Source organism: Micromonospora sp. NPDC051196 (assembly GCF_040682415.1).
Taxonomy (GTDB): Bacteria; Actinomycetota; Actinomycetes; order Mycobacteriales; family Micromonosporaceae; genus Micromonospora.
Genome location: NZ_JBFBAY010000013.1, coordinates 1 through 114,818 on the forward strand (window position 1 = coordinate 1; position 114,818 = coordinate 114,818).

The following is a 114,818-nucleotide window of genomic DNA, read 5'->3' on the forward strand; positions in this document are numbered from 1 at the left end:
GGAAGCTAAGCCCTCCAGCGCCGATGGTACTGCACTCGGGAGGGTGTGGGAGAGTAGGACACCGCCGGACATCTTCTAGATTCGAGGGCCACCCCGCATGGGGTGGCCCTCGAATCATTTCACCCACAAACCGCCACCACGCGATCCACAACCACCCGACCCCGAGCCCGCTGCGGGTCGGGGTCGGTCCGTTGCCCGCACCCGGGTACCAACTGCCGACTGTGAGGGCGCCGACGCTGGCGCCGGCCACAGTGGTGGGCTGGCCTGCGGAAGGCGGCGAGGTCAGCTGCGGACCTGAACAGACTCCCGAATCTGTCGCAGCAGCCCGGCGGCGTCGTCGATCGAGCGGAAGGGGAACATCGCGATGGCCACGCTGCCGTGGTCAGCCCAGCCGCAGACCGCGAAGTCGCCGCCCTCGCCACTGGTGCTGCCGCACTTCATCACGCCGCCGAGTTGGCCCGAAGTCACGTCGCGTAGGCCGGTCACCGCGCCGGTCTCGTCCGACATCAGGCCGAACAGGCTTTCCAGATCTCGCTCCGGCTGCCACAGCAGGGTGGTACCGCCGAAGAAGAGCACCGACCGACGTGCGTCGGCCGGGTCCTGGTAGACAGCGCCGAAACTGGTGTCCAACTCGATGTCGGCTGCGAGGCCGCTGCGCAGGTAGTCGGCGGTGCTGACGGCCCGTTCGCTGTCGTCCCGGGTCAGCCCCGCGACCTGGTTCGGCGTGGCGATCTGGGTGTCCTTCTGCTGGGCGATCCGCCAGCCCCAGGCACCCAGCGTGCCGACCCCGGTCAACGCGAGAACCCCCAGCAGCGCGATCGCGACCCGACGCCGGCGGCCGCGGCCCGCGGTGCGGTCAGGTGCCTCCTGCGAGTCGCGGTTGCTCAGCTCGATCGGCTCGTCGGTCAGGTCGACCGGCGGGGCGCCCTCGCCGAGCTGGCGGGCGGTGAGATGTGCGTCGGACATAGCCGCCACCGTACGCGAAACCACCGGTGGCCCACGTCGGGTCCGCAGAAGCCCTCCGTAGACTTTCTTAGGTGACCGAGAATCTGGATGCCCGACGCCCCGACGCCCCGACCATCGCCGGCCAGTACCAGCCCGGCGAGGTAGAGCAGCGACGGTATGAGCAGTGGGTAGCCGACGGTCGTTTCCGGGCGTCGGCTCACAGCGACAAGCCGCCGTTCACCATCGTCATCCCGCCGCCCAACGTCACCGGCTCGCTGCACATGGGCCACGCGCTCGACCACACCGTGCAGGACGCGTTGGTGCGGCGTAAGCGGATGCAGGGCTTCGAGGCGCTCTGGCTGCCCGGCATGGACCACGCCGGCATCGCCACCCAGAACGTGGTGGAGCGACAACTGGCCGCGCAGGGCCTGTCCCGCCACGACCTCGGCCGGGAGAAGTTCGTCGAGCGGGTGTGGCAGTGGAAGGCAGAGTCCGGCGGCGCCATCCTCGGCCAGATGCGTCGTCTCGGCGACTCGGTCGACTGGGAACGCGAGCGCTTCACCATGGACGAGGGCCTGTCGCGCGCCGTACTGACGATGTTCAAGAAGCTGTACGACGACGGCCTGATCTACCGGGCGAACCGGATCATCAACTGGTGCCCGCGCTGCCTGACCGCCCTGTCGGACATCGAGGTGGAGCACTCCGACGACGACGGTGAGCTGGTCTCGATCCGCTACAGCGACGACGTGGTGGTGGCCACCACCCGGGCCGAGACCATGCTCGGTGACACGGCGGTGGCGGTGCACCCGGACGACGAGCGGTACCGGCACCTGATCGGCACCGAGGTGGAACTGCCGCTGACCGGGCGCCGGATCCCGATCGTCGGTGACGCGCATGTCGATCCGGCCTTCGGCACCGGCATGGTGAAGGTGACCCCGGCGCACGACCCGAACGACTTCGAGATCGGGCAGCGGCACAACCTGCCCGCCCTGACGATCATGGATGAGCGGGGTGTGATCACCGCGCCCGGTCCCTTCGAAGGGCTGGACCGGTTCGAGGCTCGCCCCGCGATCGTCGCCGCACTGCGCGCCGAAGGGCGCATCGTGGCCGAGAAGCGGCCGTACGTGCACGCTGTCGGGCACTGCTCGCGGTGCCGGACCACGGTCGAGCCGCGGCTGTCGTTGCAGTGGTTCGTCAACACCTCCCCGCTGGCCAAGGCAGCCGGCGACGCGGTACGCGACGGCCGGGTCAAGATCGAGCCGGCGGACCTGGCCAAGCGCTACTTCGCCTGGGTCGACAACATGCACGACTGGTGCATCTCCCGGCAGCTGTGGTGGGGTCACCGCATCCCGGTCTGGTACGGCCCGGACGGCGAGGTGGTCTGCGTCGGACCCGACGACCAGCCGCCGACCGGCGAAGGCTGGCATCAGGACGAGGACGTGCTGGACACCTGGTTCTCCAGCGGACTGTGGCCGATCTCCACCCTCGGCTGGCCGGAGCAGACCGCCGACCTGGCGAAGTTCTACCCCACCAGCGTGCTGGTCACCGGGTACGACATCCTCTTCTTCTGGGTTGCCCGGATGATGATGTTCGGCCTGTACGCGATGGACGGCAAGCAGCCGTTCGACGTGATCGCCCTGCACGGCATGGTCCGTGACGAACACGGCAAGAAGATGTCCAAGTCGTTCGGCAACGTGATCGACCCGCTGGACTGGATCGACCGGTACGGGGCCGACGCGACCCGGTTCACCCTGGCTCGGGGCGCCAACCCCGGCGGTGACGTGCCGGTCAGCGAGGAGTGGTGCCAGGGGTCGCGCAACTTCTGCAACAAGCTGTGGAACGCCACCCGCTTCGCGCTGCTCAACGGGGCACACACCGAGGGGCCGCTGCCGGGCGCCGCCGAGCTGTCGACGGTCGACCGGTGGATCCTGTCCCGGTTGGCGCAGGTCACCGCCGAGGTGGACGAGCAGTTCGAGGCGTACGAGTTCGCCAAGGTCTGTGACCTGCTCTACCACTTCGCCTGGGACGACGTCTGCGACTGGTACGTGGAGTTGAGCAAGCCGGTGCTGGCCGCCGGCGGTGTCGCTGCCGACACAAGTCGCCGGGTCCTCGGGCACGTGCTGGACCAGTTGCTGCGGCTGCTGCACCCGGTGATCCCGTTCGTCACCGAGGAACTGTGGACCGCGTTGACCGGTGGTGAGACGGTCGTTACGGCCGCCTGGCCGGTCGCCGACCGGGCCCGGATCGACACCGGCGCCGAGGCGGAGATCGCCACCCTGCAACGGGTGGTCACCGAGGTCCGTCGCTTCCGCTCCGACCAGGGACTCCGGCCGACCCAGCGGGTCGCCGCCCGGCTCGACGGGCTGGCCGGTGCCGGCGTCGCGGCGCACGAGCCGCTGATCCGGTCCCTGGCGCGGCTCGACGTGGCCGGCGACGACTTCCAGGCCAGCGCGAAGCTGGCCATGCCGGGTGAGGTCAGCGTCGCGCTGGACACCCGGGGTTCGATCGACGTTGCCGCCGAACGAGCCCGGCTGACCAAGGACCGCGCGGGGGCCGAGAAGGAGGCCGGGCAGGCGCGGGCGAAGCTGGACAATCCGGCGTTCGTCGGCAAGGCCCCGGAGCAGGTGGTCGCCAAGATCCGTGATCGGCTGGCCGCCGCCGAAGCCGACCTGGCCCGTATCGACGCCGCTCTGGAGGCGCTGCCCTCGTGACCGACAGCAACGAACGCGACGACCACAGCGGCGCGGGTCGACCGGCGGACGCCGGCCGGCTCGGCCGTGCCGTGGCCGATGACCGCACCAACCCGGATCGCGCCGCCCGGAGCAGGCCCGCCGAGCGGGCCGCCTTCGCCGAGGTCGAGGCCGAACTGGCCGGGCGGGGCTTCACCCGGATGGTCTTCGAACTGGACCGCATCTCGTCCCTGCTCGACCTGCTGGGCAGCCCGCAGCGGGCGTACCCGTCGATCCACCTGACCGGCACCAACGGCAAGACCTCCACGGCTCGCATGATCGACTCGCTGTTGCGGGCGTTCGGGCTGCACACCGGCCGCTACACCAGCCCGCACCTGGAGACCGTGCGGGAGCGGATCAGCCTGGACGGTGAGCCGGTGGACGAGGCCCGCTTCACCGCCGTGTACCAGGAGGTCAAGCCGCTGGCCGAGCTGGTCGACGACCGCTCGGCCGAGCCGCTGACCTACTTCGACATGACCACCGCGTTGGCGTTCGCCACGTTCGCCGACGCACCGGTCGACGTGGCCGTGGTCGAGGTGGGGCTGGGCGGGGCCGAGGACGCCACCAACGTGATCCAGGCCGGGGTGTGCGTACTGACCCCGATCGGGCTGGACCACACCGAGTGGCTCGGTGACACCTTGCAGGACATCGCGGTCGCGAAGGCCGGCATCATCCACCCGGGCGCGACGGTCATCGCCGCCGCTCAGGAGGAGGAGGCCGCCCGGCCGATCCTGCAACGCTGCGCCGAGGTCGGCGCCACCATCGCCCGCGAGGGCTCGGAGTTCGGCGTACTGCGTCGGGCGGTGGCGGTCGGCGGGCAGGTGCTCACGTTGCAGGGCCTCGGCGGGGTGTACGAGGAGGTGTTCGTCCCGCTGCACGGCGCCCACCAGGCGCAGAACGCGGCGGTGGCGCTCGCCGCAGTCGAGGCGTTCCTCGGCGCCGGAGCCCGGCGGCAGCTTGACCTGGAGACGGTGCGGGAGGGCTTCGCCACGGCCAGTTCCCCGGGTCGGCTGGAGCGGGTACGCACCGCCCCGACGATCCTGCTCGACGGCGCGCACAACCCGCAGGGCATGGCGGCCACGGTCACCGCCCTTCAGGAGGAGTTCGCCTTCAGCAAGCTGGTCGCCGTGGTGGGCACCCTGGCCGACAAGGACGCGGCCAGCATGTTGGAGCTGTTGGAGCCGGTGGTCGACCAGGTGGTGGTGACCCGCAACAGCTCGCCACGGGCGCTGCCCGCCAAGGAGTTGGCGGCGCTCGCGGCCGAGGTGTTCGGCCCTGACCGGGTCGAGGTGGCCGAGGAGATGCCGGACGCGATCGAGGCGGCGGTGGCGCTGGCCGAGGAGGACGTCCCCGGTGAGCTGACCGGGGTCGGCGTGATCGTCACCGGTTCCGTGGTGACCGTGGCTGACGCGCGCCGGTTGTTGAAGCGATGACAGCGCCGGACGGCCCGCAGCAGCGCCGGTCGGGGCTGCGTGACCCGCAGCGGGCGGTACGCGGCCTCGGCGCCGGCACCCTCGCCCTGGAGGCGCTGGTGCTGCTGCTGGCCATCCAACCGATCCGGCTGGTCGGCGGTGACCTGGGCAGCGCCGCGATCGGAGCGGTGGTGGCGCTGGCCGTGGCCGCCGCCGTGCTGGCCGGCCTGATGCGCCGGCCGTGGGCGTGGAACGCCGGCACCGTGTTGCAGGGGCTGCTGTTGCTGTCCGGGCTGCTGCACTGGTCGCTGTTGGTGCTGGGGGTGATGTTCGCGCTGGTGTGGGCGTACGCCTGGCACGTCCGCCGGGTGATTCTCGGCTGAACCGGTGCGGCTCACGCCTCGGCGCGCTCGCGCCACTGGGTGAGCGCGATCCCGTGGCCGTCCGGGTCACGGAAGGCCGCCGCCCACACCTCCAACCGGTTACCCCGGTTGACGACCCGTGGGGCGTAGGTGAACCGGACACCGGAGTCGCGCAGCCGCTCGTACGCCCCCTGGATGTTGTCGACGTCCAGGTTGACGTGCACCAGGCGACGGCTGACCGGCTGGGCGCCGGACACCTCACGCAACACCAGTCGGGTCGCCCCGGAGGCGAGTACGGCGTTGCCGGTGCCCCGGTCGACCTCGGTGAAGCCGAGCCGACCCCGGTAGAACTCCAGGGACCGGGACAGGTCGGTGACCAGCAGCGTGATGCCGACGCCGCTGATGGGTGCGGCCGAGTCCACGGCGTCGGGGTCAACGGCCTCCGGGTCGTACCCGAAGATCGCTTCGTCCAGTTTCCGGGCCTCGTCGGCGTCGTCGTGCGCCCTGCCGTCGGCTGTGGCCGGCTCCGGGTCGCTCACGGTCGTCGGTAGTGGCGCCGGGTCGCTCGCGGTCGTCGCTCGCGGCTCCGGGTCGTCCAACGGGAGATCGATCGGGTCGAGCGGATCCGTCGTCGGTCGGGGCCCCGGGTCGGCCAGCCGTGTCCCGGTCGGTTGGGTGTCGCCGACAGTCTCCGTGGATGCGGTGGCTGCCGCGAACCGTTCCTCGGCCGGCGTGCGAGGTGCCGGTGTCGCCCGGCGGGGCAGTGGGTGGTCGTTCGACTGCTCCACCACCGTCCCCTCCAGCACGACCGGCCCACCCGGACGTTGACGTACCCGTACCGGCTCCCGTGGCTCGGCCGGTTCGGCCGGTTCGCCGCCGGTGGTGGGGCCCGTCAGCGGGTCGCTCAGCGGGAAGTCGTCCTCGGGTGCCCGACCGGCCCACGGTGGGGCCTCCTGGCCGATGAGGACCTCGTCCGGAGGAGCCTGGCTGGCGTATTCGGGCGGCAGGTCGGCGGGCCCGGTCTCGGCGTGGGTGGGTACCTCGTCCCAGAGCACCCGGACGTGTCGCGGGTCGTCCAGCGCCACCCGGATCGGCAGGCTCTGGCCGACCGACGGCCACTTCGAGACCGGCACCCGGGGCTCGATGATCTTCTTCGACCGGGGCGGTAGGCCTGGGGCGTCGATCACCAACTGGAGTTCGCAACGCCCGAAGGCGTACTGGGTGGGTGGCTCCGATGCGCTGTGCACGTGCCCGGCGCCCATGACCCAGGTGCGCCCGCCGGCGCGTACGGTGGCCAGCGCGATCGCCAGCGCCAGTACGGCGACGCCCAGCGCCACGATGGCCCAGCTGGTCATGCCGAGGCCGAAAACGATGACGAAGGTGGCCACGGTGCCGAGCACCGCAGCGACCAACTTGCGTACCGGTGCGATGGGTCGGTTCCCGCCGTTCGCCACAGTGGACCTCCCGGGTGGTCAGGGCCAGGCTAGGCCGGATCGGGGGTCGGGGGAAGCACCGACCACCGCGCCGGCGCCGGGACCGGGTCGCTAGGCTGACCGTACCCAGCCCGACCGGTTTCCGCTCTGAGGAGGAACCCAGCGTGTCCAGCAGCAGCCCGGACGAGCGTACGCTCGTACTGATCAAGCCCGATGCGGTCCGCCGTGGATTGGTCGGCGAGATCGTCTCCCGCTTCGAGCGCAAGGGGCTGCGGATCGACGCCATGGTGTCCCGGACGATGGACGCCGCGCTGGCCGACGAGCACTACGCCGAGCACGTGGACAAGCCGTTCTACCCGCCGCTGAAGGACTTCATGACCGGTGGTCCGCTGGTCGCCCTGGTGCTCTCCGGCGACCAGGTCATCGACGTGGTGCGCGGCCTGATCGGTGCCACCGACGGGCGTAAGGCCGCAGCCGGCACCATCCGGGGTGACCTCTCGTTGTCCAACCGGGAGAACCTGGTGCACGCCTCCGACTCGGCCGACAGCGCCAAGCGCGAGATCGCGCTCTGGTTCCCCGAGCTGGGCTGACCGCACTTCGCCGGCGCCCCGGATCTGCTCAGACCGCCCAGGCCAGCTTGTCCGGGTTCGCCACCAGGAAGATGTCGGTGATCCGGCCGTCGGCGGTGCCGAGGGTGACCGCGTACGCGTCGCCCGCCGTGCTGACCACCACGGCGGCCGGCTGGCCGTTGAGTTCGATCCGGCGTACGGTCGCCAGCCAGCCCTTCTCGCGGATCCCCAGCAGGAACCGGACGACCCGGTCGGCGCCGGTCACCGGGTTGCGGGCGGCCCGTACCCGGCCGCCGCCGTCGCTCCACGCGGTCGCGTCCGTGGCGACCAGGTCGGTCAGCCTCGCCAGGTCGCCCTCGTCGGCGGCGGCGATGAACGCCTCCAGCAGCCGCTCCTGCTCCGCCCGGTCGACGGTGAACCGCCGCCGGTCGCGGCCGATCCGCACCCTCGCCCGGTGGTGCAGCTGCCGGCAGTCCTCGGCGGAGCGGTCCAGCAACTTGGCGATCTCGGCGTACGGCAGCTCGAAGGCGGTGTGCAGCACGTAGACCGCGCGCTCCGGCGGGGTGAGGCGTTCCAGCAGATGCAGCAGGGCGGTGGAGAGCGAATCGCGCAACTCGGCGCGTTCCAGCGGACCGAACGGCGACGGTGCGGTCGGCACCGGCTCCGGCAGCCACGACCCGACGTACGTCTCCCGGGCCGCCTGTCGGGCCCGGAGCCGGTCCATGGCCAGGTGCGTCACCACCCGGGACAGGTAGCGGCGGGGCTCGCCGACGCCGGCGCGGTTGACGCGGACCCAGCGCAGGTACGCCTCCTGGAGGACGTCCTCGGCGTCGTGCCGGCTGCCCAGCAGACGGTAGGCCAGACCGAGCAGCATCGGCCGGTGTGCGTCGAGCGCACCGGCCGCCTCCGCCGCGTCGACCGGGCTCAGACCTCCGCCGGCAGTTCGTTGCGGAAGGTCACCGCGATCCGGTTCCACACGTTGATTGTGGCAATTGCCAGGACCAGGTCGGCGAGGGCCTTCTCCGGCCAGACCTTCGCGGCGGCATCCCAGACGTCGTCGGGTACGCCGTGCTCGCCGAGCCGGGTGACCGCGTCGGTGAGCGCCAGCGCGGCCCGCTCCCGCTCGTCGAAGAAGGGTGCCTCGCGCCAGGCCGCCACCGCGAACAGCCGTCGGGTCGACTCACCGGCGTCAGCCGCCTCCCGGCTGTGCATGTCGACGCAGTACGCGCAGCCGTTCACCATCGACGCGCGCAGTTTCACCAGCTCCAGCACGGTGTGGTCCACGTTGGCCCGGACGTACTTCTCCAGCCCCAGGACACTCTGAAACGCCCCCGGTGCCACCTCAGCAATATTCATCCGCTGCATGCCGACTCCCCATCCGAGCAGATCTGACACCCCCACGACGCCCCCACCCACCCCCCACGTGACACCCACCCCCACCCCGTGACCCACCCCACACCCACCCACTCGCCCCGCCCCCCACCCACCCCACCCCGCCTCCACCCCACCCCACCCCCGCCCCGCCCCCACCCCACCCCGCCCGTCGATCTTGCAGTTTGTGTCGGGGCATATCGGGCTTAAGGCGCGTAGGGGCGACCGGAAGTGCAAGATCGCGGGGGTGGGGGTTATTGGGGGCGGGGTGGGTGGGTGGGGTGGGTAGGATGGGGGGAGTGGCGATGATCCGGCTATCACCGGGGAGCTTTCGGAAGAACGGCTGGGTGACCGGCTCAGTAGAACCGGACGGGGACCGGCCCGTTACAGCCGGCCAACGAGCGGGCGGTTGATCATTGACCGTCAAGCGGGGTGGTACCGCGGGCCTGGCCCCGGGCGCCGGTGTCGGCGTACCGGTTCGGGCTCGTCCTCGCAGACCCACACGACAGTGAGCGTCAGCGAGGAGAGCGACCCCCGATGGCCTATCCGTTGCACGAGCCGACCGCCGCCGGTGTCCCGGCGAGCCCGGACCTGCCCGCGGTCGAGCGCCGGGTCCTGGAGCACTGGACGGCCGACAAGACCTTCGAGGCGTCCGTCGAGGCCCGTGATCCGGGCGAGAACGGCGGCAACGAGTACGTCTTCTACGACGGGCCGCCGTTCGCCAACGGGCTGCCGCACTACGGGCACCTGTTCACCGGGTACGTCAAGGACGTGGTGCCGCGCTACCAGAGCATGCGGGGTCGGCGGGTGGAGCGGCGCTTCGGCTGGGACTGCCACGGCCTGCCCGCCGAGGTGGTGGCGGAGAAGCAGCTCGGCATCACCAGCAAGGCGGAGATCCTCGACCTGGGCGTAGCCCGGTTCAACGAGGCGTGCCGCACCTCGGTGCTGGAGTTCACCCACGACTGGGAGCGGTACGTCACCCGGCAGGCCCGCTGGGTCGACTTCGCCAACGACTACAAGACCCTCGACCTGGACTACATGGAAAGCGTCATGTGGGCCTTCAAGACCCTGCACGACAAGGGTCTGGTCTACGAGGGCTTCCGGGTGCTGGCGTACTGCTGGCGGTGTGAGACGCCGCTGTCGAACACCGAGACCCGGATGGACGACGTCTACCGGGACCGGCACGACCCGACGCTGACGGTGTGGTTCGAGTTGACCGCCGACGAGTCCGCGCCGGAACTGGTCCGTGGGCCGGTGCGGCTGGGGGTGTGGACCACCACGCCGTGGACCCTCCCGTCGAACCTGGCACTGGCCGTCGGCCCGGACATCGAGTACGCGGTGCTGGAACGCGACGGCGAGCGCTACGTGGTGGGCGCCGGACGGGTGGCCGCGTACGCCAAGGAACTTGAGGGGTACGAACAGCTCGGCACCGTGCGCGGGGCGGATCTGGTGGGACGGCGGTACACCCCGCTGTTCGACTTCCTGGTCGAGCAGGCCGGCGAGAACGCGTACCAGGTGCTCGGCGCGGAGTTCGTGACCACCGAGGACGGCACCGGGATCGTGCACCTGGCCCCGGCCTTCGGTGAGGATGACCAGAACGTCTGCAATGCGGCCGGCATCCCGACCATCGTCACCGTGGACGACCACACCCGGTTCACCGCGCTGGTCCCGCCCTACCAGGGCGAGCAGGTCTTCGACGTCAACAAGCCGGTGATCCGGGAGCTGAAGGACCGGGGGGTGGTGCTCAAGCAGGACACCTACACCCACTCGTACCCGCACTGCTGGCGCTGCGACACCCCGCTGGTCTACAAGGCGGTGTCCTCGTGGTTCGTCGCGGTGACGAAGTTCAAGGACCGGATGGTCGAGCTGAACCAGCAGATCAACTGGACGCCGGGGCACATCAAGGACGGCTCGTTCGGCAAGTGGCTGGCCAACGCCCGGGACTGGTCGATCAGCCGGAACCGGTTCTGGGGCTCGCCGATCCCGGTGTGGCGCTCGGACGACCCGAACTATCCCCGCATCGACGTGTACGGCTCGCTCGCCGAGATCGAGCGGGACTTCGGCGTACGCCTGACCGACCTGCACCGACCGGCGGTGGACGAGCTGGTCCGCCCCAACCCGGACGACCCGACCGGCAAGTCGATGATGCGTCGGGTGCCGGAGGTGCTCGACTGCTGGTTCGAGTCCGGTTCGATGCCGTTCGCCCAGGTGCACTACCCGTTCGAGAACCGCGACTGGTTCGAGCACCACTACCCGGGCGACTTCATCGTCGAGTACATCGGGCAGACCCGTGGCTGGTTCTACACCATGCACGTGCTGGCCACCGCGCTGTTCGACAGGCCGGCGTTCCGCAACTGTCTCAGCCACGGCATCCTGCTCGGCTCGGACGGGCGCAAGATGTCCAAGAGCCTGCGCAACTACCCGGACGTGTACCACGTCTTCGACTCGTACGGCTCCGACGCGATGCGCTGGATGCTGATGTCCTCGCCGGTGCTGCGCGGCGGGGACATGCCGGTCACCGAGTCGGGCATCCGGGACGCCGTCCGGCAGGTGCTGCTGCCGCTGTGGAACGTCTGGTACTTCTTCTCGCTCTACGCCAACGCCGACTCCTACACCGCCCGGCGTCGGACGGACAGCACGCACCTGCTCGACCGGTACGTGCTGGCCAAGACGAACGAGCTGGTGGCGACGGTCGGCGCGCAGATGGACGCGTACGACATCTCCGGCGCCTGCGCCACCGTGCGGTCCTACCTGGACGCGCTGACCAACTGGTACGTGCGCCGCTCGCGGGACCGGTTCTGGGCCGGCGACGCCGACGCGTTCGACACGCTGTCGACGGTGCTGGAGACGCTGTGCCGGGTGGTGGCGCCGCTGGCGCCGCTGACCGCCGAGGAGATCTGGCGGGGGTTGACCGGTGAGCGGTCGGTGCACCTGACCGACTGGCCGGTCGCCGACGAGTTCCCGGCCGACCACGACCTGGTGGCCGCGATGGACAACGTGCGCGCGGTCGCCTCGGCGGCGCTGTCGCTACGCAAGGCCAAGGGTCTGCGGGTGCGGCTGCCGCTGTCGACGCTGACCGTGGCCAGCCCGGTGGCCGAGCAGCTGCGTCCCTTCGCCGACCTCGTCGCCGACGAGGTCAACGTCAAGCAGGTCGTCTTCACCGGCGACGTGTCGGCGTACTGTCAGCAGGTGCTGACCGTGGTGCCCCGGGCGCTCGGGCCACGGGTCGGCAAGCAGGTCCAGCAGGTGATCAAGGCGGTCAAGGTGGGGGAGTGGGAGCTGGTCGACGGATCGCCGGTCGCCGCCGGGGTCACCCTCGCCGAGGGTGAGTACGAGCTGCGCCTGGTCGCGGCCGACGCCGAGCACTCCGCACCGCTGCCCGGTGGCGAGGGAGTGGTGGTGCTGGACACCACGGTCACCCCGGAACTGGCCGCCGAGGGGCTGGCCCGCGACGTGGTCCGGGTGGTGCAGCAGGCCCGCCGCGACGCCGACCTGGACATCTCCGACCGGATCGTGGCGACCGTCGATGCCTCGGCGCAGGTACGCGCGGCGGTGTCGGCGTACGCCGACTTCGTGGGCCGGGAGGTGCTGGCCGACCGGGTCGACTTCGCCGAGGGGATCGACGGCTTTGCCGGCGAGGTCGGCGAGGGCGAACCCGTGACGGTCGCGGTACGTCGCGCCTGACGTGGAAGCGGGGCTCCTGCCGACCGGCAGGGGCCCCCGTCGACAGCTAGCATGCAGCTGACGGACCCGCCCCGACCTCGCGCATGACGACGTGCGCCGGTCCGCTACGGTGTCAGCGCCCCACTGCGTACATCACCCATCGCCGGAGGACCAGTGCCGCTGCTCTACACCATCGGCAAGTTCACCGTGGCGCCCACGCTGCGGCTGGCGTTCCGACCGACCGTGGAGGGACTGGAGAACGTCCCGGAGACCGGCGGCGCGATCTTCGCCGGCAACCACCTGTCGGTGGCCGACGAGTTGTTCCTCGGCACGGTCGTACCACGGCATCTGGCCTTCTGGGCCAAGTCCGAGTACTTCAAGGGCGTCGGGGTCAAGGGGCGGTTCTCGAAGTTCGTGCTCACCGGGCTCGGCGCGATCCCGGTGGAGCGGGCCGGTGGGCGGGCCGCACTGTCCGCGTTCGACGCGGCCATTCCCGCGCTCAAGGATGGTGACCTGGTGGCCGTCTACCCGGAGGGCACCCGCTCGCCGGACGGACGGCTGTACCGGGGCCGCACCGGAGCGGTCCGCCTCGCCATCGCGGCGGGTGTGCCGATCATCCCGGTCGGCATGATCGGCACGGACAAGGTGCAGCCGATCGGCGCCCGGGTGCCGCGCCCCTTCACCGGGAAGATCACCGTCAAGTTCGGCAAGCCGCTGGACTTCACCGGCCGCCCTGACGACCGGCTCTCGCTGCGGCAGATGACCGACGAGATGATGGCCGAGATCCAGAAGCTCACCGGCCAGGAGTACGTCCCCCGCTACGCCCCGCCCCGCGCCGAACCGAAGTCCACGGGCGACGCGAGCGCGGGCTGACCGATAGCGGTCACGGCGGGTTCGAGGAACGGCGTTTCTCCTGATCGCGTACCGCGTCGATGTCGCCGAGCCGGTTCAGTTGGGCCATCGTGCGGGCCATCCGGGCGTTGGCCGGGATCCGGTCTCGGTTGCGATCGAGGAACGACCAGTAGCCGGCGGTGAACGGGCAGGCGTGCTCACCGAGGCGGACCTTCGGGTCGTACCGGCAGCCGCCGCAGTAGTCGCTCATCCGGTTGATGTACGAGCCGCCGGCCGCGTACGGCTTGGTGCTCATCCGCCCGAGGTCGGCGTACTGGCTCATGCCGACGACGTTGATGGTCATCACCCAGTCGTAGCCGTCGACGAAGCTGCGGTGGAAGAAGTCCACCACCTCGGCCGGTCGCCAGCCGCGCTGCAACGCGTAGTTGCCGAGCACCATGAGCCGGGGGATGTGGTGCACCCAGCCGTGGTCGCGCAGGTCGGCCAGGACATCCGACAGGCAGTGCGCCTGCACCGCGTCGGCGTCCAGGTCGCCGAACCAGGCGGGTATCGACGCGCGGGCGCCCAGCGCATTGCTGCGTTGGTAGCCGGGCTCGAAATACCAGTACAGGTTCCAGACGAAGTCCCGCCAGCCGAGGATCTGCCGGATGAAGCCCTCCACGCTGGGCAGCGGCGCCCCCTGTTTGCGGTACGCCTGCTCCGCGCCGCGGATCGCCGCCAGCGGGTCGAGCAGCCCGAGGTTGAACGAGGAGGAGAGCAGGCTGTGCGCCAGCCACGGGTCGCCGGCGAGCATGGCGTCCTCGTACGGGCCGAAGCGGGGCAGCCGGTGTTTGAGGAAGTGCCGTAGCCGCGACTGGGCCTCCCGGGTGGTGACCGGGAAGCGGCGTGGACCGTCCCGCCCGACGAACCGGATGCCTTCCCGTTCCCAGCGATCCAGGTCGGCTCGTACCTCGGCGTCGATGTCGTCCTCGCGGGGCATCGGCGGGGGCGGTATGTCCAGCCGTTCGACGCCCTTCGGTGGGGGTTGGCGGTTCTCGGTGTCGAAGCTCCAGCGCCCGCCGACCGGTTCGGCACCGTCGACGAGCACCCGATGGTGTTCCCGCGCGAACCGGTAGAAGGTCTCCATCCGCAGCGCGCCCCGCCGACCGTCCGCCCAGTCGGCGAACTCGTCCAGCCCGGTGACGAACCCGCGTGGCGGCAGTACGGTCACCCGGTCCAGGCCACGGACGAAGTCCAGCGCCGCCCGGGAGGTCGGGTGGCAGACCTCCAGCGGTTCGCGTACCCGGCGTAGCGCCTGCCGGTAGGTCTCGGCGCGCAGGAAGATCGCCTGGTCGCCGAGTTCGGCCGCCCGGTGGCGCAGGGCGGAGAGCACCAGGTGCGCCTTCTGCCGGTGGAAGGCCCGGCGACGGAAGACCGCCTTCGACTCGATCAGCAGCACCGGCTGGCGGCGCTCGTCGAGGAAGTGTGGTCCGAGTTGATCGGCGAACAGCCAACGCCGAGGCATGGTGTCGATTGTTCCCCGAACGGGCGTCGCTCGGTGGCCGGGACCGGTTCAGTTCATCCGGTCGAGATGATCTGTTCCCGTAGGGTGCCGAGCAGCCGGGCGCTGTCGTCCACCGAGAGGCCGGTGAACACCGCGCTGGTGATGCTGCCGTGGTCGACCGAGGTGCAGACGACCACCCCGACGCCGTCGGAACGGCCCACCGCGCAGCGCTCGTGCCGCCCCCGGACGCTGCTCTCCACCACCTGGGCCGCGCCGAGGGAGTACTCCTCGGTGAGCCGTTCGATCTCGGCGTCGGCGTCGGCCGACGGGGTGAACCGGAAACCGGTGCCGCCGAAGACCGTCACCTGTTTGCCGACGTTGGTGGTGTAGACCCCGGCGAAGGTGTCGTCGGCGAGCAGGTGCGCCTGGCGCATCTGCGTCTCCAGTTTCCGGGCGGCCTGCGCGCTGCGCGGGTCCTCGCGCAGCCGAAGATCGGCCACCTGCGCCGGCAGGCCGGCGTTCGCCGGGTACTGGCTGAACATCGGCATGCCGTAGTAGGCCGGGCAGCCACAGCAGCAGGCCAGGGTCAGCAGCAGCAGCCAGGGCCAGCGGCGCCTTCTGCGTACCGGGACGTACCCGGCGGGCGGCTGCCAGCCGGGCGGCGGTGCGGCCGGCGGAGCCTTCTTGCTCTTCTTCCGGCCCCGGGGCGATGGTCCGGCGGGTGCCGGCGGCCGGGCCGGAGAGATCGCCGGGGCGGGCGGTGGGGTCTGATGGTGCGGCGGATACCCCGGCGGCGGATACCCCGGCGGCGGGTTCTGTCGCGCCGGCGGCACCGGCGGGGCCTGCGCCGCCGGGGGGAAGGCGGCGGGCGGCGGGTACGCCGGTGACTGCTGGGCTGCCCGTGGTTGGTGAGTCGGGCGTGGCTGGTGGGTCGGGGGTGCGGGCGAGACCGGGGGTGCCGGCGGCCCGGAGTACGGCCGGGTCGGCGGTGCGGTCGGGTACGACATCGTCGGCGGCAGGGCCGGGAAGTCTGCCGAAGGCAGGTTCCAGCCGGTGGTGTCGACCCCCGCCCACGGGTCGACCGGGGTCTGGTGCTCCGGCTGGTGGGCTGCCGCGACCGGCGGCGGTGGGGTCGGCTCGGCCGACTCGCCCCACGCGGGACGGCGCGGCGGTGCCGGCGGTACGGCGGCGGATCCGCTCCAGCGCGGCGACGCGGGTTCCTCGTCGGGCAGCGGCTGCGGCATCACGCGGGTGCCCTGTGGGCCGACCTCGACGGCTGTGGACTGGGCAGCGGACGACCCCTCGTCGCCCGGCTCAGCGGCGTCGGTCTCCGCAGCGGCGCTCTGCCGCGTTGGCTGGTCGTCTGGGCTCTGCCGGTCAGCGGAATCCGGTGGGCCAGCGGGGTCTGGCGTGTCGGCGGGCAGTTCGTGGGTGCCGTCAGGGCCGGTGCGGGCCCCGAGGACCACCGGGGTGGCCTGCTCCTGGGTGACCGCCGGCTCCCCGTCCCGGTGTGCATCCGGCGGGTTCCCGTCGACCGGCCGGTCCGTACCCGGCTGCGGCTCCGGCATCGCGGCAATCTCCTCTCACGCCGACCCGAGGTTAGTACCGCTGTGCCACGTTGGCCGAATCAGGCCGCCTTCTGCGCAGGTGGGGTGGCTGCCCGCGGTGACCGATCGCCCGGCGTGTCGGGGGGACAGGTGTGGCGCGGCCGCCGACGGGCGGGCGCGTACCCTTGGGCATCATGAGCGTCCCGTCCACCACACCGCGTCCCGTCGCGGCCAATTCCGTGTGGCCCCGGCTGGAGCCGCTGCTGCCCCAGGTGACCAAGCCCATCCAGTACGTCGGTGGTGAGCTGGGTGCGGTGGTCAAGGACTGGGACTCCGCGACCGTACGTTGGGCGCTGATGTACCCGGACGCGTACGAGGTCGGCCTGCCCAACCAGGGTGTGCAGATCCTGTACGAGGTGCTCAACGAGCTGCCCGACACGCTCGCCGAGCGGACGTACGCGGTCTGGCCGGACCTGGAGAAGCTGATGCGCGCCCACGGCGTGCCCCAGTTCACCGTCGACGCCCACCGGCCGGTGCGGGACTTCGACCTGTTCGGCGTGTCGTTCGCCACCGAGCTGGGTTACACCAATCTGCTCGCCGCGATCGACCTGGCCGGCATCCCACTGCTCGCGGCCGACCGTACCGAGGCCGACCCGGTGATCGTGGCGGGCGGGCACGCCGCGTTCAACCCGGAGCCGATCGCCGACTTCGTCGACGCCGCGGTGCTCGGCGACGGCGAGGAGGCGGTGCTGGAGATCACCGCCATCGTCCGGGACTGGAAGGCCGAGGGCTGTCCGGGTGGGCGCGACGAGCTGCTGCTGCGGCTGGCGCGTACCGAGAGTGTCTACGTGCCGCGCTTCTACGACGTGGACTACCTGCCCGACGGTCGGATCCAGCGGGTCGTACCGAACCGGGCGGACGTGCCGTTCCGGGTGCACAAGCGTACGACGATGGACCTGGACGCCTGGCCCTACCCGCGCAAGCCGCTGGTCCCGCTGGCCGAGACGGTGCACGAGCGGTACGCCGTGGAGATCTTCCGGGGCTGCACCCGGGGCTGCCGGTTCTGCCAGGCCGGCATGATCACCCGGCCGGTACGCGAGCGGTCCATCACCACCGTGGGGCAGATGGTGCAGCAGGGGCTGGAGTTCTCCGGCTTCCACGAGGTGGGTCTGCTGTCGCTGTCCTCGGCCGACCACTCCGAGATCGGTGACATGTGCTCCGGCCTGGCCGAGCAGTACAAGGGCACCAACGTGTCGCTGTCGTTGCCGTCGACCCGGGTGGACGCGTTCAACATCGAGTTGGCTCAGGAGCTGTCGCGCAACGGGCGGCGCACCGGTCTGACCTTCGCCCCGGAGGGCGGGTCGGAGCGGATCCGTAAGGTCATCAACAAGATGGTCTCCAAGGACGACCTGATCCGTACGGTGGTCACCGCGTACACCAACGGCTGGCGGCAGGTGAAGCTCTACTTCATGTGTGGGCTGCCCACCGAGACCGACTCCGACGTCCTGGAGATCGCCGACATGGCCCACGAGGTCATCCGGGCGGGTCGGGCCGCCACCGGCTCCAAGGACATCCGCTGCACCGTTTCCATCGGCGGGTTCGTGCCGAAGCCGCACACCCCGTTCCAGTGGGCGGCGATGGAGCGCCCGGAGGTCATCGACCACCGGCTCAAGCTGCTCAAGCAGGCGATCAACGCGGACCGCTCGTTGGGTCGGGCGATCGGTTTCCGCTACCACGACGGTGAGCCTTCGCTGATCGAGGGCCTGCTGTCGCGGGGCGACCGCCGGGTCGGCGCGGTGATCCGCAAGGTCTGGGAGAACGGCGGCCGGTTCGACGGCTGGAGCGAACACTTCTCGTACCAGCGTTGGGTGGACGCCGCCGCCGAGGTGCTGCCCGGCTTCGGGGTGGACCTCGACTGGTACACCACCCGCGAGCGTGACGAGCTGGAGGTCCTGCCCTGGGATCACCTGGACTCGGGCCTGGACAAGGACTGGCTCTGGCAGGACTGGCAGGACGCGCTCAGCGAGTACGAACAGGACGACTGCCGGTGGACGCCGTGTTTCGACTGCGGGGTCTGCCCGGCGATGGACACCGAGATCCAGATCGGCCCGACCGGCCGGAAACTGCTCCCGTTGACCCCGGTCAACGGCCTGCGGCTGCCCACCGGCGCCCAGCAGTGACCCGGTCGGTCCGCCAGCGAGGAGCATGAAGATCAGTAAGAGACCACAGCCCGAGGGTGGCCAGGCGCCGGTCGTCCAGCGCGTGCGGATCCGGTACGCCAAGCGGGGCCCGTTGCGGTTCACCTCGCACCGGGATTTCGCCCGGGCGTTCGAGCGGGCGTTGCGCCGGGCCGGCGTGCCGGTGGCGTTCTCGCAGGGCTTCACCCCGCACCCCAAGATCTCGTACGCCAGCGCGGCGCCGACCGGGGTGGCGAGCGAGGCCGAGTACCTGGAGATCGGCCTGCGTGAACCGGTCGACCCGGCCGCGCTGCGCCTAGCGCTGGACGCCGCGCTCTCACCCGGCCTCGACGTGCTCGACGCCGTGGTGGCCACCGGCAGCGGGCTGGCCGACCGGATCGAGGCGTCCCGGTGGCACGTCGAGCTGCCGCAGGTGGATCCCGAAGTGCTAACCAAGGCCGTGGCCGCGTTCAGCGCCGCCGAGCAGGTGCAGGTCGAGCGGATGACCAAGCAGGGACGGCGTACCTTCGACGCGCGTGCCGCGGTCATCGCCATCGATGTGAGCGCCCCGTCGGCGACGCCTTCCGGGGCATCGGACGTACCGTGTGCGATACTCGAACTGGTCGTACGGCAGGTCACCCCGTCCGTACGACCCGATGACGTCCTTTCCGGCCTCCGCGTGGTGGCCGGCCTGGAGCCGCCGGTGGCCCCGAAGGTGATCCGGCTGGCTCAGGGCACGCTGACCGCGCAGGGTGCGATCGTGGATCCGCTGGACGCGGACCGCGACGGGGCAACCATCGGCGGACGCTGACCGACGGTCGGCGCCCAGGCAGGCAGACTTCGCCGGTCGCGCACGCCGTGCGCCCGGGGAAATACCTTTTGCGGCATCCCTGCGTGGCAGCGCTCACCCGCGCCCGGGGAAGCCAGAACTGGAGAACGTCCATGCTCGAGAACGAGCCCGAGGGCGGCGAACAGACCGGTGCGAACCCGGCCGCCGAGCCCACCACCGACGCGGCGAGCGAGGCTGGCGCCGCCGGTACGCCGCAGGACACCACCGGCACGGTGAGTGGTACGGCCGACCTGGCCAGCGCGCCTGCCGGAGAGGCGCCGCCCCGGCGGCGGGCCACCCGGCGGCGAGCCACCCCGGCGGCCAGTCAGCCCGAACAGACCGACGCCCCGGTGGAGGCGCAGGGCGCGCCGGCCGTGGGTAGTGGGGAGGCACCCCAGGCGGAGGTCTTCGCCCCGGTCTCCGGCGACCTCGACGCCGCCCCCAAGACCACACGGCGACGCCGTAAGGCGACCACCGCGCAGAAGAGCACCGAGGAGCCGTTGGCCGCGGCCGAGGTCGAAGCAGCCGCCGGTGACGTCGTACCGCCGGTCAAGGTGACCCGTACCCGGCGCAGGAAGGCCACGCCTGCGGCGGCCGAGCCGACGGTCGAGACCCCGGCGGAGCCGCCGGTTGCCGCCGAGCCGGACAACGCGCCCGGATCTGCCGCCGGGACCGACTTCGGAGCCGCAGCCGCTCCGGCCGAGGGCGTCGCCGCCGCACCGGCCGGCGAACCCACCGAAAGTGTCGAGCCGATCGCGGAGACCCCGACCACGGGCGGCGCCGCAGAACCGGCTCCGGGCGCGGAGCCGGTGCGGGGCGCGGCGCAGACGCCGCCGGTTGTGCCGCCGCCGGTTGCGGAGGCGGCCGTCGAGCCGGAGCCGCGGTCGCGCCGCCGTCGGGCCGCGCTCACCGCGCCGACGGTGCTGTTCATGGCGCCCGAGGAGATCACCGCTGCCCGCGTTGCCGCCGCCGCGTTGGCTGCCGAGGAAGAGGTCGCCGAGGAAGCGGCCGAACCTTCCCGTCGCCGTCGTCGTGGCCGGCGGGAGGCCGAGCCGGTGGTGACGGTCGAGGCCGACGAGGAACCCACTGCGGAGGTCGAGGAGGCCGCCGCGGAGGAGGAGGACGACGAGGAGAGCGCCGCCGGTCGGCGGCGTCGCCGACGTGGTCGCCGGGGCCGGGGACGCGGTAAGGGCGGCGCGGAGGAGGCCGAGGACGGCGAGGACGGCGAGGCCGAGGAGGCCGTCGCGACCGAGGCGGACGAAGCGGAAGAGGCCGAGGCTGAGACGGACGAGGCTGAGGCGGACGAGGACGGCGAGGGCGGCGACGGGTTGACCCGTCGGCGTCGGCGGCGCCGTAGGCGGGGTGCCAGCGACACCGAGGGCGCCGCCGATGACGGCGTGCCTACCGTGGTGAAGATCAGGGAGCCACGTCGTACGGTCGACGAGGTGCAGGGCGTCTCCGGCTCGACCCGGTTGGAGGCCAAGCGGCAGCGCCGCCGGGACGGTCGTGAGCAGCGCCGTACCCGCCCGCCGATCCTCAGCGAATCCGAGTTCCTGGCCCGCCGTGAGGCCGTCGACCGGGTGATGGCGGTACGACAGCGTGGTGACCGCACCCAGATCGCGGTCCTTGAGGACGGCGTGCTGGTCGAGCACTACGTCACCCGCAGTTCCGCCGGCACCATGGCCGGTAACGTCTACCTCGGCAAGGTGCAGAACGTGCTGCCGAGCATGGAGGCGGCGTTCGTCGACATCGGCCGGGGTCGCAACGCGGTGCTGTACGCCGGAGAGGTCAACTGGGACACCACCGGCCTGGAGGGCCGCGCCCGCTCGATCGAGCAGGCGCTCAAGTCCGGCGACTCGGTGCTGGTGCAGGTCACCAAGGACCCGATCGGGCACAAAGGCGCCCGGCTGACCAGTCACATCGCGCTCTCCGGGCGGCACCTGGTCTACGTACCGGGTGGCAACGCCTCCGGGATCAGCCGCAAGCTGCCCGACACCGAGCGCAAGCGCCTGCGCGACGTGCTGAAGAAGCTGGTGCCGGACGGCGCCGGGGTGATCGTCCGGACCGCGGCCGAGGGGGCCAGCGAGGACGAGTTGGCCCGCGACGTCAAGCGGCTCCAGGCGCAGTGGGAGGACATCCAGGCCAAGGCCGCCGAGGGTGGCGCGCCGGTGCTGCTCTACGAGGAGCCGGACCTCGTCATCCGGGTCGTCCGGGACCTGTTCAACGAGGACTTCCGTGAGCTGGTGATCGAGGGCGACCAGTCGTACGACATGGTCGAGTCGTACCTTTCGCACGTCTCACCGGACCTGGTCACCCGGCTGCGTCGGCACGTGGGCACCACGGACGTCTTCGCCGAGTACCGGATCGACGAGCAGATCCTCAAGGGGCTCGATCGCAAGGTCTTCCTGCCCTCCGGTGGCCACCTGGTCATCGACCGGACCGAGGCGATGACCGTGGTCGACGTCAATACCGGTAAGTACACCGGTGCCGGTGGCAACCTGGAGGAGACGGTCACCCGCAACAACCTGGAGGCGGCCGAGGAGATCGTCCGCCAGCTGCGGCTGCGCGACATCGGCGGCATCGTGGTGATCGACTTCATCGACATGGTGCTGGAGTCGAACCGGGAACTGGTGCTGCGCCGGCTGACCGAGTGTCTGGGCCGGGACCGTACCAAGCATCAGGTCACCGAGATCACCTCGCTGGGCCTGGTGCAGATGACCCGTAAGCGGATCGGCGCGGGCCTGCTGGAGGCGTTCAGCGAGACCTGTGAGTGCTGCAAGGGCCGAGGCCTGGTCATCCACACCGAGCCGGTGCCGGAGAAGCCCCGCTCCGGCGGCGGGGAGAAGGTCAAGGCGGTCGCCTCGGCTGCTGCCCCGACGACGGAGCAGCCGACCGCTTCGTCGTCCCGGCGCCGGGCTCGCAAGAGCGCTGCGGCCGAGCGGACCGTGGTGGAGGTCACCGAGGCCGACAGCACGAGCAGCGTGGACGCCGGCTACCACGACACCATGGGCTACGACCTGTCGCGCTACGAGACGGAGACCCCGGCCGCGCCGGACGTCGCCGACAGCCAGCAGGGTGAGTCCGCCCGGTTGGCCGCGCCGGACGACCCGGACGCGCTCGCTGAGGACGACGAGGACGAGGGCGGCTCCGGGCGCCGTCGCTCCCGCCGGACTGGCGCTCGGCGCCGTACCCGGCCCTGACCTGACCGGACGCCGCAGCCCCTCCCCGGCGGGAGGGGCTGCGGCGCGTCGGTGCCTGGGCCCGCTTGGTCCCGAGACGACCCGTTGCTCGCGGTTGGGCGGGGGCGGTTTGGGGCGCGAGGCAGGCATGGCGTACGCTTGCCTGCGGCGCACCTTTGTGTGCCGAGTTCCCGCGTGCCCGCGCCGCCGTGCCTCTGCTACCCGGCGAGCCGCCGAGGGGACGACCGACCGGCAACGGTGGGAAAGACGCTAGCAGCCTCAACGACAGGGAGTGCGCCTCCGATGTACGCGATCGTCAAGACCGGCGGCAAGCAGTACAAGGTCGCCGAAGGCGACGTGATCGAGGTCGAGAAGCTCGTCGGTGCCCCCGGCGACGCGGTGAAGCTCGCCGCGGTGCTCCTCGTCGACGGTGACGACCTGGTGACCGACGCGGCGAAGCTCGCTCAGGTCGAGGTGTCCGGCGAGATCGCCGCGCACACCAAGGGCCCGAAGATTCGGATCCACAAGTTCAAGAACAAGACCGGCTACCACAAGCGCCAGGGTCACCGCCAGCCGCTGACCCAGGTCAAGGTGACCGGCATCTCCAGCGGGAAGTAGGTCGTCTCAAGATGGCTCACAAAAAGGGTGCATCCAGCTCGCGTAACGGCCGGGACTCCGCGGCCCAGCGGCTCGGCGTGAAGCGCTTCGGTGGTCAGGTCGTCAGCGCGGGCGAGATCATCGTCCGGCAGCGCGGCACCAAGTTCCACCCCGGTGACCTGGTCGGCCGCGGCAGCGACGACACGCTCTTCGCGCTGGCCCAAGGTGCGGTCCAGTTCGGCACCAAGCGCGGTCGTAAGACCGTCAGCATCGTGCCGCAGCAGTAGCTCATCGGCAGAAGCGGGCCGTGGACCTGATGTCCCGGCCCGCTTCGCCATTTCAGGTGCGGGGGCGGCCCCCGCTGGAAGGATTGCGGCGTGACTACGTTCGTTGACCGGGTCGTCCTGCACCTGCAGGCCGGCGACGGCGGGCACGGCTGTGTCTCGATCCACCGGGAGAAGTTCAAGCCGTTCGGCGGGCCCGACGGGGGCAACGGCGGGCACGGCGGCAGCGTCTCCCTGGTGGTCGACCCGCAGGTGCACACGCTGCTCGACTTCCACTTCCGCCCGCACGTCAAGGCACAGAACGGTCGCGGTGGCGCCGGCTCCAACCGGGACGGCGCCAACGGCGCGGACCTGGTGCTCACGGTGCCCGACGGGACGGTCGTGCAGACCCTGGACGGCACGGTGCTCGCCGACATGGTGGGTGCCGGCAGCACCTTCGAGGTGGCCCGGGGCGGTCGTGGCGGTCGGGGCAACGCCTCGCTGGCCAACGCCCGCCGGAAGGCGCCCGGCTTCGCCGAACTGGGCGAGCCGGGCGAGCAGTTGGACGTGGTGCTGGAACTCAAGAGCGTCGCCGACGTCGGCCTGGTGGGCTTCCCGTCGGCCGGCAAGTCGTCGTTGATCTCGGTGATCTCCGCGGCCAAGCCGAAGATCGCCGACTATCCGTTCACCACCCTGGTACCCAACCTCGGTGTGGTCCGGGTCGACAACCACACGTTCACCGTGGCCGACGTGCCCGGTCTCATCCCCGGCGCGGCCACCGGCAAGGGCCTGGGTCTGGAGTTCCTCCGGCACATCGAGCGCTGCACCGTGCTGGTGCACGTCATCGACACCGCGACCTTGGAGCCCGGTCGGGATCCGCTGGCCGACATCGACACCATCGAGGCGGAGCTGGAGGCGTACGGCGGGCTGACCGACCGGCCCCGGTTGGTTGCGTTGAACAAGGTCGACGTGCCCGACGGGCGTGACCTGGCCGACATCGTCCGGCCCGACCTGCAGGCGCGCGGCCTGCGGGTCTTCGAGGTGTCCGCGGCCACCCGGGAAGGGCTCAAGGAGTTCACCTACGCCATGGCGGAGTTGGTCGAGCAGGCCCGGGCGGCTGCGCCGCCGGCCGAGCCGACCCGCATCGTGATCCGGCCGAAGGCGGTCGATGATGCCGGCTTCACCATCGAGGCGGAGCAGGACGGCTCGTACACCGTGCGTGGCGTCCGACCCGAGCGGTGGGTGCGCCAGACGAACTTCGACAACGACGAGGCGGTGGGCTACCTCGCCGACCGGCTGGCTCGCCTCGGCGTCGAGGACCAGCTGGCCAAGGCGGGTGCCCAGCCGGGTGACCTGGTCCGCATCGCCGAGCGGGAGTTCGACTGGCAGCCGACCCTCTACGCGGGCGCCGAGTTCGTACCGGGGGCCCGGGGTCGTGACATCCGGCTGGAGGAGAAGTCGACCCGGGCCAGCGCGGCCGAGCGGCTGGCGGCCCGGAAGGCGCGCCGGCAGCGGCCCGCCGACGAGGTGGAGGCGGCACCCGAGGCTGCGGCGACCATCGAGGCGGACGACGTCGAGTAAGCCGACCGGACCTCACCGGGACCTGATGCGTCAGGGGCGGTCGATGGGATCGTCGAGTCGACCGCCGGTGCCGATGTTGTTGGACAGCAACAGGCCCAGGGCCAGCATGCCGAAGCCGAGTCCCAGGTGCAGGAAGTCGTCGGCACCGTTGACCGGGATGAAGTTGGCCGTGCTGTCGTCCTCGGTCGCCCACCCGTACAGCCACAGGGCGAGATAGACCGCACCGCCGGCAGCCAGGAAGATCCGCGCGCCGGCCAGCCGGCGGGCCAGCACCAGACCGATCAGGCCGAAGCCGAGGTGCAGCAGGTTGTGCAGGATCGACACCTGGAACACGCCGAACAACTTCGCCCCGGAGTGGTGTCCGGCGAAGGTCATGTCGCCCCAGCCGGTGGTGATGCCGGGGATGAAGCCAGCTACGCCGAGGATCAGGAAGAGGCCTGCCACGGCCAGGGCGGCGAGTTGGACGCGGCTGCGTCCTGGCCGACCGCGACCTGCCTGATGCGCCATTGATGTCACCCCTGTGGATCTGGATACGCCCGCGGCCGAGGGGCGGCGAGCTGCGCACCGCGCATGGCGATCTCGCTGGCCCGTTGGTCCTCAATTGTCGTAGGGCAGCGGTGGTCGCGCAGCGAAACGACCAATCAGGCAAGGCCGGCAGGGCCACCCGGCCTGACGTCTGACGCCGGGCGGGACCGGTCGTCGGGTCGCGGACGCGGCGGCGTGGGCCAACTGGCCCCTCCCGGGAGCCGACGAACCTGGTTCACTGCGGTCAGCGTCGGCGGTGCCGCCCACCCGGGCGGTGTGCACCGCACCGGCCTGTCCGGCTCCGGCCGGAGAGTCGGCGTGCGGAGTGCGGCAGGTGGCCGGCGGCCACGCGGGGGAGGACACATGCGGGACAACAGGCCGGCACACTGGCGGCGGTTGATGGCCGGGGCACTGCGTGGCGGTGGCGACCCGCCGCTGATCGCGCCGACTCGGCGGGTGGTGCGGGCGGATCGCTGCTACACCGCGCACCTCGGGTTCACCGCCCCCGATCTGGCGGCTGCCCGGGAAACGGCGGTCGGATACGCGGAGGCGCTGAGCGTGTTACGGGTCGAGTTCGCGCTCGGCGCGTCCGCAGTGTCCCCGGCGGGCGACTGGCGGCGGGCCGAGCGGCTGTTCTGCGGGGCGGTCGGCCCCGACGGCGAACGCTGCGTCGACGTCGCCGGTCATCCGGGGTTCCATCACGCGCCAGGGCCCGGCGGGCTGGGCTGGGGCGACGGCGATGTCGTCTGACGGTTCGCCCCGGTCCGGCACGGCGGGGTCGAGCCCGCCGACCGGGGCAACACGGCCCGTCGGTCAGTCGAGGTCGAACTCTCCGTCCTGGGCGCCCGCGACGAAGGCGTCCCATTCGGCCTGGGTGAAAACCAGCACCGGGCCGTCCGGCTCGGCGGAGTTGCGCATGCCGATCAGATCGTCGACGAAGGCGACCTCCACGGCGGCTTCGGAGGTGTCGCCTTCGGCCCGCTGCCAGACCGCGCGAGAGAGATCGAAGTCGCCCTTGGGGTGCGTTGTCATGGTCCAGTCCTCCAACCTCGGGGGTAAATGGGGGCGCCCGCTGGCGACCCCATCCGGCAGGATAAGCGGATGCCGAGCCTGAGCCGTGCAGAGTCGACCGCGCGTGGCGCGTCGATCGCCGTCGTGTCGTATCACGTGGACCTCGACCTGACCGAGGGCGGCGAGCGGTTCCGGTCGCAGGTCACGATCCGGTTCACCGCCACCGGCACCGAGACCTTCGCCGAGGTCAAGCCCGCGAAACTGCTGGGAGTACGCCTCAACGGCGTCGACCTCGACCCCGCCGGGCTGGACGACAACCGGCTACCCCTGACCGAGTTGGTCGAGGAGAACACGCTGACCGTCGACGCGGAGATGGCGTACACCAACACCGGCGAGGGGATGCACCGCTTCGTCGACCCCGCCGACGGCGAGACCTACCTGTACGCGATGTCGTTCCTGGACGACGTGCAGCGCATCTTCGCCGCCTTCGACCAGCCCGACCTGAAGGCGCCGGTCACCCTGTCGGTCACCGCACCGCCACACTGGACGGTCGCGGCCAACGCCGAGTTGGCCGCCAGCCCGAGCCCCGGGCGCTGGGAGTTCGCCCCCACCCTGCCGATCGCGACGTACCTGTTCACCCTGATCGCCGGGCCCTGGCACGTCCGCCGAGACGACCACGACGGTGTTCCGCTCGGCATCTACTGCCGGCGGTCCATGGCCGAGCATCTGGACGCCGACACCGAGGAGATCTTCACCGTCACGAAGCAGTGCCTGGACCGTTTCCACCAGCTTTTCGACGAGCGCTACCCGTTCGGCAAGTACGACCAGGCGTTCGTGCCGGAGTTCAACGCCGGGGCCATGGAGAATCCGGGGCTGGTCACCTTCCGCGACGACTACATCTTCCGCTCGGCGGTCACCGACACTCAGCGTGAGCTGCGAGCCACCACCATCGCCCACGAGATGGCCCACATGTGGTTCGGTGACCTGGTCACCATGCGGTGGTGGGACGACCTGTGGCTCAACGAGTCGTTCGCGGAGTACCTCGGCACCCGGGTCACCGCCGAGGCGACCCGGTTCGACCAGGCCTGGACGACGTTCGCGTTGCGCCGTAAGGCGTGGGGGTACGCCGCCGACCAGCGACCCTCCACTCACCCGGTGGCACCGGAGCAGGTGTCCGACGCCGCCGAGGCACTACTCAACTTCGACGGCATCTCGTACGCCAAGGGCGCCAGCGTGCTGCAACAACTGGTGGCGTGGCTCGGCGACGAGCCCTTCCTGGCCGGGTTGAACGACCACTTCTCCCGGCACCGGTTCGGCAACGCCACCCTGGCCGACCTCCTCGCCAGCCTCGGCTCGGCGAGTGGGCGGGACCTGGCCGGCTGGGCGCAGGCGTGGTTGCGTACCGCCCAGGTCAACACGTTGCGGGCCGAGGTGGCCGTGGACGCCGATGGTCGTTACCGGGAAGTGGCCGTCACGCAGACCGCGCCGTCGACGCATCCGGTGCTGCGTCCGCACCGCATCGGCGTGGGTCGGTACGCCGTCGACGGCAGCGCCGACCGGATCGAGGTCGACCTGGACCCGGAGGTCGATGGTGGCCGTACGGTGCTCGCCGAGTTGACCGGTGAGCCGGCGTCGGCCGTCCTGCTGCCCAACGACGGCGACCTCACCTTCGCCAAGATCCGTCTCGATGCCGCCTCGGCCGACGCGGTGCCCCTGCTGCTGCCCCGGCTGGCCGACCCGTTGCCGCGCGCGCTGCTGTGGGGCGAGGCGTTGGACGCGGCGACCGATGGTGAGCGGTCGGTCATGACGGTGGTGGAGCTGATCGGGGTGGCGCTGCCCACCGAGACCGAGGTGATCATCGCCGAGGACGTGCTGGCCCTGAGTCGTTCGCTGGTCGACCGCTACCTCGACCCGTCGATGCGACAGACCGCGCTGGCGATCATCGACAAGGCCTGCCGCCGGATGCTCGACGGGGCCCCCGCCGGCGGGTCGTTGCAGTTGGCCGCCGCGCGGGGTCTGCTCGCCGCGACCACCGACGTCGCCCTGCTCACCGGTTGGCTCGGCGGTCGGGGCGTGCCGCACGGCCTGGCGGTCGACACCGAACTACGCTGGGCGATCCTCGGCCGGCTGGTGGCGCTGGGCGCGGCGGGTGCGGCCGAGATCGAGGCGGCGGCGACGGCCGACCCGAGCGCCGCCGGTGCGGAGCGCGCCGCCCGATGCCGCGCCGCCCTGCCCGATCCGGCGGCCAAGCAAGCCGCGTGGGAGATCATCGTGGCGAACACGGAGCTGTCCAACCGGCTGGTCGAGGCGACTGCGGCCGGTTTCTGGCAGCCCGAGCAGGCGGAGTTGACCGCGGACTACGTGCCGCGCTACTTCGCCGACATGCCGGCCGCCGCGCGGCTGCGTACGCCCTGGGTGGCCGACGAGGTGGCCAAGCTGGCCTTCCCCCGCTACGCCGTGGCGCAGACCACCCGGGAGGCGGCCGCGACGCTGCTGTCCCATGACGACCTCACGTCCGGGCTGCGCCGGGTGATCAGCGACGCCGACGACGACCTGCGTCGTGCTCTGGTGGCGCGGACGGCGATGGCCGCGACGATTGCCTGACCTCTGGTGGCGGGTCGAGTGCTGTCCGTCATGCTCGGCCTGAGATGAGGCCGGCTCAGACTACGATCATGGGGTGACCGAAGACATCCGGCGCATCGGGATCATGGGCGGCACGTTCGACCCGATTCATCACGGGCACCTTGTCGCGGCCAGTGAGGTCGCGGACCGGTTCGGGCTCGACGAAGTGATCTTCGTGCCGACCGGCCAGCCGTGGCAGAAGGAGGATCTTCCGGTCAGTTCGGCCGAGGATCGTTACCTCATGACCGTGGTCGCCACCGCATCCAACCCGCGCTTCCAGGTGAGCAGGGCGGACATCGACCGGGGTGGCCCGACCTACACCGTCGACACCCTGCGGGACCTGCGCGCGATGTACGGCCCGAAGGCGCAGCTGTTCTTCATCACCGGCGCGGACGCACTGGAACGCATCCTGAGCTGGAAGAATCTGGACGAGATCTTCGAACTCGCCCACTTCATCGGGGTGACCCGGCCGGGATTCGCGTTGTCCGACGCACATCTGCCCGCCGACACGGTCAGCCTGGTGCAGGTGCCGGCGATGGCGATATCGTCCACCGACTGCCGGGCGCGGGTCGCCCGCGGTGAGCCGATCTGGTATCTGGTGCCGGACGGTGTGGTGCAGTACATCGCAAAACGGCGTCTCTATCAGGGGTGATCCGTCCGCTTATGGGTTGGATCATGCCGTTTCTGGGCTGAAACTGGCAGGTCGCACTCGCGGGCCGTGTGAGAGGCTTGGGTATCGCACGGTTGATCGAAGGAGAACGGTGACAGTTTCCGAGCGCGCTTACGAGCTGGCGATCACCGCCGCCCAGGCCGCGGCCGACAAGAAGGCTCAGGACATCGTCATCATCGACGTGGGTGACCAGCTCGCCATCACCGACGCGTTCGTGCTCGCCGCCGCGTCGAACGAGCGGCAGGTGCTGGCCATCGTCGACGCCATCGAGGAAGCCCTGCTCGACCTGCCGGAGAAGGCGAAGCCGGTGCGTCGTGAGGGCGAGCGTGGCGGGCGCTGGGTGCTGCTCGACTACGTCGACATCGTGGTGCACGTCCAGCACACCGAGGAGCGCGAGTTCTACGCCCTCGACCGGCTCTGGAAGGACTGCCCGACCATCCCGTTCGTCGACCGGGACCTGGCTCGCGTCGAGGCCGCCGCCGGATCGGGCGAGTGACCCGGCTGCTCGTCTGGCGGCACGGCAACACCGACTGGAACGCCGCCAGCAGGGTCCAGGGGCAGACCGACGTACCCCTCAACGACCTGGGCCGGGAGCAGGCCCGCGAGGCCGCACCGCTGCTCGCCGCGCTGCGCCCGGACGCCATCGTCGCCAGTGACCTGAGCCGGGCGGCGGACACCGCCGCCGCGTTGGCCGCGCTCACCGGCCTGCCGGTGCGCACCGACGCCCGGCTGCGGGAACGCTACTTCGGCCGGTGGCAGGGGCTGCTGCTCACCGAGGTCGCCGAGCGGTTCCCCGACGAGTACGCCCGATGGCGGGCCGGCGATCCGGCTCCCGGCGCGGACGTCGAACCCCTCGACGAGCTGGGCAAGCGGATCGGCACCGCGCTGCACGAGATCGCCGACGAGATGGCCGGCGGCACGATCGTCGTCGCCACCCATGGCGGCGCGGCGCGGCAGGGTTGCGGGCAACTGCTGGGCTGGGACCATACCGTGCTGCGCACCCTCGGTTCGTTGCGCAACTGCCACTGGACCGAACTGCGTCACGACGCCGGGCAGGGCTGGCACCTGCGGGCCCACAACGTCGGCCGGATCACGGTGCCCGCCGAGCCGTCAGCGTCCGTCGGGCCGTCAGCTTCCGCGGGGCCCGGTGCGGCGGTCTCCGCCGAGTCGGTCTGACGGGGTCAGCAGACGCCGCCTGCCGCGAACCGGTCGGGCGGCCGACCGGCGCGATCCGCTACCGTGCCGGCATGCCCGTCGCGGTCGTGACCGACTCCACCACCTACCTTCCGCCTGAACTGATGCGGGCGTACCAGTTGACCGTGGTGCCGTTGACCGTGGTGCTCAACGGCGTCGAAGGGCTGGAAGGGGTGGACGTCTTCCCCGCCGACGCCACCCGTGCCCTGAGCGCGCGGCGGGTTTCGGTGAGCACCTCGCGTCCGTCGCCCGAGCAGTTCGTCCGGACTTACCGCAGCCTGCTGGACGCCGGCGCGGAAGCAATCGTCTCGGTGCACCTGTCGGCCGGGCTCTCCGGCACCGTGGAGGCCGCCGAGTTGGCGGCCGGGCAGTTCGGCGGGCGGGTGACGGTGGTGGACAGCCGCTCCTGCGGGATGGGCCTGGGTTTCCCGGCCATCGCCGCGTCCCGGGCCGCCGCCCAAGGTGCGGATCTGGCGGGCGTACGCGCCGCAGCGGTCGACGCGGCTGGGCGTACCACCATCTTCTTCTACGTCGACACGCTGGAGTTGCTGCGCCGGGGCGGTCGGATCAACGCGGCTGAGGCACTGCTCGGCACGGCGCTGTCGGTCAAGCCGATCCTGCACATGCCCGACGGCGGCATCGTGCTGCGGGACAAGGTGCGTACCGCCAGTCGAGGGGTGGCGCGGCTGGTCGACCTTGCCGTCGAGGCGGCCGGCGACGCACAGGTGGATCTCGCCGTCCACCATCTCGCCGCGCCGCAACGCGCCGAGGATCTGCTCGGGGCGCTGACGGCTCGGTTCGGCGACAGGCTGCACGACGCGTACGTCACCGAGGCCGGCGCGGCCGTCGCCGCCCATGTCGGGCCCGGCCTCGCCTGCGTCGTGATCCACAGACGGCCCGAAGCGTGAGTGAAGGTTGCGGATGTCCTGTGGTGGCGGGAGGCGGTCGCCGCACGCGCTGCTGATCTGGCGCAACGGCACCGACCCCTCACCGGACGTTCCGTTCTCGGCCTCGACCCGGAATCGGCCTAGCACATCGTGGGCATGATCAGGGCGTTGTCCACAGAGCGCCGGTTGTCCACAGCGAAGCGCTCAGGCCCGACGGGAGACGGCCCGCTCATCCTAGCCTCGTGCCGTGTCCAAAGACGAGGAGACGGCGGTACGGGCGCGCCTGTGGCGACTGATGCCCGGCGCGCCCGAGCACGGTGCCGACGTACCGCCGACAGCCGTGCCCGGCGCCCCTTCGGTCGAGCCCGACACCTCGAACAGCCCCTGGGCGTCGATGCGCGGCCTCGACCCGGCGTCGTCGGTCGCGCCGGTCCCGCCCACAGCGCTGGACTGGCCGACGGTGTCCCTGCCCGTTCGTTCCGCCACCGTCGGCCGCGAACCACTCGCGTCGGCCACGGCCGGGCCGAGCGTGGCCGGGCCGAGCCGGTCGGCCCGGCCAGGGTGGACTGATCCCGAGCCGCTGGCCGGGCCGGAGCCGTTGACCGAGTTGCCGTCCGGGCCAGGGCGCGACGCAGCCGAGGCCCCACCGGTGTCCCGGTTGCCGGGGCCGGGCGCCTTCGATCCGGGTCGGCGGGGAGTTCGGGCACTGGCGGTCATCGCGGTCCTGGTGGTGCTCGCCGCCGCCGGCTGGACCTGGCGGTCCCGGCCACGGGTCGAGCCCGTCAGCGCCGTGACCGCTGCGCCCACGCCGGGCCCGTCGGACAGCCCGATGGATGAGCCGGCCGACGGGACGACCGGCGAAGTGGTGGTCGCGGTGGCGGGCAAGGTCCGTCGTCCCGGGCTGGTACGACTGCCGGCCGGTGCGCGGGTCGCCGATGCCGTCGAGGCGGCCGGCGGGGCGTTGCCCGGAGTGGACGTGGCGATGCTCAACCCGGCCCGCAAGGTCGCCGACGGCGAGTTGATCCTGGTCGGCGTGGCGGCCGCCACCCCGGCCGTGGGGGCGGCGCCAGGTTCGGGTCCGGTGGCGGGTGCCGACCCCGGTGCGGGCGGCCGGGTCAATCTCAACACCGCGAGCCAGTCCCAACTGGAAACGCTGCCCGGGGTGGGGCCGGTGCTCGCCCGACGCATCATCGAGCACCGCGACGAGCACGGCGGCTTCCGGTCCGTCAGCGACCTACGCCAGGTCAACGGCATCGGCGACGCACGGTACGAGGAACTCAAAGACCTGGTGACGGTGTGACGACGGACGGGGCACGCTCGTCCCGGCCCACCTCTGCGGTGGCCGGGCCGGTGCGGTCGGGCGACGGCACCTTCGGGGCCGCCGGAGCGATCGTCGGCCTGGGCGGTGCCCACATCCCCGATCTGCGGCTGGCCGGGTTGGCCGTGGCGGCCTGGCTCACCGCCCTGGCCGGGCTGCACGTCGACGCCAGGCGGGCGCTGCTGCTGGCCGCTGGCGCGGCCGGTCTGGCCGGGCTGGCGGCAATGCACCTGCTCGGAATCGCCGGCCGCCCCGGCCCGGCCGCCCGCCGCTACGGCTGGATCGTGGTGGCGGTGCTGATCGGCGTGGTCTGCGGCGCCGCCGCCACCTCGGCCCGGCTGGCCGTACGCGACGCCGAGCCGCTACGCGCACTGGTCGACGACCGGGCCCAGGTCACCGCCGAGTTGGTCGTCCGGGACGATCCACGACCGGTACGCGGCGGCATCGTGGGCCGCCCGCCCACCCTGCTGGTACGCGCCGAACTGGTGACCGTCACCGGCCCGGCGGGGCAGCAGGTCACCGTACCGGCCCGCGTGCTGGTCCTCGCCGACGACCCGGCGTGGCGGGAGTTGCTGCCCGGCCAGCGGTTCACGGTCGAGGGCAGGCTGACCGAACCGCGCGGTGGCGACCTGACCGCTGCCGTGCTGCTCGCCTCCGGCCCGCCCGACCTGCACGGGGCACCCTCGGCCCTGCAACGGGCCGCCGGCCGGCTCCGTGCCGGCCTGCAACAGGCTTGTGCGCCGTTGCCGGACGAGCCGGGCGGCCTGCTGCCCGGGCTGGTGGTAGGCGACACCAGCCGACTGCCCGACGCGGTCGAGGAGGACTTCCGCGCAACGGGAATGACGCATCTCAATGCGGTATCCGGGTCCAACGTCGCGATCATCGTCGGAGCGGTGCTGCTGGTGGCCCGCTGGGCTCGTGCCGGGCCCGCCCTGGCCGCCGTACTCTGCGGGCTGGCCCTGGTGGGTTTCGTCATCCTGGTCCGTCCTTCGCCGAGTGTGGTCCGGGCGGCCACCATGGGCGCGATCGGGCTCGCCGCGCTGGCCGCCGGCCGACCCCGAGCGGCGGTGCCGGCGCTGGCCGCCGCCGTGGCGGTGCTGGTGTTGGTCGATCCCGACCTGGCCGGTGACGCCGGCTTCGCGTTGTCGGTGCTGGCCACCGGTGGCCTGTTGCTGCTCGCACCGAGCTGGCGTGACGGGCTGCGACGGCGTGGCGTACCACCGGGCGCAGCGGAGGCCCTGGCGGTGCCGGCCGCCGCGCAGTTGGCCTGTTCGCCGGTGATCGCCGGTCTGTCGGGCACCATCAGTCTGGTCGCGGTGCCGGCCAACCTCCTCGTGGTGCCGGCGATCGCCCCGGCCACGGTGCTCGGTGTGGTGGCCGCGACGGTGTCGCCGGTCTGGCCGTTCGGCGCCGAGGTCGCCGCCTGGCTGGCGCACTGGCCGGCGTGGTGGTTGGTGCTGGTCGCCCGGTACGGCGCCCGCATGCCGATGGGTAACCTGCCCTGGCCCGGCGGGGCGACCGGGGCGCTGCTGCTGGCAGGGCTGACCGTGGCCCTGCTGATCGCCGCCCGGCGGCCGGTGGTGCGCCGGTTGGTCGCGGTGTGCACGGTCGCGGTGATGCTCGGCACCGTGCCGGTGCGGGTGATCGCGCCGGGGTGGCCGCCGAAGGGCTGGGTCATCGCGGTCTGCGCCGTCGGCCAGGGCGACACCGTGGTGTTGCCGGTGGCGCCCGGGCAGGCGGTCGTGGTCGACACCGGCCCCGATCCGGCGGCGGCGGACGCCTGCCTGCGCCGGCTCGACGTCCGCCGGGTGCCGCTGCTCGTGGTCAGCCACTTCCACGTCGACCACACCGGTGGCATGGCGGGAGTCTTCCGGGGGCGTCGGGTCGACCTGGTGCTGACTCCGCAGTGGCCGGAGCCGGCAACCGGGCGGGACCAGGTCCACGACACCGCCAACGCCCACGGCACCCGGTTGGTGGCCGCCCCGGCAGGGTGGCGGTACCAGACAGGCGCGGTCGACCTTGTCGTCGTCGGACCGCCCTACCCGATGCGGGGCACCCGGTCGGACCCGAACAACAACTCGTTGGTGCTGCTCGCCACGGTGGCCGGGGTGCGGATCATGCTTACCGGCGACGCCGAGACGGAGGAGCAGCAGGCGCTGCGGGAACAGTTACCCGCACACCGGCTGCGGGCCGACGTGTTGAAGGTCGCCCACCACGGCAGCGCGTACCAGGATCCGGCCTTCCTGGACGCGATCAGGCCGGCGGTCGCCCTGGTGCCGGTGGGCGCGGGCAACACCTACGGGCATCCGAGCGATGCCGTGCTGGCCCGCCTGGCCCGGGGCGGGGCACGGGTGTTGCGTACCGACATCGACGGGGACGTGGCGGTGGTGCTCGACGCGGCCGGGCTGGCTGTGGTGCCTGGCGGCGTCGATCTGAGCCGGACCAAACCATGAGACACGTTCAGCATCGCAGGCTCGGAAGAAGTCGCAAATTGACTCTAGTTTATGGGGATAGGCGGCAAATTGGATGTATGTCGGGATTTGCGCTGTGTGCGGGGTCTGCCCGCGCGGTGCGGTCGACCGGACTGGACCGGGCCGCCGAGCGTGCGAATATGGGCGGCGTGACCGCCGCCAGTGCCGCTCCTATTGTGCTCGTCCTCGGCGACGAGGAGCTGCTCGCCACGCGTGCGGTGGCCCAAACCGTCGCCACCGCCCGGGCCGCCGACCCGGAAGCGGACGTGCGCGAGTACCAGGCCGGTCAGCTCAGCGTCGGCGAGATCGACGAGATGCTCAGCCCGTCGCTGTTCGGCGGTCGCCGGGTGTTGGTGCTGCGGTCCGGTCAGGACGCCCGCAAGGACCTGGTTGCCGCCCTGCTGGCGTACGCGAAGAATCCCGACCCGGACGTGCAGCTCATCGTGCAGCACCTCGGCGCGGCCAAGGGCAAGGCGTTCGCCGACGGGCTGAAGGCGGCCGGTGCCCAGATCATGCCGGCCGCCAAGCTGAAGGGGCACCGCGACCGGGTGGCCTTCGTCCGGGACGAGTTCCGCCGGGCCGGCGGGCGGTGCACCGACGACGCCGCCGAGGCGCTGATCGCCGCGGTCGGCAACGACCTGCGCGAGCTCGCCGCGGCCTGCGCACAGCTGATCGCCGACACCGACGGGCGGATCGGTGCCGACACCGTGGCCCGCTACTACCGGGGCCGGGTGGAGGTGAGCGGCTTCACCGTGGCCGACGCCACCATGGTCGGTGATCTGCCGGGTGCGCTGGAGGCGCTGCGGTGGGCCCTGCACGTGGGGGTGGATCCGGTGCCGATCGCCGACGCGCTCGCCGACGGGATCCGTACCGTCGCCCGGGTCGCCTCCGCCGGGCGGGGCAGCCCCTACCAACTGGCGAGCAGCCTGGGCATGCCGCCGTGGAAGGTCGAACGGGCTCAGCGGCAGGCGCGTGGCTGGACGCCCGACGGGCTGGTCCAGGCGATGCAGGCGGCGGCCGAGTGCAACGCGGCGGTCAAGGGCGGCTCCGATGATCGGGCGTACGCGCTGGAGAGGGCCGTCTTCTCGGTGGCCGCCGCGCGGCGGGGCGGCGCCAGATGAGCGGAGCCCTCCGTGGCTCATGGGCCACGATCCCGGCCGACGAGCAGCGGTATCGCCCGCTCTACGCCCGGGTGCTCGGGCTGCGCTTCGTCAACCCGGGTGGGGTGCTCTGCTTCGTGTTCTTCGAGGGGGCGATCGCGTTGGCGGCTCTGCTCACCCTCGCCGAGTTGGTCAAATGGTGGGCGGTCGTGGTGCTGCCTGCGGCGGTGGCCGTCATGGTCAAGCTCAACGACCTGGTGGCCGCGTCGGTGGTCCGGTCGGCGGCCGCCATACCCGAGCAGGAACGCGATCGGTTCCGGCGGCAGATGGAACCGATCGTCGGGCGGGCTCGGGTCGACTGGCTGCCGCACAGCCTGCCCGGCGTGGTGGTGCGGGTGGACGGCGTCGAGCCGGTCGACCATCAGGACGGCCCCGACGGACGAGCCGGCCGTCGGGCGGACAGCGCAGGGCCGGGGCATCATGCCGGCGGCGCAGATGCGCGGGCCCGTGGTGGCGCGGACACGGCCGGACCGGGGGCGTGGTCAGCTCTCGGCGGATGACGACAGCGGACCGGTCTGCCCGGCCCGCCCGCGTCAACCCGTTGTTCGACAGGTACGGGGCAGGTTGCCGCTCAACCAGCCGGCCAGCGGAGCCAGGGCCGCCTGTCGGTCGACGGAGCGGTCGGCCCGGTGGACGCACGTAAGCCCCGGGTGTTGCCCGGGGCTTACGTCAGGTCTACGGTCGCCGGCTCAGGAGGCGAGCGACGCGACGCGCTTGGCGATCGCCGACTTGCGGTTCGCCGCCTGGTTGGCGTGGATGACGCCCTTGCTGGCCGCCTTGTCCAGCTTGCGGGAGGCGTCCTGCATGAGCGCGGTGGCCTTCTCGGCGTCACCGGCCTCCGCGGCCTCGTGGAACTTGCGGATGGCGGTCTTCAGCGACGACTTGACCGACTTGTTACGCAGCCGGCGCTTCTCGTTCTGCCGGTTGCGCTTGATCTGGGACTTGATGTTCGCCACGCGACAGCCTCGTCTTGATAGCTCGGGTTGGTCAGCTTGTGCGCGCGACGAGCATGCGTCATCGCTGCGCGAAGAGCCAGGTTACCAGGTCGGCTCGGACAGGCCAAAACGGCACCCGGCCGCTGGCGGATCCACCGGCTCGTCGCAACGTCGAGGGCCACACCGGTCACCGCGAGAAGTCAGTTCCACGCCTGGCGGTGGGCCAGCCAGGCCAGGGCCTGTTCACCGGTCCACCGCTGGTGCGCGGGTAGTTGGGCCGACGCGGTCGGTGGTGGCGAGGCGGCGGCGGTCAGGTGGTAGCCGGCCAGGGCGGCCAGCGTCACGTCCAGCGCGTCGGCAGGGGCGTCGGCGGCGGCGGGGTGGGCGGCGAACCGGGTGTCGACGTCCAGCCCGCTGGCGTACCCGGTGATCAGCAGACCGACGAGGTCGAACCAGGCCGGCCCGTGACACGACCAGGTCCAGTCGCAGAACCAGGCCGTACCGTCGGTGTCGATCAGTACGTTGTCCACCCGCAGGTCACCGTGGGTCAGGCCGGTGGCGCTGGCGACGTACCCGGGCAGTTTCGACTCCAACGCGACCAATTCGGCCAGCCGGCCGGCCACCGGTGCGGGTAGCGGCGGTGCCGGTTCCCGACCAGCCGCCACCTCGCCCCACCAGAGGATGTCCTCGCGCGCCAGGTCGTCGAGACGGGGCAGCCCGAGACCGACGAGTTCGGCCGGCGGTTCGGTGAGCGCGGCAGCGATGTCGACGTAACCGGCGAGGGTGGCGTCCAGTTCTGTCGGGTCCCACGGCAGCCGGGGCGTGTGCCCGTCGACCGGATCGAGGCAGAGCGCGTACCAGCCCGCCTCCCACAGCGTCCAGCGCAGTCTCGGCACGGGCAGCCCGGCGGGCAGCCGGGCGAGGATCGCGGCCTCCCGGGCGTACCAGTCGACCAGGTGCGGCTGGTACGCCCGGGCGGCGGCCTTGACGAACGCGCTGCCGCCGTCGCTGGTGCGCAGCACCGCGGCGAAGCCACGGGTGAAGCCGGCGGTGGCGACGCGGGCCCCGACCACCGGGGCGCCCAGGCGGGCCGACAACGCCGTCCGGACCGCTACCGGCAGGGCCGCCCAGTCGGGTCGCTGGGCGGTGGCGTGGTACGACACGGCCGGCGGAATCGGGTTGCTCACCCGACCATGCTGCCCGGTAACCGCGACACCGCGTGTCCGCTGTCGCTACCCGGTAACTGCTGTCGATCGCCGGTGGCAGCTCGAACTACCCCGGCGCCCCGGCCCGGCCTCCCGATGGCATCCGCGCGCCGTGCGGTGGTCGCCGTGATGTCTGCCAGACTGCCAGGCCATGAGGACCGACGACTTCTGGCAGTTGATCGACAGCGCCCGGTCCGGTGGGGGAGAGCCCGACGCCATCGCCGCCCGGGCCGTCGCGCTGCTCGCCGCCCGCGACCCCGAGGAGATCGTCGGGTACGCCCGCCACCAGCGGCGTGTCCTCAGCGCCTCCTACCGGGTCGACCTGTGGGGTGCCGCGTACCTGATCAACGGGGGTGCCTCCGACGACGGCTTCGAGTACTTCCGGGGCTGGCTGATGACCCAGGGGCGGGAGGTCTTCGCCCGTGCGGTGGCCGATCCGGACTCGTTGGCCGAACTGCCCCGCGTCCGGTCCGCCTCGCTCAGCGGTGAGGAGTTCGAGTGCGCGGACATGCTGGCCGTGCCGTGGGACGCGTACCGTAAGGCGACCGCGACCGACCTCCCGACGGACCGGGAGCCGCCGCCGGTGCCGGACCTGAACGACTTCTGGGACTTCGACGACGCCGACGAGGCCCGGCGCCGGTTGCCCAAGCTCGCGGCCCTCTTCGTCGAGCCGCCACAGGAGTGACGGACGCCCGGCCGACGCTCAGCGCGGACGTGGGAGCATAGAGGGGGCCGGCATGAGCCGGCCTGCTCACGTCAGCCGACCAGAACGGACCGCTGTGCCACCGACGCTCGATACCGGCGCGAACGCTCCTGGTGCCACCGACCCGGGGCGGATCAGGAACTTCTGCATCATCGCCCACATCGACCATGGGAAGTCGACCCTGGCCGACCGGATGTTGCAGCTCACCGGTGTGGTCGATCCACGGCAGATGCGTGCGCAGTACCTCGACCGGATGGACATCGAGCGCGAGCGCGGCATCACCATCAAGAGCCAGGCCGTACGGATGCCGTGGACCATCCGCGATGGCGAGCGGGCCGGCGAGCAGGCCGTACTCAACATGATCGACACGCCGGGGCACGTCGACTTCACCTACGAGGTGTCCCGCTCCCTGGCCGCCTGTGAGGGCGCGATCCTGCTGGTCGACGCCGCTCAGGGCATCGAGGCGCAGACGCTGGCCAACCTGTATCTCGCCCTTGAGAACGACCTGCGCATCATCCCGGTGCTCAACAAGATCGACCTGCCGGCCGCCCAGCCCGAGAAGTACGCCGAGGAGCTCGCTCACCTGATCGGCGGTGACCCGGCGGACTGCATCAAGGTCTCCGGCAAGACCGGTGAGGGTGTGCCGTACCTGCTCGACGAGATCGTCCGGCAGTTCGTCCCGCCGGTCGGTGACGCCGAGGCCCCGGCCCGCGCGATGATCTTCGACTCGGTCTACGACGTCTACCGCGGCGTGGTCACCTACGTCCGGGTGATCGACGGGCGGATCAGCGCCCGGGACCGGATCAAGATGATGTCCACCGGCGCGGTTCACGAGCTGCTGGAGATCGGCGTCATCTCGCCCGAGATGGTCAAATCCGACGCGCTCGGCGTCGGCGAGGTCGGCTACCTGATCACCGGCGTGAAGGACGTCCGCCAGTCCCGGGTCGGTGACACGGTCACCATCAACGGGCGCCCGGCGGCCGAGCCGCTCGGCGGCTACAAGGACCCCAAGCCGATGGTCTACTCGGGTCTGTACCCGATCGACGGGTCGGACTACCCGGCCCTGCGGGACGCCCTGGACAAGCTCAAGCTCAACGACGCCGCACTGACCTACGAGCCGGAGACCTCCGGTGCGCTGGGCTTCGGGTTCCGCTGCGGCTTCCTCGGCCTGCTGCACCTGGAGATCATCGGGGAGCGGCTGGAGCGGGAGTTCAACCTGGATCTGATCTCCACCGCCCCCAACGTGGTCTACCGGGCCATCCAGGAGGACGGCGCGGAGATCATCGTCACCAACCCGAGCGAGTACCCCACCGGCAAGATCGCCGAGGTGTACGAGCCGACGGTGCGGGCCAGCGTGCTGACCCCGAACGACTACGTCGGCGCGGTGATGGAACTGTGCCAGAGCCGTCGAGGCAGCCTGCTCGGCATGGAGTACCTCTCCGCCGACCGGGTGGAACTGCGTTACACCCTGCCGCTGGCCGAGATCATCTTCGACTTCTTCGACCAGCTCAAGAGCCGCACCAAGGGCTACGCCTCGCTGGACTACGAGCCGACCGACGAGCAGGCGTCCGACCTGGTGAAGGTCGACATCCTGCTGCACGGCGAGCCGGTGGACGCCTTCAGTGCCATCGTGCACAAGGACAAGGCGTACGCCTACGGCACCACGATCGCCGCCAAGCTGCGCAACCTGATCCCGCGCCAGCAGTTCGAGGTGCCGATCCAGGCCGCCATCGGCAGCCGGGTCATCGCCCGGGAGACCATCCGGGCGATCCGCAAGGACGTGCTCGCCAAGTGCTACGGCGGTGACATCAGCCGTAAGCGCAAGCTGCTGGAGAAGCAGAAGGAAGGCAAGAAGCGGATGAAGATGGTGGGCCGGGTGGAGGTCCCGCAGGAGGCCTTCATCGCCGCGCTGTCCTCTGATTCCGGGGACGGTAAACCCACCGGCAAGAAGTAACCGTGCGGCCCGTTCGGGTCGGCGTACGCGGTGGAGAAAAGGCGAACCGACGAGGCGCCGCCAGTCGACCTGACCGGCGGCGCCTTCGTCGTGCCTATCGGAGTGACGGAGAAAGCTAGCGGTTTGAGAACTTCGCGGGTCGGGCATTAGGCGGACACGACAGGAAAACCACGAACGTGGATCGACTTTTGTGAAGGAGAGCGACCATGGAGCTCACCGTCTGGGGCATCATCACCGCGCTGATCGTCGGTCTGATCGTCGGCGCACTGGGCCGCCTGGTGGTGCCGGGCCGTCAGCCCATGCCGATCTGGCTGCACATGCTCATCGGTGTCGGGGCCGCGCTGCTCGGCACCGTGATCGCCCGCGCCTCCGGCTTCGCCGAGACCGCCGGTATCGACTGGCGGGAGCTGATGCTCCAGGTCCTGCTGGCCGCCGTCGCGGTCGCGCTGGTCGCCGGTGTCGGCCGCAGCCGTCGTGGGGTCACCCATCGGTAACAGCTGATCACGAAAAGGCACCCGACCGTTCAGGTCGGGTGCCTTTTCGTTTGCCGTACGCCCAGCCACCCGCGACCACCGCGGTGCAGCAGGTGTCGGTACGGGTGTTAAGAAGGGGCCCTTTTAATACGTGAGGCGTTAATAAGGGGCCCTTCCTTACAGCTCAGCGGAGCCAGGGGATGTTGCGGTTGAGCAGGCCGCGCTGCTTGAGTTCCTTGCGCAGCGGGATCTCGTCGTCGATGTAGCCGTCCCAGTTGATGCCCCAGTAGTTCGCGGTGTGGGTGCCCTCACCGCAGAGCTGGCGCTGCACCGGCGTGCGGTTGGCCCACCACTCGCCGTCGGAGTCGATGTGCAGCTCGTCCAGGGGACGGATCCACCGGTAGGTGTAGCCGACGAAGAGCATCTTGCGGGTGATGGTCGACAGGTTCGTCGACCGGGAGTGCCACTGGCGGCGGTCGAAGATGAAGGCGTCACCCGGCTTGGCGGTGATCTCGACGGTGCCTTCCGGGTCCGGGTTGTGCACCGTGGTGTCCGCCGGGCGGGGCAGCGAGTTCCACAGGTGGCTGCCCGGGATGACCTTGGTCGCGCCGCGACCGGTCTCCGACAGGTCGGAGAGCACGTAGGCGACCTTCAGCGAGAACATCGGCCGGGGCAGGTTCGGGTCCATCGTCTCCGGGTCGGAGTTCTGCCGGTACCCGTCCTGGTGCCACCCCCAGTACGGCTTCTCCGGCTCCAGCGCCGGAGGGGTGACGTCGAGGTGGTTGTGGTGCGAGTAGATGTTCCACCCGGCCAGGCCCCACATGTAGGGGAAGGCGATCGGGTGGGTGAGCAGGTCGCCGAAGAGTTCGTCGCGCTCAAGGAAGCCCAGCAGGTGCAGGGTGCCGTCCTTGGTGGTGTTGCCCTTGGCCTTCTCCTCGGCGTACACCCGGTCGACCGCGGCTTCGAGGGCGGCCCGGTGGTCCTCGGTCAGGACGTTGCGCAGCAGGAGAAAGCCCTGCTCGTGGAACTCCTTGCGGTCGACGTCACTGATCGGTTCATAGCCGGTGCGGTCGCCGTAGTCGAAAGCCACGTCGTACCCCTCCCCAAGAGGTGAAACCATTTCTGGCACAGGTGGCCGATCGTAACGCGCGATCGCACCGACTGCGGGACCACCCGCATCGATCCCGGCGGAGATGGCGACACACCGCATCCACGCGACTACCGCTAGTTACTCAGCGTGGCAACCCCGGGTTGTTGATGGCGAATTGCCGGTTTTTGCGGTCACTGCGGGTAAGGAGATCGGGGTCTCTCATGCGTCCGCGAAGACCTCGGCGACGACCTCGGCGGGCTGCCGCGAACCGTCACCGACCCGGCTCCACGAGCCGCCCCGGTTGGTCCACTCCAGGTCGCCGAAGCGCACCCGCTTGACCCCGTGATCGTTGGCGTGGGCGACCAGCCAGTGCGCGTACCGCCAGCCTTCGAGCTGGTTGGCCGCGGTGACCGTGAGCCCGGTCAGGTGTGCCGTGGTCGCCGCGGCGGTCAGCCCCCAGTCGAGGTTGAGGCCCTCGGTCAACGCGGCGGCGGCGGCCTCGCCGCGCATCGCCGGATCCCCGCCGAAAGTGCAGACCACCGCACCGGTGGCATGGCCGAGCAGCGCGCGGGCGAGCACCTCCGACTCGTCGGCCCACTTCTCGTACGCCTCCGGGAAAGCCGACCGCTGCACCTTCTGCGCCGCGTCGGTGACCCGCATGTCCTCCCAGCCGCGCACCTTCTTCAACGCGGCGTAGAACCTGTCGGCCGCGTACCGGGGGTCACGAATTTCCTTCGGGGTGCCCCAGCCCTGGCTCGGTCGCTGCTGGAACAGGCCGACCGAGTCGCGGTCGCCACCGGTCAGGTTGCGCAGCCCGGATTCCTGGTAGGCGGTGGCCAGCGCCACCACCACGGCCCGGTCCGGAAGCTTGTGCTGGATGCCGATGGCCGCGATGGTCGCGGCGTTGGCCATCTGGTGCGCGTCCAGGGTCACCTTCCCGTCGGCCTGCACTGTGCAGGCCCGGCTGGCCAGTGGCAGCCGCAGTCGCTCTCCCACCTGCCGCATGCCGAGCACGATGCCGATCAGCGCGACCAGCACGAGGACCAGGAAACACGCCACGACCACCCGAGTCCGCACCCACACCTCCCGTACGACGTCCGCCGAAAGCGTACGTCCCTCATCGTCCGACCTGGGTCGTCCGACCAGTTCCACCGCAAGCGCGTGATCCGCGCCGGGACGGAAGTTCCCCGGTACCGGCCGATCCTCACCTGTCGAGTTCGGCGACCCAGCGCGGCGGACGCTTCTCGCGGAACGCGGTGACCCCTTCGACGCCGTCGGCGGACAGGAAGTACCGGGTGGAGAGCGTGCTCAGCTCCGCCAGTTCGTCGCGCAGGTCGGCGGCGGGCGGCCGGCGCAGCAGTTCCTTCGCGCCGGCCAGCGCCGTGGGGGCGCCACGCACCAGCGAGTCGAGGTACCGCCGCACCGTGGCGTCCAGGTCGTCGGCCGGTACCGCAGCGGTGACCAGGCCGATCTCGGCCGCCCGTCGACCGTCGAAGGTGTCGCCGGTCAGGTACAGCTCGGCCGCCGCGCGGGGGTGCAGCCGAGGCAGCACGGTCGCCGAGATCACCGCCGGGATCACCCCGATGCGTACCTCGGTGAAGGCGAACGTGGCCTCGGCCGCGCAGATCGCCAGGTCGGCCGCCGCGATCAGACCGAGCCCGCCGGCCCGGGCCGGGCCGGCGACCCTGGCCAGCACCGGCTTCGAGCACTGCCGGACCGCCGCGAGAACGTCACCCAGCATCCCGGCGGGCACCGTCCCGCTGGCGTACGCCGCCGCCGTCTCCTTCAGATCCGCCCCGGAACAGAAGACCGGGCCGGTGTGGTCCAGCACGATCACCCGGACCGTGTCGTCGGCGACCGCGGCGTCCAGCCCGGCCAGCAGTTCGGTCATCAACGGGGTGGAGAGCGCGTTGCGGTTGGATGGGCTGTCCAGGGTGAGGGTCGTCACCCCGCGGGCCGTGGTGACCCGTACCAGCGCGTCGGGAGAGGTCATGTGAGGGCACACTAGTGGCCATGCCCGGCGTCCTTCCAGCAGGCGAACCCGTTCCGACCGACGGGGCGCTGCCCGCTTCCGCCCGCGCGTCCGTCGGCGACCGTGGCTTCGGGGTGTACGTGCACGTCCCCTTCTGCGCCAGCCGCTGCGGCTACTGCGACTTCAACACCTACACCGCCGAGGAGTTGGGCGGCGGCGCGAGCCGGGAGAGCTATGCCGACACCGTGCTGGCCGAGTTGGCGCTCGCCGCACGGGTGCTGGGTGACCGCCCGCCCCGCCGGGTGGAGACCGTCTTCGTCGGCGGTGGTACGCCCACCCTGCTGCCCGCCGACGACCTGGCCCGCATCCTCGACGCGATCGACCGCACCTGGGGGCTGGCGGAAGACGCCGAGGTGACCACCGAGGCCAACCCGGAATCGGTCACCCCTGCCTCCCTCAAGGAACTGCGGGCCGCCGGCTATACCCGGATCTCGCTGGGCATGCAGTCGGTCGCCCCTGGGGTGCTCGCCGTGCTCGACCGCCGGCACAGCGCCGGCCGGGCCACGGCCGCCGCGATCGAGGCCCGCGACGCCGGTTTCGACCACGTCAACCTGGATCTGATCTACGGGACGCCGGGGGAGCGGCCGGAGGACTTCGCCGCCTCGCTGGAGCAGGTCGTGGCGGCGGGCGTCGACCACGTCAGCGCGTACGCCCTGATCGTCGAGGACGGCACCCGGCTGGCCGCGCGGATGCGTCGTGGTGAGCTGCCGTACCCGGACGACGACGTCGCCGCGGACCGATACCTGGCCGCCGAGTCCGCCCTCGACGCGGCCGGTTTCTCCTGGTACGAGGTGTCCAACTGGGCCCGTACGCCGTCCGCCCGCTGCCGGCACAACCTGCTCTACTGGACCGGCGGTGACTGGTGGGGCCTCGGTCCGGGGGCGCACAGCCACGTCGGTGGGGTGCGCTGGTGGAACGTCAAACACCCCACGGCGTACGCCCAACGCCTGGCCGCCGGCCGGTCACCCGGCCTGGCGCGGGAGGTGCTGACCGCCGACGAGGCCCGGATGGAGGAGGTCATGCTGCGGCTGCGGCTGGCCGGCGGCCTGCCGCTGGACGTCCTCGACGACGCCGGGCGCACGGCTGCGGCGCGGGCGGTGGCCGACGGTCTGCTGGCCGCGCCCGCCCACGCGGCCGGCCGCGGGGTGTTGACCCTGCGCGGCCGGCTGCTCGCCGACGCTGTGGTGCGTGACCTGCTGCCCTGAGCGCGGTGACCGGGCGTCAGCGCTTCACGAAGGTGTAGGTCATCGGGTAGCGGTAGAGCGTGCCCTCGTTGGCCTTGACCCCGCCGATGATGCCGAAGATCACCGGAATGATCCAGACGATCATCGGGACGAAGAACAGCACGAAGCAGGTGATCGTGGCGAGCACCCAGGCCAGCACGCCCGCGACCGCCCAGGTGATCTGGAAGTTGAGGGCGGCGACCGCGTGTGCCCGGACGGCGGGGGACTGCTGCCCGCGGCTCATCATCGCGATCAGCGGCGCGACCCAGCCGAGCAGGCCACCACCGACGATCACGCCGAGCGGGCCGCCGAAGTGGGCGATGAGGGCCCAGGTCTTGTCCTCGCTGCTGCCGTAGCCGCCGCCGGGCGCGCCGTAGCCCCCGGTCGGGTAACCGACACCGGGCGAAGGGTAACCGCCGGGCGGCGGATAGCCACCGGGTGGCGGGTAGCCGCCAGGCGGCGGATAGCCACCGGGTGGCGGGTAGCCGGCCGACGGGGGCTGGTCGCCGGTGGGCGGGGGATAGCCGCCCTGGCCAGACGATCCGGACATCGGAGCCGTGGGATCGTCGCCGAAATTCGGGGGACGAGGTGGTTCAGTCATGGGGCTCACGGTAGGTGCCAGCGGCAATGGCGCACCATAGCGACACCGGCGAGTGTCAACCCTACGATCGGCCCTCGGACACGTCTGTTTTCTTGATCATCGCGCTGCCGGGGGCCTCGACGTAGACTGGCACTCGCTACAGTCGAGTGCCAGGGCGCCCGCTGGCGGCGGTGGACGCTTGACACTGGCCTGCGACAGGAGGTGGGAGATGGGTCTCGACGACCGCAAGCTCGCCGTGCTGCGGGCGATTGTCGAGGACTACGTCGCCACCCAGGAGCCGGTCGGCAGCAAGGCGCTGGTCGAGCGGCACCAGCTCGGCGTGTCGCCGGCCACCGTCCGCAACGACATGGCCGTGCTGGAGGAGGAGGGCTACATCCGCCAGCCGCACACCAGCGCCGGCCGGGTGCCCACCGACCGTGGCTACCGGCTCTTCGTCGACCGGTTGAGCCGGGTCAAGCCGCTCAGCCCAGCTGAACGCCGAGCCATCGAGCGGTTCCTGGCCGGGGCGGTCGACCTCGACGACGTGGTGCACCGCACGGTCCGGCTGCTGGCGCAGCTGACCCGACAGGTCGCCGTGGTGCAGTACCCGAGCCTGGCCCGGTCTCGTGTCCGGCACCTGGAACTGGTGCCGATCTCGACCACCCGGCTGATGCTGGTCGTGATCGCCGACACTGGGCGGGTCGAGCAGCGACTGGTCGAGTTGCCGGCCCCGATCCTCGCCGACGACGTCATAGACCTGCGTCGGACGATCAACGAGAAGCTGGTCGGCATCCAGCTGTCGGAAACCCCGCCGCTGGTGCAGGCCCTCATCGAGGAGTCCGTGCCGCACCTGCGTCCGGCCATGACCACCCTGTCGACCGTGCTGCTGGAGACGCTGGTCGAGCGGCACGAGGAACGGATCGCGCTGGCCGGCACCGCCAACCTCGCCCGCGGCGGGCTGCTGGACTTCCAGGGATCCCTGCGACCGGTCCTCGAGGCGCTCGAGGAGGAGGTCGTCCTGCTCAAACTCATCGGCGAGGTTGAGCCGAGCACGCTGCGGGTGCGCATCGGCGACGAGAACGAGATCGACAACCTGCGGGCGGCATCCGTGGTCAGCACCGGCTACGGCCCGGGCGCGACCATCGTCGGGGGGATGGGCGTGCTGGGGCCGACCCGGATGGACTACCCCGGGACCATCGCCACGGTGAGGGCCGTGGCACGCTACGTGGGCGAGCTGCTGGCCCAGAACTGATCAGTCAGGGCCGACGGTGGGCTGCCGCCGCCGACCGGCGTAACGCGAGACGAACACGAGGACACGGAACGCAGTGGCCAGGGACTACTACGGCATTCTCGGCGTCAGCCGAGGCGCCTCCGACGACGAGATCAAGCGCGCGTACCGCAAGCTGGCGCGACAGTTCCACCCGGATGTCAATCCGGACCCGGAGGCACAGGAGAAGTTCAAGGACATCAACGCCGCGTACGAGGTCCTCTCGGACGATCGGAAGCGGCAGATCGTCGACCTCGGTGGCGACCCGTTGGCCCCGGGCGGCGGCGGTGCCGGCGGCCCGGGTGGGCCCGGCGGTGCCGGTCCGTTCGTCGGCTTCCAGGACATCATGGACGCGTTCTTCGGCGGGGCCACCGGCGCCGGCCGGGGACCGCGACCGCGTACCCGACCCGGTGCCGACGCGATCCTGCGGCTGGAACTGGACCTTCAGGAGACCGCCTTCGGGGTGGAGGCGCCGATCACGGTGGACACCGCCGTGCTCTGCACCACCTGCTCCGGTGCGGGCACCGCCGCCGGCACCCACCTGGCCACCTGCGAGGCGTGCGGTGGCCGGGGCGAGGTGCAGTCGGTGCAGCGCACCTTCCTCGGCCAGGTGGTCTCCGCCCGGCCGTGCACGGTCTGCCAGGGCTACGGCACCACCATCCCGCACCCCTGCCCGACCTGCGCCGGTGACGGGCGGGTCCGGACCCGCCGGTCGCTGACCGTCAAGATCCCGGCCGGGGTGGAGGACGGCATGCGGATCCGGCTCGCCCAGCAGGGCGAGGTGGGCCCGGGTGGTGGCACCGCCGGTGACCTCTACGTCGAGATCCACGAGCGGCCGCACGACGTCTTCTCCCGCAAGGGCGACGACCTGCACTGTCGGGTCACCGTGCCGATGACCGCCGCGGCACTCGGCACCCGGCTGACCATCAAGACGCTCGACAGTGAGGAGCCGGTCGACGTCAAGCCGGGCACCCAGCCGGGCAGCACGTTGCGGCTGCGCGCCCGGGGCGTACCCCACCTGCGTGGCACCGGTCGTGGTGACCTCTACGTCCACCTAGACGTGCGTACCCCGACGAAGCTCGACGCCGACCAGGAGCGGATGCTGCGCGACTTCGCCAAGACCCGCGGCGAGGAGGTCGCCGAACTCACCAAGCAGGGCGGCTTCTTCTCCCGGATGCGTGACGCCTTCAACGGCCACGCCTGAGTCGGTCCTGGTCGAGGCTGCCGGACATGTCCGCTCCGCTGTTCCTGGTCGAGTCGCTGCCCACCGCCGACTCGATGGTGCTCGACGGCCCCGAGGGGCACCACGCCGCCACCGTGCAACGGCTACGGGTCGGCGAGGAACTGCTGCTCGGCGACGGCCGGGGCGGCACGGCCGCCGCCGTGGTCACCGCCGTCGGCCGCGGCACCCTCGACATCGAGATCACCCGGCGGGGGTACGTCGACGCGGCGAACCCCCGACTGGTGGTGGTGCAGGGCATCGCCAAGGGCGACCGGGGTGAACTGGCCGTACAGGCGATGACCGAGGCGGGAGTGGACGAGATCGTCCCCTGGGCGGCCGGCCGGTCGGTGGTGCAGTGGCGCGGTGACCGGGGCGTACGGGCCCGGGGCAAGTGGGTGGCCACGGCTCGGGAGGCGGCCAAGCAGGCCCGCCGGGCGTGGCTGCCGGTGGTGGCGGGCGCGCCGGACGAGCCCACCGGGTCGGTTGCCCGGCGGATCGCCGGTGCCGCCGCCGGATTCGTCCTGCACGAGGAGGCGACCGACCGGCTGACCACCGTCGAGCTGCCCGACCGGGGTGAGATCGTGCTGGTGGTCGGCCCCGAGGGGGGCATCACCCCGACCGAGTTGGCAGCCTTCCAGGAGGCCGGCGCGCACCCGGTCCGCCTAGGCCCCTCGGTGCTGCGTACCTCCACCGCCGGGGTGGCCGCCCTGGCCGTCCTCGCCACCCGCCTCCTGCGCTGGTAGACCCCGGTTTCGGCCTGCTGCGTCAGGTGCGCAGGTAGGAGGCGCCGTTGAGGTCGATGATGGTGCCGGAGGCCCACTCCGCCTCGGGGCTGGCCAGCCAGTGCACGGCCGCAGCGATCTCCTCGGGACGGGCCACCCGGTCGAAGGGGCTCTGGGCCCGGATCGCCGCACCCCGCGGAGCCTTGAGGTGCTCGTTGGTCATGTCCGTCTCGACGAACCCGGGCGCGACCGTGGCCACCGCGATGCCGTACGGCGCCAGGGCCACCGCCAGCGACTGGGCCATCGCGTTGAGACCGGCCTTGCTGGCACCGTACGCCGGATTGGTCGGCTCGCCGCGGAACGCGCCGCGCGAGGAGACGTTGACGATGCGACCACCTCGCGTGCGCATGTGCTGGGCGGCGCACCAGGCGGCGTTGGCCGCCCCGAACAGGTTGGTGTCGCACACCTGTCGCCAACGTTGCCGCCACTGCTCATAGCTGCTGCCGAAGACGGGATGCGGCGGATCGGCCGGTCCGAACACGCCGGCGTTGTTGACCAGCACGTCGAGCCCGCCGAGGCGGTCGGCGGCCTCGTCCACCATCGTCCGTACCGCGTCGGGGTCGGCGAGGTCGGCACGGACCACCACGTGGCCCGTGCCCGGCAACTCGGCCCGCAGTTGCTCGGCCAGTTGGGCCGAGTCGCGGTGGTGGATCGCCACCCGGTCGCCGGAGGCGGCGAAGGCCTGAACCACCGCCCGCCCGATGCCACGTGAACCGCCCGTGACCAGCACCGCCCGTCCCGCCATGCGGGTCATCCTGCCGTACCGCTGGGCAGTGTTGACAAGGGGCCCTTCCTATACCTGAGACGTTAGGAGGGGGCCCTTCCTTACACTGCCCCGGTGAGTACTGCTGACTGTCTGTTCTGTCGGATCGTCGCCGGGGAGATCCCGGCCACGGTGGTCCGCGAGACCCCCACCACGCTTGCCTTCCGCGACATCGATCCGAAGGCGCCGGTGCACGTGCTGGTCATCCCCAAGGAGCACTACGCCGACGTGGCCACCCTCGGCCAGGGCGACCCGGTACTGGCCGGTGAGGTGCTGGCCACGGCCGCCGCCGTGGCCGAGGACGAGGGGCTGCTCGGCGACGGGTTCCGGCTGATGTTCAACACCGGCACCTACGGCGGCCAGGAGGTGTTCCACGCGCACGCGCACCTGCTGGGCGGGGCGCCGCTCGGCCCGATGCTGGCCCGGAGCTTGGCGTGAGTTCGGCCGCCGGCCGTACCGCCGCCGCCCCGCACCTGGAACGGATGGTGTGCCGGGTCCAGGCGCAGGCCCGGGTACCGGCGGTCTCGGCCGCCGTGTACCGGGCCGACCGGGCGGTGTGGACGTGCACGGTCGGCGGCACCGGCAACGACACCGCGCTGGACGAGCAGACCCGGTTCCGGATCGGGTCGGTGACGAAGACCTTCACCGCCGTACTGGTCATGCAGTGCCGCGACGAGGGCCTGCTCGACCTCGATGATCCGTTGGACCGGCACCTCGACCTGCCGGCACACGGCGAGTTGACCGTACGCCGGCTGTTGTCGCACACCGCCGGCCTGCAACGCGAGCCGTACGGCGACGTCTGGGACACGTTGCGGGTGCCGGACGCCGACCGACTGGTCGCCGAGCTGGCCCGGGCCGAGCGGGTGTTGCCGCCCGGCCGCCGGTTCCACTACTCCAACCTGGGAGTGGCACTGCTCGGCCGGTTGGTCGGGCAGTTGCGCGGCGGTACCTGGGCCGAGGTGTTGACCGAGCGGGTGCTGACCCCGCTCGGACTGACCAGCACCACGGTCACACCTGGCCCTCGGGCGGCCACCGGCTATCTGGTCGACGCCTACTCCGACGAGGCGCATCCGGAGCCGCCGACCGACTTCGGTGCCGTCGGTCCGGCCGCGCAACTGTGGAGCACGGCCACCGACATGGCCCGCTGGGCGGCGTTCCTGGCCGATCCGGCGGCGATGGACGCGGCCGGGCGGGTGCTGACCCCGGCCACCGTCGAGGAGATGCGCTGGCCGGTGACGGTCACCGACGAGGCCGTGTGGAACGCCGGCTTCGGCCTCGGGCTGATCCTGGTGCCGCAGGGCGACCGGGTGGTGCATGTCGGGCACGACGGTGCCATGCCCGGCTTCCTCGCCGGGGCGTACGGCCGACGCGGCGGCGAGGGCACACCGGCCGCGTTCGGCACCGCCGTGCTGGGCTCCTCGGGTACTGCGGCGGAGCTGCTGGAACTGCCGCACCGGCTGCTCGCGGCGGCTGTCGAGCACGATCCGGCCGAGATCACCCCGTGGCGACCCGGCGACCCGGCGCCCGCCCACCTGCGCGGGCTGCTCGGCCGCTGGTGGGGCGAGGGCTTCGAGTACGTGTTCAGTTGGCGGGACGCGACCCTGCAAGCCCGGGGCGCGGACGACCCGGCGGGCAAGCCGTCGGCGGTCTTCGCGCCACTGTCGGACCGGCCGGACGTGTTCCGTACGGTCGCCGGGCGGGAGGTCGGCGAACTGCTCCGGCTGACCCGCGACGGCGACGGCGTGGTGATCCGGATGCACTGGGCGACCTATCGGTTCACCCGGCACCAGGAAGCCTTCGACGGCTACGACTTCCGTGCCTGAACCGAACCCGATGCTCAGGCTTTTGTCCGGTTCGTCCGCTGGTGTGCGCCTGTCGCGCCAGCGGAATTGGGCAGCGTGTCCCTGCCGGCGACCCGATACGATGGGGGTAACGTCAGCACGCCGTGGCGCCAGGCCCGGCACCGAGATCGAGAGCAGGTGGCGCAGGGCCCCTCGGCCCGACCTATGACCGGCACCCCACCTCCCGGCCCACCCCGGGTGCAGACCAGGATCACCGTCCCCGACTCGAAGATCATGGTGAACCTGCTCGGCGCGGGTGACGAGATCCTGCGACTGGTCGAGCGCTCGGTGAACAGCGACGTGCACGTACGGGGCAACGAGATCACCATCACCGGCGCACCCGCCGACAACGCCCTCGCCGAGCGGATCTTCAGCGAACTGCTCGAACTCATCGAGAAAGGCGAGACCCTGACCACAGATGCCGTCCGGCGTACCGTCGGCATGCTCGAGCAGGGTGGCACGGAGCGGCCCGCCGAGGTGCTCACCCTCAACATCCTCTCCCGACGCGGGCGCACCATCCGGCCCAAGACGCTCGGGCAGAAGCGCTACGTCGACGCCATCGACGCGCACACCATCGTCTTCGGCATCGGTCCGGCCGGTACCGGCAAGACCTACCTGGCCATGGCCAAGGCGGTCCAGGCGTTGCAGGCCAAGCAGATCAACCGGATCATCCTGACCCGCCCGGCCGTCGAGGCGGGGGAGCGGTTGGGCTTCCTGCCCGGCACGCTCAACGAGAAGATCGACCCGTACCTTCGCCCGCTCTACGACGCGCTGCACGACATGCTGGATCCGGAGACGATCCCGAAGCTGATGGCGGCGGGCACGATCGAGGTCGCCCCGCTGGCGTATATGCGCGGAAGGACGCTCAATGACGCGTTCATCATTCTCGACGAGGCGCAGAACACCACGCCCGAGCAGATGAAGATGTTCCTCACCCGGCTCGGCTTCGGCTCCAAGATCGTGGTCACCGGTGACGTCACCCAGGTCGACCTGCCCGGTGGGACGACCAGCGGACTGCGCGTCGTCCGGGAAATCCTGGCCGGCGTCGATGACGTGCACTTCGCGCAGCTGTCCAGCGCCGACGTGGTACGCCACCGGCTGGTGGGTGAGATCGTCGACGCGTACGCCCGCTGGGACGCCGAGCGGGAGAATCAGCAGGCGCAGGGCGTGCACGCGGTGCCCGGGCGTAACGCCCAGGGCAACCGCGCCGGCCGGCGCCGCTAGACCGAGGGAAGACAGTTGTCCATCGAGATCGCCAACGAGTCAGGTGTCGCCGTCGACACCGACGCAGTGCTGGCCGTCGCCCGGCACGCGCTCGACGAGATGGGGGTAAACCCCCTCGCCGAGCTGTCCGTGCTGCTGGTCGACGTCGACTACATGACCGAGCTGAACCATCGCTGGATGGGCGGTGACGGCCCGACCGACGTGCTCGCCTTTCCCATGGACGAGGGCAGCATCGACCACGGGCCGGGCGAGAACGCCGCTGTCGGCGGCGAGCCGGCCCTGCTCGGTGACATCGTGCTCTGCCCGGAGGTGGCGGCGAAGCAGGCGGCTACCGCCGGCCACAGCGCCGCCGACGAGCTGCATCTGCTCACCGTGCACGGTGTCCTGCACCTGCTCGGCTACGACCACGCGGAGCCGGAGGAGGAGCGGGAGATGTTCGGGCTCCAGGCCCGGTTGCTGTCGAGCTGGCGGTCGACCCGCTCCCGGTGATGGACACTTCACTGGCCGCGTCCGCCACCGGCCTACCCGACCTGCAACTACTCGTCTTCGCCGCCGGGCTGGTGGTGCTCGGCGGCCTCATCGCGATGACCGAGGCCGCCCTGGCGGCAGTCTCGCCGGCCCGCGCCGCCGAGCTGGCCCGGGAGGGTGCGCGGGGCGCCCCCACTCTCCAGGTGATCGCCGGTGACGTGGTCCGTCACCTCAATCTGCTGCTGCTGCTGCGCCTGCTCGCCGAGCTGACCGCCACCACGCTGGTGGCCCTGGTCGCGGTGGACACCTTCGGTGCGGGCTGGCGGGCGGCGCTGGCCACCGCCGGGGCGATGACCGTGGTCAGCTTCGTCGTGGTCGGCGTGGGTCCGCGTACCCTCGGCCGGCAGCACGCGTACGCCGTGGGCCGGTTCGCCGCACCGCTGGTCCGCTGGCTCGGCCGAGCGCTCAACCCGCTGGCGTCGTTGCTGATCCTGATCGGCAACGCGGTCACGCCGGGTCGCGGGTTCCGGGAAGGACCCTTCGCCACCCAGGTCGAGCTGCGCGAACTGGTCGACCTCGCCGAGCAGCGAGGCGTCGTCGAACACGGCGAACGACAGATGATCCACTCGGTCTTCGCGCTCGGTGACACCATCGCCCGCGAGGTGATGGTGCCGCGTACCGAGATGGTGTGGATCGAATCGACCAAGACCCTCGGGCAGGCGTTGGCCCTGTTCCTGCGTTCCGGCTTCTCCCGCATCCCGGTGATCGGCGAGAGCGTCGACGACGTGCTCGGCGTGCTCTACCTCAAGGATCTCATCCGGCATACCCAGGGCGGTGCCGCGGAGGACCGCCAGCTGCCGGTGGGCGAGTTGATGCGGCCAGCGACGTTCGTGCCGGACTCCAAGCCCGTCGACGATCTGCTGTCGGAGATGCAGGCCGCCCGCAACCACCTGGTGATCGTCGTCGACGAGTACGGCGGCACCGGCGGGCTGGTCACCATCGAGGACATCCTGGAGGAGATCGTCGGCGAGATCACCGACGAGTACGACGTCGAGCGTCCGCCGATCGAGCAGCTGCCCGACGGTGCGGTGCGGGTCACCGCCCGGCTGCCGGTGGAGGATCTCGGCGAGCTGTTCGACACCGAGCTGCCGCATGACGAGGTGGAGACCGTGGGCGGCCTGCTCGCCCAGTGCCTCGGCCGGGTGCCGATCCCCGGCGCGGAGGTCGAGGTGGCCGGGCTCCGGCTGCTCGCCGAGGGCACCACGGGCCGACGCAACCGAATCGACACGGTGCTGGTGCGCCGGGTGGAGCCGACCGACACACAGGACAACCCGGGCGGTGGGCCGACCGCCTCCCGAGGCGACACCGACCGATCAGAGGAGAGGCAACCCGCCGATGCCTGAGTCACCCGCCGTACCGGCCGCCGTACCCGCCGGCTCCGAACTCAGCGCCGAGGACGGCAAGCTGGTCATCCTGGCCCGGGGGGCTCGGGGCCGGGTGGGCGCCGTGGAGGGTGCCGCAGTGCGCGACCAGGACGGTCGTACGTACGCGGCGGCCAGCGTCTCGCTGCCCTCGTTGACGATCACCGCGCTCCAGCTGGCGGTCGCCTCCGCAGCCGCAGCCGGTGCCACCCGGCTGGAGGCCGCCGTGGTGGTCACCGAGGCGTCCACTCTCGACGGCGCGGGGTACGCGGCCGTACGCGACCTGGCTGCCGACGCGCCGGTGCACGTGGCCGCTCCGGACGGCACGGTGCTGGGCACGGTGACCGAATGAGCGTCGAGTCGACGCCGCGCGCCTACCGGGCGGGCTTCGCCTGCTTCGTCGGTCGACCCAACGCGGGCAAGTCGACGCTGACCAACGCGATCGTCGGGCAGAAGATCGCCATCACCTCGAACAAGCCGCAGACCACCCGGCACATCATCCGGGCGGTGCTGCACCGGCCGGACTCGCAGCTGGTGCTGGTGGACACGCCGGGTCTGCACCGGCCGCGTACCCTGCTCGGCGAGCGGCTCAACGACCTGGTCCGGCAGACCTGGAGCGAGGTCGACGTGATCGGCCTGTGCATTCCCGCCGACGAGCCGATCGGTCGTGGCGACCGGTTCATCACCGGCGAGCTGGCCGAGTTGAAGGCGACCGTGCTGGCGGTGGTCACCAAGACCGACCTGGTGGACAAGAAGCGGCTGGCCGAGCAGCTGCTCGCCGTCAGCGAGCTGGGCGAGTTCGCCGAGGTGGTGCCGGTCAGCGCGGTCGCCGGGCACCAGGTGGACACGCTGGTCGAGGTGATGACACGTTATCTGCCCGAGTCTCCGCAGCTGTATCCGGACGACATGCTCACCGACGATCCGGAGCAGGTGCTGGTCGCGGAGCTGATCCGGGAGGCCGCCCTGGAGGGCGTCCGGGACGAGTTGCCGCACTCCATCGCGGTGGTGGTCGAGGAGATGATCCCCGAGGGTCAGCTCATGAAGATCTACGCCGATCTGTACGTGGAGCGGCCCAGCCAGAAGGCGATCGTCATCGGGCACCGGGGCAGCCGGCTCAAGGGCGTGGGCACCGCCGCCCGGCGGCAGATCGAGGAGCTGTTGGGCACCCGGGTCTATCTCGACCTGCATGTCCGGGTGGCCAAGGACTGGCAGCGCGACCCCAAGCAACTGCGCAAACTCGGCTTCTAGCCCCGGGCGGCGCCGGTTTGGGGCCGGCGCTGTCGGGGTGGGTCTCGGTGTCGGCCAGGCGAGGGTGCCGGCCGGTAATCCGGACTTCTGTCGCCGCATCTGACTGATCGGTACCGGTCAGGCATATGGGAAGTTTCACTATCCCGCTGGGTCTCTGGGCGTTTCACCGGCTCAACCCGGAGGGTAGATAGACGTACCTATGCCCCCGGATATAGATGCAGGCTGATGCGAAATCGATACCTGGACCTGCTGCGCTTCCTGGCCATCGTGCGAGTCGTCGTCTACCACGTCACCGGTTGGGCGTCGTTGACCCTGCTGTTTCCGGCGATGTCGGTGATGTTCGCCCTCGCCGGGTCGCTGATGGCGACATCGCTGCACCGGTCCGGTCCCGCTGCGGTCGGCCGCCGGCTGCGCCGGCTGCTGCCGTCGCTGTGGGTGGTGGCCGCGATCTTCGTACCGGCGATGCTGTTGACCGGGTTGCCGCTGACGCCGAAGGTGCTGCTCTGGCTCTTCCCGGTCGCCGATCCACCGGCGAACTACTGGGGTGCGTTGGCGCTGAGCCCGATCTGGTACCTGCGGGACTATCTCTGGTTCGTGCTCGCCTCACCGGTCGCGCTCTGGCTGTTCCGGCGTTATCCACTGCCCACCCTGGTCGCCCCGTACTGCCTGCTGCTGGCGATCGAGTTGGGCGTCTACCCGAACGCGCCCAACGTGCTGCGTGAGTTCGGGCTCTACTTCGGTGCCTGGCTGCTGGGCTTCGCCCACCAGGCGGGGATGCTGCGCCGCCTGGCGAACCGGGTGCTGGTGCCGACCGTGCTGGCCCTCGCGGCGGCCGGCGGTGCCTGGATCCTGAGCCATCCCGGACCGCGCGGGTACGACCTGAACGACAACCCGCTCGGCAACGCCCTCTGGTCGGCCGCGTTCATCCTGGTGGCGCTGGGACGGGCCCCGTCGAGTGCGGACTGGGTCGATCGCAGCGCCCTGTTCGGCCGCACGGTGACCGTGCTGAACCGCCGGGCGTTGACCGTCTACCTGTGGCACATGGCGTTCGTGGTGGCGCTCACCCCGCTGGTGGACGTGGTCGGCTGGTCGCACCAGGACCTGCTGGGCCTGGCGATCCGGGTGGTGCTGGTCTTCCTGCTGGTGGGCGTGGTGACCGCGCTGTTCGGCTGGGTCGAGGACGTCGCGGCGCAGCGACCGCCCGAGCTGATCCCCGGCGGACGCCGTCCAGCCGTACCGGCCGCCCGCCAGCACGCGGGGTCCCGCCGTGGCGCCGAGCCAGACCGGGCAGCCGATCCCCGTGAGGAAGCCGTACCCGGTCCGCGTGGCCGGGCCGCCGAGCCCCGCGAGGACGCCGTGGCGGGTCAGCGTGGGCGGGGCGGGGACGTCACCACGAGATGACGGAGATGTCGCCGCTGCCCGTGCGTACGTCGAGCACCAGGGAAGCGGACGGGTTGTTCGGCACGGCTACATCGACGTCGCCGGAACCCGCCTCGGACCGCACCTGGTAGGCGCCGTTGGGCACCCGCAGCTCGACGTGACCGCTGGACGCGTGCGCACGGGCCGAGGCGGGGCGCTCCAACTCGACGGTGACGTTGCCCGACGAGGCCTGCGCGTCCACCTCGCCGCGCAGCCGGGTGGCGTTGATGTTCCCCGAGCCGGCCCGCAGCACCACGGGGGTCGGCACGTCGTACACCTCGATCTCGCCGGAGCCGGTCTCCACCCGCACCGGGCCGGCGGCGCCGGCCACCCGGACGTTGCCGGAGCCGACCTTCACCTCGACCTGGCCCACCCGACTCAGGTCGACGTTGCCCGAATGGGTCTCGCCCTCGATCCGGATGCCCTCGCCGGAGACCACCTCGTAGGAGACGCTGCACCGACGTCCGCACGAGGTGTTGAGCACCAGTTCGCTGCCCTTGATCTCATACGTGGTCGTCGGCTGGTCACCCTGGTAGCGCACCACCCGCTTGATGCGTACCCGATCCGGGTCGCCGTCCGCGCGGACCGTCACGTCACCGGCGCCCGGCAGCAGCCGGATGGTGGTGATCCGGGCCTCCTCGGTGGTGTCGAAGTCGAGCCGGCGGAAGGAGAGATTGTTGCAGCCGGCCAGGACGATCAGGGTGAGCGTCGCGGCGAGCGCCGTGCTGGCCCGGCGGCCAGGAGCGCGTCGAGCGGCACGAGCAAGCCGAGCGGTGGTGGTGGACCGGTGCGAAGCCATGCGGAGGACGCTAACGCCAGTGCCGGTGCACGCACATCCGGGTCAGCCCGCCCCGAACCCCGAGCGGACCCTGAAATCCGACCCGGGGTGCCGGTGGGGGCTGGGCCGGGAGGGACAATGGCGCGATGGCCGGATACCGCCGACAGCTCTACCGCGACGACGCGGTGGTGTTGCGCGTACAGAAACTCGGCGAGTCCGACCGGATCATCACCCTGCTCACCCGGCGCCACGGCCGGCTGCGCGCGGTCGCCCGGGGAGTACGCCGGACCACCTCCAAGTTCGGTGCCCGGCTGGAGCCGTTCGGCCACGTCGACCTGCAACTCGCCGGTGACCCCAAGGGGGAGTTGGGCAGCTCGCTGCACACCGTCAGCCAGGTCGAGGGAATCGACCTGTACGGCAAGCGGTTCCTCGGCGACTATCCCCGCTACACGGCGGCCAGCGCGATCGCCGAGACCGCCGAGCGGCTCACCCCGGTGGAGCGGGAGCCGTCGCTGCGGCTGTTCCAGCTCACCCTGGGCGCGCTGCGGGCGCTGGCCCAGGGTGAGCATGCCATCACCCTGGTGCTCGACGCTTATCTGCTGCGGGGCATGGCCCTGGCCGGTTGGGCACCGGCGCTGACCGCCTGCGCGGTCTGCGGCACCCCCGGTCGGCACCGGGCGTTCTCGGTGCCCGCCGGAGGCGCGGTCTGCCCGGACTGTCGTCCCCCCGGCGCCGCCCACCCCGCACCGGCCACCATCGACCTGATGTCCGCGCTGGTCGGCGGCGACTGGCGGGTCGCCAACGCCACCGAGGCCGGGGTACGCCGGGAGTGCAGTGGGCTGGTCGCGGCGCACCTGCAATGGCATCTGGAGCGCACGCTACGCTCGCTGCCGCTGGTCGACCGGGGTGGCCCGGCGACCGCTGCGGGCCCGCCGACCGGCGGGGTCCGGTCGCCCGGTGGTGGCGTGACCGATGCTGTCCCGCCGCCAGGCGGTGCGGTCGGCGAGGACTGACGCCGACCGGCGTCGCAGGATCAGCCGGGTCCCTCGTGGATCTCGGCCAGGAACAGTGTGAACAGGGAGAGCCGAGTGATCCGATCCACCAGGACCGGCCGGCGGGAGCCGGTGCCGCCGACTCCACACCCGTCGGGTGCCCGGCCGCCAGCGCTGCCCCCGGCGGCGGTGCCCCAGCACGTCGCCGTGGTGATGGACGGCAACGGCCGGTGGGCCAAGGAGCGCGGGCTACCCCGTACCAAGGGGCACGAGGCGGGGGAGTTCTCCCTCTTCGACACGGTCGAGGGTGCCATCGAGATGGGCATCCCCTACCTGTCCGCGTACGCCTTCTCCACGGAGAACTGGCGGCGCTCGCCGGACGAGGTCCGGTTCCTGATGGGGTTCAACCGGGACGTCATCCGCCGCCGCCGGGACCAGCTGGTCGACCTCGGGGTGCGGGTGGTCTGGTCCGGTCGGGCCGGGCGGCTGTGGAAGAGCGTGATCACCGAGTTGCAGACCGCCGAGGAGATGTCCCGGGGCAACTCGACGCTGACCCTCCAGTTCTGCGTCAACTACGGCGGGCAGGCGGAGATCGCCGACGCGGCCGCCGCGATCGCCCGGGACGTGGCCGCCGGCCGACTCGACCCGGCGAAGGTCACCGAGAAGACCATCGGGCGCTACCTGTACCACCCCGAGGTGCCCGAGGTGGACCTGTTCCTCCGGCCCTCCGGTGAACAGCGCACCTCGAACTTCCTGCTCTGGCAGAGTGCGTACGCCGAACTGGTCTTCCTGGACACGCTCTGGCCCGACTTCGACCGGCGCCATCTGTGGTACGCCTGCGAGCTGTACGCCCAGCGGGACCGCCGCTTCGGTGGCGCGCTGCCCAACCCGGTGGCGCCGACCACCTGAGCGCATAGTGTCCGCCTGAACTGGGTACCACCACTGGTAGCAGCCACTGACGGAGGTGAACCCACATGATCCGCAAACGTGTTGCCCAGTGGGCGGTGATGGCCGTGGCGGTTCCGTTGGCGGCAGCGGGTGCTCGCCGGCTCGGCCACTCACTGGAGTCGCGGCGCGGCCCGTCCGGGGCCAGCCGCATGCTCACCCGGGGAGCCGACCTGCTCCGCCCCCAGAAGGCCCGGCGTCGCCGCTTCTTCTGACCCGTACCTGACGCGCCCTGCCTCCGGTGTCCGGCGGCAGGGCGCGTCAGGGCTGGCTCAGGCCTCGACCTCGGCGCGGTCCGGGGTGGCCCAGAGGGTGTGGAAGGATCCGTCGCGGTCGGTGCGGCGGTAGGTGTGGGCGCCGAAGTTGTCCCGCAGCCCCTGGATCAGGGCGGCGGGCAGGCGCTCGGCGCGCAGCGCGTCGAAGTAGGCCAGGGACGAGGCGAACGCCGGCGTCGGAACACCCGCCTGGGCCGCCTCGGCCACCACGCGCCGCCAACTCGGCACGCCGTCGCGTACGGTGTCGGCGAACCACGGCGCCACCAGCAGGGTGGGCAGCTCCGGCTGCTCGTCGTAGGCCTGCTTGATCCGGTCGAGGAAGCGGGCCCGGATGATGCAGCCACCCCGCCAGATGCTCGCCGTGCCGCCCAGGTCGATGTTCCAGTCGTACTCGGCGCTGCCGGCGCGGATCTGGTCGAAGCCTTGGGCGTACGCCACGATCTTCGAGGCCAGCAGGGCCCGACGTACGTCTTCGATGAACGTCTCGCGGTCGGTGACCTGCCACTTCTCCCCGGAGCCGGGGTAGGTGCGCTGCGCGGCCTCGCGCTGGTCGACGTGCCCGGACAGCGACCGGGCGAAGGTCGCCTCGGCGATGCCGGTGATCGGGATGCCCAGGTCGAGAGCGATCTGGACGGTCCACCGACCGGTGCCCTTCTGCTCGGCCCGGTCCTGCACCACGTCCACGAACGCCTCACCGGTGGCGGCATCGGTGTGCGCCAGCACGTCCGCGGTGATCTCGATCAGGAACGACTCCAGCTCACCGGTGTTCCACTCCCGGAAGATCTCCGCGAGTTCCGACGGCGTCGCGCCGAGCCCGGCGCGCAGCAGGTCGTACGCCTCGGCGATGAGCTGCATGTCGGCGTACTCGATGCCGTTGTGGACCATCTTGACGAAGTGCCCGGCGCCGTCCGGCCCGACGTGCCGGCAGCACGGCTCACCGTCGACCTGCGCGGCGATCTTCTCGAAGATCGGGCCGAGCTTGCGGTACGACTCGGCCGAGCCGCCGGGCATGATGCTCGGCCCCCACAGTGCACCCTCCTCACCGCCGGAGACACCGGTGCCGACGAAGTGCAGGCCCTTGGCGCGCAGCGCCTCCTCCCGCCGTCGGGTGTCGGCGAAGTGCGCGTTGCCGCAGTCGATGATGATGTCGCCGGCTTCCAGCAGCGACACCAACTCGTTGATCACCGCATCGGTGGGGCCACCCGCCTTGACCATGATGATCACCGCGCGGGGGCGTTCCAGCGCGGCGACGAAGTCCGCCAGGGACTCCGTCGGGACGAAGGTGCCCTCGTCGCCGTGCTCGGCCACCAGCGACCGGGTCCGCTCCGGCGAGCGGTTGTGCAACGCCACGGTGAACCCGTTGCGGGCCAGGTTGCGGGCCAGATTTCGGCCCATCACCGCCAGCCCGGTCACACCGATCTGCGCCGTAGCCCGATCCGCCATCCTCGTCGCCACCTTCCGCGTCTGCCTGTAGTGCTGCGACGGTAGCGCGCTTCGATGCCAACCTGCGTCATCCCCCCACTGCTGGTCACCATGTGGTCGCGTAGCGCGCGTCAGCTGAGGGCAGGGCGCTCGCGGCGGTCGCCGGTGATTGCGGCCGGGTCACCGGTAATTCGGGTGCGGGCGGCCGGCTAGGGGCATAACGTGAGGCCATGCGCTACTGACACCCGTTTGTTCGAGCCGGTCCGCCGCTGCCCGCCGCCGCGGACCCGTGCGCTCCGGGTGTGTACGCATTCCCTCGCCGCCGTCTCGGCGGCGTCCTTCGTGGCCGCTCCGGAGCGACCTTTCCGCTGATCCGCCCGACCGCCGCCACGGCGGTCACCAGAGACGGCGGTGGCACGGCGTACGCGTCGACACCGCCGAGCGAGGAGGCTTCGTTGCCCGCCAGCCGTAAATCGAAGAAGTCCCGGGCCGCCGCCGATGTGCCCAAGTTGACGCCACCCGATCTCAGTGCACCGGCCGACCAGCGCACGCCGCCAGCGTCGCTCCCCTCCCCGGTGCCACTCGTCACTCCGTCGGAATCCACCACCCCATCGGCACCGGCTCCACCGCCCACCCCGGTCCCGCCCACCCGGTCAGGCCGGAGCAAGGCATTCAGCTCCGGCCGCCCCCAGCGAGCCGGAGCCCTCCGCCGCCACGCCTTCCGCCGCAGCTAACCCACCCCACCCACCCCACCCCACCCCACCCCTGCACGCCCTCTTCTTGCCGTCGATCATGCAGTTCTGGTCGCCTCTTCGGGCTGATTGTCCCTTTCGTCGAGGCAACAACTGCAAGATCGACGCAGCGAGAGGGCGGGGGTGGGGTGGGTTAGGTGGTTGGGGGGTGGAAGGTGCCTAGGCGATGCTGATGGTCAGGGCGGTGGCGGAGAGTGCTGTCGCGCAGATGAGCAGCAGCCAGTCGGCGGTGCCGAAGGGTTGGCGACGGGCGAAGGTGCGGGGGACGGCGGAGTCGAAGCCGCGGGCGTCCATGGCGACCGCCAGCCGGGTTCCTCGGCGGATCGCCCCGACCAGCAGGGTGAACGCGGTCGAGATGAACAGCCGCAGCTTGGCCAACGGGTTGCGTCCGGCCTCCACGCCGCGCGCCCGGCGGGCCATGGCGATCATCTGCCACTCCTGTCCGAGCAGCGGCAACAGCCGGAACGCCGCCAGTGCGCCGATCGCGAACCGGGCGGGCGCCTTCGCGTTCTGCACCAGCGCGTCAGCCAGGTCGGTCGGATCGGTGGTGGCGAAGACGATGATCCCGGGCAGGGCGACCGCGAACAGGCGCAGCACCAGGCCGAGGGCGGTGAGCAGCACCGATGTGGTGACCATGAGTGGCCCGGCGTCGAGCAGCACCCGTCCCGACCGGTCCGTGGCGAACAGGACCAGGGTGACCAGTACGCCACCGGCGGCGAGCAGCAACGGCCAGGCCCGGCGGGCCAGCACCCGGTACCGCAGGCCGAACAACGGCAGCACCGCCAACTCCACCGCGAGCGCGATCGCCGGTGCGACCGGATCCAACGTCGCCAGCAGCGGGAACGCGAACAGCAGCGCCGCCGCCAGCTTGGCCACCGGGTTGCGGCGGGCCAGCGGGGCGTTCGGCCGGGCGACCGGTTCGAGGTCGATCATCGTCGCACCGCCGTCGTCGGCCCGGCACCGTCTGGCGGCGAAGTCCGCTGCCGACTCTCGCTTCCGTCATCCGGCTGGCGGGTCGGTGAGTCGGCGCGCTCACTCTGGCCATCGCCGCCTCGCGATACGGGTCGCAGCGTCACGGTGCGGTCGGCCAGCGCGGCCACGAAGTCGGCATCGTGGGTGACCGTCACCAGGCCGTGGCCGGCGTCGCGCAGTTCCGCGAAGAGGTCCACCAACTCCCGCCAGGTCCGCCGGTCCTGCCCGAAGGTGGGCTCGTCGCAGATCAACAGCCGGGGCGCGGTGGCCAGGGCGGTGGCCACGCTCAGCCGCCGCGCCTCGCCGCCGGAGAGGGTGTACGGGTTCGCCCCCGCCAGCTTGTTCAGCCGCAGCCGGTGCAGCAGGTCGTCGACGCGCCGGCGTACCGCCGCCTCGGTGGCGCCGGTACGCCGGGGGCCGAGCGCCAGTTCGTCGAAGACCGTACTGGTGACGAACTGGTGTTCCGGGTCCTGGAACACCGAGCCGATCCGACGGGCCAGTGCCGGTGCCCGCCACCGGTGCGGTGGCGTGCGGGCGTCGGACCCGGCCAGGTCGGTGCTGGCCGACAACCGCCCGGTGCCCGGCTTGAGCAGCCCGCCGAGCAGCAACGCGAGGGTGGACTTGCCGGCGCCGTTGGGACCGAGCACGGCGAGGGCCTCGCCGGCGCGTACGGTCAGGTCGGTGGGGGCCAGCCGGGGCGGCTGGCCGAGCCGGTCGGCGGTGAGCAGCACCTCGGCGGCCGGGGCGGCGGCCGGGCGCGGCGGGAATTCCCGGCCCGGCACCCAGACCCCGTCGGCGGCGAGGGCGTCGCCGTGCGCGGCGAAGACGGCCTCCGGCGGGCCGTCGGCGCGCACGCCGCCGCCGGGTTCGAGCACCACCACCCGGTCCACCAGCGTCAGCGCATCGGCGATCCGGTGCTCGACCAGGATGAGTGTGGTGTCGTCGTGGACCGCGCGGGCGATCGCGGCGCGGACCAGGTCCGCCCCGGCCGGGTCGAGGTTGGCGGTGGGCTCGTCGAGCAGCAGCAGGTCGGGGCGCAGCGCGAGCGCACCGGCCAGGGCGAGCCGCTGCTGCTCACCGCCGGAGAGCGCCGCCGTGGGGCGGTCCCGGTGGTACGGGAACCCGACCCGGTGCAACGCCTCGTCGACCCGGGGCCAGATCTGCGCGGCCGGCACACCCCGGTTCTCCAGCCCGAACGCCACGTCGTCGCCGCTGCGGGCCATGACGAGTTGGGACTGCGGATCCTGGAAGACGATGCCGACCCGTTCGCGGGCTTCGGTCGGGGGCCGCCCGTCGATCTCGATGGTGCCTTCCTGCTCACCGGAGTCCTCGGGCAGCAGCCCCGCCAACGCGGCCAACAACGTGCTCTTGCCGGCTCCGGACGGCCCGAGCAGCAACACCCGTTCCCCCCGCCGTACCCGCAGATCCACCCCGCGTACCGCCCAGGCCCGCCGCCCGGCATGCCGCCACCCGAACCCCCGCAACCACACCTCGCCCACCCCGCCCCCTTCCCGCCCACCGTGGCCCGCCGATCGTCGCGTTGATCAAGAGGTTTGCGTCCAGAAACCGTGGATTGACGGACGCAAACCTCTTGATCAACAGGGTCGGGGGGTCAGACGAGGGCGCGGTCGCGGCCGGCGGGGAAGCGGTCCAGGACGCCGGTGCGGGCCAGCGACCTGGTGAGGGCGTAGCCGCCGGCACCGGCGACCACGGCGGCGCTGAGCACGGTGAGCAACGCGTACGGGATCCGGTAGCTGACCAGCTCGTACGCGGCGTTCCAGGCGAAGAAGTCGAACAACGCGGCACCGAGGCCGGTCATCGCGCCGGCCAGCAGCGCCGTCGGCAACCGGAACGAGCGGTAGCGGAAGGCTGCGAAGGCCAGTTCCGCACCGAGGCCCTGGATCAGGCCCTGGACGATGGTGACACCGCCCCACTCCGAGCCCAGCAGTGCGCTGACTGTCGCCGCGACCGCCTCGCAGAACAGCGCGGCGCCCGGCTTACGGATCACCAGCCCGCCGAGCACCGCCGGGACCAGCCACACGCCGTACATGACGGCCTGGCTGGCCGGGAAGAAGGCGAAGGCCGGGTCGACGGCCCGCCAGAGCACGCCCCAGGCCCAGAAGATCACACCGAAGCCGACGGCGATCACCGCCGCCACGACGATGTCGATGGTGCGCCACCGGTTGGTGGTTGGTTGGCTCATGATTGCTCCCAGTCCGTGTCGAACCAGGTAAGACGCACGCCGCGCCCGACGGCGCCGGGCCGTGGCGGGCTGGAGGTGGACCGAACTCCCTGCGCTGGCATTACCCAGATCAGGTACGGAGGGTCTGCGGGCGAACCCGCACTCTCAGCGCTGTGCGCTCCCCTGTCGGAGGTGAAGTTGTCTCGCCGACGCTAACACCTTTAAAGATCAACAGGCAATGTGATCTACGCAGGTCACGCCGGGTGCGGCCGGGTCGGCGCCGCACGGTGGTACGGGTCGACCCGCCGACCCGCCCGCTTTCGTGACATCCATCGACGTCACCGGTCCCGGACGGTAATCTCAGCCCGCCGAACCACCAGGGCGAAGAGACGACAGGGTGAGCACAGAAACGAACCACGCCGCGCCGGCCGGTGAACCACAGGGCCGTCCGTCCGGCGTCGCCACCGAGGCGCCTCCGCCCCAGCCGGACGGTGCCGGGCCGCCCCGGCGATGGCTCGGCGACCGGATCGGCTCGGTGGAGGTGCTGGCCGCCCTGCTGATCCTGCTGATCATCTTTCGGGATCCGCTCGCCGCCGCGCTGGACACCCCTCGCCTCCAGACCTGGACCACCGTGTTCGTCTCGATCATGGTGCAGGCGGTGCCGTTCCTGGTCTTCGGGGTGCTGCTCTCGGCCGTGATCGCGGTCTTCGTACCCCGGTCGTTCTGGGCCCGGGCGCTGCCCCGGCACCCGGCCCTGGCGGTGCCGGCGGCCAGTGCGGCCGGGGTGGTACTGCCGGGCTGCGAGTGCGGGTCGGTGCCGATCGCCGGCTCGCTGATCCGCCGGGGGGTCACCCCGGCCGCAGCGCTGGCCTTCCTGCTCGCCGCACCGGCGGTCAACCCGATCGTGCTGACCGCCACCGCGGTCGCCTTCCCGAACAATCCCGAGATGGTCCTCGCCCGGGGCGTCGCCAGCCTCGTGGTGGCCATGGTGATGGGTTGGCTCTGGCTGCGGCTCGGCCGCACCGAGTGGATCAGGATGCCGCGCCGACCGGAGTTGGACGACCCGCACCGCGGTCGGGCCTTCTGGGCCGCCGTCCGGCACGACGTCACCCACGCCGGTGGGTTCCTGGTCCTCGGCGCGATGGCCGCCGCCAGCATCAACGTGCTGGTGCCGGAACGGTGGTTGCAGACCCTCGCGGACAACGCCTGGCTGTCCATCCTGGCGTTGGCGGCACTCGCGGTGCTGCTCTCGCTCTGCTCCGAGGCGGACGCCTTCGTCGCGGCCTCGCTGTCGCAGTTCTCGCTCACGTCCCGACTGGTCTTCCTGGTGGTGGGACCGATGGTCGATCTCAAGCTGATCTCGATGCAGGCCGGTGTCTTCGGTCGCCGGTTCGCGTTCCGCTTCGCGCCGACCACGTTCGCGGTGGCCCTGCTGGTAGCCACCGGTGTCGGGGCGGTGCTGTTGTGAACCGGCAGGCGCAGGCGGTGGTCCTGCTGCTGCTCGGCGGCGCGGTGCTGCGGGCCAGCCTCACCGATCTCTACCTGCGCTACGTCAAGGAAGGGCTGCGACCGTTCCTGATCGCCGCCGGCCTGTTGCTGGTGGTCGCCGCGATCATGACCCTGTGGTACGAGCTACGCCCGACCGCCCGTGAACCCGTCGACGACCACGACGGGCACGGCCACCACGAACCGCGGGTCGGCTGGCTGCTCATCCTGCCGGTGCTCGGCCTGCTGCTGGTCGCCCCGCCGGCCCTCGGCTCGTACGCGGCCAGCCAGGCCGGCACCGCGTTGAACGCCCCGCAGCAGTCGGACTACCCGCCGCTGCCCGACGGGGATCCCGCACCGGTCAGCGTCCTCGACTACGCGGCGCGGGCGCTGTTCGACCGGGGCGCCTCGATCGGCGACCGGCGGGTGCAGTTGACCGGCTTCCTCACCACCGGCGAGGACGGCCGACCCATTCTGGCCCGCATGGTGCTGTCCTGCTGCGCGGCCGACGGGCGACCGGTCAAGCTCGGGCTCACCGGCGACGTCCCCGTCGGGCTGCCCGACGACAGTTGGGTCGAGGTGATCGGCCGGTACAGCGACCGGATCGGTCGTGACCCGGTCAACGACGCCGAGATTCCCTACCTCGACATCGAGTCCTGGCGGCAGATACCCACCCCCAAGCAGCAGTACGACTGAACGTCCACCTCGGTAGGCTGCCGTTCATGCACATCGACGCCCGAGGTCTGCGGTTCGACGTCATCGCCGGCGGTCCGGAGCACGGTGAACCGGTGCTGCTGCTGCACGGTTTCCCGCAGCACGCGGGCGAGTGGAACGACGTGACACCGACCCTGCACGTGGCCGGTCTGCGCACCTACGCGGTCGACCAGCGCGGCTACTCGCCGGGCGCCCGGCCGGCGGCGGTCGAGGCGTACCGGCTGGCGGAACTGGTCGCCGACGCGGCTGCCGTACTGGACGCTCTCGGCGTCGACTCCGCCCACGTGGTGGGGCACGACTGGGGTGCGGTGGTCGCTTGGGCGCTGGCCGCCGGTCATCCGGAGCGGGTCCGCACCCTGACCGCCGTCTCCGTGCCACATCCGGCCGCCATGGCGTACGCGCTCGCCGAGGACTCGCAGCAGAAGGCGCGCTCGGCGTACATGGTGCTGTTCCGCCGGCCCGGGGTGGCCGAGAAGACCCTGCTGGCCCTGGGGGCCCGAGGGCTGCGCCGGATGCTGCGCGGCGTCGGCGACGCGGCGCGGGTGTCCGCGTACGCCGAACCGATGCGCGAACCCGGCGCGTTGACCGCGGCGCTGAACTGGTACCGGGCGATGTCCCGGGCGGACCTGGCGGCGACCGGCCCGGTGACCGTGCCGACCACCTTCGTGTGGAGCGACCGGGACGTGGCGATCGGGCGTACCGCTGCCGAGGCCTGCGCCGGCCACGTGCGTGGGGACTACCGCTTCGTCGAGCTGGCCGGGGTCAGCCACTGGATCCCGGACGAGGTGCCGACCCGGCTGGCCGAGGCCATCGTGGCCCGGGTGCGTTCCGTCGGCTGAGTACGGCGGGCGGCTGCTGTCGCAGGCGGTTTCGGAACGACGGCGGTGGGGCAATCAGCGTTGCCGCCGTCGCCGAATCGCGCCGACGGCGTGCCGTACCCCCGGAGGTCAGCGGTGTCCAAGGAAACCGAGAAGCAGCGATGGCAGCGCAACTTCGCCGACCTGTTGCAGGAATTGCGGGTGGCGCAGACCGGCGTACAGATCCTCTTCGCCTTCCTGTTGACCCTGCCGTTCAGCAACGGCTTCGACGACACCACGCCGTTCCAGCGGGACGTCTACATCGTCGCCCTGCTCGCGGCGGCCGGTGCCACCGCAATGATCATCTCGCCGGTGGCATTCCACCGGGCGCTGTTCCGTCAGGGGCGTAAGCCGGAACTTGTACGGTTCGCGCACCGGATGGCCTCCGGCGGCCTCGCCCTGATGCTGATCGCGATGGTCAGTTCGGTCCTGCTGATCACCGATTTCGTGCTCGCCCGGCCGATCGCCTTCCTGCTCAGCGCGGTTACCGGGCTCTGGTTCCTCACCTTCTGGCTGATCCTGCCGTTCTCCCGGCGCAACTGGGGCGACGACGACATCGACGACGACGAAGACCCCAGCGGCCTGTCCAACGACTGAGCAGTGCGGGGGTGCGCCTGATCGGGCGTACCCCCGCACCCTGTCTGCCCGTCAGTTGCCGCCCGCAGGCCCATCACCTATCTATCGTTTGGGGATGGAGGCCATCGGGCCAGCTGCTGTCAGCGGCCGCGCGGTCGTAGGCCGAGCTGTCGCAACTCCAGCGCAGCCAGGGTTTCCACAGTGGACTCATCGCCGCGACGCCACGCCTCGGCGACATCCGGATGGATGCGGGTCAGCTTGCCGAGCGGCTGAGTGGCCAGGGCGCGCAGCGCGAGCAGGTCCCGGCCGGCGGGTGCGGCGGCCAGTGCCGCCGCCGAGGCGGCCCGACGCATCCAGCGCACCCGCAGCGGCAGCCAGCCGAAGACCACCAGCCCGAGCGGCACGATCAGCATCCCGACGGACAGCGCCAGGGCCAGCTGATCGACGAGTTCCTGCTGGTCGCGTCCGGCCTCGGCGAGCGAGCGGGCCGCGTCGGCCGCCCGCTCGAACGGCGCGGTCAACTCGTCGCCCACCAGCGGCACCCGGCCGACCTTTCCGCCGGCCTCGGCCAGGTTGTCGGCCAGCCCACCACCGGCCCCTTCCAGCTTCTGCCCCGGTACGGCCAGCCGCTGCACCAGGTCGTGCAACCACAGCGCCCCCCGGATCGCCACGTACACCCAGGCGACGACGAGCAGATCGGTGAGCAGCTGTCGGAGTGCGACCGGAAAACGATCAGCGTAGATCTTCACACCGCCCACCCTGCCACGCCTGACCCGGCTCCGCCTCACCCGCCCAGCCCTCGTCGATCTTGCACTTTCGGTCGCCGACCTGCCCCTTTCGCGGCCTTCGCGGCGACACAAAGTGCAAGATCGACGGGGCGGGCGAGGGGCGACGGCGAGGGCGGGGGTGGGGGTGGGAGGGGGGTGGGGAGGGGGGTGGGGTTAGGGGGTGCAGGTGGGGCAGGTGCCGAAGATTTCGAGGGTGTGGCTGACGTTGGTGAAGCCGTGTTGGGCGGCGACCTTGTCGGCCCAGGTTTCCACGGTGGGGCCGGCGACCTCGACTGTGCGGCCACAGGCCCGGCAGACCAGGTGGTGGTGGTGTCCCTGGCTGCACCTGCGGTAGAGGTGCTCACCGCCCGGCGGGCGCATCACGTCGATCTCGCCTGCGTCGGCCAGGCCCTGCAAGGTCCGGTAGACCGTGGTCAGACCGACCCGCTCGCCGCGCTCCCGCAGCATCGCGTGCAGATCCTGGGCGCTGTGGAAGCCTGCCAGCTCGGCCAGCAGGGCACTCACCGCCGAGCGTTGTCGGGTGTTGCGGACCGCCGTACCACTGTCACTCATGACGGCACTCCGCTTCGCTGAGACACAGCCGCACCGAGCCGGCTGCTCCGCTCGCTCATGATCCCTCCCCGGCGTGGCTGACCGCGTCGGCCACGATGTGCGCGACATGCTCGTCGACCAGGGTGTACGCGATCTCCCGGCCGCGCCGGGAACCGCGCACCACACCGGCGCCGCGCAGCACCCGCAGATGTTGGGACACCAACGGCTGGGCGACGCCGAGCTTGTCGACCAACTCGTGCACGCAGCGCTCGCCACCGGCCAGTTCGCTGACGATGGCGAGCCGGATCGGCGCGGAGAGGGCACGTAGGAGCTCGCTGGCGCCCTCGTACGCGTCGTAGCCGGATCCGCTGGTCACTCTGTAACGGTAACCAATACCGGGAAGGCCGGGGTGGTCAGGATCCGCCGAGCACCACCTCGTGTGGCTCCGGTGCGGGCTCCGGCTCCGGCCGCGTCCGGCGGATCCGGCGCCAGCCGGCGGCGAGCAGGGTGACCACCACGAAGGATGCGATCGCGAGCACCACCACCGAGGCGCCCGGGGCGGTGTCGGCGACCGCCGCCAGCCAGATGCCCGCACCGGCCGCGAACAGACCGAGCGCCATCGCCGCCGCCATGGTGGCGCGGAAACCCCGGGTGACCTGCTGGGCGGTGGCCACCGGCACCACCATCAGCGCGCTGATCAGCAGTACGCCGACCGCCCGCATCGCGATCGTCACGGTGATCGCGGTGGTGACGGCCAGCAGCAGGTTCAGGGCGCGCACCGGTAGGCCGGAGACCCGGGCGTACTCCTCGTCCTGACAGACCGCGAACAACGCGGGCCGCAGCGCGATCATCGTGATCAGCACCGCCACGCCGAGCACCGCGATGGTGACCAGATCCGTCGGGGAGGTCGTGGTCAGCGCCCCGAACAGGTACGCGTTGAGGTTCGCGCTGGTGCTGTCGGACAGTCCTACCAGCACCACGCCACCGGCGATGCCGCCGTAGAAGAGCAGGGCCAGCGCCAGGTCGCCGGAGGTACGCCCACGTTCGCGGATCAACTCGATGGTGACCGCACCGATGACGGCCGCGATCACCGCCATGATCACGGGGGAGGTGCCGAAGAGCAGGCCGGCGCCGACCCCGGTCAACGCCACGTGCCCGATGCCGTCCCCGATCAGCGCGAGCCGCCGCTGCACCAGATAGATGCCGAGCGCGGGCGCAGCCAGGCCGATGACCAGCGCGCCCATCAGGGCGCGCAGCATGAACTCGTACTGGAAGAGACTCATGGTGTGCCCCACAGTCCGGCGGGTTCCTCGGGACAGTGCGGATGCACGTGGTCGTGGTCGGGCGCCGCGTGGTGCCCGGCCGGTTCCGGCACCGCGCCGTCGTGCGCGATCAGACCCTGGTGTACGACGACCGCCCGGCTGATCAGCGGCTGTAGCGGACCCAGTTCGTGAGCCACCAGCAGTACGGTGCCGCCGCCGTCGACGAAGGCGCGCAGCGCCTCGGCGAACGCCTCCTGGCTGGCGGCGTCCACCCCGGCCGTGGGCTCGTCGAGCACCAGCAGCTCGGGCCGGCCGGCCAGGGCGCGGGCGATCAGGGTGCGCTGCTGCTGTCCGCCGGAGAGGGTGGCCACCGGGTCCTTCGCCCGGTCGGCGAGCCCGACGGCGCGCAACGCCTCGGCGACGGCCGCCCGGTCGGCGCGCCCCGGTGGCCGCAGTACGCCCCGACGGGCCAGCCGGCCGGAGGCGACCACCTCGGCCACCGTGGCCGGTACGCCGCTGCCCGCACCGAGGCGCTGCGGGACGTACCCGATGCGGTGCCACTGGCGGAACCGGCTCGCCGGCTCGCCGAAGAGGGTGACCGAGCCGGAGCTGAGCGGGACCAGCCCGAGTACGGCGCGGATCAGGGTGGACTTGCCGGAACCGTTGGCGCCGAGGATCGCGACCACCTCACCGGCGGACACGGTCAGCGAGACGTCCCGCAGCACGGGGCGACCGTCGTAGCCGACCACCCCGTGCGTGACGGTGATGACTTCAGGTGTCACGAGCAGCTCAACGCCGTCCGAAGGGTCTCCAGGTTGGTACGCATCACCGAAAGGTAGTCCTGCCCGCCGTTCTCAGCGGACAGGCCCTCCAACGGATCGAGCACCGCGGTCTGCGCGCCCACCTCCCGGGCGATCGTCTCGGCGACCTTCGGGCTGACCAGCGTCTCGAAAAAGATCGTGGTGGCGCCGTGCTCGCGGGCCTCCTCGGTGACCGTGGCCAGTCGCTGCGGCGACGGCTCGTCCTCGGGCGAGAGGCCGGTGATGCCGATCTGCTCCAGCTGGTAGCGCTGCGTGAGGTACCCGAACGCGGTGTGGCTGACCACGATTTCCCGGCGCTGGCAGGTCTTCAGCCCTTCCGTGAACTCGGTGTCGAGCTGCTCCAGCTCGGTGCGTAGGGTGGCGGCCCGCCGGGTGTACTCGCCGGCCCGCTCCGGGTCGACCGCGCCGAGCCGTTCGGCCAGCTTGTCGCCGATGGTGGCCAGCCGGGTCGGGTCGAGCCAGACGTGCGGGTCCTTCGCGCCGTCGGACACCTCGTCGGCATGCTCGTCGCCGTGGTCATGGCCACCGGCAGTGGCGTCCAGCAGAGGCTCGACGGCGGCCACGTCGAAGGCGCGGTCACCGCCGTTCTGCTCGATCGCCTCGTCCACCGCGGGCTGGAAACCGTTCAGGAAGACGATCAGCTCCGCGTCGATGATCTGACCGACCTGGCGTGGGTTCAGCTCCAGGTCGTGCGGCTCGGCCCCCGGACGGGCCAGGTTGGTCACCGCCACGGCGTCCCCGCCGATCCGCTCGGCCAGGAACTGCAAGGGGTAGAAGCCGGCCACCACGTCGACCCGCTCCGGGTCGGCGCCGGCTGCGTCGTCGGTGGTGCAGCCGGCGACGCCGGCCAGGGCGAGCAGCGCGGCCGTGGCGGTGGCCAGGACTCGGGGGGCGGTGCGGAAGGTCATGTCAACGACTCTCCGCGACAACGACAATGATTGTCAAAAACGCATAGTTGCATGTCAGGGCAGGTGGATCACAGCAGCTTCACCAGGCCGGCGGTGACCAGCAGGGTCAGAACCAGCAACCGGATCACCCGGGTCGGTGGCGTCTGCACCGGCCAGGTCGTCACCAGCAGGGCGGCCACCGCGGCGGCGAGCAGCAGGGTGAACAGCCCGCCCGGCCAACCCGGAGTGAAGAACGCGACCAGCACCAGGAGCAGGGTGACCAGGAACACGGTCGTCGGGTTGGCCCGGGCCAGGCGGCCGGCGATCCGGCGCTGCGTACGCTGCATCCCACAGACTCTACGAGGAGGAGTGCCCGGTGCTCGTGACCAACCGGTTCGTGGTCGACGACGACGGCGCGCAGGACTTCGCCGCCCGGGCTCACGCAGCCCTCGCGGCGCTCGCTGCCCGCCCCGGTTACCTGCGCGGGCAGTTGGTCCGGGCGCTGGACGACCCGCGACACTGGTGCCTGGTCACCGAGTGGGAGTCGGTCGGCACCTACCGGCGGGCGCTCGGTGGTTTCGACGTCAAGGTCACGGCGATACCGCTGCTCGCCGAGAGTATCGACGAGCCCTCCGCCTACGAGACCTTGGCCAGCGCCGCGCCGGACGGGGACGTGGTGGTGGTCGCCAGCGATCGGGCTGCGGGTCCTTACCGCTGAGCTGTCGGGCACTACGCTGGCTCCTATGACCGATCCCGGACCGGCGGCGGCCCCACCACCCCACCCCCCGCTGCCCGGCCAGCAGAATCCTCAGTCGCCCGGCATGCCCGGCCCGCCACCGGGCCACGGTGCCTATTCACCGCCCGGTGGGATCGCGTCTGCACCGCCCGGTGGGTTCGAGTCGGGCGTGCCGGTGCCGCCGACCGGGCCCGGGGTGGCACCGCCGTTCGCGGCTCCGCCGACCGAAGGCGGTCGGTCCCGGCTCTGGCTCGGCCTCGGCGCCGGGGCGTTGGCGCTGCTGATCTGCTGCGGTGGTGGCGGGACCGCCGTGGTCGGCCTGCTGGTCAGCGGGGTGCAGGCGGTCGAGGAGCAGGGCCGTACGGTCTCCGGCGACTACTACCGCGCCCTGGCCGACGGCGAGTACGGCCAGGCGTACGACCAACTCTGCGACGACGCCAAGCGGCGCGAGTCCCGGCAGGAGTTCGAACGCCGGGCCGCCGCCGAGCCGCAGATCGTCTCCTACCGGGTCGGCAGCGTGGACACCACCACGCTGACCGTGCCGGTGGACGTCACCCTCGCCGGCGGTGGTCAGGAACGGCAGCAGGTCGTGCTCGCCCAGGACCAGCAGACCGGTGGCATGGAGGTCTGCGGAGTCAACTGACCGGCCGCAGGTAATGTGCTGGGTTCGGGACCACGGCGGTCGTACCGTTGTCCCGAACTGTTCCTTCCATCCCATCGCGTCCCCGCCGACCGCCAGTCGGCGTAGGAGGAAACATGCCAGCAGACCGTATCGACGCCATCGTCAGCCTCGCCAAGCGCCGGGGCTTCGTCTTTCCCTCCAGCGAGATCTACGGAGGCACCCGATCGGCGTGGGACTACGGTCCGCTCGGCGTGGAGCTCAAGGAGAACGTCCGCCGGCAGTGGTGGAAGACCATGGTCCAGCAGCGTGACGACGTCGTCGGGTTGGACTCCGCGGTGATCCTGGCCCGGGACGTGTGGGCGGCCTCCGGCCACCTCGACGCCTTCGTCGACCCGCTGACCGAGTGCCAGTCCTGCCACAAGCGGTTCCGCGCCGACCACCTGGAAGAGGCGTACGCGGAGAAGCACGGCAAGCCGCTCGCCTCGCTGACCGAGTTGAACTGCCCGAACTGCGGCAACAAGGGCACCTTCACCGAGCCGAAGATGTTCAACGGCCTGATGAAGACCTACCTCGGGCCGGTGGAGAGCGACGAGGGCCTGCACTACCTGCGCCCGGAGACCGCCCAGGGCATCTTCGTCAACTACAACAACGTGGCCAACGCGGCGCGTAAGAAGCCGCCGTTCGGCATCGCGCAGACCGGCAAGTCGTTCCGCAACGAGATCACCCCGGGCAACTTCATCTTCCGTACCCGCGAGTTCGAGCAGATGGAGATGGAGTTCTTCGTCGAGCCGGGCACCGACGAGCAGTGGCACGAGTACTGGCTTTCCGAACGGTGGAACTGGTACGTCGACCTCGGGCTCTCCGAGGAGAACATGCGCTTCTACGAGCACCCCAAGGAGAAGCTCTCCCACTACTCGAAGCGCACCGTCGACATCGAGTACCGGTTCCAGTTCGGCGGCAGCGAGTTCGCCGAGTTGGAGGGGGTCGCCAACCGCACCGACTTCGACCTCTCCACGCACAGCAAGCACTCCGGGGTCGACCTGTCGTACTTCGACCAGACCAAGAGCGAGCGCTGGGTGCCGTACGTGATCGAGCCGGCCGCCGGCCTGACCCGCGCGGTGCTGGCGTTCCTGCTGGAGGCGTACGACGTCGACCAGGCACCGAACGCCAAGGGCAAGATGGAGGAGCGCACGGTGATGCGCTTCGACCCGCGGTTGGCCCCGGTCAAGGTGGCGGTGCTGCCGCTGTCGCGCAACGAGGCGCTCTCGCCCAAGGCCAAGGACCTCGCCGCGCAGCTGCGCAAGCGCTGGGTGGTCGAGTTCGACGACTCGCAGGCGATCGGCCGTCGCTACCGCCGCCAGGACGAGATCGGCACCCCGTTCTGCGTCACTGTCGACTTCGACACCCTGGACGACAACGCGGTGACCATCCGCAACCGGGACACCATGGCCCAGGAGCGGATCGCCCTGGACCAGGTCGAGCGCTACCTGATCGACCACCTCCCCGGCTGCTGAGGGTGTAAGGAAGGGCCCCTTCTTAACGCCTGGCGTAGAGGAGGGGCCCCTTCTTAACAACGATCTAGATCGGCCGAGCGGGCTGGCCGACGCGTACCCGGACCGTGGCACCGAAACCGCGCCGGGAGTCGTACGCGTCCTCCACCGTGCGGCGCACCCGACGCGGCTCGCGGCGAATCTGCGCCGGCGTGAAGTGCAGCACCAGGACGCCGAGCCGACTCAGCTCGTTGTGCCGGTCCAGCGTGCGGGTCCAGTCCGCAGGGCGGAAGTGGTACTCCTGCGAGTCGACCTCCAGCGCCACCGCCGCGTCGGCCAGATAGCCGTCAGGCGTCGGCAGCGACGCACCGTCCGCGCCGAGCAGCCGGGGATTCCAGCGGATCTCGGCCAGCACGCCGCTGTCCGCGAGGCACTCCCGCAGCTCCGCCTCGGGCGCGGACCGGGTCCCCGCCGCCACCTCCGTGAACGCCTTCCTGATCAGCGCCGTCCGGCTGCGCCGGGCCCGTTTGATCTCCTCGTCCAGGGACGTGAGGTCGGCGTACCCTCGCTGCACGGCCTCGGCCACGATGGCGCGCACCGGGCGGAGTTGCCGCAGGTCGCGCGCCGCGTCGACCACCGCGCGAGCCGGTGAGCACACCGGGTACAGCGGCGTGGCCCGGGCCCGCCCGTCCAGGGCGAGAGCCCGCGAGATCACCGCGTAGCCTGCCGACTTACGTCGTGCGTGATGCGGCACGATCAGCTGTACGTCGTCGCTGCGCGGGCTCTGTCGGAAGCCGTACCAGGTCAGCGCGGCCAGGCCGGTGAGCTGGGCCTCACCACCGGCGTACAGCGCCGCCGAGATCCGCCGCTGCTCGTCGGTCAGGGTGCCGGTGACCAGGGAGTACGTCGCGGGCAGTACCCGCTGCCAGAGGGCGCGCCGGGTCTGCCGGTACAGGTACATGTCGTCGAAGCCGCAGGCCAGCAACTGGGTACGACTGACGATCTGTTGTTGCCGCTCGGCCAACTCGGAGAACTCGGGTGGATGGGTACGCATGCCGCGCAGCATCACCGGCTCCACCGACCCGTGTCCCGCCCGAGCCGGGCAGCTGTGGACGACCGTGCGTGCTGTGGACGGCGCACCGCCTTCGACGCGAGTGTGTTATGCGTCGCGTTAACAAGGGGCCCTTCCTATGCACGAGACGTTAAGAAGGGGCCCTTCCTTACACTTGGGCGGTGACCATGCCGAGCGCTGCCCTGGGGCCGTTGAGCATCGGGCGGCACCAGGTGTGGCCGCCGGTGGTGCTCGCGCCGATGGCGGGCATCACCAACGTCGGTTTCCGGCAGCTCTGCCGGGAGCAGGGCGGTGGCATCTACGTCTGCGAGATGATCACCACGGTCGCGCTGGTCGAGCGGAATCCGAAGACCCTGCGCATGATCGCCTTCGGGGCCGACGAGAACCCCCGCAGTCTTCAGCTCTACGGCACCGACCCGGAGACCACCGCCGCCGCCGTGCGGATCGTGGTCGAGAAGGATCTCGCCGATCACATCGACCTCAACTTCGGCTGCCCGGTGCCGAAGGTCACCCGCCGCGGCGGTGGCGCGGCCCTGCCCTGGCGACGCCGGCTCTTCGCCCGCCTGGTCAAGGCCGCGGTGGATGCCGCCGCACCCGCGGGGGTGCCGGTCACGGTCAAGATGCGCAAGGGCATCGACGACGACCACCTGACGTACGTCGAGGCGGGGCTGGCCGCGCAGGACGCCGGCGTCGCCGCGGTCGCCCTGCACGGGCGTACGGCCGCACAACGCTATTCGGGCACCGCCGACTGGGACGCCATCGCCACCCTCAAGCAGGCCCTCGACGTGCCGGTGCTCGGCAACGGCGACATCTGGGAGGCCGACGACGCGTTGCGGATGGTGGCGCACACCGGGGTCGACGGGGTGGTGATCGGGCGGGGCTGCCTCGGCCGACCGTGGCTCTTCGCCGACCTGGAGGCGGCCTTCGCCGGGCGCACCGAGCGGCGGCTGCCCAACCTGGGCGAGGTGGCGTTGACCATGCGCCGGCACGCCGAGCTGCTGGTCGAGCAGTTCACTGCCGGGGCGCGTAACCCGGCTCGGGGCGAGCGGGACGGCTGCACCGACTTCCGCAAGCACGTCGCCTGGTATCTCAAGGGCTTCCCGATCGGCAGCGAGTTGCGTCGTGCTTTGGCCATGATCGACAGCCTGGCCCAGCTCGACGACCTGCTCGGCAAGCTGGACCCGACCGTGCCCTTCCCGACCGAGACGCTGGGCCAGCCGCGCGGACGAACCAACTCACCCGGGAAGGTCTTCCTGCCCGACGGCTGGCTGGCCAGCCGCGACGACGACACCGTCCCCGAAGGCGCCGAGCTGGACGACTCCGGCGGCTGAGCGCTGACCGGCGGCCTTCGGGCATTACCTGGCAGGTAATCGACTCCGCTCGGGTGATCCGGCACGCTGGCGTCAACGCCCGAGGACGAGGAATCCGATGAACCCTGCCCCCACCGCTGTGTCGATCGGGCCTGGGGCCGCCCGCACTGGACGCGGTACCGCCGGAGCTGCCGTGACGACCACCGTGCCAGGCCTCTCCATCGGCGTGGCGCTACGCCGGTTGAGTCAGCTGGAGTTGGCTGTGCGGGCCGACATCTCCACCCGCCATCTGAGCTTCGTCGAGACGGCCGCTCTCGGCCGAGCGGCGAAATGGTACTTCGCCTCGCCGGGCACCTCGACCTGCCGCTACGCGAACGCAACCGGCTGCTGTTGGCGGCGGGCCTGCCGGGGTTGACGCCCGCGGGTGAACGACGGCAAGGGCCGACCCTCACGGGGTCGGCCCTTGCCGCTTGCGATGGTGGATCGTCAGCTGGTGGCGGTGTAACCGCGGGTGGCGATCCAGTCGGCGAGGTTGTCGATGGTCAGCTGGTAGGAGGCGGTGTCGGGGTTGGCGGAGTCGGCGATGGTGACGGTGTCGCCTCCGTCGTGGTAACCGGTGACGCTGATGTAGTGGCCGCCTTCGAAGCTGTGGGTGGTGCCGTCGGTGTCGGTGGTGGTGCCGGCGATGTTGGCGACTACGGCGCGGCCGTCGTCGACGGTGCGGACGATGTCCTCGCGCAGCTTGTCGGTCTGCTTGGTGTCAGCCTTGGAGGTGGAGATTTCGACCGACTTGTAGACGTCCTTGCCGGTTTCCTTGTTCAGGACGGGCGTGATGTCGTTGATGGAGTCGGTGCCGTTCTCGGTGGTGCCCATTTCCTTGGCCATGGCGTGGACGTCGATGTTCTTGCCCTGCACGCTCAGGGCGTTGCGGGCGGCGGCGGGGCCGCAGTAGTAGAAGTTGGGCTGGGCTTCGTAGCGCACGTCGAGCTGTCGCTCGCCACCGGCCTTGCGGTCGGCGTGTACTCCGGCGGTGGTGCTGGGTGCGGCGTGGGCGGCGACGGCGGGGCCGGCGATGCCACCGGCGGTGGCGGCGGCAGCGGCGATGGTCAGGGCGGTCTTACGCAGCATGGTGGTACGCATGATGGGGTTCCGCCTTCCGTTCGGGGGTGTGCACGACGTTCCGTGAGGGGGTCACGGTGGCCGCGCGAAGGGGGTAGATCGTGCGAAGCAGATGCGGGCGGTAGGCCCTGCTCGGGCATCGTGAGGCCCGGTTCGAACATCGTGGGCCCGCTGGGCCCGCTCTCCGGCCTGGGGCCGCTCACGATGTCCGGGAGATGTGTAACGCCGGGTGGGGGGCGGTCATTCCGGCCTGGGTTCCCGGTGGCGTCGCCGAGGGGCGTCGCGGTTACCCCCTGTACAACGACGGGGGTGGGGACATGATTCCGCCGCCACGGTGACCCAGGCCACTCCCGGATCCGGCATCCGCCGGACAAACCACCCACACATCGCCGACGGTTGTCTCGATCTGGGCTTAACCCTCGGGGGTTGCAGTTCACGCGCGATCTTGCACTTTCGGTCGCGGATCTGCCCCTTTTGCAGCCTTTGCGGCGACACAAAGTGCAAGATCGGCGCGTGGATGGGTGATGTGCGAGGTATCGCGCCCGGGATCAGCCCTGGGCGGATCGGGTCGCGTTTCGCTCCCGCGGTGCGGGTCGGGGCGCGGGGATGGGCGGCTGTGCCGGCCAGGGCACCTCGGGTGAACGGTGGTATTCGACCCCGGCCGCCGTCCAGCGCGGGCCGTGCCCGGCCAACCGCTGCCGGAAGCCGTCCCAGTCGTGCGTCGACCGGGGCGACCAGGCCAGCTCGGCGATCGCGGGTAGCCGGGGGAGGAGCATGAATTCGATCTCGGCGCGGGTGGTCACCGACTCGGTCCACAGCGGTGCCTCGACACCGAGCACCGCGTCGGCCGGTACGCCGGTCAGATGGGTGGCCGGATCCCAGTCGTACGCCCGCCGCACGTCGATGAGGGCGGCCCAGTCGTGCCCGATCGGGGTGTCCGGGGCGTACTTCATGTCCAGGTAGGCGTGGTTGGCGGGGGAGAGGATCACGCGGGCACCCCGGCGTACCGCGTCGGCGGTCACCGGGTCGTCGCCGGAGGTGCCCCACCATTGCAGGACCCGGCCGTCGATGTGCCCGGCGGGGGCGATCTGATGCCAGCCGACGACCGTCTTGCCGAGCCCGGCCACGATCCGCTGTACCCGCTCGACGAAGCGGGCGTAGACGTCGGCGGGCACCTTGAACGCCTCGTCGCCGCCGATGTGCAGCCAGCGGCCGGGGGTGAGCGCGGCGAGTTCGCCGAGCACGTCGGCGACGAAGTCGTACGTCCGCTCGCTGGTCGGGTCGACGTAGCTGAACCCGACCTCGGTGCCGGTGTACGGCGGCGGTGCGGTCTGGTCCGGTGCCAGTTCCGGATGGGCGACCAGCGCGGCATTGGTGTGGCCGGGCAGGTCGATCTCGGGGATGACGGTGATGTGCCGGGCGGCGGCGTACGCCACGATCCGCCGGTAGTCGGCTCGGGTGTAGTACCCGCCGGGGCCGCCGCCGACCTCGGTGGCCCCGCCGACGGCTGCCAGCCGGGGCCAGGAGTCGACCGCGATCCGCCATCCCTGGTCGTCGGTGAGGTGCAGGTGCAGCCGGTTGAGCTTGTACCGGGCCAGGTGGTCGATCACCCGCAGCACGTCGGTGACGCCGAAGAAGTGCCGGGCGACGTCGAGCATCGCGCCCCGGTGTGCGTACCGGGGTCGGTCGAGGATCGACCCGCCGGGCAGCACCCACCGCTCGGCGACGGGCGTGGTGCTCTCGACGGCGGCGGGTAGCAGTTGCCGCAGCGTCTGCACCCCGTGGTGCAGCCCGCCGGCGGTGCCGGCGCGGATGCGTACCCCGTCGGCCGCGACATCCAGCCGGTAGCCCTCGGCGCCGAGGTCGGCGTCGCCGGTCAGGTGCAGGACGATGCCGCCGGCCGGCGGTTGCCCGGCGATGTCGGTCACCGGCAGCGGGTAGCCGGTGGCGGGGCGGAGCAGTGCGGCGAGCTGCTCGGCGACGGCCAGGGCGGCCGGGGCGGCGCTGACCCGGATCACCGCGTCGGCGGGTAGCAGGTAGTCGGCCTCGGGATCGGGCTCGACCCGCTCGGGGGCGGGGACCACCTCGCCCAGCCGGACCGGCGCCGCCGGGGTGAGCAGCGCTGCCGCCGCCCGCTCCGCCGCACCCGCCAACTCCCCGGTGGTACGCGTGCCGGCGATGTCGGCCGGGTCGAGTGGCTTCGGTGTGGTGCCGGGCGGCGAGGACACGAGGGCTCCGAGGGGGTGTATTCGCGGCGGTTGTGGCAATGGTGCGAGGTGTGATGACGGTGCGTGTCGTCAAGAGTACGGCGAGGTCGGCCATTGCGTATTCGTGCTTATGGAAGCGTTCCCAGAAACCCCGACGAACGCGGATAGTCGTGATTGCTGTGCCTATTGTCACCGAATGGCCCCGGGCCGCTCGTTGTTCGCTTAACCTTCGCCCACCGATCGGCACAGCTCTCCGGATTACCAGTGGGTGCTTCCGGGGTACCTAAAAACTGAACCTTCGTTAAGTGTCAGTCCGGGCGCGTGGGAGGCTCTGGTGGCAGCGCAGGAAACGGTCGAGCACAAGTACGTCTACGACTTCGCCGAGGGCAACAAGGATCTCAAGGATCTGCTCGGTGGCAAGGGTGCCAACCTGGCCGAGATGACCAACCTCGGCCTGCCGGTCCCGCCCGGCTTCACGATCACCACCGAGGCGTGCAAGGCGTACCTCGCCAGCGGGGAGCAGCCCGCCGGCCTGGCGGAACAGATCGCCGCGCACCTGGCCGCACTGGAGACGGGGATGGGCCGGCGCCTCGGCGACCCGGACGACCCGCTGCTGGTCTCGGTGCGGTCCGGGGCGAAGTTCTCCATGCCGGGGATGATGGAGACCGTCCTCAACGTCGGGCTCAACGACCGTAGCGTCGTCGGGCTGGCCGCCCAGGCCAACGGCAACCAGCGGTTCGCCTGGGACTCGTACCGGCGACTGATCCAGATGTTCGGCAAGACCGTCTGCGAGGTGCCGGGCGAGGAGTTCGAGCACGCCATCGACGAGGCCAAGCGGGCCAAGGGCAGCACGGACGACCTGGATCTGGACGCGGACGACCTGCGCGCGCTGGTCGACACGTACAAGAAGATCTTCAGCAAGCACACCGGGCGGGAGTTCCCGCAGGACCCCCGCGAACAGCTCGACCTGGCCATCCGTGCGGTCTTCGAGTCGTGGAACGCCGAGCGGGCGGTGATCTACCGTCGGCAGGAGCGGATCCCCGCCGACCTCGGCACCGCGGTCAACGTGGTGGCGATGGTCTTCGGCAACCTCGGTCCGGACTCCGGCACCGGCGTCGCCTTCACCCGCGACCCGGCCAGCGGCGCGCAGGGCATCTACGGCGACTACCTGGCCAACGCCCAGGGCGAGGACGTCGTCGCCGGCATCCGCAACACCGTGCCGTTGCAGGAGTTGGAGCGGATCGACAAGCCCGCCTACGACGAACTGCTCGACTACATGGCCCGGCTGGAGCGGCACTACAAGGACCTGTGCGACATCGAGTTCACCATCGAACGCGGCAAGCTGTGGATGCTCCAGACCCGGGTCGGCAAACGCACCGCCGCCGCCGCTTTCGTCATCGCCGGGCAACTGGTCGACGAGGGCCTGATCGATCTCGACGAGGCGCTGCACCGGGTCAACGGCGCCCAGTTGGCCCAACTGATGTTCCCGCGCTTCCAGCTCGACCACGGGTTCGAGGCGGTCGCCACCGGCATCGGCGCCTCACCGGGCGCGGCGGTCGGCAAGGTGGTCTTCACCTCGGCCCGCGCGGTCGAACTGGCCGGTCAGGGCGAGGACGTCATCCTGGTCCGGCGGGAGACCAACCCGGACGACCTGAACGGCATGATCGCGTCCCGGGGCATCCTCACCTCCCGGGGCGGCAAGACCAGCCACGCCGCCGTGGTGGCCCGGGGGATGGGCAAGACCTGCGTCTCCGGCGCCGACGCACTCGACATCGACGTGCCGAAGCGGCGGTTCACGGTGGCCGGGCAGACGGTCACCGAGGGCGACGTGGTCTCCATCGACGGCACCACCGGCAAGGTCTACCTGGGCGAGGTGCCGGCCACCCCGTCGGAGGTGGTGCAGTACTTCGAGGGTGAACTCGACCCGGCCGCCATCGACGACGCGCTGGTCAAGGCCGTACACCGGATCATGTCGCATGCCGACGCCAGGCGGCGGCTGGCGGTGCGTACCAACGCCGACACGGGCGCCGACGCGGCGCGGGCGCGGCGGTTCGGCGCCGAGGGCATCGGGCTCTGCCGCACCGAACACATGTTCCTCGGTGACCGGCGGGAACTGGTCGAGCGATTGATCCTGGCCCGCGACGCCAAGGAGCGGGACGAGTCGCTGGCCGCGCTGCTGCCGTTGCAACGGGCCGACTTCGTGGAGATCTTCCGGGCGATGGACGGGCAACCGGTCACCGTCCGGCTGATCGACCCGCCGCTGCACGAGTTCCTGCCTCCGCTGGAACAGCTCGCGGTCGACGTGGCGGTGGCTCAGGAGCGCGGTGAGGACGTCGCCAAGGAGGAGGCGCTGCTCGCCGCCGTGCGCCGGATGCACGAGGAGAACCCGATGCTGGGGCTGCGCGGCGTACGTCTCGGCCTGGTCATCCCCGGCCTGTTCGCGATGCAGGTCCGGGCGATCACCGAGGCCGCCGTGGAGTGCACCCGCCAGGGCGTACGCGCCTGCCCGGAGATCATGGTCCCGCTGGTCGGTGCGGTGCAGGAGTTGGAGACGGTACGCGCCGAGGCCGAGAAGATCATCGCTGAGGTGGTCGGTGGCAGCGACGTCGAGGTGCTGATCGGCACGATGATCGAGGTGCCCCGGGCGGCGTTGACCGCCGGACAGATCGCCGAGGCGGCCGAGTTCTTCTCCTTCGGCACCAACGACCTGACCCAGATGGGCTGGGGCTTCTCCCGCGACGACGTGGAGGGCGCCTTCTTCTGGCGCTACCTGGAACTGGGCATCTTCGGCATCTCACCGTTCGAGTCGATCGACGCCGACGGCATCGGCCGGCTGGTGCGGATCGCGGCGGAGGAGGGCCGGGCGGCCCGCCCCGGCCTCAAGCTCGGCGTGTGCGGCGAGCACGGTGGCGACCCGGACTCGGTGCACTTCTTCCACTCCGTGGGGCTGGACTACGTCTCCTGCTCGCCGTTCCGGGTGCCGGTGGCCCGGCTGGAGGCGGGCCGGGCCGCGGTGGTCACGGCGGGCTCGGACAGTCGCTGAGTGGATCGGGTCGGCGGGCGAGTCGTCCGCCGACCCGGTCGTCCTCAGATCGGTGGCCGGCGCCAGGTGATGTGCGGGTCCCGTCGGGGACGCTGACCCGGCAGGGTGGCCATCGGAGTGCGTACGGCCAGCGGGGCGAGCGGGTCGGTCTGGTACGGCGCCGGCGCCGGTGCCGACGGGCGGCACGCGGCCAGCGCCTGACCGGCCCGGTGCACCACCCCCAGCGCCTCGGCCCGCAGCGCGACCAGGTCGGCGCCGGGGGCGGCGACCAGTGTCAACAGCGCGTTCTGTCCGGCCGGATAGGTGACCACGCAGCCCGCCCCGGTGTGCACCACGGATTCGTGGAACGGACCCTGCCGGACCGTCGCCGCCATCCGGTTGCCGACGCCGAAACTCGCGGCGGCCAGGGCCGCCAGATAGGTGGCATCCGGTGTGGGCAGGTCGCTGGAGATCAACAGGCCGTCCGTGCCGGCGAGCACTGTGCCGGTGACCTCGGGGCGGCGTTGGCGCAGCCCTTGCAACTCGGTGCCCATCATCGTTTCCGCGTTCACGAGCGTGTCTCTCCCACCGGTCGTGTCTCCGCCGCCACGGGTGACGTTCCGCGATGGCGACGCTACCCGTGGGCGTCGATTAACGCGATCCTGTGACCGTCGGCAATCGGACGACAACTCTAGTCTGATCGGAGGATGTGAACCCGCCGGCTGTAGTTTGTCGCCGCGCCGTCCGGCGCCGCCGGGCGTAACCTGATGCTCCGTCGTCGCAAAGGGGTGGCCGGATGAGTGTGCGTACCGGGCTGTCAGGTCTCGCCGGTGACCGGCTGGGGGTGTCGGCATGACCAGTGTCTGGGCGAGCCTGACCATCGACGCTCGCGATCCGGCCCGGTTGGCCCGCTGGTGGGCCGAGGCACTCGGCTACCAGGTGGTCACCGAGCAGCCCGACGAGGTGGAGATCCGCCAGTCCGCCGACCGGCTGCCCGGCATCGTCTTCGTGCCGGTCAGCGGCGCCAAGGAGGGCAAAAACCGGCTGCACCTCGACCTTCGACCGGCCGACCGGGAGGCCGAGGTGGAACGGCTCGTCGACATGGGCGCCCGGCACGTCGACGTGGGCCAGGACGGCAGTGACTGGACGGTGCTCGCCGACCCGGAGGGCAACGAGTTCTGCGTACTGCGACCGCGTGGGGATTGACCGCCGGGCCGCCGGGGACGCGCAGCGGCGGGTGGCGGAGCCGGTCAAGGACGCCGGGGGAGGCCGTTCGCCGTACGAGCGGGACCGCGCCCGGGTGCTGCACTCGGCGGCGTTCCGCCGACTCGCCGCGAAGACCCAGGTGCACACGGCCGGCACGGACGACTTCCTGCGTACCCGGCTGACCCATTCGCTGGAGGTGGCCCAGATAGCCCGGGAGATGGGCGCCCGGCTGGGCTGCGACCCGGACATCGTCGACACCGCCGGGTTGGCGCACGACCTGGGACACCCGCCGTTCGGACACAACGGCGAGGCCGCGCTGGACGCGGTGGCCGCCACCTGCGGCGGCTTCGAGGGCAACGCACAGACGTTGCGGGTGCTGACCCGCCTGGAAGCCAAGGTGTACGCCGCCGACGGCACCTCCGTGGGGCTGAACCTCACCCGCGCCTGCCTCGACGCGGTCAGCAAGTACCCGTGGCCGCGCCGTCCGGGCCGGCGCAAGTTCGGGGTGTACGCCGACGATCTGCCCGTCTTCGACTGGCTGCGGCAGGGGGCGCCGGCCGGCGAGCGGCGCTGCCTGGAGGCGCAGGTGATGGACTGGGCCGACGACGTCGCGTACTCCGTGCACGACGTCGAGGACGGCATCCACGGCGGATACCTCACGTTGGAGGTGCTGCTCGCCGACGCCGACGAACGGGCCGCCCTCTGCGCCGACGTGGCTGACACCTACTCCACTGAGTCGCCCGACTACCTCGGCCAGGTGCTGGTGGAGTTGCTCGCCGACCCGTTGCTCGCACCGCTGGCCGGTTACGACGGCAGCCACCGCGCCCAGGCCGCGCTCAAGGCCACGACCAGCGTGCTGACCGGCCGCTTCGTGGCCACCGCCGTCGCCGCCACCACGGCCCGGTTCGGTACCGGGCCGCACCACCGCTACGCGGCCGACCTCGTGGTGCCCCGGTCGCTGCGGGCCCGGTGTGCCCTGCTCAAGGGCATCGCGCTGCGCTACGTGATGCGTCGTCCCGGCGCGCAGGGACGCTATCAGCGGCAGCGGGAGATCATCGTCGACCTGGTGCGGGTGCTGACCGAGCAGGCACCGGAGACACTCGACCCGGTATTCGCACCGCTGTGGCAGGCCGCCCCGGACGACGCCGACCGGCTGCGGGTGGTGGTCGACCAGGTGGCCTCTCTCACCGACCCGGCCGCCCTGGCCTGGCACGCCCGCCTGGTCCGCTGACGCCGCCCGGCCCGGGGGTGGCGGGTTAGGCTAACCTAACCCGATGACGGAGCGCCCGAAGACAGTCACCGCCGCCCATGTGGTGCGCACCGAACGGCCCACCGCACACGTGGTCCGGTTGGTGCTCGGCGGACCTGACCTGGCCGGCCTGCCGGTAGGCGAGTTCACCGACCACTACATCAAGATTGTCTTTCCGGTGCCGGGAGTCGACTATCCGCGCCCGATGGAACTCGCCGCGATCAAGCGCGAACTACCGCGCGAGCAGTGGCCCCGGCTGCGGGCGTACACGGTGCGGGCCTGGGATGCCGCGACCGGGCAGATGACCGTCGACGTGGTGCACCACGGTGACGAAGGCCTCGCCGGCCCCTGGGCCGCCGCCCTGCGTCCCGGTGACGAGGTGCTGTTCACCGGGCCCGGTGGGGCGTACGCGCCGAACCCGGAAGCCGACTGGCACCTGCTGGTCGGCGACGAGAGCGCGTTGCCGGCGATCGCCGCGTCCCTGGCCCGGCTGCCGGTGGGCGCGCCCGCGTACGTCTTCGTCGAGGTCGACGGCCCGGCCGACGAGCAGCCGCTGCCCAGCCCCGGCGAGGTGCGCCTGACCTGGCTGCACCGCAACGGGCGCCCCGTCGGTGCGGCCCTGGTGTCCGCCGTCCGCGAGCTGGAGTTTCCGCCCGGCACCCTGCACGCCTTCGTCCACGGCGAGGCAGGTTTCGTCCGCGAGCTGCGCCGCCTGCTACGGGTCGAGCGGGCCGTGCCCCGCGAGTCGCTCTCCATCTCCGGCTACTGGCGGCAGGGCTTCGACGACGAGGGCTGGCGTGCCACCAAGCCCGACTGGAACCGCCAGGTCGAAGCCGACGAACAGGCCCGCACCACCACCGCGCCCTCGGCCTGACCGCCGGTTCGAGCTGTTGAAAAGGGGCCCTTCCTCTACCGCAGGCGTTAACAGGGGGCCCTTCCTTCACTGTCCCAAGGGCAGGGCAGGATGTGGGGGAAGGAGGTGGGGGGTTTGGCGGGGCGGATTCGGGACGAGGACATCGCGCTGGTCCGGGAGCGTGCCTCCATCACTGAGGTGATCTCCGACACCGTGACCCTCAAGTCGGCCGGCGCCGGCAACCTCAAAGGGCTGTGCCCGTTCCACGACGAGAAGAGTCCGTCGTTCAACGTCTCGCCCGCCCGCAACGTCTGGTACTGCTTTGGCTGCGGCGCCGGTGGCGATGCCATCAAGTTCCTGATGGACGCCGAGCATCTCAGCTTCGTCGAGGCGGTGGAGCGGCTCGCCGCCCGGGTCGGCTTGCAGCTGCGCTACGTGGAGGACGACCGGTCCGCCCCGCGCGTCAACCGGCCGCAGCAGGGGCAGCGGCAGCGGCTGGTCGCCGCGCACGCCGCTGCGGTGGAGTTCTACACCGCCCAGCTGACCACGGCCGGCGCGCGTACCGCCCGGGAGTTCCTGGCCCAGCGCGGCTTCGACCGGGCCGCCGCCGAGCGGTACGGCTGCGGGTTCGCCCCCGAGGGCTGGGATCCGCTCACCCGGCACCTGCGCCAGCGCGGGTTCAGCCACGACGAGTTGGTCACCGCCGGGCTGTCCCGACCGGCCCGCTCGGGCAGCCTGATCGACCGGTTCCGGCGTCGGCTGCTCTGGCCGATCCGCGACCTGACCGGGGACGTGATCGGTTTCGGTGCCCGCAAGCTGTTCGCCGACGACGACGGCCCGAAATACCTCAACACCCCCGAGACGCCGATCTACAAGAAGTCACACGTGCTCTACGGCATCGACCAGGCCAAGCGGGAGATCGCCAAGCAGGGCCGGGTGGTGGTGGTCGAGGGTTACACCGACGTGATGGCCTGCCACCTGGCCGGCGTGCCTACCGCCGTGGCGACCTGCGGCACCGCGTTCGGCGGTGACCACATCGGCGTACTGCGCCGGCTGCTGCTGGACACCGACGCCGTGGCGGGAGAGATCATCTTCACCTTCGACGGGGACGCCGCCGGGCAGAAGGCGGCGCTGCGCGCCTTCGAGGACGACCAGCGCTTCGTCGGGCGTACCTTCATCGCGGTCAGCCCCGACAACATGGACCCGTGCGAACTGCGCCTGGCAAAGGGCGACCTGGCCGTCCGCGACCTGGTCGCGCGCCGCGAGCCGCTGGTCGACTTCGCGCTGCGGCACGTGCTCAGCCGGTACGACCTGGACACCGTCGACGGCCGGGTCGAGGCGATGCGCCGGGCCGCGCCGCTGGTCGCCAAGCTCAAGGACCAGGAGAAACGCCCCGAGTACGTACGCAAGCTCGCCGGTGACCTCGGCATGGAGATCGAACCGGTGCAGCGGGCGGTGCTGGCCGCCTCCTCCGGACGACCGGTGGACACGTCGGCGCGTCCTGCTCGGGCCGAGCCGACCGTGGACAGTCCGCAGTCGATGGTCGAGCGGGAGGCGCTCAAACTGGCCCTTCAGGAGCCGGTGCTGGCCGGGCCGATGTTCGACGCGGTCGAAGCGTCCGACTACCGGCATCCGGTGCACGTGGTGGTGCGGGCGGCCATCGCCGAGGCCGGTGGCGCCGCCTCGGCGACCGGCGGTGCGGTGTGGGTGGAGGCGGTACGCGACGCCTGCGCCGACCTCGCGGCCCAGGCCCTGGTCGGCGAGTTGGCGGTGGAGCCGTTGCGGATCGACGGCGAGCCCGACCCACGGTACGTCTCGATCACCATGGCCCGCCTGCAATGGGGTTCGGTCACCGCACGGATCCGGGAGCTGAAGTCGCGGATCCAGCGGATCAACCCGGTCAGCAACAAGGACGAGTACTTCGCCACCTTCGGTGAGCTGCTCTCGCTGGAGCAGCACGCCCGGGCCCTGCGCGAGCAGGCGGCGGGAGGATTGTGATGATCAGACTGTTCCGCCGCCGGCCGAAGCTACCACCCGCCGCCCGGCCACCCCTGGAGCGTGACGAACGGGTGCTCGCCTGGGCCGCCGTCGGCAACGGCGAAGGCGACGGGGTGGTCGTCGCCAGCAACCTCGGGCTGTGGCTGCCCGGGCGCGGTCACCGCATCGGCTGGCACGACATCGTCAAGGCGGTCTGGTCGGGCCGGGAACTCACCGTCACCCCCGGGGAGCGGGTCGCCGAGCGGGACGGTTACCTGGTGGTCGCCGACTGCCCGGCGGAACGCTACCTGCTGCTCGACCCGGGTGAGCTGCCGCATCAGGTACGCGCCCGGGTCACCAAGTCGGTGGCGTACACCCAGCACCACGCGCTGCCCGGCGGCGCCGGCCGGATCGTCGGTCGGCGGGTACCCGGCGTGGACGGTCTGACCTGGATGGTCCACTACGACCTCGGCACCCCCGTCGACGACGAAGCGGTGCTCGCCGAGACCGGCCGCCTAGTCGCAGCCGCCCGAGCCGCCACAACCCCCGAAGACCTCTGAACCCACCGCGCCCTGTTGTCGCCGCACCGTGTCCGCGCTGCGCACGATCTGGGATCGAGTGGTTAAGCCGCTGAGGTGAGCCACTCGATGCTGTCGTAGGACGGTGAGCCGAAGGAATCTTGGTATAAAGCGGCCTCTGGAGGGGCAATCTCGTACCAAGATCGGCCAGGACGTGGCGAAGCTCGCGTCAGGGGCGCCAGCCTGCGGCGAGTAGGGCGGCGCGGAGTTGGGCGATGACGTCGGCGGGGCGCTGCCGGACGGCCCAGGCGGGAAAGCGGAGCACTCGATCCCCGCTCTGCCACAGGTCGTTTTGCCGGCGCATGTCTGCCAGGCGGTGGCCGGGTCGAGATGCTGGCCGCCGTCGATCTCCACGTGTATCCGCCACTCTTCGAACAAGGCGTCGAGATAGCGGCGCCGGCCGGTGGCGTCGCGGCGGACCGCCTGCCGAGTCGGCTCGGGCAGCCCGGCGCGGCGGACCAAGCGGAGGAAGTCGAGTTCGGACAGGGAGTGGGCGCCGCCGGCCGCGTCGGCGGCGGTCTGCCGGATCAGGCTGCGGCGCCGGGCCCGGGGGAGGCGATCGAGCACCTGCCGCACGTCGTCACCAGCGACGAGGCGCTGCTGAAAGCCGGCCGCGATGATCGATCGAGCCTCCTCGTCGCTCGGCGCCCATTGCGCCGCGTCCACCAGTGACCGGGCTGGCCTCGTGCGGCGCGGCCGACCCACGGTGAGGATGTCCGACTCGGGCAGCAGGGTGGTGCGGTGCACCCGGACCCCTGGCGGCAGCGAACGCACCCGGCGCCCGGCCGGCAGCAGGATGTGCACGAATCCGTCGTCGTACCTGCGCAGGCCCCACGCGTGGGCCGCGCTGAGCCCACCGAGCACCGCCGCCGGTCCGGCGGACAGCACCCCGATCCACGGCAGTTGCCGGGCCACGATCGGACCGTTGTGCGTGACGTACACGGCGCGATGCACCTGCCGCCAGCGACCTGAGCTGACGCGGTGCCGGATCGTCTTCGGTGAGAGGTGCCGGCGGGCCTGGTCGAGGCTGAGCACCTGCTCCTGCTGGCACGACAACCAGGTCAGCTCGTCGGCGTCATCCCCGGCAACTCCTGCCCGAATCCGGCCTTCCGCCCCGCCCCGATCGCCCCGCCCCTAGCCAGCTGCATATCGCGCCTCCCCATACCACTACCCTGCCCACCGCGACCCCCTCGCGCTGCCCCTGTGGACAGCCGCCGGATCTTGGTACGAAAGCGCCCTCTGAGGGGCATCTCCGTACCAAGATCGGAGCGCAGCTGCGGTCAGGCGCCTTGGTAGTAGCGGGCGGCGCCGGGGTGCAGGGGGATGGGGGCGGTGGTGGCGGCGGACTGGCGGTCGTAGTTGCGCGCGATTGACCAGCGGGAGTATGCCGGCCAGGAGATAGATCAGGTAGTACTTGCTGCCTTGGGCGAGCGGCCGGAACACCTGCCAGAGTGCGAGCAGGGCGATGGCGACGGTCGCGACGGTCAGGACGACGGCGACCGGACCGGACAGGGTCCGTGCGGGTTTTCTCGTCCTCGAACCGGGCGGCCAACTCGTGCGGATCCGGCGCGGTGCCCGGCGGTGCACTGCCCGGTCGGGATGAGGCGGAGGCGGTCGGACCCGTGCCCGGCTCGGCGTCCGGGTCGGCTTCCGCGACGGGGACGACGGCGGGTTCCGACTCGGGTCCGGAATCATCGGTGAATCGGATTGCCGATACGAGGGGGGACGATACGCGAATGGTTCCTGCATTGGGAACATTGTCGATCATCGTTTCCCTGAGTGACTTTCGATTTGTATTAATCCCCGTATGGGTCGAGTGTTTCGGAATAGATTTCGCGATCGTCGGGTCTGCGCTGGATGCGTTCGCCGGTGTGCCGTTCCGGGCGGCAGGAGACTGCCCGGTTTCTGGTGCTCGTGGGTCCGGTGCCGCCCGGTTCAGTGCGAAAAAGTCGTGCCCACGGTCACGCTCCGTGTGTCAGGTGACGGAGAGTGGTTGGGCGGAAGCCCGGGATCGGGTCGACGTGAGCCGCCGCCGACCAGGGGTTAGTCGACGCCGGTGACCGGGCATGTCGTGGGCGGCGACCCCCGAGTTGAGGAGCGGCGATGGCCTCCGAGAATTCACCCGGCCCGGACGGGCGTGGCTCCGGTCGGCCGGTCGGCCCCGCGTACGACGAGGAGGCCCGGCCGGGCCGCGACGAGCCGAGCCGGCCGACGCACCTGTCCCGGAGCGAATGGGTGGCGGCGCTGCGTCGGACGGTGCGGGAGTTCGGCGACGACCGGCTGACCGACTGGGCGGCGGCCCTGACCTACTACGGGGTGCTGTCCATCTTCCCCGGCCTGCTGGTGCTGGTCTCGCTGCTCGGTCTGCTCGGCCCGGCGGCGACCGAGGGGGTCCGGGACACTGTCGACCAGGCGGTGCCGGAGCAGAACATCCGCCAGATCATCGACGCCGCCATCGGTCAGGCGCAGGACAACGGCGGGCTGGCCGGTCTCGCCGCGATCGTCGGTCTGCTGGCCGCCTTCTGGTCGGCCTCCGGCTACGTGGCGGCATTCATGCGTGCCGCCAACACGATCTACGACGTGCCGGAGGGGCGGCCGATCTGGAAGACCCTGCCGACCCGGGTCGCGGTGACCGCGGTGATCGGTGTGCTGCTGCTGGTCAGCGCGGTGATCGTGGTCTTCACCGGGCGGTTCGCCGAGCACGTCGGCTCGGCCTTGGGTGTCGGCCGGACCGCGGTGCTGGTCTGGGACGTCGCCAAGTGGCCGGTGCTGCTGGTGCTGGTCAGCCTGATGTTCGCCATCCTGTACTGGGCCTCGCCGAACGCGCGGCAGGGAGGCTTCCGGTGGGTGAGTCCGGGCGGGGTGTTGGCCGTGCTGCTCTGGCTGCTGGTCTCCGGGGCGTTCGCGCTCTACGTGGCGAACTTCGGCTCCTACAACAAGACCTACGGGGCGCTCGCCGGAGTGATCATCTTCTTGGTCTGGCTCTGGCTGAGCAACGTCGCGATCCTGCTCGGCGCGGAGTTCGACGCCGAGTTGGCCCGTAGCCGGGCGATCGCCGGCGGCCTGCGCCCGGTCGACCGGGAGCCGTACGTCGAGCTGCGTGATGATCGCAAATTGCGCCCGAAAGATGACTCTCCGAAGCCCTTCTGACCTGCGGAAAGCCGATCGGTCGTCGGCTGCGGTAGCTTTTGCTAGATCCAACAAAAGTTGGTCCAGATCCGCTCTAAGGTCTGGACACCGTGCACCGAAGGCTCCTACTGTGTCGGGCACTACACGTCGCTATTTCATCGACGTGAACGAGTCCGGTGGAGAGGTGAGCCGTGCACACCGCCGACGCCCTGCACGTACGGTTGCTGCGGTTGCTCCGTGACGAGGGGGCGCTGTCGCGCGCCGAACTCGCCGACCGACTACAGATGCCCCGCCCTCGGCTGCTCACCGAGCTGGAACGGTTGGTCGCCCTCGGGTTCGTCGCGGAGGCCGGCAAGGCCGCCTCCCGGGGCGGGCGCCGTTCCACACTGGTCGAACTCAGCCCACACCTGCGTTTCGCCGCTGTGGACCTGGGCGCGAGCTCCATCGACGTCGAGGTCGTCAACGGCCGGCTCGAACCTGTCGCCGCGTACGCGGAGTCGGCCGACATCCGGTCCGGCCCCAAGGCAACTCTCCAGCGGGTCAACGAACTGCTGCACAAGGCCAGGGTGGACGGCGCCTACGACCGGCTGGACGCGGTCGGGATCGGGGTACCGGGCCCGGTCAGCTTCCGTGACGGGGTGCCGGTGTCCCCGCCGATCATGCCCGGCTGGGATCGTTTTCCCGTCCGTGAGCTGCTCACCCGAGAGCACAGCTGCCCGGCCGTGGTCGACAACGACGTCAACATCATGGCGATCGGTGAGCGGCACGGCGGGGTCGCCCACTCGGTCGACGACTTCCTGTTCGTCAAGATCGGCACCGGCATTGGCTGCGGCATCTACCTCAGCGGCGACGTCTACCGGGGCACCGACGGCTGCGCCGGGGACATCGGCCACATCCAGGTCGACCCGCACGGTCCGATCTGTTCCTGCGGCAACGCCGGGTGCCTGGAGGCGATGTTCAGCGGTGCCGCACTCGCCAAGGACGCCACCGCCACGGCGCGTACCGGCGCCTCACCCGCGCTGGCCGAACGGTTGAGCGCCAACGGCACGGTCACCGCGTTGGACGTGGCGGCCGGTGCGGTGGAGGGCGACGTCACCTGCATCCAGCTCATCCGCGAGGGCGGTCGGCGGGTGGGCGGCGTCCTCGCCGGACTGGTCAGCTTCACCAACCCGTCGATGATCGTGATCGGTGGTGGGCTCGCCCAACTCGGGCACGTACTGCTCGCCGAGATCCGCAGCGTGGTCTACCGCCGCTCGCTGCCGCTGGCCACGGGCAACCTCCCGGTGGTGCTCTCCGAACTGGGGCCGCGAGCCGGTGTCGCCGGTGCCGCCGTGCTCGCCAGCGACCTGGCCTTCCGGGAGGCGACGTGAACCCCCGTCAGCCAACGGAGCAGTGGAACCGTCAACGCACGCAGTGGAGCGGAGAGCCGGCATGAGCGAAACCGGACGTCCCCTGGTCGAGGCACCGGCCGACGCCGTCGCCGGTGAGGTGGTGCTGCGACTGTCCGACGTGGTGAAGACCTTCCCCGGCGTACGCGCTCTCGACGGGGTGCAGTTGGAGGTGCGCGCGGGCGAGGTGCACTGCCTGCTCGGGCAGAACGGTGCCGGCAAGTCCACCCTGATCAAGGTGCTCGCCGGGGTGCACCGGCCCGACTCGGGGCTGGTCGAGTGGCGTGGCCAGCCGGTCAACTTCGCCAATCCGCAGGCCGCCATGCGCGCCGGCATCGCCACCATCTACCAGGAGTTGGACCTGGTCGAGGACCTCTCGGTGGCCGAGAACGCCTTCCTCGGCCACGAGCCACGCACCTTCGGCTTCATCCGTCGAGGGCACATCGCCCGTCGTACCCGGCAGATCCTCGGCCGGCTCGGGCACGCCGAGATCCCACCCGGCCGGATGGTCCGGGCGCTGCCGGCGGCCGGCAAGCAGGTGGTCAGCATGGCCCGGGCGCTCTCCCACGAGGCCCGACTGATCATCATGGACGAACCGAGCGCGGTGCTCGCCCACGACGAGGTCGACAACCTTTTCCGGATCATCCGCGAGCTGACCGTACAGGGCATCGCGGTCATCTACATCTCGCACCGGCTGGAGGAGATCCGCGAGATCGGCGACCGGGTGACCGTACTCAAGGACGGCCGGACCACCGCGGCCAACCTCCCGGCCCGCGACACCCCGACCCGGGACCTGGTCTCCCGGATGACCGGTCGCAGCATCGAGTACGTCTTCCCGGAGCGTCCCGCCGCAGGCACGGTCGGCGAGAAACTGCTCGAAGTCGACGGGCTGACCCGACCCGGCGAGTTCGCCGACGTCTCGCTCACCGTCGCGGCCGGCGAGATCGTCGGCATCGCCGGGCTGGTCGGCTCCGGTCGCTCGGAGGTGCTGGAGACCATCTACGGTGCCCGCCGGGCCGAGACCGGCACCGTCCGGATGGCCGGTCGACGCCTACGTCCCGGCAGCGTCGGAGCGGCGGTGCGGGCCGGCATGGGCATGGCCCCGGAGGAGCGCAAGAGCCAGGCGCTGCTGCTCGGTGAGCCGATCTACCGCAACGTCACGCTGGCCACGTTCGCCCGCTACGCCCGACTCGGCTTCACCGACGTCGGCAAGGAACGGGCCGAGGCGGACCGGATCGCCGAGAGTCTGGAGATGCGGCCACGCGACGTGAGCCGACCGGTGCGGACGTTGTCCGGCGGCAACCAGCAGAAGGTCGTGGTGGGACGCTGGCTGCTCGGCGGCACCCGGCTGCTGCTGCTGGACGAACCCACCCGGGGCGTGGACGTGGGCGCCCGGGCCGAGCTGTACCAGGTGATCCGGGAACTCGCCGCGCAGGGCGTCGGGGTGCTGCTGGTCTCCAGCGAGGTGCCCGAGGTGCTCGGCCTGGCCGACCGGGTGCTGGTGATGCGGGAGGGACGGGTCGTGCGTACGGCTCCCGCCGACGAACTCGACGAATCCACCGTGCTCGACCTCGTGATGTCGGGGTCCCTGATGGAAGGCACAGCGGCATGACCGATAGTCCGCCCACGACCAAACTGCCGGCGCAGTCACCGCCGGTGGACCCGGCCGAGACCGAGGCGGCCGGGCATCGGGCATCGGCCGGCACCCGGCGGCTGTCCTGGTGGCACGGCGACGGCGGTGAGGGTGCCCGGCGCAACCTCGCCCTGATCGGGGTGCTGCTGATCCTGTTCGTGATCGGTGCGGCGACCCGCTCGGACCTCTACTCCAACCCGGACTGGGTCTGGGCGAACATGCTCAGCATCCTCAAGCTGGCCTCGGTGGTCGGCGTGGTCACCGTCGGGATGACCTTCGTCATCATCGGTGGCGGCATCGACCTCTCCGTCGGCGCGATCGTCGCGCTGGCCGGCGTCTGGTGCACCACGATCGCCACGCAGAACTTCGGTGCCGGCGGCATGATCTTCACCGCGATCGTCGTCGGGATGGCGGTCGGCCTGGTCAACGGCGCCCTGATCGCGTACGGGCGACTGGTGCCGTTCATCGCCACGCTGGCCATGCTGGTGGCGGCCCGGGGACTGGCCGCCGAGATCTCCGACAAGCAGACCCAGATCTCGCAGAACAGCACCATCAACGGCATCGCCAGCAACAGCCTGCTCGGCATCCCGCTGCTGGTCTACATCCTGGCCGCGGTGGTCATCGCCGGTTGGGTGCTGCTCAACCGCACCACCTTCGGCCGGCGTACGGTCGCCGTCGGTGGCAACCCGGAGGCCGCCCGACTGGCCGGCATCAACGTCAAGCTGCACACCCTGCTGCTCTACGTGCTGTCCGGACTGTGCTGCGGTATCGCCGCCATCATGCTCACCGCCCAGGCCACCTCGGCCCAGGCGGCGATGGCGAACCTCTACGAGCTGGACGCGATCGCCGCCGTGATCATCGGTGGCACGCTGCTCAGCGGCGGGCGGGGCACCATCGTCGGCTCCCTGCTCGGTGTGATCATCTTCGCCACCATCACCAACCTCTTCGCCATCAACGGTCTCTCCACCGAGGCCCAGAACATGGTCAAGGGCGGCATCATCGTCGCCGCCGTCCTGATCCAGCAGGTTCAGTTCGGCAGCCTCTCCCAGTTCTTCCGCCGCAACAACCGGCTGACCACCAGCTGACCACTGCACACAAACCAGGCCACCGGCGCATCGACGGTGGCCGGACCTCGCACACCCAACATCCCTCTCCACCACAGATAACCAGGAGGTCGTGATGACCCAGCACAGTCGTCGCCGGCTGCTTTTCGGCGGGGCGGCCGTCGGGGCCGGCGTACTGCTTGCCGGCTGCACCAGCAACGAGCAGGCCACGCCGACCGAGGCGCAGACCAAGGCCGCCGAGGGCGGCGGCAACGCCGAGCCCGGCAAGAAGGTGACCATCGGCTTCTCCGCACCGGCCGCCGACCACGGCTGGATCGCCGCGATCACCAACAACGCCAAGGCGCAGGCCGCCGCGTACTCCGACGTGGAGTTCAAGACGGTCGAGGCCGGCGCGGACGCGGCGGCCCAGCGGGCGGCGCTGTCCACGCTGATCTCGCAGAAGCCCGACGTGATCGTGCTGCTGCCGCACGACGGCAAAGAGCTCAACTCGTTCGGCCTGGAGGCGATGCAGGCCGGCATTCCGGTGGTCAACCTGGACCGCGCCTTCCCGGACGCCAAGGCGTACCGGTTGCAGATCAAGGGCGACAACTACGGCATGGGCGTCTCCGCCGCCACCTTCATCGTCGAGCAGCTCAAGGCCAAGGGCGTGAGCAACCCGGTGATCGCCGAGATCGCCGGCATGGACGAGCTGGAGCTGACCCAGGAACGTACGCAGGGCTTCAACGACACCCTGGCCCAGCACGGCTTCAAGGTGGCAAACCGGCGGGCGGCCCGGTTCACCGTCGACTCCGGCCAGCAGGAGACGAGCCAGCTGCTCCAGGCCCTGCCGAAGATCGACGCGATCTGGAACCACGACGACGACCAGGGCATCGGTGTCCTGGCGGCGATCAGCCAGGCCAACCGCAGCGAGTTCTTCATGGTCGGCGGTGCCGGCTCGAAGAAGGCGATGGAGGACATCCAGGCCGACAACACCGTGCTCAAGGCGACGGTGACCTACAGCCCGTCGATGGCCTCGTCGGCCATCTCGCTGGCCCGGCTGATCGGCCAGGAGCGGGGCATGTCCGACCTGGTGGAGCTCCAGGTGCCCAAGGAGATCATCCTCGCCTCCGAAACGATCACCAAGGAGAACGCGAGCAACTACCTCAAGCTCGGGTTCTGACACGACCGGGGGGAGACCCAACCTTGTCCACGAACGACAACGAACTGCGGGTCGGCATGGTCGGCTACGCGTTCATGGGTGCCGCGCACTCACAGGCGTGGCGCACCGTGAACCGGGTGTTCGACCTGCCGGCGCGGGCCCGGATGGCGCTCATCTGCGGCCGGGACGCCGGGAAGGTGGCCGAGGCCGCCGACCGGCTCGGCTGGGACGAGCACACCACGGACTGGCGGGAGCTGGTAGCCCGACCAGACATCGACGTGGTGGACATCTGCACACCGGGTGACAGCCACGCCGAGATCGCGCTGGCCGCGCTGGCCGCCGGCAAGCACGTACTGTGCGAGAAGCCGCTGGCCAACACGGTCGCCGAGGCGCAGGAGATGGCCGCTGCGGCGGCCACCGCCCGCGCCGGCGGGGCGCGCTCGATGTGCGGGTTCAACTACCGGCGGGTGCCCGCGGTGGCGCTGATGCGCCAACTGGTCGCCGACGGGCGGCTCGGCGAGATCCGGCACGTGCGGGCCACCTACCTGCAGGACTGGATCGTGGACCCGCAGTTCCCGCTGGTCTGGCGGCTGCGTAAGGAGGTGTCGGGCTCCGGCGCGCTGGGTGACATCGGTGCGCACATCATCGACCTCACCCAGTACGTCACCGGTCAACAGATCAGCGGTGTCAGCGCGGTGACGGAGACGTTCGTCAAGGAACGGCCGCTGCCGAGCGAGTCCAGCGGGTTGGCGGCGCAGACCGACGGGGGCAGCGTCGCCACCGGACCGGTCACCGTCGACGACGCGGCGATCTTCGTCGCCCGCCTGAACGGCGGGGCGTTGGCGACGTACGAGGCGACCCGGTTCGCCACCGGACGCAAGAACGCGCTCCGAGTGGAGATCAACGGGTCGCTGGGCACCGTCGCCTTCGACCTGGAGCGACTCAACGAGCTGGAGTACTACGACGCGACGCGACCCGCCGCCGAGCAGGGCTTCAGCCGGATCCTGGTGACCGAGGGCGAGCACCCGTACCTGTCGGCCTGGTGGCCGCCGGGCCACATCATCGGGTACGAGCACTCCTTCACCCACCAGATGCGCGACTTCATCGAGGCGGTGGCGACCGGGGTCGACCCGAGTCCGTCCTTCGCCGAGGCGTTGCAGGTGCAACTGGTGCTGGACGCGGTGGTCCGGTCGGCCGAGCTGGGGTCCTCGTGGACCGTGGTGGAGCCGGCGCTGGCGACGGCCACCGCCTGAGCCACCTCCGGTACTCGACCGGCGAGGGTCGGCTGCGGTTGCGCCCCGCGGCAGGTACGGGTCGGGTGCCAGAGGTAGTGCCCCGGGGCCGCCCGGTCCCGTGGCACGAGCAATGCGGTTCCTCCGGTGCGGCCGGACCGGGATTCCCCGGCCACACCGGAGGGCCGCCGCCCGGTGACCCCGTCGCCATCGCACGCCCGGGGATCCGCCCGGGTGGCACATCCACCCAGGAATTCGAGTCGTCGTCCGGCTGGTCGCGCCGCCATGCGGTCGGCCGGATGCGGGTAGACAGCGGAGAGACGCCGACCGCCGCTGCCTGCCAGCCCCGTCCGTCCGTACCGCTCCGGGTCGCCGGTCCGGCGGTGACGCCGCCGACGTCGGCGCCGGCCCGGTGACTGGTGTCGGAGTGGACGGCGGACGGGGCGCAACATCCCAAACGGTATCTTTCGGAACGATCTTCTGATATCCATGTAGTTCTATGCAGGCCGGTTTTCCCCGACCGGGAAGGAGCGCCATGCGTACGGGTGTCTGGCTGGTGGGGGCGCGCGGCTCGGTCGCGACCACCAGCATCGTGGGGGCGCTCGCCCTGCGGGCCGGGCTGACCGCACCGACCGGGTGCGTCACCGAGCTGCCCGCGGTACGCGGCCCCGCCCTGCCGGCCTTCTCCGACCTGGTCTTCGGCGGGCACGACGTGGCCGCCACCCCGCTGGCCAAGCGCGCCGAGGCGCTCGCCACCGCCGGCGTACTGCCCGCTCGCCTGGTCGCCGCGCTGCCCGAGGAACTCGCCGCGGTCGACCAGGAACTGCGTCCCGCGCCGACCGGCGGCAGCCAGGCAGACCGGGCCGCCACGATGATCCGCGACCTCACCGAGTTCCGCGACCGGCACCGGCTCGCCCGGGTCGTGGTGGTCAATGTGGCGGCCACCGAACCGGCCCCCGAACCGCATCCGGCACACGCCGACCCGGCCGCGCTGAGCGCCGCCCTCACCGGCCCCGACGAGGTGTTGCCGCCCAGCTCGCTCTACGCGTACGCGGCCGTGACGGCGGGCTGCGCGTACGTCGACTTCACCCCGTCGACCGGGCTGCGGCTGCCGGCGCTGGGCGTGTTGGCCGAGCGCCACCGGGTGCCGTACGCCGGGCACGACGGCAAGACCGGGGAGACCCTGCTCAAGTCCGTGCTGGCTCCGATGTTCGCGATGCGTAACCTGCAGGTGCGCTCCTGGTCCGGCACCAACCTGCTGGGCGGGGGCGACGGGGCCACCCTGGCCGACCCGGCCGCCAACGCCGCCAAGGTACGCAGCAAGCAGCGGGTGCTCGCCGAGACGCTCGGCTACCTGCCGCAGGGCGACACCCGCATCGATTACGTCGAGGAACTCGGCGACTTCAAGACCGCCTGGGATCTGATCACCTTCGCCGGTTTCCTGGGCACCGGGATGCGGCTGGAGTTCACCTGGCACGGCTGCGACTCGGCACTGGCCGCTCCGCTCGTGCTCGACCTGGCCCGGCTCACCGCCGCCGCGCACGCCGCCGGCCGTACCGGGCCCCTGACCGAGCTGGCGTTCTTCTTCAAGGACCCGGTCGGCAGCGGTACGCACTCCCTGGCCGAGCAGTGGACCCGACTGTGCGAGTTCGCCCACCGGCTGCACACCGGAGGCACCGATGACCCGCGTGGCTGACCTCGTCGAACTGGTCCGGGCTCCGGCCGCTCTCTCGGTGCCGGGTGACGTGGTCGCCGGCGCCGCCGCCGCAGGGGCACTCGGCCCGCGTACGCCGGCTCTGGCGACCGCGTCGGTGCTGCTCTACTGGGCCGGCATGGCCGCCAACGACTGGGCCGACCGGCGGCTGGACGCGGTCGAGCGCCCGGAGCGGCCCATCCCCAGCGGACGGGTCAGCCCCGCCCTGGCGGTCGGCCTCGCCGCCGGCCTCACCGCCGCGGGCGTCGGGCTCGCCGCCGCCGCCGGAGGGCGCCGCGCCGCCGCCGTCGCGGTGCCGCTGGCCGGCACCATCTGGGGGTACGACCTCCTGGCCAAGAACACCGCTGCCGGCCCGGCCGTGATGGCCGCCTGCCGAGGGCTGGACGTGCTGCTCGGCGCCGCCGGTGGCCGCCCGATCCGGGCACTTCCGGCGGCGGTGACGGTGGCCGCGCACACCTGGACCGTGACCGCCCTCTCCCGGCGCGAGGTCGACGGCGCCGACTCCGTGTTGCCACTGCGTACCCTCGTCGGCACCGCCTTGGTCGCGGCGAGCGTCGCGGCACCCGTGATGCCGCGCCGACGCTCGCGCCCGCCGGCCGCCGCGTCCCGGCACGACGGTACGGCCAGGACTCCGGCCCCGAACGCCGCCGACCCGCGACCGACCGGCGAGGCTGGCCGCCCGTCCGTGGCCGGAGGGCGTCCCGGAGCCGGTCGTCGTGCGGTCGGCGCAGCCGCAACGGCGCTGCCGGCCGTCCTCGCCGGGTGGTACGCCGCCCGCTACGGCGCGGCGCAGGCGCGGGTGGTCACCAAGCCCACCGCCGGGCGGGTCCGGGCGGCGGTCGGTGCCGGCATCACCGGTCTGCCCGCCCTGCAGGGTGCGTTGACCGCGCGGGCCGGCGCCGGCCTGCTCGGGCTGGCGGTGGCGGCGGCGGCACCGTTGGCTCGGCGTCTGGCCCGGAAGGTCTCCCCGACATGACCGACGCTGCGAACTCCGGCACCCCCGGCGCGGGTCCCGGCGGCCTGCGCTTCGGATACGGCACCAACGGCTTCGCCAACCACCGGCTGGCCGATGCCCTGGCGGTCATCGCCGACCTCGGTTACGTCGGCGTCGCGCTCACCCTGGACCACGACCACCTCGATCCCTTCGCGCCGGAACTGGCCCGTCGGGTCGAGGCCGTCCGGCGGAGGCTGACCGAGCTCGGCCTCGCCGTGGTGATCGAGACCGGGGCCCGGTACCTGCTCGACCCGTGGCACAAGCACGCCCCGACGCTGCTGCACGACGATGCCGCCCTGCGGGTGGAGTTCCTGCGCCGGGCCGTGGCGATCGGCGCCGACCTCGGTGCCGAGGCGGTCTCCTTCTGGGCCGGGGTACGCCCCGAAGCGGTCCCGACGGCGCTGGCCTGGGACCGCTTGCTGGCCGGCTGCGCCCCCGTGGTCGAGGCCGCCGACCGCGCCGGGGTGACCCTGGGCTTCGAGCCCGAGCCGGGCATGCTGGTCGAGGACATCGCCGGCTGGCGTCGGCTCCACGCGGCGCTCGGCGCACCGGGATGTCTCGGCATCACCCTCGACATCGGGCACTGTCGCTGCCTTGAGCCGTTGCCGGTGCCCGACTGCGTGCGGGACGTCGGCGCGCACCTGGTCAACGTGCAGATCGACGACATGCGGCGCGGAGTGCACGAGCATCTGGAGTTCGGCGAGGGCGAGATCGACTTCCCGCCGGTGCTGGCCGCACTGCGCGAGGTCGGCTACCGGGGCCTGGTCGCGGTCGAGCTGCCCCGCCACTCGCACGCCGCCCCGGCCGTGGCCGCCCGCTCGCTGGATTTCCTGTGCACGGCGGCCGGCGGCGAGTCGCCTGGTCGCGACCCGAAGGCCGACACCGTTGCGCCGCAACGGCGGTATCAAGGCCGATCTGATCACGCAGTTCCGGCGAAACGGTGTTGAGAGGAGGACGGCGATGAGATCGGACGACCTGCGGGCGGCCCTGCGGGGCATACCTGACCCGGACTGGCTGGTGGCGGCCCTGCACGGCGTCGCGGCGCAGCCGTCGGCGATCACGAGGTTCTTCCCGGCGGTCGGCCGGCGTTGCGGCCGGGCCGAGCTGCCCGATCTGCCCGGCTGGACCGCCGACGAGGCGGCCCGCGCGCTGCTGCTGGCCAACCTGCCGGCTGAGCACGCCGCGCAGGCCGAAGCGCTGTACCGCACCGGGGACGCCGCCGAGAAGCGGGCCGTGCTCAAGGCGCTGCCGCTGCTGCCGATCGGCGCGGCCGGGGTGCCGCTGCTGCACGACGCACTGCGTACCAACGACACCCGGCTGGTCGCCGCAGCCCTCGGCCCGTACGCGGCGTACCTCGACGCCCCGACCTGGCGGCAGGCGGTGCTCAAGTGCGTCTTCACCGGCGTACCGCTGGCCGTGGTGGCCGACCTCGACGCCCGCGCCGACGGGGAACTGGCGGTGATGCTCGCCGGGCTCGCCGCCGAACGGCAGGCTGCCGGCCGGAGCATGCCCGAGGACGCCACCGCGCTGCTGGACCGGCTGACCGCCGGCAGCCAACCGCACCACAGGGAGGCGTGATGCGCATCTTCGACCCGCACATCCACATGACGTCGCGGACCACCGACGACTACGAGCGGATGGCCGCCGCAGGCGTGCAGGCGATCGTGGAGCCGGCGTTCTGGCTGGGCCAACCACGCACCAACGTCGGATCGTTCACCGACTACTTCGACTCGTTGGTCGGCTGGGAACCGTTCCGGGCCGGACAGTTCGGGATACGCCACCACGCCACCGTCGCGCTCAACCCCAAGGAGGCCAACGACCCGCGCTGCCGGCCGGTGCTCGACGTGCTGCCGCGCTACCTGGAGAAGGACGGCGTGGTCGCGGTCGGTGAGATCGGGTACGACTCGATGACGCCGGAGGAGGACGCCGCCTTCGCCGCCCAGCTCGCCCTGGCGGTGGCGCACGACCTGCCGGCGCTGGTGCACACCCCGCACCGGGACAAGGCCCGCGGTGTCGACCGCACCCTGGCCGTGGTCGCCGAGTCCGGCATCGAACCGGGGCGCGTGGTGGTCGACCACCTCAACGAGGTGACCGTGAAACAGGTCCGGGACACCGGCTGCTGGCTCGGCTTCTCGATCTATCCGGACACCAAGATGTCCCCGCCCCGGATGGTCGAACTGCTCAAGACGTACGGCACCGAGCGGATGCTGGTCAACTCCGCCGCCGACTGGGGGCGCTCGGATCCACTGCTCACCCGGGCCACCGGCGAGGCGATGCTGGCTGCCGGGTTCACCGACGATGATGTCGACCGGGTGCTCTGGCGTAACCCGGTCGAGTTCTACGGGCAGTCGGGCCGGCTCGACCTGCGCGACGAGGATGCCGCGGATTCCACCTTCGCCGGCAACTCGATCCTGCGCGGCGGCAGCTGATGCGACTACGACATGCCGGCGGGCGCACCATCCACCTCGGCTACTGCACCAACGTGCACCCCGCCGAGGACCTCGCCGGCATCCTCGCCCAACTCGACCGTTACGCGGTGCCGGTCCGTACGGCGCTCGGCGCCGACCTGCTCGGGCTGGGCCTGTGGCTGGCCGCGCCGGTCGCCGCGGAACTGGCCGCCGACGCGGACGCCCGTCGCCGGTTGCGCACCGAGCTGACCGTACGCGGGCTGGAAGTGGTCACCCTCAACGGTTTCCCGTACGCCGCCTTCCAGGCGCCCGTGGTCAAGGGAGCGGTCTACCAGCCGGACTGGACCACGCAGCAGCGACTGGACTACACCCTGGACCTGGCCCGGGTGCTGGCCGACCTGTTGCCCGACGACGCCGCCCGTGGCTCGATCTCCACCCTGCCGCTGGCCTGGCGCACGCCCTGGGACAGCACCCGAGCCGCCGCCGCCCGCCGCCGTCTCGACCAACTCGCCGCCGGGCTGGCCGCTGTCGAGCGGGACACCGGCCGCCCGATCCGGGTCGGCTTCGAACCGGAGCCCGGCTGCGTGGTGGAGAGCAGCGCGCAGGCCGTGACGGCACTGTCCGGGACAGACGCCGAGCGGCTCGGCGTCTGCCTCGATCTCGCCCATCTCGCCTGCGGCTGGGAGGAGCCGGTTGCCGCCCTCGACCGGCTGGCCACGGCCGGCCTGCCGGTGGTGAAGGTGCAGGTGTCCGCCGCGCTGGAAGCGGCCGACCCGACCGGTGACCCGGCCGCGCTGCGCCGCTGGGTCGAACCGCGCTTCCTGCACCAGACCCGCAGCGGCGGCTGCGCCGGGTCCCACGACCCGGCGGATCCCCGTTGGGCCGCCGACGACCTGGATCTCGCCCTCGACGCCGGGCTGCCCGGCCCGTGGCGGGTGCACTACCACGTGCCGTTGCACGCCCCGCCCGAACCGCCGCTGGGCTCGACCCTGCCGGTGCTGCGCGCCGCGCTGGCCGCACTCTTCGCCGGTGCCGACGCCGGCTGCGACCACCTCGACGTCGAGACGTACACCTGGGGGGTGCTGCCGGCGGCGCGGCGCCCGGGCAACGACGCGGAGCTGGCCGCCGGGATCGCCGCCGAGCTGGCCTTCGCCCGCGACGAACTGGTCGCCCTCGGGTTGACCCGGACCGAAACGGCGGTGATCCCGTGAGCGTGAGGAGTGAGCCGGTCTTGCGAGCCCCGCAGTCGCGAACAGAGGCGGTGATTCCGTGAGCGCGAGGAGTGAGCCGGTCTTGCGAGCCCCGCAGTCGCGAACAGAGGCGGTGATTCCGTGAGCGTGAGGAGTGAGCCGGTCTTGCGAGCCCCGCAGTCGCGAACAGAGGCGGTAATTCCATGAGCCGTAAGCTTCTGGTGTTGGACGTGGTGGGGCTGACCCCGCGGCTGCTGGCGCACATGCCCAGGCTGCGCGCGGTCGCCGACGCCGGTTTCCGTGCCGAGCTGGGTACGGTGCTGCCGGCGGTGACCTGTTCGGTGCAGTCGACCTTCCTCACCGGCGCGTTGCCCGCCGAGCACGGAATCGTCGGCAACGGCTGGTACTTCCGCGACCTCGGTGAGGTGCTGCTCTGGCGCCAGCACAACGCGCTGGTCGGCGGGGAGAAGCTCTGGCAGGCGGCCCGCCGGGTGCGACCGGGCTACACGGTGGCCAACGTCTGCTGGTGGTACGCGATGGGCGCGGACGTCGACTGGACGGTCACCCCGCGCCCGGTCTACTACGCCGACGGCCGCAAGGAGCCGGACTGCTACACCGATCCGCCGCAGCTGCACGATGACCTCACCGCGCGGTTGGGCACCTTCCCGCTGTTCACCTACTGGGGGCCGGGCGCGGGCCTGCCGTCGTCGAGGTGGATCTGCCAGGCCGCCGAGCAGATCCTCGCGACGCAGTCACCCGACCTGACCCTGGTCTACGTGCCGCACCTGGACTACGACCTGCAACGCTTCGGCCCGTCCTCGCCGCAGGCCGGCGCGGCGGCAGCCGAGCTGGACGGGGTGCTCGCTCCGCTGCTGGACGCCGCGCAGGCCCGGGACACGACGGTGGTGGTGCTCTCCGAGTACGGCATCACCGACGTCTCCCGGCCCGTCGACGTCAACCGGCTGCTCCGCGCCGAGGGGCTGCTACGGGTGCACACCCAGGCCGGCATGGAGTACCTCGACCCGTGGACGTCACGGGCGTTCGCGGTCGCCGACCACCAGGTCGCCCACGTCTACGTACGCGATCCGGCGGATGTGCCGGCGGTGGCGAAGCTCTGCGCCGGGCTGCCCGGGGTGGCCGAGGTGCTCGACTCCGGTGGTAAGGCGGCGCACGGGCTGGATCACCCGCGCGCCGGTGAGCTGGTGCTGGTGGCCGAGCCCGACGCCTGGTTCACGTACTACTACTGGCTCGACGACGCGCGGGCACCGGACTTCGCCCGGCTGGTCGAGATCCACCGCAAACCCGGGTACGACCCGGCGGAGCTGTTCTTCGACCCGGCCGCCCCGGGCGCGGCGAAGCTGCGGGCCGCCGTCGCGCTGGCGCGCAAGAAGCTGGGCATGCGGTACCTGATGAGCGTGGTCGGGCTGGATGCCGGGGCGCGGGCGGTGCGGGGTTCGCACGGGCGGCTGCCGGCCGACCCGGCGGACGGGCCGGTGCTGCTCTGCTCCGATCCTTCGGTGGGACGGGAACGCATCGCCGCCACGGAGGTGAAGGGGCTGCTGCTCAAGCTGGCCGGCTTGGAGGCGTCGTGACCGTCACGGTTGCCGCCACCGACGCGGACGAGTTGCGGGCCCGGTTCGACGCGGAGTTGACCGCCTTCCTCGACCGGCAGGACCCGGACTGGCCGGACGGCGCCCCGCGCGGGGTCTTCACCACGCTGCACCGGTTCGTGTTGGCCGGCGGCAAGCGGCTGCGACCGCTGTTCTGCTACTGGGGCTGGCGGGCGGCCGGCGGCCCGGACAGCACCCCGATCGTGGTCGCCGCCGCCGCGTTGGAGCTGTTCCACGCCTTCGCGCTGATCCACGACGACATCCTCGACGGCAGTGACCGGCGCCGGGGTGAACCCTCGGTACACCGGATCTTCGCCGATCTGCACGCCAGGTCCTCCTGGCGCGGCGATCCCGAGGCGTACGGGCGCAACACCGCCCTGCTCTGCGGTGACCTCTGCGCCGCCTGGTCGGATCAGATGTTCCACGAGTGCGGCTTGGACGCCGAGGTGGTGCACCGGGGGTACGCGGTCTTCTCGCTGATGCGTACGGAGGTGATCGCGGGGGAGTATCTCGACCTGGTCTCCGGTGTCGGTGGCGGCTCGGTGGCCAGCGCGCTCACCGTGATCCGGATGAAGGCGGCCCGGTACACGGTGACCCGACCGTTGCAGATCGGTGCCACGCTGGCCGGTGCGCCGCCGGGGCTGGTCACCGCGCTGGCCGAGTTCGGCGACCCGTTGGGGGACGCCTTCCAGTTGCGCGACGACGTGCTCGGGGTCTTCGGCGATCCGGCGGTCACCGGCAAGTCGATCCTCGACGACCTGCGCGAGGGCAAGCCGACAGTGATGATGGCGTTGGCTCGCGATGCCGCCGACCGGGCCCAGAGTGCCCGCTTGCGGGAGCTGTTCGGCAATCCCGACCTGGACGCCGAGGGCGCCGCCGAGCTGCGCGAGATCATCGAGAGCACCGGCGCGCGTACCAAGATCGAGCAGATGATCCAGGTCCGGGCCGACACCGCGCTGGCCGCCCTGGCGCAGACCGCGGTCCCGCCGGAGAGTCGGGCGGCGCTGATCGCGCTGGCTGTGCAGGCGATCGACCGGCGCCTATGACCTGCGGGCGGATCGTCTGGGACCCGCCAGCTTTTGATCAGATATACGAAAGTCCATGCATCCCCGGCGGAAGGTATGGACACATAGACGAATGTCATTTAGTGTCGTAGCCGGTACCGAAATGTTTCGGTGAGGTGAACCGGCGGCGCGGGAACCCTCCGACTGGCCCTTCTCCATCCACCGCGCGACCGGGGGCACCCGGCCATGGTCGTCCGTGCGAGGTGGGCAGGGGCACTGGTGACCGCCGAGCACATGGCCCGCCGGCCATCGGCGGCCACGGCCGACCGGGCGCGACTTCCGGCGGCCGACGGCATCCCCGGCTACGGCACTCGGCGCGACGGCGCGCGCCCCGGCCTGGCTTTACCCGTCAGGAAGGGACAGCCTCACATGTCCACAACGGACAGCACCCGCCACCCCGCACGATGGTTCTCCGCCGGCTCGACGCTGCTCCTGGTCGCCACGGTCGGCACGGTCGCCCTCGGTACCGGTCCGACCGCGCTCGGCGGCCCGACCCCGGCCCGCGCCCACCCCATCGTCGCCAGCGACTTCCAGCAGGTCACCCTCGCCAAGGGGGTCGCCGAGGTCGGCGAGCCGATGACTCTCGCGGTGCTGCCGGACCGTTCGGTCCTGCACACCGCCCGCAACGGCACGCTGCGCCGCACCGACGCGGCCGACACCACCACGGTGATCGGCACGATCCCGGTCTACACCCACGACGAGGAAGGCTTGCAGGGCGTCGGCGTCGACCCCAACTTCGCCAGCAACCGGCACATCTTCCTCTACTACGCGCCGCCGCTGTCCACCCCGGGTGGCGACGCACCGGCCACCGGCACCAACTTCTCCGCCTGGCAGGGCGTCAACCGGCTCTCCCGGTTCACCCTGAACGCCGACTTCACCGTCAACCAGGCCAGCCGGGTCGACGTCCTCGACGTCGCCGCCGACCGGGGCATGTGCTGCCACGTCGGTGGCGACATCGACTTCGACGCCGCCGGCAACCTCTACCTCTCCACCGGCGACGACACCAACCCGTTCGACTCCGGCGGGTACGCCCCGATCGACGAGCGGACCAACCGCAACCCGGCGTACGACGCGCAACGCAGCGCGGCCAACACCAACGACCTGCGCGGCAAGATCCTCCGGATCAAGGTCAACGCCAACGGGACGTACTCCATCCCGGCCGGCAACATGTTCGCCCCCGGCACGGCGGGCACCCGTCCGGAGATCTACGCGATGGGGTTGCGCAACCCGTTCCGGATGAGCGTCGACAAAGCCACCGGCATCGTCTACGTCGGCGACTACGGGCCGGACGCCGGCTCCACCAGCGCCCGTGGCCCCTCCGGACAGGTCGAGTTCAACCGGATCACCGGGCCCGGCTTCTACGGCTGGCCGTACTGCACCGGCACCAACACCACCAACGAGACGTACGCCGAATGGAACTTCGCCAACAACACCGCCGGGGCGAAGTACAACTGCACCGGGGGCGCCACCAACAACTCGTTCCGCAACACCGGCCTGACCACCCTGCCTGCGACCAAACCCGCCTGGATCCGGTACGCCGGAGACGCCGGCAGCCCGCCGGAGTTCGGCGGCGGCTCCGAGTCGCCGATGGCCGGCCCGGTCTACCGTTACAACGCCGCGTCGACGTCGACCACGAAGTGGCCGCAGAGCTTCGACGGGCAGTTCTTCGCCGGTGAGTTCGGTCGAGGCTGGATCAAGCCGATCCACGTCAACGCCGACGGCTCGGTGGGCACCATCGACGCCTCCTTCCCGTGGAACGGCAAACAGGTCATGGACCTGGCATTCGGCCCCGACGGCGCGCTCTACGTGCTGGACTACGGCACCGGCTACTTCAACGGCGACCACAACTCGGCCCTGTACCGGTACGACTACGTCGGCGGCGGCAATCGGGCGCCGACGGCGGTGGCCTCGGCCGACAAGACCTCCGGGGTCGCCCCGTTGACCGTGAACTTTTCCTCGGCCGGGTCATCCGATCCGGAGGGCGGGGCGCTGACCTACTCGTGGGCCTTCGGTGACGGCAGCACCTCGACGGCGGCCAACCCGAGCAAGACGTACACCGCCAACGGCAACTACACCGCCACGCTGACCGTACGCGACCCGCAGGGCGCCACCGGCACGGCGAGCGTACGGATCGGGGTCGGCAACACCGCGCCGACGGTCACCATCAACAGCCCCGGCAACGGTCAACTGTTCAGCTTCGGCGACACCGTGCCGTTCAGCATCACCGTCACCGACCCGGAGGACGGCACCATCGACTGCACCAAGGTCAAGATGACCTACGTGCTGGGCCACGACAGCCACGGTCACCAGATCACCTCCCAGAACGGCTGTTCCGGCTCGATCGCCGTGCCGGTCGACGGTGAACACGACGAGGCGGCCAACATCTTCGGCATCTTCGACGCCGAATACACCGACGCCGGCGGCCTGACCACCCACACGCAGCACACCCTCCAGCCCCGCAAGCGGCAGGCGGAGCACTTCAAGACCGCCTCCGGTGTCGCCACCTTCGACAAGACGACCGCCGAGGGCGGCAAGACCGTCGGCAACATCAACAACGGGGACTGGATCGCGTTCGAGCCGTACCGGCTGGGCAACGTCACCTCGTTCAGCGCCCGGGTCTCCTCGGCCGGCTCCGGTGGCACCCTCCAGGTGCGGGCCGGTTCGGCCACCGGCACCGTCCTCGGCTCGGCGACCGTCCCGGTCACCGGCGCCTGGGACACCTTCACCACGGTCACCGGCGGCATCAGCACCCCGCCCACCGGCACCACCACGCTCTACCTGACCTTCGCCGGCTCGGGCACCGGCGCCCTCTACGACCTGGACTCGTTCGCCCTGACCACGGGCAGCGGTGGCACCGACCGGATCGGCCCGATCACCGGCCTGGGCGGCAAGTGCCTCGACGTACGCAACGCGGCGACCGCCGACGGCACCCAGATCCAGATCTTCACCTGCAACGGCACCGCCGCGCAGACCTGGTCCGTGACACCGAACTCGACGATCCGGGCGTTGGGTAAGTGCCTGGACGTCAGCGCCGCCGGTACGGCGGACGGAACGAAGATCCAGTTGTGGACGTGCAACGGCAGCGGCGCCCAGGCCTGGTCGGCGCAGTCGAACGGCACGCTGCGCAATCAGAACTCCGGCAAGTGCCTGGACGTGTCGGACAACAGTCCGGCCGACAGCCAGGCGGTGCACCTGTGGACCTGCCACACCAACGCCAACCAGCGCTGGATCCTTCCGTAGCTGAAAGGAAGGGGCCCATAGCGCGTTGTACAGGGGCCCCTTCCTGACACGATGATCGTTTGGGAGAGCGACATGCGCAGACTGCTCCGACCCGTACTCGGCGTGGCCACCGCGGCCCTCGCCGTCCTCGCCTGCACCACCCCGGCCACCCCGGCCAGCGCCGCCGACACCCCGTACGACGTGCTGGTCTTCTCCAAGACGGCGGGCTTCCGGCACGACTCCATCGCCGTCGGCACCCAGACCATCCGTGACCTGGGCGCGGCCAACAGCTTCACGGTCACCGCCACCGAGGACGCCGCCGTCTTCACCACCGGCAACCTCGCCCAGTACGAGGCGGTGATCTTCCTCAACACCACCGGCGACGTGCTCAACGCCAGCCAGCAGACCGCCTTCGAGTCGTACATCGGCGCCGGTGGCGGTTACGTGGGCGTGCACGCCGCCGCCGACACCGAGTACGGCTGGTCCTTCTACGGCAACCTGGTCGGGGCGTACTTCCGCTCCCACCCGGCCATCCAGCAGGCCACGGTCCGGGTGGAGAACCGCGCCCACGCGGCCACCGCCCACCTGCCGCAGACCTGGACCCGCACCGACGAGTGGTACGACTACCAGGCCAACCCCCGTCCCGGCGCCCGTA

General features: G+C 71.3%; 102 protein-coding genes, 1 pseudogene and 1 riboswitch (1 of these 104 running past the window's edge). Of the genes and pseudogenes, 71 read left to right on the plus strand and 32 right to left on the minus strand.

Features of this window, described 5'->3' with window-relative positions:
- Window positions 1–282: 282 nt before the first annotated feature.
- Window positions 283–966, minus strand: a complete 684-nt coding sequence (locus AB0M35_RS22565) for a hypothetical protein (protein ID WP_363747616.1) — start codon at window positions 964–966, stop codon at window positions 283–285.
- Window positions 967–1,037: 71 nt separating this feature from the next.
- On the opposite strand from AB0M35_RS22565, the gene AB0M35_RS22570 reads away from it, so the two are divergent.
- The 3 genes from AB0M35_RS22570 (at window position 1,038) to AB0M35_RS22580 (ending at window position 5,469) form a co-directional block, all read left to right on the plus strand.
- A complete protein-coding gene (locus tag AB0M35_RS22570) occupies window positions 1,038–3,656 on the plus strand; it encodes a valine--tRNA ligase (protein WP_363747617.1) in 2,619 nt (872 codons plus the stop codon).
- 179 nt (window positions 3,657–3,835) lie between these two features.
- Window positions 3,836–5,107 (plus strand): folylpolyglutamate synthase/dihydrofolate synthase family protein, encoded by a 1,272-nt coding sequence (locus AB0M35_RS22575; RefSeq protein ID WP_363747792.1) that lies wholly within the window; start codon window positions 3,836–3,838, stop codon window positions 5,105–5,107.
- A complete protein-coding gene (locus AB0M35_RS22580; RefSeq protein WP_363747619.1) occupies window positions 5,104–5,469 on the plus strand; it encodes a DUF4233 domain-containing protein in 366 nt (121 codons plus the stop codon). The genes AB0M35_RS22575 and AB0M35_RS22580 overlap by 4 nt, the downstream gene beginning before the upstream one ends.
- Window positions 5,470–5,480: 11 nt before the next feature.
- On the opposite strand, the gene AB0M35_RS22585 is transcribed toward AB0M35_RS22580, so the two are convergent.
- Window positions 5,481–6,902 carry a VOC family protein gene (locus tag AB0M35_RS22585; RefSeq protein ID WP_363747620.1) on the minus strand — a complete coding sequence of 474 codons (1,422 nt, stop codon included), beginning with the start codon at window positions 6,900–6,902 and terminating at the stop codon, window positions 5,481–5,483.
- 143 nt (window positions 6,903–7,045) lie between these two features.
- Between AB0M35_RS22585 and ndk the strand changes: the two genes are divergently transcribed.
- Window positions 7,046–7,471, plus strand: coding sequence for a nucleoside-diphosphate kinase (ndk, locus tag AB0M35_RS22590; protein ID WP_363747621.1), 426 nt, complete (start codon window positions 7,046–7,048; stop codon window positions 7,469–7,471).
- 28 nt (window positions 7,472–7,499) lie between these two features.
- Here the strand turns inward: ndk and sigJ are convergent, their stop codons facing one another.
- Window positions 7,500–8,426, minus strand: coding sequence for an RNA polymerase sigma factor SigJ (gene sigJ / locus AB0M35_RS22595; protein ID WP_363747623.1), 927 nt, complete (start codon window positions 8,424–8,426; stop codon window positions 7,500–7,502).
- Window positions 8,375–8,815, minus strand: coding sequence for a carboxymuconolactone decarboxylase family protein (locus AB0M35_RS22600; RefSeq protein WP_363747624.1), 441 nt, complete (start codon window positions 8,813–8,815; stop codon window positions 8,375–8,377). The genes sigJ and AB0M35_RS22600 overlap by 52 nt, the downstream gene beginning before the upstream one ends.
- A gap of 543 nt (window positions 8,816–9,358) precedes the next feature.
- Here AB0M35_RS22600 and ileS point away from each other — a divergent pair.
- Both ileS and AB0M35_RS22610 read left to right on the plus strand, forming a co-directional pair.
- Entirely contained in the window at window positions 9,359–12,505 is a 3,147-nt protein-coding gene (gene ileS / locus AB0M35_RS22605) for an isoleucine--tRNA ligase (protein WP_363747625.1), read from the plus strand.
- Between the two features lie 153 nt (window positions 12,506–12,658).
- Window positions 12,659–13,357, plus strand: a complete 699-nt coding sequence (locus AB0M35_RS22610) for a lysophospholipid acyltransferase family protein (protein WP_363747626.1) — start codon at window positions 12,659–12,661, stop codon at window positions 13,355–13,357.
- Between the two features lie 10 nt (window positions 13,358–13,367).
- On the opposite strand, the gene AB0M35_RS22615 is transcribed toward AB0M35_RS22610, so the two are convergent.
- Window positions 13,368–14,840: a cryptochrome/photolyase family protein gene (locus AB0M35_RS22615; protein ID WP_363747627.1), complete on the minus strand. Its 1,473-nt coding sequence runs from the start codon at window positions 14,838–14,840 to the stop codon at window positions 13,368–13,370.
- Window positions 14,841–14,893: 53 nt separating this feature from the next.
- Window positions 14,894–16,063: a hypothetical protein gene (locus AB0M35_RS22620; RefSeq protein ID WP_363747793.1), complete on the minus strand. Its 1,170-nt coding sequence runs from the start codon at window positions 16,061–16,063 to the stop codon at window positions 14,894–14,896.
- 497 nt (window positions 16,064–16,560) lie between these two features.
- Here AB0M35_RS22620 and AB0M35_RS22625 point away from each other — a divergent pair, with 497 nt between their 5' ends.
- The 6 genes from AB0M35_RS22625 to obgE all read left to right on the plus strand — a co-directional run bounded on the left by AB0M35_RS22625 (window position 16,561) and on the right by obgE (window position 24,992).
- Window positions 16,561–18,546 (plus strand): TIGR03960 family B12-binding radical SAM protein, encoded by a 1,986-nt coding sequence (locus tag AB0M35_RS22625; RefSeq protein ID WP_363747629.1) that lies wholly within the window; start codon window positions 16,561–16,563, stop codon window positions 18,544–18,546.
- 25 nt (window positions 18,547–18,571) lie between these two features.
- Entirely contained in the window at window positions 18,572–19,354 is a 783-nt protein-coding gene (locus AB0M35_RS22630) for a TIGR03936 family radical SAM-associated protein (protein WP_363747630.1), read from the plus strand.
- Between the two features lie 131 nt (window positions 19,355–19,485).
- The gene (locus AB0M35_RS22635; protein ID WP_363747631.1) at window positions 19,486–22,572 is read left to right on the plus strand and encodes an Rne/Rng family ribonuclease; all 3,087 of its coding nucleotides are present in this window, start codon (window positions 19,486–19,488) and stop codon (window positions 22,570–22,572) included.
- Window positions 22,573–22,854: 282 nt separating this feature from the next.
- Window positions 22,855–23,169: a 50S ribosomal protein L21 gene (gene rplU, locus AB0M35_RS22640; RefSeq protein WP_013735422.1), complete on the plus strand. Its 315-nt coding sequence runs from the start codon at window positions 22,855–22,857 to the stop codon at window positions 23,167–23,169.
- 11 nt (window positions 23,170–23,180) lie between these two features.
- The gene (gene rpmA / locus AB0M35_RS22645; RefSeq protein WP_363747632.1) at window positions 23,181–23,435 is read left to right on the plus strand and encodes a 50S ribosomal protein L27; all 255 of its coding nucleotides are present in this window, start codon (window positions 23,181–23,183) and stop codon (window positions 23,433–23,435) included.
- A 90-nt stretch (window positions 23,436–23,525) separates the two neighbouring features.
- A complete protein-coding gene (gene obgE, locus AB0M35_RS22650) occupies window positions 23,526–24,992 on the plus strand; it encodes a GTPase ObgE (protein ID WP_363747633.1) in 1,467 nt (488 codons plus the stop codon).
- A 30-nt stretch (window positions 24,993–25,022) separates the two neighbouring features.
- Here obgE and AB0M35_RS22655 read toward each other — a convergent pair whose 3' ends face one another.
- Complete coding sequence (locus AB0M35_RS22655; RefSeq protein WP_363747634.1) at window positions 25,023–25,499, minus strand: DUF4383 domain-containing protein; 477 nt, start codon at window positions 25,497–25,499, stop codon at window positions 25,023–25,025.
- 381 nt (window positions 25,500–25,880) lie between these two features.
- On the opposite strand from AB0M35_RS22655, the gene AB0M35_RS22660 reads away from it, so the two are divergent.
- The gene (locus tag AB0M35_RS22660; RefSeq protein WP_363747635.1) at window positions 25,881–26,267 is read left to right on the plus strand and encodes a hypothetical protein; all 387 of its coding nucleotides are present in this window, start codon (window positions 25,881–25,883) and stop codon (window positions 26,265–26,267) included.
- Window positions 26,268–26,330: 63 nt separating this feature from the next.
- On the opposite strand, the gene AB0M35_RS22665 is transcribed toward AB0M35_RS22660, so the two are convergent.
- On the minus strand, window positions 26,331–26,549 hold the full coding sequence (locus tag AB0M35_RS22665; protein WP_012014682.1) for a DUF397 domain-containing protein: 219 nt from the start codon (window positions 26,547–26,549) through the stop codon (window positions 26,331–26,333).
- Window positions 26,550–26,618: 69 nt separating this feature from the next.
- On the opposite strand from AB0M35_RS22665, the gene pepN reads away from it, so the two are divergent.
- From pepN to AB0M35_RS22710, 9 genes are all read left to right on the plus strand, one after another.
- The gene (gene pepN / locus AB0M35_RS22670) at window positions 26,619–29,132 is read left to right on the plus strand and encodes an aminopeptidase N (protein WP_363747636.1); all 2,514 of its coding nucleotides are present in this window, start codon (window positions 26,619–26,621) and stop codon (window positions 29,130–29,132) included.
- A 73-nt stretch (window positions 29,133–29,205) separates the two neighbouring features.
- Complete coding sequence (nadD, locus tag AB0M35_RS22675; RefSeq protein ID WP_363747637.1) at window positions 29,206–29,802, plus strand: nicotinate-nucleotide adenylyltransferase; 597 nt, start codon at window positions 29,206–29,208, stop codon at window positions 29,800–29,802.
- A gap of 109 nt (window positions 29,803–29,911) precedes the next feature.
- Window positions 29,912–30,316, plus strand: coding sequence for a ribosome silencing factor (gene rsfS / locus AB0M35_RS22680; RefSeq protein ID WP_363747638.1), 405 nt, complete (start codon window positions 29,912–29,914; stop codon window positions 30,314–30,316).
- Window positions 30,313–30,996 carry a histidine phosphatase family protein gene (locus AB0M35_RS22685; RefSeq protein ID WP_363747639.1) on the plus strand — a complete coding sequence of 228 codons (684 nt, stop codon included), beginning with the start codon at window positions 30,313–30,315 and terminating at the stop codon, window positions 30,994–30,996. Before rsfS ends, AB0M35_RS22685 begins: the two co-directional genes overlap by 4 nt.
- A 71-nt stretch (window positions 30,997–31,067) precedes the next feature.
- Entirely contained in the window at window positions 31,068–31,922 is an 855-nt protein-coding gene (locus tag AB0M35_RS22690; RefSeq protein ID WP_363747640.1) for a DegV family protein, read from the plus strand.
- A 577-nt stretch (window positions 31,923–32,499) separates the two neighbouring features.
- Entirely contained in the window at window positions 32,500–33,201 is a 702-nt protein-coding gene (locus tag AB0M35_RS22695; RefSeq protein WP_363747794.1) for a ComEA family DNA-binding protein, read from the plus strand.
- An 89-nt stretch (window positions 33,202–33,290) separates the two neighbouring features.
- Entirely contained in the window at window positions 33,291–35,672 is a 2,382-nt protein-coding gene (locus AB0M35_RS22700; protein ID WP_363747795.1) for a ComEC/Rec2 family competence protein, read from the plus strand.
- A 158-nt stretch (window positions 35,673–35,830) separates the two neighbouring features.
- A complete protein-coding gene (holA, locus tag AB0M35_RS22705; protein ID WP_363747797.1) occupies window positions 35,831–36,811 on the plus strand; it encodes a DNA polymerase III subunit delta in 981 nt (326 codons plus the stop codon).
- Window positions 36,808–37,350, plus strand: a complete 543-nt coding sequence (locus AB0M35_RS22710; protein ID WP_363747641.1) for a hypothetical protein — start codon at window positions 36,808–36,810, stop codon at window positions 37,348–37,350. The genes holA and AB0M35_RS22710 overlap by 4 nt, the downstream gene beginning before the upstream one ends.
- Before the next feature lie 189 nt (window positions 37,351–37,539).
- Here AB0M35_RS22710 and rpsT read toward each other — a convergent pair whose 3' ends face one another.
- Together rpsT and AB0M35_RS22720 are read right to left on the minus strand one after the other, a co-directional pair.
- Window positions 37,540–37,806, minus strand: coding sequence for a 30S ribosomal protein S20 (gene rpsT / locus AB0M35_RS22715; RefSeq protein WP_102659200.1), 267 nt, complete (start codon window positions 37,804–37,806; stop codon window positions 37,540–37,542).
- Between the two features lie 179 nt (window positions 37,807–37,985).
- Entirely contained in the window at window positions 37,986–38,972 is a 987-nt protein-coding gene (locus tag AB0M35_RS22720) for an aminoglycoside phosphotransferase family protein (RefSeq protein ID WP_363747642.1), read from the minus strand.
- A 169-nt stretch (window positions 38,973–39,141) separates the two neighbouring features.
- On the opposite strand from AB0M35_RS22720, the gene AB0M35_RS22725 reads away from it, so the two are divergent.
- From AB0M35_RS22725 to AB0M35_RS22735, 3 genes are all read left to right on the plus strand, one after another.
- On the plus strand, window positions 39,142–39,675 hold the full coding sequence (locus AB0M35_RS22725) for a DUF4240 domain-containing protein (RefSeq protein ID WP_363747644.1): 534 nt from the start codon (window positions 39,142–39,144) through the stop codon (window positions 39,673–39,675).
- Window positions 39,676–39,769: 94 nt separating this feature from the next.
- The gene (gene lepA, locus AB0M35_RS22730; RefSeq protein WP_363747798.1) at window positions 39,770–41,647 is read left to right on the plus strand and encodes a translation elongation factor 4; all 1,878 of its coding nucleotides are present in this window, start codon (window positions 39,770–39,772) and stop codon (window positions 41,645–41,647) included.
- Window positions 41,648–41,853: 206 nt separating this feature from the next.
- Complete coding sequence (locus AB0M35_RS22735; protein WP_363747645.1) at window positions 41,854–42,141, plus strand: GlsB/YeaQ/YmgE family stress response membrane protein; 288 nt, start codon at window positions 41,854–41,856, stop codon at window positions 42,139–42,141.
- A gap of 163 nt (window positions 42,142–42,304) precedes the next feature.
- On the opposite strand, the gene AB0M35_RS22740 is transcribed toward AB0M35_RS22735, so the two are convergent.
- The 3 genes from AB0M35_RS22740 to AB0M35_RS22750 all read right to left on the minus strand — a co-directional run bounded on the left by AB0M35_RS22740 (window position 42,305) and on the right by AB0M35_RS22750 (window position 45,203).
- The gene (locus tag AB0M35_RS22740; protein WP_363747646.1) at window positions 42,305–43,210 is read right to left on the minus strand and encodes a phytanoyl-CoA dioxygenase family protein; all 906 of its coding nucleotides are present in this window, start codon (window positions 43,208–43,210) and stop codon (window positions 42,305–42,307) included.
- A gap of 219 nt (window positions 43,211–43,429) precedes the next feature.
- Window positions 43,430–44,293 carry a hypothetical protein gene (locus AB0M35_RS22745; protein WP_363747648.1) on the minus strand — a complete coding sequence of 288 codons (864 nt, stop codon included), beginning with the start codon at window positions 44,291–44,293 and terminating at the stop codon, window positions 43,430–43,432.
- A 121-nt stretch (window positions 44,294–44,414) separates the two neighbouring features.
- Complete coding sequence (locus AB0M35_RS22750) at window positions 44,415–45,203, minus strand: enoyl-CoA hydratase-related protein (RefSeq protein WP_363747649.1); 789 nt, start codon at window positions 45,201–45,203, stop codon at window positions 44,415–44,417.
- Between the two features lie 20 nt (window positions 45,204–45,223).
- On the opposite strand from AB0M35_RS22750, the gene hemW reads away from it, so the two are divergent.
- A complete protein-coding gene (gene hemW, locus AB0M35_RS22755; RefSeq protein ID WP_363747650.1) occupies window positions 45,224–46,447 on the plus strand; it encodes a radical SAM family heme chaperone HemW in 1,224 nt (407 codons plus the stop codon).
- 16 nt (window positions 46,448–46,463) lie between these two features.
- Here the strand turns inward: hemW and AB0M35_RS22760 are convergent, their stop codons facing one another.
- Complete coding sequence (locus AB0M35_RS22760; protein WP_363747651.1) at window positions 46,464–47,066, minus strand: DUF4870 domain-containing protein; 603 nt, start codon at window positions 47,064–47,066, stop codon at window positions 46,464–46,466.
- Window positions 47,067–47,274: 208 nt separating this feature from the next.
- Between AB0M35_RS22760 and hrcA the strand changes: the two genes are divergently transcribed.
- The 3 genes from hrcA (at window position 47,275) to AB0M35_RS22775 (ending at window position 50,277) form a co-directional block, all read left to right on the plus strand.
- Window positions 47,275–48,297: a heat-inducible transcriptional repressor HrcA gene (hrcA, locus tag AB0M35_RS22765; RefSeq protein ID WP_363747652.1), complete on the plus strand. Its 1,023-nt coding sequence runs from the start codon at window positions 47,275–47,277 to the stop codon at window positions 48,295–48,297.
- Between the two features lie 73 nt (window positions 48,298–48,370).
- Window positions 48,371–49,516 carry a molecular chaperone DnaJ gene (dnaJ, locus tag AB0M35_RS22770; RefSeq protein WP_363747653.1) on the plus strand — a complete coding sequence of 382 codons (1,146 nt, stop codon included), beginning with the start codon at window positions 48,371–48,373 and terminating at the stop codon, window positions 49,514–49,516.
- A gap of 26 nt (window positions 49,517–49,542) precedes the next feature.
- Window positions 49,543–50,277 carry a 16S rRNA (uracil(1498)-N(3))-methyltransferase gene (locus tag AB0M35_RS22775; RefSeq protein WP_363747654.1) on the plus strand — a complete coding sequence of 245 codons (735 nt, stop codon included), beginning with the start codon at window positions 49,543–49,545 and terminating at the stop codon, window positions 50,275–50,277.
- 22 nt (window positions 50,278–50,299) lie between these two features.
- On the opposite strand, the gene AB0M35_RS22780 is transcribed toward AB0M35_RS22775, so the two are convergent.
- The gene (locus AB0M35_RS22780; RefSeq protein ID WP_363747655.1) at window positions 50,300–51,061 is read right to left on the minus strand and encodes an SDR family oxidoreductase; all 762 of its coding nucleotides are present in this window, start codon (window positions 51,059–51,061) and stop codon (window positions 50,300–50,302) included.
- Between the two features lie 93 nt (window positions 51,062–51,154).
- Between AB0M35_RS22780 and AB0M35_RS22785 the strand changes: the two genes are divergently transcribed.
- The 8 genes from AB0M35_RS22785 (at window position 51,155) to AB0M35_RS22820 (ending at window position 58,682) form a co-directional block, all read left to right on the plus strand.
- Window positions 51,155–51,517, plus strand: coding sequence for a histidine triad nucleotide-binding protein (locus tag AB0M35_RS22785; RefSeq protein WP_363747657.1), 363 nt, complete (start codon window positions 51,155–51,157; stop codon window positions 51,515–51,517).
- Between the two features lie 44 nt (window positions 51,518–51,561).
- Complete coding sequence (locus tag AB0M35_RS22790; protein WP_363747799.1) at window positions 51,562–52,902, plus strand: serine hydrolase domain-containing protein; 1,341 nt, start codon at window positions 51,562–51,564, stop codon at window positions 52,900–52,902.
- A gap of 183 nt (window positions 52,903–53,085) precedes the next feature.
- The gene (locus AB0M35_RS22795) at window positions 53,086–54,144 is read left to right on the plus strand and encodes a PhoH family protein (RefSeq protein ID WP_363747659.1); all 1,059 of its coding nucleotides are present in this window, start codon (window positions 53,086–53,088) and stop codon (window positions 54,142–54,144) included.
- A gap of 15 nt (window positions 54,145–54,159) precedes the next feature.
- A complete protein-coding gene (gene ybeY / locus AB0M35_RS22800; protein WP_363747660.1) occupies window positions 54,160–54,633 on the plus strand; it encodes an rRNA maturation RNase YbeY in 474 nt (157 codons plus the stop codon).
- A complete protein-coding gene (locus AB0M35_RS22805; protein ID WP_363747801.1) occupies window positions 54,609–56,015 on the plus strand; it encodes a hemolysin family protein in 1,407 nt (468 codons plus the stop codon). Before ybeY ends, AB0M35_RS22805 begins: the two co-directional genes overlap by 25 nt.
- On the plus strand, window positions 56,008–56,385 hold the full coding sequence (locus tag AB0M35_RS22810; RefSeq protein ID WP_327024526.1) for a cytidine deaminase: 378 nt from the start codon (window positions 56,008–56,010) through the stop codon (window positions 56,383–56,385). Before AB0M35_RS22805 ends, AB0M35_RS22810 begins: the two co-directional genes overlap by 8 nt.
- Window positions 56,382–57,281 carry a GTPase Era gene (era, locus tag AB0M35_RS22815; protein WP_363747662.1) on the plus strand — a complete coding sequence of 300 codons (900 nt, stop codon included), beginning with the start codon at window positions 56,382–56,384 and terminating at the stop codon, window positions 57,279–57,281. The genes AB0M35_RS22810 and era overlap by 4 nt, the downstream gene beginning before the upstream one ends.
- 225 nt (window positions 57,282–57,506) lie before the next feature.
- Window positions 57,507–58,682 carry an acyltransferase gene (locus AB0M35_RS22820; RefSeq protein ID WP_363747664.1) on the plus strand — a complete coding sequence of 392 codons (1,176 nt, stop codon included), beginning with the start codon at window positions 57,507–57,509 and terminating at the stop codon, window positions 58,680–58,682.
- On the opposite strand, the gene AB0M35_RS22825 is transcribed toward AB0M35_RS22820, so the two are convergent.
- Window positions 58,669–59,499, minus strand: a complete 831-nt coding sequence (locus AB0M35_RS22825) for a DUF4097 family beta strand repeat-containing protein (RefSeq protein WP_363747665.1) — start codon at window positions 59,497–59,499, stop codon at window positions 58,669–58,671. The two genes, AB0M35_RS22820 and AB0M35_RS22825, sit on opposite strands and share 14 nt — an antisense overlap.
- A 125-nt stretch (window positions 59,500–59,624) precedes the next feature.
- On the opposite strand from AB0M35_RS22825, the gene recO reads away from it, so the two are divergent.
- The 3 genes from recO to AB0M35_RS22840 all read left to right on the plus strand — a co-directional run bounded on the left by recO (window position 59,625) and on the right by AB0M35_RS22840 (window position 61,630).
- A complete protein-coding gene (gene recO / locus AB0M35_RS22830; RefSeq protein ID WP_363747666.1) occupies window positions 59,625–60,491 on the plus strand; it encodes a DNA repair protein RecO in 867 nt (288 codons plus the stop codon).
- Window positions 60,492–60,602: 111 nt separating this feature from the next.
- The gene (locus tag AB0M35_RS22835; RefSeq protein WP_327027006.1) at window positions 60,603–61,379 is read left to right on the plus strand and encodes an isoprenyl transferase; all 777 of its coding nucleotides are present in this window, start codon (window positions 60,603–60,605) and stop codon (window positions 61,377–61,379) included.
- A gap of 65 nt (window positions 61,380–61,444) precedes the next feature.
- On the plus strand, window positions 61,445–61,630 hold the full coding sequence (locus AB0M35_RS22840; RefSeq protein ID WP_363747667.1) for a hypothetical protein: 186 nt from the start codon (window positions 61,445–61,447) through the stop codon (window positions 61,628–61,630).
- A gap of 57 nt (window positions 61,631–61,687) precedes the next feature.
- On the opposite strand, the gene gndA is transcribed toward AB0M35_RS22840, so the two are convergent.
- The 4 genes from gndA to AB0M35_RS22860 all read right to left on the minus strand — a co-directional run bounded on the left by gndA (window position 61,688) and on the right by AB0M35_RS22860 (window position 67,039).
- Window positions 61,688–63,133: an NADP-dependent phosphogluconate dehydrogenase gene (gene gndA / locus AB0M35_RS22845; protein WP_363747669.1), complete on the minus strand. Its 1,446-nt coding sequence runs from the start codon at window positions 63,131–63,133 to the stop codon at window positions 61,688–61,690.
- 890 nt (window positions 63,134–64,023) lie between these two features.
- Complete coding sequence (locus tag AB0M35_RS22850; protein ID WP_363747671.1) at window positions 64,024–64,797, minus strand: energy-coupling factor transporter transmembrane component T; 774 nt, start codon at window positions 64,795–64,797, stop codon at window positions 64,024–64,026.
- Window positions 64,794–66,335, minus strand: a complete 1,542-nt coding sequence (locus AB0M35_RS22855) for an ABC transporter ATP-binding protein (RefSeq protein WP_363747673.1) — start codon at window positions 66,333–66,335, stop codon at window positions 64,794–64,796. Before AB0M35_RS22855 ends, AB0M35_RS22850 begins: the two co-directional genes overlap by 4 nt.
- 113 nt (window positions 66,336–66,448) lie before the next feature.
- Window positions 66,449–67,039, minus strand: coding sequence for an ECF transporter S component (locus AB0M35_RS22860; RefSeq protein ID WP_363747675.1), 591 nt, complete (start codon window positions 67,037–67,039; stop codon window positions 66,449–66,451).
- A 68-nt stretch (window positions 67,040–67,107) separates the two neighbouring features.
- Window positions 67,108–67,213: riboswitch (TPP riboswitch) on the minus strand.
- A gap of 331 nt (window positions 67,214–67,544) precedes the next feature.
- Between AB0M35_RS22860 and AB0M35_RS22865 the strand changes: the two genes are divergently transcribed.
- From AB0M35_RS22865 to AB0M35_RS22880, 4 genes are all read left to right on the plus strand, one after another.
- Complete coding sequence (locus tag AB0M35_RS22865) at window positions 67,545–68,486, plus strand: permease (protein ID WP_363747802.1); 942 nt, start codon at window positions 67,545–67,547, stop codon at window positions 68,484–68,486.
- Entirely contained in the window at window positions 68,483–69,199 is a 717-nt protein-coding gene (locus tag AB0M35_RS22870) for a TIGR03943 family protein (RefSeq protein WP_363747677.1), read from the plus strand. Before AB0M35_RS22865 ends, AB0M35_RS22870 begins: the two co-directional genes overlap by 4 nt.
- Before the next feature lie 26 nt (window positions 69,200–69,225).
- Window positions 69,226–70,056, plus strand: a complete 831-nt coding sequence (locus tag AB0M35_RS22875; protein ID WP_363747679.1) for an alpha/beta hydrolase — start codon at window positions 69,226–69,228, stop codon at window positions 70,054–70,056.
- 114 nt (window positions 70,057–70,170) lie between these two features.
- On the plus strand, window positions 70,171–70,671 hold the full coding sequence (locus AB0M35_RS22880; RefSeq protein ID WP_363747681.1) for a DUF6328 family protein: 501 nt from the start codon (window positions 70,171–70,173) through the stop codon (window positions 70,669–70,671).
- Between the two features lie 119 nt (window positions 70,672–70,790).
- Here the strand turns inward: AB0M35_RS22880 and AB0M35_RS22885 are convergent, their stop codons facing one another.
- From AB0M35_RS22885 to AB0M35_RS22915, 7 genes are all read right to left on the minus strand, one after another.
- Window positions 70,791–71,399: a hypothetical protein gene (locus tag AB0M35_RS22885; protein WP_363747683.1), complete on the minus strand. Its 609-nt coding sequence runs from the start codon at window positions 71,397–71,399 to the stop codon at window positions 70,791–70,793.
- A gap of 192 nt (window positions 71,400–71,591) precedes the next feature.
- A complete protein-coding gene (locus AB0M35_RS22890) occupies window positions 71,592–71,990 on the minus strand; it encodes a transcriptional repressor (RefSeq protein WP_363747685.1) in 399 nt (132 codons plus the stop codon).
- 55 nt (window positions 71,991–72,045) lie between these two features.
- The gene (locus AB0M35_RS22895) at window positions 72,046–72,345 is read right to left on the minus strand and encodes a metalloregulator ArsR/SmtB family transcription factor (protein ID WP_093407467.1); all 300 of its coding nucleotides are present in this window, start codon (window positions 72,343–72,345) and stop codon (window positions 72,046–72,048) included.
- A 37-nt stretch (window positions 72,346–72,382) separates the two neighbouring features.
- Entirely contained in the window at window positions 72,383–73,252 is an 870-nt protein-coding gene (locus AB0M35_RS22900) for a metal ABC transporter permease (protein ID WP_363747687.1), read from the minus strand.
- Window positions 73,249–74,013, minus strand: coding sequence for an ABC transporter ATP-binding protein (locus tag AB0M35_RS22905; protein WP_363747690.1), 765 nt, complete (start codon window positions 74,011–74,013; stop codon window positions 73,249–73,251). The genes AB0M35_RS22900 and AB0M35_RS22905 overlap by 4 nt, the downstream gene beginning before the upstream one ends.
- Window positions 74,010–74,960 carry a metal ABC transporter substrate-binding protein gene (locus tag AB0M35_RS22910; RefSeq protein ID WP_363747691.1) on the minus strand — a complete coding sequence of 317 codons (951 nt, stop codon included), beginning with the start codon at window positions 74,958–74,960 and terminating at the stop codon, window positions 74,010–74,012. Before AB0M35_RS22910 ends, AB0M35_RS22905 begins: the two co-directional genes overlap by 4 nt.
- A 68-nt stretch (window positions 74,961–75,028) precedes the next feature.
- Entirely contained in the window at window positions 75,029–75,286 is a 258-nt protein-coding gene (locus AB0M35_RS22915) for a hypothetical protein (protein WP_363747693.1), read from the minus strand.
- A gap of 29 nt (window positions 75,287–75,315) precedes the next feature.
- Here AB0M35_RS22915 and AB0M35_RS22920 point away from each other — a divergent pair, with 29 nt between their 5' ends.
- The 3 genes from AB0M35_RS22920 to AB0M35_RS22930 all read left to right on the plus strand — a co-directional run bounded on the left by AB0M35_RS22920 (window position 75,316) and on the right by AB0M35_RS22930 (window position 77,811).
- The gene (locus AB0M35_RS22920; RefSeq protein ID WP_363747695.1) at window positions 75,316–75,657 is read left to right on the plus strand and encodes an antibiotic biosynthesis monooxygenase; all 342 of its coding nucleotides are present in this window, start codon (window positions 75,316–75,318) and stop codon (window positions 75,655–75,657) included.
- 187 nt (window positions 75,658–75,844) lie between these two features.
- The gene (locus AB0M35_RS22925) at window positions 75,845–76,318 is read left to right on the plus strand and encodes a hypothetical protein (RefSeq protein WP_363747803.1); all 474 of its coding nucleotides are present in this window, start codon (window positions 75,845–75,847) and stop codon (window positions 76,316–76,318) included.
- A 113-nt stretch (window positions 76,319–76,431) separates the two neighbouring features.
- Window positions 76,432–77,811: a glycine--tRNA ligase gene (locus AB0M35_RS22930; RefSeq protein ID WP_363747697.1), complete on the plus strand. Its 1,380-nt coding sequence runs from the start codon at window positions 76,432–76,434 to the stop codon at window positions 77,809–77,811.
- 64 nt (window positions 77,812–77,875) lie between these two features.
- Here AB0M35_RS22930 and AB0M35_RS22935 read toward each other — a convergent pair whose 3' ends face one another.
- Window positions 77,876–78,865 (minus strand): hypothetical protein, encoded by a 990-nt coding sequence (locus tag AB0M35_RS22935; protein ID WP_363747699.1) that lies wholly within the window; start codon window positions 78,863–78,865, stop codon window positions 77,876–77,878.
- Between the two features lie 161 nt (window positions 78,866–79,026).
- On the opposite strand from AB0M35_RS22935, the gene dusB reads away from it, so the two are divergent.
- A complete protein-coding gene (gene dusB, locus AB0M35_RS22940; protein WP_363747804.1) occupies window positions 79,027–80,190 on the plus strand; it encodes a tRNA dihydrouridine synthase DusB in 1,164 nt (387 codons plus the stop codon).
- A 172-nt stretch (window positions 80,191–80,362) separates the two neighbouring features.
- Window positions 80,363–80,571: pseudogene (locus AB0M35_RS22945) on the plus strand (helix-turn-helix transcriptional regulator); the annotation flags it as partial.
- 84 nt (window positions 80,572–80,655) lie between these two features.
- On the opposite strand, the gene AB0M35_RS22950 reads toward AB0M35_RS22945, so the two are convergent.
- Both AB0M35_RS22950 and AB0M35_RS22955 read right to left on the minus strand, forming a co-directional pair.
- Window positions 80,656–81,309 carry a C39 family peptidase gene (locus AB0M35_RS22950; RefSeq protein WP_363747700.1) on the minus strand — a complete coding sequence of 218 codons (654 nt, stop codon included), beginning with the start codon at window positions 81,307–81,309 and terminating at the stop codon, window positions 80,656–80,658.
- A gap of 527 nt (window positions 81,310–81,836) precedes the next feature.
- On the minus strand, window positions 81,837–83,516 hold the full coding sequence (locus tag AB0M35_RS22955; RefSeq protein WP_363747702.1) for a beta-N-acetylhexosaminidase: 1,680 nt from the start codon (window positions 83,514–83,516) through the stop codon (window positions 81,837–81,839).
- Between the two features lie 313 nt (window positions 83,517–83,829).
- On the opposite strand from AB0M35_RS22955, the gene ppdK reads away from it, so the two are divergent.
- Window positions 83,830–86,538 carry a pyruvate, phosphate dikinase gene (gene ppdK, locus AB0M35_RS22960; RefSeq protein ID WP_363747703.1) on the plus strand — a complete coding sequence of 903 codons (2,709 nt, stop codon included), beginning with the start codon at window positions 83,830–83,832 and terminating at the stop codon, window positions 86,536–86,538.
- 44 nt (window positions 86,539–86,582) lie between these two features.
- Here ppdK and AB0M35_RS22965 read toward each other — a convergent pair whose 3' ends face one another.
- Entirely contained in the window at window positions 86,583–87,089 is a 507-nt protein-coding gene (locus tag AB0M35_RS22965; protein ID WP_363747705.1) for a roadblock/LC7 domain-containing protein, read from the minus strand.
- A 280-nt stretch (window positions 87,090–87,369) separates the two neighbouring features.
- On the opposite strand from AB0M35_RS22965, the gene AB0M35_RS22970 reads away from it, so the two are divergent.
- From AB0M35_RS22970 to AB0M35_RS22990, 5 genes are all read left to right on the plus strand, one after another.
- Window positions 87,370–87,723 carry a VOC family protein gene (locus tag AB0M35_RS22970; protein WP_363747707.1) on the plus strand — a complete coding sequence of 118 codons (354 nt, stop codon included), beginning with the start codon at window positions 87,370–87,372 and terminating at the stop codon, window positions 87,721–87,723.
- Window positions 87,719–88,954, plus strand: a complete 1,236-nt coding sequence (locus tag AB0M35_RS22975) for a deoxyguanosinetriphosphate triphosphohydrolase (protein WP_363747806.1) — start codon at window positions 87,719–87,721, stop codon at window positions 88,952–88,954. The genes AB0M35_RS22970 and AB0M35_RS22975 overlap by 5 nt, the downstream gene beginning before the upstream one ends.
- Window positions 88,955–88,997: 43 nt before the next feature.
- Complete coding sequence (locus AB0M35_RS22980; protein ID WP_363747709.1) at window positions 88,998–89,846, plus strand: siderophore-interacting protein; 849 nt, start codon at window positions 88,998–89,000, stop codon at window positions 89,844–89,846.
- 90 nt (window positions 89,847–89,936) lie between these two features.
- Entirely contained in the window at window positions 89,937–91,823 is a 1,887-nt protein-coding gene (dnaG, locus tag AB0M35_RS22985) for a DNA primase (protein WP_363747711.1), read from the plus strand.
- Between the two features lie 2 nt (window positions 91,824–91,825).
- A complete protein-coding gene (locus AB0M35_RS22990) occupies window positions 91,826–92,362 on the plus strand; it encodes a hypothetical protein (protein WP_363747807.1) in 537 nt (178 codons plus the stop codon).
- Here the strand turns inward: AB0M35_RS22990 and AB0M35_RS22995 are convergent.
- Window positions 92,318–93,436, minus strand: a complete 1,119-nt coding sequence (locus tag AB0M35_RS22995) for a hypothetical protein (RefSeq protein ID WP_363747713.1) — start codon at window positions 93,434–93,436, stop codon at window positions 92,318–92,320. The genes AB0M35_RS22990 and AB0M35_RS22995 overlap by 45 nt on opposite strands.
- A 1,047-nt stretch (window positions 93,437–94,483) precedes the next feature.
- Between AB0M35_RS22995 and AB0M35_RS23000 the strand changes: the two genes are divergently transcribed.
- The 16 genes from AB0M35_RS23000 to AB0M35_RS23075 form a co-directional block, all read left to right on the plus strand.
- Window positions 94,484–95,530, plus strand: a complete 1,047-nt coding sequence (locus tag AB0M35_RS23000; RefSeq protein ID WP_363747714.1) for a YihY/virulence factor BrkB family protein — start codon at window positions 94,484–94,486, stop codon at window positions 95,528–95,530.
- Window positions 95,531–95,700: 170 nt separating this feature from the next.
- On the plus strand, window positions 95,701–96,879 hold the full coding sequence (locus AB0M35_RS23005; RefSeq protein WP_363747716.1) for an ROK family protein: 1,179 nt from the start codon (window positions 95,701–95,703) through the stop codon (window positions 96,877–96,879).
- A 61-nt stretch (window positions 96,880–96,940) separates the two neighbouring features.
- Complete coding sequence (locus AB0M35_RS23010) at window positions 96,941–98,509, plus strand: sugar ABC transporter ATP-binding protein (RefSeq protein ID WP_363747717.1); 1,569 nt, start codon at window positions 96,941–96,943, stop codon at window positions 98,507–98,509.
- On the plus strand, window positions 98,506–99,615 hold the full coding sequence (locus AB0M35_RS23015; RefSeq protein ID WP_363747718.1) for an ABC transporter permease: 1,110 nt from the start codon (window positions 98,506–98,508) through the stop codon (window positions 99,613–99,615). Before AB0M35_RS23010 ends, AB0M35_RS23015 begins: the two co-directional genes overlap by 4 nt.
- A 94-nt stretch (window positions 99,616–99,709) precedes the next feature.
- Entirely contained in the window at window positions 99,710–100,753 is a 1,044-nt protein-coding gene (locus tag AB0M35_RS23020) for a substrate-binding domain-containing protein (RefSeq protein ID WP_363747719.1), read from the plus strand.
- 23 nt (window positions 100,754–100,776) lie between these two features.
- Window positions 100,777–101,985 (plus strand): Gfo/Idh/MocA family oxidoreductase, encoded by a 1,209-nt coding sequence (locus AB0M35_RS23025; protein WP_363747720.1) that lies wholly within the window; start codon window positions 100,777–100,779, stop codon window positions 101,983–101,985.
- 514 nt (window positions 101,986–102,499) lie between these two features.
- Window positions 102,500–103,660, plus strand: coding sequence for an inositol-3-phosphate synthase (locus AB0M35_RS23030; RefSeq protein WP_363747722.1), 1,161 nt, complete (start codon window positions 102,500–102,502; stop codon window positions 103,658–103,660).
- Window positions 103,644–104,654: an SCO3242 family prenyltransferase gene (locus AB0M35_RS23035; protein WP_363747723.1), complete on the plus strand. Its 1,011-nt coding sequence runs from the start codon at window positions 103,644–103,646 to the stop codon at window positions 104,652–104,654. Before AB0M35_RS23030 ends, AB0M35_RS23035 begins: the two co-directional genes overlap by 17 nt.
- Complete coding sequence (locus AB0M35_RS23040; RefSeq protein WP_363747725.1) at window positions 104,651–105,619, plus strand: sugar phosphate isomerase/epimerase family protein; 969 nt, start codon at window positions 104,651–104,653, stop codon at window positions 105,617–105,619. The genes AB0M35_RS23035 and AB0M35_RS23040 overlap by 4 nt, the downstream gene beginning before the upstream one ends.
- Window positions 105,620–105,632: 13 nt before the next feature.
- Window positions 105,633–106,250, plus strand: coding sequence for an EboA domain-containing protein (locus AB0M35_RS23045; RefSeq protein WP_363747727.1), 618 nt, complete (start codon window positions 105,633–105,635; stop codon window positions 106,248–106,250).
- The gene (locus AB0M35_RS23050) at window positions 106,250–107,101 is read left to right on the plus strand and encodes a TatD family hydrolase (protein ID WP_363747729.1); all 852 of its coding nucleotides are present in this window, start codon (window positions 106,250–106,252) and stop codon (window positions 107,099–107,101) included. The genes AB0M35_RS23045 and AB0M35_RS23050 overlap by 1 nt, the downstream gene beginning before the upstream one ends.
- On the plus strand, window positions 107,101–108,291 hold the full coding sequence (gene eboE / locus AB0M35_RS23055) for a metabolite traffic protein EboE (RefSeq protein WP_363747731.1): 1,191 nt from the start codon (window positions 107,101–107,103) through the stop codon (window positions 108,289–108,291). Before AB0M35_RS23050 ends, eboE begins: the two co-directional genes overlap by 1 nt.
- 182 nt (window positions 108,292–108,473) lie before the next feature.
- A complete protein-coding gene (locus AB0M35_RS23060; protein ID WP_363747733.1) occupies window positions 108,474–109,862 on the plus strand; it encodes a nucleotide pyrophosphatase/phosphodiesterase family protein in 1,389 nt (462 codons plus the stop codon).
- The gene (locus AB0M35_RS23065) at window positions 109,859–110,926 is read left to right on the plus strand and encodes a polyprenyl synthetase family protein (RefSeq protein WP_363747734.1); all 1,068 of its coding nucleotides are present in this window, start codon (window positions 109,859–109,861) and stop codon (window positions 110,924–110,926) included. Before AB0M35_RS23060 ends, AB0M35_RS23065 begins: the two co-directional genes overlap by 4 nt.
- A gap of 387 nt (window positions 110,927–111,313) precedes the next feature.
- Window positions 111,314–114,184, plus strand: coding sequence for a PQQ-dependent sugar dehydrogenase (locus AB0M35_RS23070; RefSeq protein ID WP_363747735.1), 2,871 nt, complete (start codon window positions 111,314–111,316; stop codon window positions 114,182–114,184).
- Between the two features lie 72 nt (window positions 114,185–114,256).
- On the plus strand, window positions 114,257–114,818 hold the 5' end (the start) of the coding sequence (locus tag AB0M35_RS23075; RefSeq protein WP_363747736.1) for a ThuA domain-containing protein. The gene runs 1,556 nt beyond the window's last position; only the first 562 of its 2,118 coding nucleotides appear in the window; it begins with the start codon at window positions 114,257–114,259; its stop codon lies beyond the right edge, outside the window.

Excerpts from the sequence above, each read along its gene's own strand:
- AB0M35_RS22750 (WP_363747649.1), bottom strand. The coding sequence starts at position 45,203 with ATGACCTCTCCCGACGCGCTGGTACGGGTCACCACGGCCCGCGGGGTG.
- AB0M35_RS22930 (WP_363747697.1), top strand. The coding sequence starts at position 76,432 with ATGCCAGCAGACCGTATCGACGCCATCGTCAGCCTCGCCAAGCGCCGG.
- AB0M35_RS22635 (WP_363747631.1), top strand. The coding sequence starts at position 19,486 with ATGCTCGAGAACGAGCCCGAGGGCGGCGAACAGACCGGTGCGAACCCG.
- dnaG (WP_363747711.1), top strand. The coding sequence starts at position 89,937 with ATGTGGGGGAAGGAGGTGGGGGGTTTGGCGGGGCGGATTCGGGACGAG.
- AB0M35_RS22840 (WP_363747667.1), top strand. The coding sequence starts at position 61,445 with ATGATCCGCAAACGTGTTGCCCAGTGGGCGGTGATGGCCGTGGCGGTT.
- AB0M35_RS23000 (WP_363747714.1), top strand. The coding sequence starts at position 94,484 with ATGGCCTCCGAGAATTCACCCGGCCCGGACGGGCGTGGCTCCGGTCGG.
- AB0M35_RS23010 (WP_363747717.1), top strand. The coding sequence starts at position 96,941 with ATGAGCGAAACCGGACGTCCCCTGGTCGAGGCACCGGCCGACGCCGTC.
- AB0M35_RS22615 (WP_363747627.1), bottom strand. The coding sequence starts at position 14,840 with ATGCCTCGGCGTTGGCTGTTCGCCGATCAACTCGGACCACACTTCCTC.
- AB0M35_RS23050 (WP_363747729.1), top strand. The coding sequence starts at position 106,250 with ATGCGCATCTTCGACCCGCACATCCACATGACGTCGCGGACCACCGAC.
- AB0M35_RS22825 (WP_363747665.1), bottom strand. The coding sequence starts at position 59,499 with ATGGCTTCGCACCGGTCCACCACCACCGCTCGGCTTGCTCGTGCCGCT.
- era (WP_363747662.1), top strand. The coding sequence starts at position 56,382 with ATGAGCGTCGAGTCGACGCCGCGCGCCTACCGGGCGGGCTTCGCCTGC.
- AB0M35_RS22600 (WP_363747624.1), bottom strand. The coding sequence starts at position 8,815 with ATGCAGCGGATGAATATTGCTGAGGTGGCACCGGGGGCGTTTCAGAGT.
- AB0M35_RS22820 (WP_363747664.1), top strand. The coding sequence starts at position 57,507 with ATGCGAAATCGATACCTGGACCTGCTGCGCTTCCTGGCCATCGTGCGA.
- hrcA (WP_363747652.1), top strand. The coding sequence starts at position 47,275 with ATGGGTCTCGACGACCGCAAGCTCGCCGTGCTGCGGGCGATTGTCGAG.
- AB0M35_RS22890 (WP_363747685.1), bottom strand. The coding sequence starts at position 71,990 with ATGAGTGACAGTGGTACGGCGGTCCGCAACACCCGACAACGCTCGGCG.
- AB0M35_RS23015 (WP_363747718.1), top strand. The coding sequence starts at position 98,506 with ATGACCGATAGTCCGCCCACGACCAAACTGCCGGCGCAGTCACCGCCG.
- AB0M35_RS22850 (WP_363747671.1), bottom strand. The coding sequence starts at position 64,797 with ATGATCGACCTCGAACCGGTCGCCCGGCCGAACGCCCCGCTGGCCCGC.
- AB0M35_RS22655 (WP_363747634.1), bottom strand. The coding sequence starts at position 25,499 with ATGGCGCATCAGGCAGGTCGCGGTCGGCCAGGACGCAGCCGCGTCCAA.
- AB0M35_RS22620 (WP_363747793.1), bottom strand. The coding sequence starts at position 16,063 with ATGCCGCAGCCGCTGCCCGACGAGGAACCCGCGTCGCCGCGCTGGAGC.
- AB0M35_RS23030 (WP_363747722.1), top strand. The coding sequence starts at position 102,500 with ATGCGTACGGGTGTCTGGCTGGTGGGGGCGCGCGGCTCGGTCGCGACC.
- AB0M35_RS22970 (WP_363747707.1), top strand. The coding sequence starts at position 87,370 with ATGACCAGTGTCTGGGCGAGCCTGACCATCGACGCTCGCGATCCGGCC.
- AB0M35_RS22900 (WP_363747687.1), bottom strand. The coding sequence starts at position 73,252 with ATGAGTCTCTTCCAGTACGAGTTCATGCTGCGCGCCCTGATGGGCGCG.
- AB0M35_RS23035 (WP_363747723.1), top strand. The coding sequence starts at position 103,644 with ATGACCCGCGTGGCTGACCTCGTCGAACTGGTCCGGGCTCCGGCCGCT.
- AB0M35_RS22950 (WP_363747700.1), bottom strand. The coding sequence starts at position 81,309 with ATGCGTACCACCATGCTGCGTAAGACCGCCCTGACCATCGCCGCTGCC.
- AB0M35_RS22665 (WP_012014682.1), bottom strand. The coding sequence starts at position 26,549 with ATGACAACGCACCCCAAGGGCGACTTCGATCTCTCTCGCGCGGTCTGG.
- AB0M35_RS22580 (WP_363747619.1), top strand. The coding sequence starts at position 5,104 with ATGACAGCGCCGGACGGCCCGCAGCAGCGCCGGTCGGGGCTGCGTGAC.
- AB0M35_RS22875 (WP_363747679.1), top strand. The coding sequence starts at position 69,226 with ATGCACATCGACGCCCGAGGTCTGCGGTTCGACGTCATCGCCGGCGGT.
- dusB (WP_363747804.1), top strand. The coding sequence starts at position 79,027 with ATGCCGAGCGCTGCCCTGGGGCCGTTGAGCATCGGGCGGCACCAGGTG.
- AB0M35_RS22980 (WP_363747709.1), top strand. The coding sequence starts at position 88,998 with ATGACGGAGCGCCCGAAGACAGTCACCGCCGCCCATGTGGTGCGCACC.
- AB0M35_RS22575 (WP_363747792.1), top strand. The coding sequence starts at position 3,836 with ATGGTCTTCGAACTGGACCGCATCTCGTCCCTGCTCGACCTGCTGGGC.
- AB0M35_RS22725 (WP_363747644.1), top strand. The coding sequence starts at position 39,142 with ATGAGGACCGACGACTTCTGGCAGTTGATCGACAGCGCCCGGTCCGGT.
- AB0M35_RS22810 (WP_327024526.1), top strand. The coding sequence starts at position 56,008 with ATGCCTGAGTCACCCGCCGTACCGGCCGCCGTACCCGCCGGCTCCGAA.
- AB0M35_RS22795 (WP_363747659.1), top strand. The coding sequence starts at position 53,086 with ATGACCGGCACCCCACCTCCCGGCCCACCCCGGGTGCAGACCAGGATC.
- rplU (WP_013735422.1), top strand. The coding sequence starts at position 22,855 with ATGTACGCGATCGTCAAGACCGGCGGCAAGCAGTACAAGGTCGCCGAA.
- AB0M35_RS22735 (WP_363747645.1), top strand. The coding sequence starts at position 41,854 with ATGGAGCTCACCGTCTGGGGCATCATCACCGCGCTGATCGTCGGTCTG.
- ileS (WP_363747625.1), top strand. The coding sequence starts at position 9,359 with ATGGCCTATCCGTTGCACGAGCCGACCGCCGCCGGTGTCCCGGCGAGC.
- hemW (WP_363747650.1), top strand. The coding sequence starts at position 45,224 with ATGCCCGGCGTCCTTCCAGCAGGCGAACCCGTTCCGACCGACGGGGCG.
- AB0M35_RS22860 (WP_363747675.1), bottom strand. The coding sequence starts at position 67,039 with ATGAGCCAACCAACCACCAACCGGTGGCGCACCATCGACATCGTCGTG.
- AB0M35_RS22690 (WP_363747640.1), top strand. The coding sequence starts at position 31,068 with ATGCCCGTCGCGGTCGTGACCGACTCCACCACCTACCTTCCGCCTGAA.
- rpmA (WP_363747632.1), top strand. The coding sequence starts at position 23,181 with ATGGCTCACAAAAAGGGTGCATCCAGCTCGCGTAACGGCCGGGACTCC.
- AB0M35_RS23045 (WP_363747727.1), top strand. The coding sequence starts at position 105,633 with ATGAGATCGGACGACCTGCGGGCGGCCCTGCGGGGCATACCTGACCCG.
- AB0M35_RS22780 (WP_363747655.1), bottom strand. The coding sequence starts at position 51,061 with ATGGCGGGACGGGCGGTGCTGGTCACGGGCGGTTCACGTGGCATCGGG.
- AB0M35_RS23060 (WP_363747733.1), top strand. The coding sequence starts at position 108,474 with ATGAGCCGTAAGCTTCTGGTGTTGGACGTGGTGGGGCTGACCCCGCGG.
- recO (WP_363747666.1), top strand. The coding sequence starts at position 59,625 with ATGGCCGGATACCGCCGACAGCTCTACCGCGACGACGCGGTGGTGTTG.
- AB0M35_RS22710 (WP_363747641.1), top strand. The coding sequence starts at position 36,808 with ATGAGCGGAGCCCTCCGTGGCTCATGGGCCACGATCCCGGCCGACGAG.
- AB0M35_RS22790 (WP_363747799.1), top strand. The coding sequence starts at position 51,562 with ATGGTGTGCCGGGTCCAGGCGCAGGCCCGGGTACCGGCGGTCTCGGCC.
- AB0M35_RS23020 (WP_363747719.1), top strand. The coding sequence starts at position 99,710 with ATGACCCAGCACAGTCGTCGCCGGCTGCTTTTCGGCGGGGCGGCCGTC.
- AB0M35_RS22625 (WP_363747629.1), top strand. The coding sequence starts at position 16,561 with ATGAGCGTCCCGTCCACCACACCGCGTCCCGTCGCGGCCAATTCCGTG.
- AB0M35_RS22660 (WP_363747635.1), top strand. The coding sequence starts at position 25,881 with ATGCGGGACAACAGGCCGGCACACTGGCGGCGGTTGATGGCCGGGGCA.
- AB0M35_RS22760 (WP_363747651.1), bottom strand. The coding sequence starts at position 47,066 with ATGACTGAACCACCTCGTCCCCCGAATTTCGGCGACGATCCCACGGCT.
- holA (WP_363747797.1), top strand. The coding sequence starts at position 35,831 with ATGGGCGGCGTGACCGCCGCCAGTGCCGCTCCTATTGTGCTCGTCCTC.
- pepN (WP_363747636.1), top strand. The coding sequence starts at position 26,619 with ATGCCGAGCCTGAGCCGTGCAGAGTCGACCGCGCGTGGCGCGTCGATC.
- AB0M35_RS23040 (WP_363747725.1), top strand. The coding sequence starts at position 104,651 with ATGACCGACGCTGCGAACTCCGGCACCCCCGGCGCGGGTCCCGGCGGC.
- AB0M35_RS22630 (WP_363747630.1), top strand. The coding sequence starts at position 18,572 with ATGAAGATCAGTAAGAGACCACAGCCCGAGGGTGGCCAGGCGCCGGTC.
- AB0M35_RS22565 (WP_363747616.1), bottom strand. The coding sequence starts at position 966 with ATGTCCGACGCACATCTCACCGCCCGCCAGCTCGGCGAGGGCGCCCCG.
- eboE (WP_363747731.1), top strand. The coding sequence starts at position 107,101 with ATGCGACTACGACATGCCGGCGGGCGCACCATCCACCTCGGCTACTGC.
- gndA (WP_363747669.1), bottom strand. The coding sequence starts at position 63,133 with ATGGCGGATCGGGCTACGGCGCAGATCGGTGTGACCGGGCTGGCGGTG.
- AB0M35_RS22915 (WP_363747693.1), bottom strand. The coding sequence starts at position 75,286 with ATGCAGCGTACGCAGCGCCGGATCGCCGGCCGCCTGGCCCGGGCCAAC.
- AB0M35_RS22910 (WP_363747691.1), bottom strand. The coding sequence starts at position 74,960 with ATGACCTTCCGCACCGCCCCCCGAGTCCTGGCCACCGCCACGGCCGCG.
- AB0M35_RS23070 (WP_363747735.1), top strand. The coding sequence starts at position 111,314 with ATGTCCACAACGGACAGCACCCGCCACCCCGCACGATGGTTCTCCGCC.
- AB0M35_RS22775 (WP_363747654.1), top strand. The coding sequence starts at position 49,543 with ATGTCCGCTCCGCTGTTCCTGGTCGAGTCGCTGCCCACCGCCGACTCG.